Here is a 111,395-nt window from a genome sequence, read left to right on the forward strand (position 1 = left end):
GTTCAACACCTACACGATGTCGGCCAATTCCAAGTTCAGCCCCGGCCTGATCCTGATGCGCGATATCATCGATCGCCATGCCGGTCTGAACTACCGCGCTCTGGATCTCGGCATCGGCTCGGACGAGTACAAGCGGCTGTTCTGCAAGGACGATGAAGCCGTTGTCGACAGCTTCATTCCGCTCAGCCTGCGCGGCAAGCCGGCGGCCAGTGCGCTGTCGGCCATCAATCGCGCCAAGCGCGCTGTGAAGCAAAATCCGGCGCTGTTCGAGATTGCCCAGAACCTGCGCAGCATGTTCCGCTGAGCACTCAGCTCGCCGCGTCGTCCTGCTCTGCGCCGACACTCGGTACGCCGAGCCGCTTCATCGCGTCGAACAACAATGCCGCGGCGGGTGACAGCGCACGCTTGCGCAACTTGATCAGGCCGTAATTCTCCAACAACAGCCTGTCGCGCAGGCGCAGCACCTTGAACCGCTGCGGATCGACCAGATCGAACACCAGCATGGGGACCGGCACGATCGCGTCGATGCCCGCGGCAATTCCGACCGAGGCGAAAAACGACTCGGTGTTGATGACCCGACGTGGCGGCGTCACGCCACGGCTCATGAACAGCCTCTCGAGCGCCTGGCGCATGAAGGATTCGCGCGGCTGGCAGATCCATTGCTGGTCGGCCATGTCCTCCAGCTCGACCGTCTCGCGGCCGGCCAACGGATGCTCCGCACGAACGAGCAGCACCGCCTCCTCCGCGCCGATCTCGTAATAGTCGAATTGCCGGGGATCGATGCCGGCGGGAATCCGGGCGACGACGAAATCGAACTCGAGCGCCAGCAGACGTGAGATCAATGGCGGACTGGTGCTGACGTCGAGCGAGATGTTCACCCGATGCAGCTTCTCGCCAAGATACTGGATCACGTCGACGACGAGATCGATGCTCGGCTTGGCGACTGTACCAACGGACACGGTGCCGAGCTCACCGGATTTGTAGCCCGCGAACTCGTCGGTGACCTGGTCGAGATCGGCCAGCACGCTTTTGCCGCCACGGATCAGGATCGACCCATAGGCCGTCGGTTCGACGCCGCGCGCGGTGCGCTCGAACAAGGGAACCCGCGCCAGCGCCTCGATTTCGGCGAGCATCTTCGATGCCGCGGACTGGGTGATGTTCAACCGCTCGGCGGCGAGCTGCAACTTTCGCTCATTGTCGAGAGCGACCAGCAGGCGCAGCTGGCGCAGTTTCAGATTATTGATCACGGCCCGCCACCATTCTGCCCGGAAGAACCTTTTTCGTTCCGATTAAACCGGAACGGGCTCCAGATCTGCTTGGACGCGTTTTCTTGAGCGAACCGGCAGCCACTTCGCTGGAAAATGCTCCAGGGTTCCCGCGCTTATACCGCGGTGCATCATGAAAGTTTCGCCGTGGCTCCATTCCCAAATGCCATTAGTCACGCGGCCGTCGATTACACAACAATGAATGGGACTTGCAAGGGCAACGCGACGAACCGCTGCGGGTGCGCCAGATGCCGCCCCGAACAGCGCAGTGATCGTCTGCCGAATCGAAAAACAGGAAGGGACGGGAACGATGAGCGACGATGTCGAGAAGCGCGCGATCGGGAAGATGATGCGGCGGCTGATTCCGTTCCTCATCCTGTGTTACTTCGTGGCCTATCTCGATCGCGTCAATGTCGGCTTCGCCAAGCTGCACATGAACGCGGCGCTCGGCCTCAGCGAGGCCGCCTACGGGCTCGGCGCCGGCCTGTTCTTCATCGGCTACTTCTTCTTCGAGGTGCCCTCCAACATCCTGCTGGAGCGGTTCGGTGCACGGCGCTGGATTGCCCGCATCATGATCAGCTGGGGCATCGTCTCGGCCGCATTTGCCTTCATCCCGCAGATGTCAGCGGCGAGCGGCCTGTCGAGCGAATGGATCTTCTACTTCCTGCGCCTCCTGCTCGGCGCCTGCGAAGCCGGCTTCTTCCCCGGCATCATCTTCTATCTGACGCTCTGGTTCCCGTCGGTGTACCGCGCGCGCGTCATCAGCCTGTTCATGCTGGCGATCCCGATCTCGAGCATCATCGGGGCGCCGATCTCGGGATTGCTGCTCAACCTGTCGGGCGCCGGCCTGACCGGATGGCAGTGGCTGTTCGTTTGCGAGGCATTGCCGTCGGTCCTGGTCGGCTTCGCTGTCCTGACCTTCCTGCCGGACTTTCCGCGCCAGGCAAGCTGGCTGCAGCCCGACGAGGTCAAGTGGATCCAGACCACGCTTGAGCGCGAGCGGCAGCAAACCGAGGCCGTGGAGCACATTTCCGTTCTGCAGTCGCTCACCGACTCGCGGGTCCTTGCCTGCGCCTTCGTGTATTTCTGCCTCAACGCGGCAAGCTACGGCGTCGCATTCTTCCTGCCCACCATCATCAAGGCGTTTGGCGTCACCGACACCCAGACCGGCTTGATCGCGGCCCTGCCCTTCGTGTTCGGCGCGGTCGGCATGGTGCTGCTCGGCCGCCATTCCGACAAGACCGGCGAGCGGCGATACCATGTCGCCGGCGCACTGACGCTCGCCGCCGTCGGCATCGGCCTTGCCGGGCTGGTGTCGAATCCGGTGCTGATCGTCGCCCTGCTCTGCCTTGCGCAGATCGGCGTGTCAGCCGTGCCGCCGATGTTCTGGCCGATGCCGGCCGGCATCCTGACCGGCGCCTCGGCGGCGGCAGGCATTGCCGCGATCAACTCGCTCGGCAACCTGTCAGGCTTCGCCGGCCCATTCGCCGTCGGCTATCTGAAGGACCTGACCGGCAGCTTCACGGCGGGCCTGCTGCTGCTCGCCGTGATGGGACTGATCGGCGCGCTGGTCACGATCAGGCTGCGGATCGATCCGGTGCTCGAGCGAACCGCGCGCGAACCGATGATGGCGCACTAGGCACCGGGCGCCTGCACCGGAAGGGAACGGCGCCTGTAATGCCCGTCACCTGCCGGCGGCCGCCTTGCTCGCGGCCGCCTTCGCGATCTCACGGATGCAGGCGATGAATATCTCGGCGGTCGGGCCCAGGGTGCGGCCCTTCAGCGTGACGATCGCCGCCGAGACGGCGGCCGCCCGCGGAAGCTGAACCGGAAGCACCTTCAGCCCGAGATCGCCGCCGGCAAACTGCGCGACCGAGCCCGGCAGCATGGTGATGAAGCGGCCGGTTGCGGCGAGCCGGCAGCACAAATGAAGCGACAGCGGGCAGAGGGGCGGTGCAGGATCTCCTGAAGGGCGAGATCGCGTCGGCGGTGATGCCGATCGACAGCCTGCTGGGCCAGGTCCAATCCGGACAGCTTCGCGCTCTGGCGACGACCGGTCCCAGCCGTCTCAAATCTCTTCCCGATGTGCCGACGGTGGCGGAAGCCGGTTACCCTGGGCTTCAGGACGTGACCTGGTTCGGCATCTTCCTGCCGGCAAAGACGCCCGCGGCAATTGTCGCGCAACTCAACAGCGCGATCCAGGCGTCATTGCGCACCGACGAGGTCAAATCCGGCATGGCCAAACTGTCGGTCGACGTCGACGCAATCGCGATGAATAACTTTGCGCAACTGCTCGCCACCGAATGCGATCGCTGGAAAGGGATCGTGCGGGCGACCGGATTTACCCCGACGGGCTGACGGTGGCGCTCAGGCGGCGACCACCCGCGGGCCCCTCGCGACCGCTTCCGACGCCGCGCAGGGCTTGCTCAGCATCGTCACCTCGGCGAAGCCGACCGCCCTGAGCTGCTCGACCATCGAGTGGCGGGCATCCTGCGCCATGGCGGCGTCGGGCACGACGACCGCCTGCGCCTTCGCGGTCAGCAGTTCGGCCGGCAGGTCGACGGCCGAACCGGCGTCGAGCAGCACGTGGTCGTAGACCCTGAGCAGCGCATCGATCGCAAGGGCGAGCCGCGGCGATTGCAGATGCGAGCGATCGAAGCCCGGACGCCCGGCGCTGACGATCTGAACACGCGACTGCCGATCCTTGGTGATGATCTGCGCGAAGGTCGCCTCGCCCTGCATCAGCTCGGCAAGGCCCGGCGCCCCGGGATCGACGGTCGCCGACGTCAACACCGGCGAGGACGCGACGAGATCGACGACGACGACCTTGACCTGGCGCGCCATCAGACGCGCCAGCGTCAGGGCGGTCAGCGTAACGCTATCAGCCGCAGCCGGGCCGAGCACGGTGACCTTGTGGGCGGCGGGACCGGCGGCGACGAGGCGCTCGGCGAGCTCATCGATCTCGTCGGCGGTCTGGGCTGACTCAGGCGGCGCCGGAGGTTCATAGGCAGCCGCAGGCTCCAGCGGCAGTTCGGGCTCCACCGCCGGCCTCGGCGCGACCGGCGATGCGAGCGCGGGTTCAGGCGGCAGCGCCGGCGCGGGCTGGTCCACGGTTGCGGCATCCATGACCGGCTCGCGGCGCCTGATCACGGCGGCCGCCGGCGCGAAGGCGCGGCCAACCGCACCGGGCGCGGAGATGCGCAGCAGCTCGCCGGTGATGATGATGCCGGACGACAGCAGCAGCGTCGCCAGCGTCGCGATCAGCACGATCGGCAGCTTCTTCGGATAGGCCGGCGTATTCGAAACCGAGGCGCGCGAGATGATGCGACCGTCGGTCGGCGCGGCCTCGATGTTCTCGCGCGCCGTCGCCTCGCGATACTTGGCGAGATAGGCCTCCAGCAGGTCGCGCTGCGCCTTGGCTTCGCGCTCCAGCCCGCGCAGTTGCACGTCCTGGCTATTGCTAGACGATGCCTGCCTCTTCGACTGGTCCAGGCTCGCCTGCAACGCCATGACACGGCCATCGGCGACGCGGGCGTCATTGTCCAGCGAGCGCGAAACCTTGCCGGCTTCCTCGCGCAATTGCCGGTCGAGATCGGCGATCTGCGCCTTCAATTCCTTGATGCGCGGATGGTTGTCGAGCAGCGTCGACGACTGCTCGGCAAGCTGCGCGCGCAGCGTGCCGCGCTGTTCGGCCAGCCGGCGGATCAGCTCGGAATTGAGGACCTCGGAAGCCTCGATCGGCTTGCCGCCCTGAAGCATCTCCCGGATCAGCCGCGCCTTGGTCTCGGCATCCGCCTTCAGCGCGCGGGCATTGTTGAGCTGCGTGTTCAGCTCACCCATCTGCTGGTTCGACAGCGGGATGTTGTTGGTGCCGACGAACAGGCTCGACTTCGAGCGGAATTCCTCGACGCGCGAATCCGCGTCCGCGACCTTGGTGCGCAGCTTGTCGATCTCGCCGAGCAGCCATGTGCTGGCGGATTTGGCCTGGTCCTGTCGCGCGGCCTGCTGCAGCACGAGATAACCGTCGGCAATCGAGTTGGCGACGCGCGCCGCAAGCTCGGGATCTTCCGACTGGAACTCGATCACCATGACCCGCGACTTGTCGACCGCAAAAGCCTGGAAGCGCTCGTAATATGAATCAAGCACCCGTTCTTCCGGCGTCAGGCTGAACGGATCACGGCCGATGCCGAACAGCGCCAGCAGCGACTTCAGCGGCGAAAAGCCGCGCAGCACCGGATCAAACTCCGGACGCTCGGCCAGCTTGTTCTTCTTGATGATGTCGCGCGCGAGATCGCGCGACAGCAGCAGCTGCACCTGACTCGTCACCGCCTCGGCGTCGAGCGAGGTGCGTTCCAGGTCGCGCTCGCCGTTCGGACGCAGGAAGGCGTTCTCGCGATTATCGATCAGGATTCGCGCTTCCGACTTGTAGCGCGGCGTCACGATGTTGACCGCGGCAAGCGACAACGCGAACACCAGCACCGTCGGCACAATGATCCAGCCGCGCTTGCGCGCCAGCGCGCGGCCGAGCACGTGCAGGTCGAGATCGGCCGTCTCCGCCGGACGGGCCGGCTTGTCAGGAGCAGGCTTGTCAGGAGCAGGCTTGGGCGCAGCCGGCTTCACGACAGCTTCGTCGGCGACGGGCGCAGACTTCGGCAACGCCCGTTGCACGACGGCCTTATCCTTGCCTCTACGCCAGAATGCAAAACGCATAACGAACCCCCGCGGACACCGCGACTCCATCTCAATGGGGCGATTACAGTCCATTAAGGTTGCCGCTGGGTTAATCGGTGGGGTTGACGGGCATGGTCGCCACCACTCGCCCCGTCATTCTTTGTTAACCATGAGTGCCGTTAATCGGGGCCGATCTTGTCTCGGGATTCCTCACATGCGCGATCTGCGCGCTCCCCTTATTTGCCTGGTCACTGCGCTCGCGCTGTCGGGCTGCGTGGGCCGAACGTCGCCGGTCGCCAGCGACCCCGGCCTCGATTCGATGGCGTATGCTGCGCCCGCGGCCTATGCCGATCCCGCGCCGACGCGCGAGGGCTATAATCTCGGCCCCGGCGACAAGCTCCGCGTTGTGGTCTATGGCCAGGAAGGGCTGACCAACGCCTATGCGATCGACGCCGCCGGCGCGATCACCATGCCGCTGATCGGCTCGGTGCCGGCGCGCGGCCGCACCCCTGCCCGGCTTGCCGCCGAGATCACTGCTCGGCTGCGCAACGGCTACATCCGCGAGCCGTCGGTCTCGGTCGAGATCGAGGCCTACCGGCCGTTCTTCATCCTCGGCGAAGTCCAGGCCCCCGGCCAATATCCCTATGTGCCCAACATGACGGTCGAAAGCGCGGTCGCGATCGCCGGCGGCTTCTCGCCGCGCGCCAGGCGCGACGAGGTCACCCTCACCCACACCGATGCATCCGGCGCAGGCCGCTTCGTTGCTCCGCTGGGCACGCCCATCGGCCCGGGTGACACCGTGTTCGTCGGCGAGCGCTGGTTCTGATCGATGGCGCAGGATCAAACCCAGCAACCGCCACTTCGCATCCTGCACGTGGTGCGTGCCCCGGTCGGCGGCATCATTCGTCACATCCTCGACGTCGCCAACGGCCAGATCGAACGCGGCCACCATGTCGGCATCGTCGCCGACAGCCTGACCGGCGGCGCGCGGGCCGATGCGGCGCTTGCCGAGATCGAGCCGCGGCTCAAGCTCGGCGTCCACCGCGTGGCGATCCGCCGCGAGCCGCGCTTCGCCGACTTCATGGTCTGGACCCACATCGCCGGCCTGATCCGCAAGCTGAAACCCGATGTCGTCCACGGCCATGGCGCCAAGGCCGGCGCCTATGTCCGGCTGCGGCGGCGCTCGAGCAAGGTGATCCGGGTCTACACGCCGCACGGCGGCTCGCTGCACTACCCGCTCGACACCTGGAAGGGCCGCTTCTACAGCCAGCTCGAGCGCACCCTGATGAACAGCACCGACCTGTTCCTGTTCGAGAGCGCGTTTGCCCGCGACACCTATCAGCGCACCGTCGGCAAGCCGGCAGGCCTCGTGCGCTGCGTGTTCAACGGCGTCACCGCGGAGGAATTCGAACCGGTCCCCCGCGCCGACGATGCCGCCGATGTGGCCTATGTCGGCGAGTTCCGGCGCATCAAGGGCGCCGATCTCCTGATCGACGCGGTGGCGAAGCTGCGCGCCGAGGGCAAGCCGGTGACGTTGACGCTCGGCGGCGACGGCGAGGAATTCGAGCGCCTCAAGGAGCAGGTGAAGCGGCTGTCGCTCGGTGAGGCCGTCCGTTTCATCGGTCACGTCAAGGCGCGCTTTGGCTTTTCGAAGGGCAGCCTGCTCGTGGTGCCCTCGCGCGGCGATTCGATGCCCTATGTGGTGATCGAGGCGGGCGCGGCCGGCGTTCCGATGATCGCGGCCGATGTCGGCGGCATCCCCGAGATCTTCGATACCCACACCGACGCCCTGTTCGCGCCGAGCAATGCCGGAGCGATGGCCGACGCGATCAAGGCCGCGCTCGACGATCCCGCCGCGACCGCGGCGCGCGCCGAGCGACTGCGCGAACGGATTTCGGAACATTTCTCGCAAAGCGCGATGGTCGAGGGTGTGCTGGCCGGCTATCGCGACGCATTTGCCAAACGTTAACCACTTCTTGCACACGTAACCGTTTCTTCCGATTTGTCCCTTTAAGTCACGTCCGGGGGAATTTTCGTGCTGCGCGCGGATGCCCATCTGCATGCGCAGGAATGGACGTGGACTCGTGGAACCGTTTAACGCACGCTCGATGCTGGATGCCGCTGCGCCTGCGACGGCCGCTCAGCCGCAGATCGAACGGCGCCGGCGCCTCTCGCCGGCCGCGCTCGCCGTTACCAACCAGAAGGTTCGCGGCGCCTACTCGCCGGTCGTGATCGCCGGCGTGGTTCGCCTCGCCGACTTCGTGCTGCTCAGCCTGGTCGGCGTCGGGCTCTATCTCGCCTATGTCAGGCCGCTCGCCGGCGGCGGCATTCACTGGGGATACATCGCATCGATCCTCGGCATGTCGGCTGCCGCCGTGGTCTGCTTCCAGGCCGCCGATATCTACCAGGTGCAGATCTTCCGCGGCCAGCTTCGCCAGATGACGCGCATGATCTCGTCATGGACCGTCGTGTTCCTGCTGTTCATCGGCATCTCCTTCCTGGTCAAGCTCGGCGGCGAGGTCTCGCGGGTCTGGCTGTCGTCGTTCTTCTGCGTCGGCCTTGCGGTGCTGATCGCCGAACGGCTGCTGCTGCGATCGATGGTACGCGCCTGGGCGCATGACGGCCGGCTCGACCGCCGCACCATCATCGTCGGAGCCGACCATAATGGCGAGCAGCTGATCGAGGCGCTGAACGCCGAGGACGATTCCGACATCCATGTGCTCGGCGTGTTCGACGACCGCAATGACGATCGCGCCACTAATACCTGCGCCGGCTCACCGAAACTCGGCAAGATCGACGACATCGTCGAATTCGCCCGCCGCACCCGCGTCGATCTCGTGCTGTTCGCGCTGCCGATCTCGGCGGAGACCCGCATTCTGGAAATGCTGAAGAAGCTGTGGGTGCTGCCGGTCGACATCCGCCTGTCGGCCCATACCAACAAGCTGCGCTTCCACCCCCGTTCCTATTCCTATATCGGCAAGGTGCCGACGCTCGATATGTTCGAGGCGCCGATCACCGACTGGGATCTGGTGCTGAAATGGCTGTTCGACCGCGTGGTCGGCGGTCTGGCCCTGCTTGCGGCGCTGCCGGTGTTGGGACTGGTGGCGCTCGCGGTGAAACTCGACAGCCCCGGCCCGGTGCTGTTCCGCCAGAAGCGCTTCGGCTTCAACAACGAGCGGATCGACGTTTACAAATTCCGCTCGCTCTACCACCACCAGGCCGACCCCAACGCCTCCAAGGTGGTGACCAAGAACGATCCGCGCGTGACCCGCGTCGGCCGCTTCATCCGCAAGACCTCGCTCGACGAATTGCCGCAACTGTTCAACGTGGTGCTGAAGGGCAATCTGTCGCTGGTCGGCCCGCGCCCGCACGCCGTGCAGAGCAAGCTGGAGAACCGCCTGTTCGACGAGGCGGTCGACGGCTACTTCGCTCGCCACCGCGTCAAGCCCGGCATCACCGGCTGGGCGCAGATCAACGGCTGGCGCGGCGAGGTCGACACTGACGAGAAGATCCAGAAGCGCGTCGAATACGACCTCTATTACATCGAGAACTGGTCGGTGCTGTTCGACCTCTACATCCTGCTCAAGACCCCGTTCTCGCTGCTGACCAAGAGCGAGAACGCGTACTGAGAATTCAGCCGATTGCCGTCGTTGCGCGCGCAATGACAAACGTATGTATCTGTTGCGTTGCGTGAGTATCCGATGGCCTATGCGGCGACAGCCGGGACGTCCCATTCGCTGACATCAGCACCAACGGGCGTGCTGGCGCTACAGCGGGCACTGGTGTGGCTGGCCGGCGCGTCCGGCGCCATCGTGTTCATCGAGCCGAGCCCGTATGAGCTCGTCACGCTGACCGCCTGCGTGCTGTTCTTCGCCACGGGCCTGCGCATGCGGCTGGTGTTCATGCCGCTGCTGTTCACATTGATCGTGCTCAATGTCGGCTACAGCATCGGTGCGGTGCCGTTCCTCGACAAGCCGGAGGTGGTGAACTGGATCCTGACCTCCTGGTACATGGCCATCACCGTCATCTTCTTCGCGATGGTGATGTCGGAGGATACCGAAGCACGCCTCGACATGCTGCGCCGCGGCCTGATCGTCGGCGCGATGATCGCTTCGCTCGCGGGCATCGCCGGCTACTTCCGTCTGGTGCCCGGCGGCTACGACCTGCTGACGCTGTATGACCGCGCCCGCGGCACCTTCAAGGACCCGAACGTGCTCGGCGCCTTCCTGATCCTGCCGGCGCTGTTCACGCTGCAGAGCGTCGTCTCCGACCGCTTCGGCAAGGCGTTCCGCAACGCCATCGCCTTCGGCATCATCTCGCTCGCGATCCTGCTGTCGTTCTCGCGCGCCGCCTGGGGCGGCCTCGTGATCACCGCGGCCTTCATGCTGGCGCTGATGGTGTTCACCAGCCGCTCGCAGGCGCAGCGCTCGCGCATCATCGTGATGACCCTGATCGCCGCGATCCTGGCCGTGGCGCTGATCGCGGTGCTGCTCTCGGTCGGCTCGGTCGCCGACATGTTCAAGCAGCGCGCGAGCTTCGACCAGAGCTATGACGAAGGCCGCTTCGGCCGGTTCGGCCGCCACATCCTCGGCGCCCAGATGGCGCTGGAGCTGCCGTTCGGCATCGGGCCACTGCAATTCCACACTTACTTCCCCGAGGACACCCACAATTCCTATCTCAACGCCTTCATGTCGGGCGGCTGGATCTCCGGCATCTGCTATCCGGCGCTGGTGTTCGTCACCGCGGTCATCGGCTTCCGCTACATCTACATGCGGGTGCCGTGGCAGCGCGGCTATCTCGCGGTCTTCTCGGCGTTCCTCGGCTTCGTCGGCGAGAGCTTCATCATCGATACCGACCACTGGCGGCACTTCTGGATGATGCTGGGCACGATGTGGGGTATGTATGCGGCGGCCGAGCGCTACCGCGCGATGTCGGCACGGATTATCGACGAGTCTTCGGCGGCATCCTGAGACTGGCGCGCTGCTCCGGCGGCATGTCGATCACCGCCTTCAATGCTCCGGTCGCTTCCAGCACGCCCTTGTAGCCGTCATTGGCGAAGCGCAGCAGCAAGTGCAGCTCGTCGTCGGTGTAGCTGCTCCACAGCTTGAGCATCGCCTCCTGCATCGGCACGTAGAACTTGCCGATCTCCGCCGCTTTTTCCTCCACCACCGAGATGAAGACCTTGCGGCGGTCGCTCTCGTCCCGCTCGCGGCGCACGTAACCCGCCTTCTCCAGACGATCGACCACGCCGGTGATCGCGCCGGTGGTCAGCCCGGTGACCTCGGCTAGGCGCCCCGCGGTCACCCGCCCCTCAAGGTGCAGGATGTCCATGCATTCCATGTCGGAATTGGAAATTCCGGCCATGTTCGCAACGGCTTGGCCGTACATCACGCCCTGCGCGGATGACCGGCGCATCGCCTCCTCGAGTTCCTGCATCAGCGCTTGGCGCGAGGTCGTGCTTGACAAATCGGCTCCCATCTCTTACTCGCCTAATATCTTAGGTACTAAGATAATTAGCAACTGACCTTTCCTATCCCACACGGATGCATGGAGCAAGGCATGACCTCACGTCCCCGTAAAGCTCTGATCATCGGCGCCGGCATCGCAGGTCCTGTCACCGCGATGTTCCTGACCCGCGCCGGAATCGAGACCGAGCTCTATGAAGCCTGGCCCTACTCCTCCGGGATCGGCGGCGGGCTTCAGATCGCGCCGAACGGCATGCACGTGCTGGCGGAGCTCGGCCTCGCCGACAAACTGATCCGCAACGGCTCGATCGCGGAGTCCTTCGACTTCTATTCGCAGGGCGGCAAGAAGCTCGGCTCGCTCAACCAGAACATGCAGCAGCGCTTCGGCCAGCCCGCGGTGAACATGTGCCGCGCGACGTTGAACGAGACGCTGATCGACAAGGCCTGGGCCTCCAACGTCTCGGTGTTCTTCGAGAAGAAACTGGTGAAGATCGAAGACCGCGGCGACCAGCCCGTGATCGCCTATTTCAACGACGGAACCACCGCCGAGGGTGATTTCGTGATCGGCGCCGACGGCGTGCACTCTGCGGTGCGGCGCCACGTGATCCCTGACGGCCCGACGCCGTTCGACACCGGGCTGATCGGCTTCGGCGGATTCGTGCCCCGCGCGGTGATCGAGAAGCTGCCGATCGGCCAACGGGTGGCGACCACGTTCGGGCAGAGCGGCTTCTTCGGCTATGGGATGTGCAGCCCCGATCCGGACACGGGCGCGATGTGGTGGAGCACGCAGCCGTCGCACGGCATGACCGCGGCGGCCTACCGGCTGCAGAGCCAGGACGCGATCAGGCAGCATCTGCGCGATTTCCACGCCGGCTGGCACGCGCCGATCCCTGCGATCATCGAAGCTGCGGAGAAGATCGTGGTCACCGACACACTCGACGTCGCGACGCTGCCGACATGGTCGCGCAAGCGCACGCTGTTGATCGGCGACGCCGCGCACGCCACCAGCCCGCATGCCGGCCAGGGCGCATCGTTGGCGCTGGAGGACGCGCTGCGGCTCGGCATCCTGCTGCGCGAGGGCCAGGAGCTCGGCATGACGTTCCAGGCTTTCGAGCACAAGCGGCGCCCGCGCGCCGAGAAGATCGTGGCGATCGCCCGCCGCAACGGCAACAGCAAGCGCGAGTTCAGCCCGACCGGCGCCTGGCTGCGCGATCACATGCTGAAGCTGCTGCTGCCGGTGTCGTCCAAGGGCATGGACTTCATGTACGCCTATAATCCGCGCGCGGCGGCGTAGCGCTCTATCTTCTCCCTCTCCCCGCTCTCTTGTCCGCCGAAGCCCGCCTTCGGGCGAAGGCGGATGCGGGGTCGAGACGAGCGAAGCTCGCTCTTAGAGAGTTAGGGTGCGGGGCTCTCTCCACGCACAATGCGATTGGACTGACCTGTCCCCCCTCACCCGGATCGCATCTCACGATGCGATCCGACCTCTCCCCGCAAGCGGGGCGAGGTAAGAAGCACTACTTCTCGACCTCAAATGTCAGCCCGGCATGATCGACCAGGCGCTTGATGAGCTTGTGCTGCATCGCCGCTCCCGGCGTCCAGAAGCCGGCGGCGACGTCGGGCGTGTCGCGCAGCAGGCAGATCGCGCATTCCGAGATCATCTTCGAGGTCGAGCCGTAGCCGGGATCGCGATCGCCCTTGATGCCGGCGCGGACCATGCGGCCGTCGGGCGCGACCGCGAGATAGAGCAGATCGTAGCGGCCGTTCTCGCGCTCTTCCTTTGACGGCCCCTCGCCCGGCTTCGGCGCGCTTGGGCCGGTCTTCTCGGCATTCAGCGCCATCACACGCTTGGCGTTGGCCTCACCCTTCTCGCCCGAACCGGTCAGGACCATCTCGTCGTAGACGAAGTCCCGTCCGTAGGGAAAGCCCATCAGCATGTTGGAGCGGTGGACGTTGCGCGTGTTGATCAGCGCCATCATGAACGGCGCGGTCCAGGAGTGCAGATCCTCCTCGTAGGCCGGCTTGCTGCCGCGCGGCTGCTTCGGGCCCTCGAAGCCAGGCGTCAGCGCGAACGGATTGTTGAGGATCGCAACCAGGCTGAGGTCCTTGGCGACCGCATCGAAGGTGGCCTTGGCGCTCGCCGCGGTGCCGCCGGACAGCGTGCCGCGCATGTCGCGCACGCGGCCCTTGACGCGCGGCGCCGGCGCGCCGAACACCCGCTTGGCCTCCTCCTGGACAAAGAACGCGCCGAGTTCGAACGGCACCGAGTCGAAACCGCAGGAGAACACGATGCGCGCGCCGCTGGCCTTCGCGGCGGCTTCGTATTTGTCGATCATCTGTCGCATCCAGACCGGCTCGCCGCAGAGATCGAAATAGTCGGTGCCGCTTTCCACACAGGCCGCGATCAGCTCGTTGCCATAGAGCTGATACGGTCCGACCGTCGAGACGACAGACTTGGTTTGCGCCAGCATCGCCTTCAGCGAGCCGGCATCGCCGGCATCGGCGACGATCAGCGGCGTGTCGGCGGGCGCGCCGATCGCGTCGCGTACCGAGGCGAGCTTGTCCTTGCTGCGCCCGGCCATCGCCCATTTCAGGCTACTGTTGCGATAATGTGCCGCGAGATATTCGGCGACGAGCTGGCCGGTGAAGCCGGTCGCACCATAGACGACGATGTCGAGTTTCGACGAGGACATGGCTCAGGCTCCCTGCGCAGCGAATTGGGCGCCCTTTTGTCATCGCGGGCGCGGCAACGCAATGCGCTATTTCTTGTACGATACGCCCATGCCGGCGCGCACGTCGGCCTGGATGCCGTAGGGCGCGATCGGGTAGCGCAAACCGTTCCTGGCAAGCTGCTTCATGCCGGCGATCGCCTTCACCAGATAGGCCGGCGGCAGCGCCATCAGCATCTCCTCGTCGGGCACGCCGCCATAGCGGCGCTCGGCAAAGCACGGCAGCGACAGGCTCGGCTCGCCGGTCTTCAGCGCCCGCCCCCACGAATCCGCGCACGCGGTTTCGCCGACCACGCCCCACTCGAACTTCTTGTAGCCGGTATATTGGAGCCCGTTGATCAGGATGATCATCTGTCCCGGCGTCGCGTAGACGAGGCAGATGTCGAGCGGATTGAGGCGTCCGCTGGTCAGCGGGCTCACCGCCATCGCCTGATACTGACCGTACGGCACCACGTCGAGCGCCTCCTGGCGCTTGCGCGCGTCTTCGGCGGTGCCGTGCCAGACGCCGACATAATTCTCGCCGGCGAGCCATTTCTCGTCCTGCGGCGCGAGCCCGATCACGGCGCGGCATTGCGCGCCGACCAGATCGTCGCCGGTGATGCCGACGGTCCAGCCGAGCCGCGAGGCCATGCTGACGATCTGGTCCGTGGTGTGGACCGCCGACGGACGGCGGATCTTGGGGATCGCCTCCATCTCCTCGACGCGCGCGAACATCTTGATGCCAATCACCGTGGTCTTCAGCCGCAGCAGATTGTTCAGATCGGTGACGATTGCGCCGAGGTCGAACTGTTCCGGCGGTGTCTGTTGCTGCATGGCGAAAACTCCCGTGGGCGGCGGCTTGGCGCCGCCTGTTGATTTGATGTTAGCCGGATTGGCCGGTGAAGGCGACAAGCCTCAACGTGCAGCCGGTCCCGGCAACAAATCGTCGGTTTTGCCGGCCAGGTGATAGGCCAGAAGCCCGATCCACTCCCGCGTGCCGAGATCGGTGCGCGACAGGCCGTCGATCGCAAGCGTCGCGAAGCTGAAGACATCGCCGACGCGCCAATCGACCGGATAGGCCTCGACATTGAATCCCGCCTTGCGGAACAGCCCGACCGAGCGCGGCATATGGTAGGCCGAGGTGACGAGCAGCCAGCGCTCACCCGGCCTGGGATCGACCAGCGCCCTGGAGAACTCGGCGTTCTCCACCGTGTTGCGCGAGCGGCGTTCGATGATCAATCGCGACCTGCCAATGCCGAGCCCCTCGAACATCTCGGCGGCATAGTCGGCTTCGCGCGCATCGTTCGAGATCAGGTTCGCGCTGCCGCCGGTGAACACGAGGCGTGCATTCGGATATCTGCGCGCGAGCGCCGCCGCCGCGATGACGCGATCGGCCGCGCTGCGCACCACCGGCGTGCCATGCGCAACCGACAGATCGGCATCGATCGAGCCGCCGAGCACGATGATGCCGTCCGGCGCGCCGCGCGAAGCGTCCCATGGCGGGAAGCGCTGCTCCAATGTGGAGATCAGGACATTGCCGAGCGGCGAGAAGCCGCAGATCGCGAGCAGCAGCAGCGCGGCCACCATCAACCTGCGGCCGAGGCGCGCAAACCGCGTCAACAGCAGCACGGTGCCGATCACGCCGATACCGATCAGGAAGTTGATCGGCAGCAGCATGATGCCGAGCGTCTTGGAGAGCACAAAAAACAAGAGAAGCCCCTGCGAAGTTCTGCTACAGCGTCATACGCTGCTGGGAAACTAATCAAAAGCCGTCACATGACCCATCATCATCTGAAGTCGAGCCCTGAAACCTGCCATTGGGGCTTCTTTGAAGCCAAGCTGATACCGGTTCTGACCGTCGCGAGTGGCGACGAGATTACGATCGAGACCGTCAGCGGCGGCCCGGACGTGGTGCCCGACCGCGGCAAATTCTTCGTTCCGCCCGAGCTCGACGACATCCATGCGAAGTGCGAGCGAATGGTACCCGGACACATTCTGACCGGCCCGATCGCCGTTGCCGGCGCCGAACCCGGCGATGTGCTCGAGGTCGATATTCTCGACGTTCAGCTGCGACAGGACTGGGGTTACAATCTGATCAAGCCATTGTCCGGCACCCTGCCCGACGATTTCCACGAGACACGCGTCCTCAACATCCCGCTCGATCGCGGACGCATGGTCGGCCGCATGCCGTGGGGGCTCGATCTGCCGCTCAAGCCGTTCTTCGGCGTGATGGGCGTGTCGCCGCCGCCGGCCTGGGGCCGGATCTCCTCGCTGATCCCGCGCGCGATGGGCGGCAATCTCGACAATAAGGAGCTCGGCGCCGGCGCCAAGCTCTATCTGCCGGTGTTCGTTCCGGGCGCGCTGTTCTCCTGCGGCGACGGCCATGGCGTACAGGGCGACGGCGAGGTCTGCGTCACCGCGATCGAGACCGCGCTGACCGGCCGCTTTCGCCTCACACTGCGCAAGGATATCAAGCTTGCCTATCCGCGCGCAGAGACCGCGGATCATTACATGACCATGGCGATGGATCCCGATCTCGACCAGTGCGTGGTGCGGGCGCTGCGCGACATGATCGTGCTGCTCGGCGAGAAGCGCAACCTGTCGCGTGAGGACGCCTACACTCTGTGCAGCCTGGCCGCCGACCTGCGCGTGACGCAGACGGTCAACGGCTCCAAGGGCATCCACTGCATGATCGCCAAATCGGTGGTCCACGGGGTAACCACGCACGTCATTCCGGAACGATGCGCAGCATCGAATCCGGAATCTCGAGATTCTCCGGTGCGTAATTCGCGCACCTGAGGATCGGCTCTGCGAGCCGCCTGGAATGACCAAGTGGATAAATAGCCGCACTTGTGTTCCGCGAGCCCGGCTCGATACAATCCCCGTCCCAACGAACAAGAATGGACGGGGACGGATATGCTGAAGGACAGGCTTTCGCCGGCCGACGAGGCTGCGCGCGACAGGGAGATGCAGGAGACGCTCGCCGCCTGCCCGCGCATCCTCGACCTCATTGCCCGCGGTCCGCAGGGCGCGCCGGACGCTGAAGCCGCGATCTATCTGCGCTCGCCGCTCGATCCCAACCCGGTCGTGATCTCGAACGATCACTTGATGGGCTGCATCAAGGCCGCTGAAACCTATTTCCGTAAGCACGGCATCGGCAAGGACGACGCGGTGGCTGTCCTGCTCCCGGCGTGCCCCGCGACCGTCGTCGCGATCTTCGGCGCAGCCGCCTGCGGCGTCGCCGAGCCGCTCAATTTGCTGTTCACGCGCGAAGCGATCGTCGCCCAGCTCAACGCGATCAACGCAAGGCTGTTGCTGGCGCCGCCGCCGGGCCTGCCGGGCGGGCTCTATGAGAGGGTCGAGGGCCTGCAGCGCGAGGTGCCGTCCCTCAAGCGCATCGTGATCGTGCCGCTCGACGGCAGCATCGCCTTCGACGGCGAGGTGCTGCGGCCTGATCCCGCTTGGCGCGACGACTACGGCAAGTCCAAGGACATGAGCGAAGCCGACCGCGTCGCCGTGATGCTCCCGACCGGCGGCACCACCGGCCATCCCAAGGTGGCGCGGCTCACCAATCGCGCCATGGTCGCCTCCACCGTGTCGTCGCGGATGGCGCTCGATTTCCATCGCGGCGAGCGCGCGATGATCACGATGCCGCTGTTCCATGTCGGCGGCCTGTTCTGCACCACAGCCAATTCCCTGGCGGCCGGCACGACGATGGTCATGCCCGGCCCCGCCGGCGCGCGCGATCCGGCGCTGGTCCGACACTTCTGGCAGATCATCGAGAAGTACCGCATCAACATCGCCGGCAACGTGCCGACGATACTCGGCGCCCTCGCCGATATCCCGGTCGCTGACAGCGACATCTCGACCCTGCGCGTCACCGCCACCGGCGCCTCGATCTGCCCGCCCGAGATCGAGCGGCGTTATCTTGCGACCTGGGGCGGCCCCTGCATCCAGCAGCTCTACGGCATGACCGAACTCGCCGGTGCCATCACTCACGATGTGCACGGCGTGAGGCCGCGCGCCGAAAGCGTCGGCACCCGCAATCCGCTGGTCGAGCTTGCGATCCTCGACGGCGGCAAGCTCCACACCGGACCGTGGCCCTCACCGGTCGGCGAACTGCTGACCAGGGGCCCGCAGGTATTCGCCGGCTATGTCGACAAGAAGCAGACCGAGGAGGCGTTCCGCGACGGCTGGCTGCGCACCGGCGACATCTGCCGGATCGATGCCGACGGCTTCGTCTACATCATGGGCCGCGCCAAGGACGTCATCATCCGCGGCGGCCACAACATCGATCCGCGCGCGATCGAGGACGCCGCGCTGGCGTTTCCGGGCGTGGCGCTTGCCGCGGCCGTCGGGCGTCCCGACACCTACGCCGGCGAAGTGCCGATGCTGTTCGTCTCGGCGCAGCCGGGCGCCCATATCGATCCGAACGCGCTCGCAGCCTTCGTGCAGGACAACATCCTGGAGCCGCCGGCGCGCCCGCGCGTGGTGTCGGTGATTTCGGAGATGCCAGTGACTCCGGTCGGCAAGATCTTCAAGCCGAAGCTGCGCGAGATCGCCGCCGGCGAGGCCGCACGCGAGCTGCTGGCGCTGGAAGGATTGTCCGGCGAGGTCAGTGTCGACGCGATTACCGATCCGTCCCGCGGGCTGTACCTGAGTGTGAGCGCGCCTCCGGACAAGGCCGAGAGGGCTGAGCGGCTTCTCAAGAAGTTCCCGGTCAAGGTCGATTTACGGCCCTAACGCCTTCATCTATCTCAATAATTCGATGACGCCCTCGCGCTGGAACTCGCTTCCAGCGCGAGGGCGCGGCTGGCTGCTTCTTGCCGCCCACGGCTTGACGAACTGCCTTATTCCTAAATAGACTCTAAATAGATACTTTTCAGTACAGGCGTTCGGGGTTAAGCGTTTCACCATGGCTACGGAAAAGGCCGAAACCGACCGCGTCCCGGTCACGCTGGCGCTCTCGACCATTGGTTACCTCGAGAAGCTGGTGAGACAGGGCACCCACGGCACGAGCGTCCCGGGCGTCGCACGGACATTGATCGAGGAAGGCATTCGGCTCGCCATCAAGGACGGGTTGCTTGCAATCCGCGACAACGGCCGCACGCCCTAGCATGATCCGGAAAAGTGGAGACCGGTTTTCCGAAGAGATCATGCTCAAACGGGGATGAGATCACGGCGCGATTGCTTGTCATCGCGTGGCGAGCTCAGGCGTGTGCCGGCGCGGCGGTTCAACACAGAACGTGGAACCGTCAGATGATTGCCATCGAACCGACCTGGACGCCGGAGCGCGTCGACCAACTCAAAATCTACTTTGAAGCCGGCCTCTCCTGCCGCGACATCGCCGTCAATATCGGCGTCAGCCGCAATGCGGTGATCGGCAAGCTGTCGCGGCTGAACCTCATGCGCACGACGCCGGACGAACGCCGGGCGCGGCGCAAGAAATCGGCCGCCCACGCCGCACAACGGGCGACTGCCAAGCAGCAGCTCCGGTTGCTCCAAGCGGTCTACGAGCGGGAGCCCGACGATGCGCCGATCGTCAGCGCCAACAGCTGCTCGCTGTTCGAACTGAGCGAGCAGCGCTGCCGCTGGCCGATCAGCACCCCGGGCGCCGATGATTTCTGCTTTTGCGGCAACACACCGCTCGGCGGCATGCCCTATTGCTCAGGGCATTACCGCCTCGCCTATCAAGCGGGATCGCGCCAACGCGCGATGCGCGGATAGCGCTTGATGCGCGGGGAGCGCTTGGGTGAAGCCGTCCCGCCCGCGATGCGGGACGGCCGTTCAGCCGACCTTCCAGCCGGTCGCCGCTACGATGCCTTGATAGAACTCCGGCGTGTAGGCCTGTTCCGGCGTCTTGCGCACGCGCTCGTCGAGCAGATGCGCATCGTCACCGACCAGGATGCGCCAGCGCTCGGCCTTCACGCCGTCGAGGATGATCTTGGCGGCGGCCGCCGCCGAGGTCGGCGCCTCGTCATGGAAGATGCGGGCGCGATCGAGCGCGAGCTGCTGGATGTCGGCGTCCGACATCCTGGCGACGTCGATCCCCTGCCCCTGCAGACGCTGACGCGCCTGCTTGAGCTCGTCGGCATTGAGCTGGTCGGAGCCGTTCTGCACCTTGCGCGAGTTCGACACGATCGAGGTGCCGATATGGCCGGGCATCACGACCGAGCACTTCACATGCGGCGCATTGAGGCGGAGATCGTTGATCATCGCCTCAGTGAACCCCTTCACGGCGAACTTCGCCGCGCTGTAGGCGGTGTGCGATACACCCATGCCGACCGAGGCCCAGAAGCCGTTGACGCTCGAGGTGTTGACGATGTGCGCCTCGTCGGCCTTCACCAACAGCGGCAGGAAGGTGCGAACGCCGAGATAGACGCCGCCCCAACAGATGTTGAAGGTGCGCTCCCACTGCTCGCGCGTGTTGGAGAACAGGCTGCCGCCGCCACCGATGCCGGCGTTGTTGAACAGCAGGTGGATCTTGTCGGTCGCCTGCTGCTCGATCAGCTCATCGCGGAAGCGCTTGTAGTGATCCTCGATCGAGACGTCGGCAACGTGGGTCGTGATGCGCAGGCCCTGCGGCAGCTTCTCGACCTCGCAGAGCCGCTTGGTCTCGGCCATCGCCTCGGCCGAGACGTCGCACATCGCGACATTGCAGCCCTCGGCAACGAGCAGCCGTGCCAGCTCGCGCCCCATGCCCGTGCCGCCACCGGTGATGACGGCAATCTTTCCGGCAAAATCCTTCATGTGAGATCCGTTCCTTCCCTTATTTTTCTTGCCCTGTTCTTCTTTGTTTCGGCCGGAGCGCGGATCGCAGCTCCAACCGTTTGGCTGTGGCACCTTACATCACCGAATTGTCGCCCAGCAACGGCGCCTTCTCACGCGCAAGTGAGCCGCTTGCAGCAGATTGAGACGGTGGCCGCGTAATGAAATCATTCCGCGCTGCGAACAATCCGACATCGGCAATCGGAGACGATGATCGTGCACATCCTGAACAGATTGGTCGCGACAACGCTGATGGCGATCGCGGCCGGAATTTCCACCGCGGCCGCTGCAGCCGAGGTAACACCAGCGAAGCAGCGCGACGGCACCTGCGCAGATGAACCACGTTGATCGCAATCCGCGCAGAGCGCAGCGCGCGGCGTGGCACAGCGCGCGATCGTCATATGCGAAGCTCTGACAATGCTGCGATCACGTCGCCCGAATTCGAATGCTTGTTCGCGAAGCGCGTGAGACTCACGCGATGATCGCGCGCATCCTGGCCGCAGGCCAAGCCGCGTCATGACGCGGCCCCGCGCTATTCGGCTGTCTCGACGCGCACGGACGCGCGCCGCCGTAGGACGCCGGCACCCGCGCTCAGGGCCAGCTTGAGCAGGCCGCGCCACGAGAAATCGATGATCACCTCATGGTGCCGCAATCCCTTGCCGCCCTTCACCAGCCCGAGATCCCGGATCAGGCAATAGTGGCCGCTGCTCATGCGCGCCAGGCGGCTGTTCTTGAAGCGTCCCATGAATGGCGAGAATGCACTGCGGATCGATTCCGTCAAATCTTGACGGCGTCGAATCGGCAAGGCGACGGCAACCCGATCGCCGGCCGCAGCTTGCGCGGGCCGCGCGCGCCACCATCGTCGACGCCGGCTGGGCCCTTGAATCAAAAACCTCCGGCAGGGCATTGCCGGAGGTTTGGGAGGCTTAGCAGCCAGCTAAGAGCCATCATTCAATGTGTTGGCCATAGCGTATATAGTTTAGTAGATCAGGTAAGTAAATAAGTCTGCGGCTAATGAATCGCATGGCTCGTCTTCGTCGTTCGCGTGGACCGAAATGACGCAGCTCAGCTCTCCTTGGAATCTTTCGCAAAGAAAAACCCCGGCAGTTGCCTGCCGGGGTTCTGTTGGATCGTGATCAGATCAACCGGAATTACCAGTTGCGCTGAGCGCGGAAGAGCATCTGGACAGTGTCCTGATCCTTCAGCTCGTAGGTCGCGGTCGGCTTGCCGATAGCAGTCGCCGACGTGGTGATGATGCCGGCATACTTCTGATCGAGGTGCGAGTAGGTCACGTCGGCCGAGAAGGTCAGGTTCTTGACCGGGGTCCAACGGGTGATCACGCCGATCTGCGCGATGTTGTAGTCGGGGTTGCAGGCGGTCACGCCAGCGCCGCCAGCGAATGCGGCACGGAACGAACCACCGACGCCACCAACGCCGCAGATGAGCGACTTAGCCGCGTCGTTGAACGAGACAGCGGCGAACGCACCGTACAAGCTGGTGTTCCAGTAGGGATCCCAGTTGTGGGTGTACGCACCGCGCATACCCCAGGTCTTGATGGACTGCTGCTGACCGCCGGGGCCGAACACCGTGTCGGGTGCCGTACCGAAGCCAACGCTGCCATAGACGCCCGGCAGGCTCGAACCGCCGTAGATGGCGATCGAGCTGGCCTGGCTGGCCAGTTCCTGGATGTTGTAACGGGTCGCACCGTCCGTGTAGACGCCCTGGATGTTGATGGTGTCGCCGGGTCCGGTCGGGATGTTCTTGATCGACAGGGCCAGTGCACCAGCCCAACCCCACTTGTCGTCGGGATGACCGGTCAACTCGGTGCCGCCGTAGTAGGCAGCGTGGTTGTCATGGGCGGCGACCGACGCCTGGAAGATACCCCAAGCCTGATCGACCTTGAGCGCAGCAACGAAGTCCGGAGCGATCGTACCGGCGTAGTCGCTGGAGCCGTAAGCGCCACCGACGCCGAGGTTGTTCACGCCAGCCTGCATGTAGGCAACCTGGTCCTGCGCCGACAGAGCGAGCGACACGCCGTTGCCGAACTGCGCGGTGTAGGTGAACTGGTTGATGCCGTTGGTGGTGTTCACGCCACCGACGAGCGCGTCGTAGTTGTTGCCCGGATAACCGTTCCAGGGGGCAGCGAACTGCGAAACCGCCTTACCCATCGTGAAGCCGGCGAACTGGATGAAGGCGTAGTAGACGCCGACCGAACCGGCAGCCACGTTGCCCGAACCAGCGTTGTTCGGCGCAGCCGTCGAGCCGATCGCCGAGTACACCGTCGAGCCGTTGCCCTGGCCGGCATAGGTGTCGGAGGTCCAGGTGAACACCGCATCGAAATAGGTGCGGACCACGCCGTATTCGGTCGCGGTGCGCGTATCGATGTTGAAGTCTTCACGCGAACGCCAGGTGTAGCCGTTCGTGAAACGGTTGTTGGCACCGCTGGCGCCGTTGTAGTTCGCGCCGTACACGCTGTTGCCGTTCACCACGACGTCAGCACGCACATAGCCGCCCAGCTTGATGCAGGTGTCGGTGCCGGGGATGTAGTAGAAGCCCGGACCGTAAAGCGAGCAAACCTTCACGTACTCGACCGCTTTGGCCTTGACGGGAAGATCGGCCGCCTGTGCCCCGCCGACCGCGACCAGCGCAGCCGTCGAGCCCAGGATAAGGCTCTTCAAATTCATATTAAACCTCCAAGTTGCTCATATGCGGAGAGTCCGAGGCCGCGAGCGCCCCGTGATCCTCCCGCATTGTCCAAGACCGTTTTCCCCAAACCCCGCACCCTCAGATCAATCTGTGGTGTGCGACGGACTTGAACGATCACCGCAACGGGACGATCGAGATTCCCCTACCGCCGGGTTCAATATGCATTGACCAGTTCGCCAATCAAAATAGTTTATAAAGTCAGGAATGCGAATGCGGCCACACTGTGTCTCGCCGGCAACGCTGCCTGTAAGCCCTTTGCTTACCTGGGAAAACTTGTCACACCTCAAATAGTCCAACCGTCACACGACTATCATAATTACTTTACGTTCACTTGCGTTCGTTGGCGGCTTGCGGGAAAAAACCTACTGCAGCGCGGAAAACAAGAAATAAATCAGCACAAAGCTGAGTCGGCGCCCGAGGGAAGAGGAAGCTGTGTCAGTGACAAGGAAGGATTCGACGCGCCAGCGCGCCATCGAACATCTCGACATCATCAAGCGGTTCACGCTCGAGATTTCGGCCATCAACTCGCATCTGGAGCGCGTCCGTCAGTTTTGGGGCAAGTCGCTTGGCGTCAGCGGTCCGCAATGGATGATTCTCATCGCGATCTCGGATCTCGACAAGGCTGACGGCGTGCCGATCAACGTGGTGTCGAAGCTGCTGCACGTCGATCCGTCGTTCGTGACCACGCAGTCCAAGCTGCTCGAGCAGAAGGAGCTGCTGCGGCGCGCGCCCTCCCCGGCCGATGCGCGCGTGGTCCGGCTGTCGCTGACCGACAAGACCAAAAAGCACCTCGCGAGCCTCGCCGAACAGCACAAGGCGTTCAAGAAAACCGTCTTCGAGGAGTTCAGCGAGCCTGAGCTGGCCGAGTTCACGGCCAAGCTTTCGATGCTCACCAACCGCCTCGAAAAGGCCTGCCTGATTGTTGCGATGGAAGCCGAGGCCTGAAGCGACCGGCTCTGCAGCGGACGGGACGACTGGCAACCGGAACGGTCGCGCGGTTCACCTTGCGAAGCGTACGATGCGGAGACTTATCGGTGTCCGCGCCCCGGCGGCTGGAACGCCAGGAAGGCGAGAACGCTCAGCAGCGCAGCCCAGACCAGGAAGTGTTCAGCAATCACGTTGGACCCCCATTTGCCCCTCACTGGAAAGCATGAAACGGGCCAAGCTGCGCTCGATCGGGGAACGGGCCATGAAAAAGGAGCCCCGGCGCTGACAGCCGGGGCCCCGCAAAGCCAACCTCGCAGTGTAACTATCTGGACCTGGTCGAGGTGCCTCCGGTCATCCCGCTGCCCGAGCCCGTCGTCTGGCCAGGGGCGTAGCCAGAGGCCCCTGGGCTCCCGGCTTTCGATCCTCGTGCCTGCATCTCGTGCCCGGGTGCATAGCCCGACGCGCCGGGACTGCCCTTCTTGGAGCCCTTCTTTTGCATCTCGTGTCCAGGTGATTTGCTCGAAACACCTTGTGCAAAAGCAACTGGGGTGGAAGCCATCAGGCATGCCGCGGACAGGACGATGATTGCGTGCTTCATTTTGTCCTCCAAAATGCGCCCCGCAACTAACCGCCTGAAATCAGTGACGTTCCATGAACGCTTGTTCATCGACACGACAGCAGCCGATGGGATCGGCTTGGTGCTGCCTCTTCAACGAGCGTTTGCTCGATATTGACGGCAGCGTGTTGGCTTCCGCGCACAGCTTTCCGCGACAGGCGAACAGCATCGGCAACCAATCGCAAGCCGGTGGCGCGCGATGCGCGTCCGCTTCAAACCATCACCGAACGAATTTTGAGAAAATGGTCGGAGCGAGAGGATTTGAACCTCCGACCCCTAGTCTCCCAGTGATTCCGTGCTGGAATATCGCGGAAGCTCATGCCATATCGTCAACTACCATTAGTACTGCAATATCAGTTCATTAGATCATATCAGAAGCTATCGGCAGTTACCGCCAGTAACTGGCCAATCCCCCGCCAATGTTTCCCAAAAGTTTCCCAAATCGGCTATAAGGCCACTCCGGCAACCGCTACACACTAGGGCGCTACCCCTAAACCTCGCGGCAGGAAACACCGGGGAAACATCGGAGGGCAGTCCGTGGCTAGGGGTCGAAACAAGCTCGCGGCCAAAGCGGTCGATAAGGCCATCGCGGAGGCCAAGGACACTGGCAAACGAATCGAACTGAGCGACGGGGGTGGCTTGGTGCTGCGCTGTCCACCGACCGGCGTCGCCCGTTGGACGTTCGCCTACCGCTCCCGCGCCAAGGGAGGCATGCGCCGCGTGACGCTGGGGCTGTACGGTGCCAAGGCCCCGGCCCTAAGTCTGAAGCTCGCCCGGGAGGCCCGGGACCGGGAAGAGGCCAGGAACGGCCAGGGCGAGGACCCCAAGGTCGCCCAAGAGCGTCAGCTAGTCGAGCACCGCAAGGGAGTGGTGACGTTCGGCGAGCTGTGCGACCAGTACGTCGAGCACATCAAGGCTATCGACCCCCGGACCGGCAGTCCCCGCAAAAGCAGCTGGAAAAACGACGAAGGGTACCTGAAGCGCCCCAAGGCTAAGTTCGGGAAGCGCGCCGTCGGCTCCCTCGCCCGCAGTGAGATCAGGGAGCACCTCGAAGAGATCGCCAAAACCTCGCCCTCTTCGGCCAACCGGACGCAGTCCGTCATCCGCACTATGTGGGGGTACGCGAACGACCGAGAGATTCTGACGGAGAACTTCCTGCACGGCATGAAGAAGGTCGGCGGTAAGGAAGTCGAGAAGGATCGCGTGCTGACACTCGACGAACTGAAAGCCTTTTTCGCCATCCTTGACGATGAGAAGGCAGGCGTCACAGATGGGACGCGTCTGGCGCTGAAAGTCGTATTGCTGACAGCCCAGCGTCCGGGCGAAGTCGCGGGCATGATGCGTTCCGAGCTTCACGACCTTGGCGGCGACAAGCCGCATTGGATCATTCCGGCCGTGCGGACGAAGAACAAGAAGGCAGAGCATACGGCCCCGCTCTCCCCGACTGCGGTTAAGCTGATCGAAGCAGCCTTGGAGCTTGGCAAGCCTGATGAGGGCGAGGACAAGGATGACAGACCCGTGTTCGCAAGCCGCTTCGAAAGCGTCGGCATGCTCGCGCGCCACTCAATGAGTCAGGCGGTCCGACGCCTGTTGGGGAATGAGGACGCTAATGACGAAGGCGAAGAGCTGGCAGCCTTCACGCCCCACGATCTAAGGCGAACGGCAGCAACTTTGGTGCAGGCAGCTCGACTGCCCGTCGATTACGTGAAGGCGTTATTGAATCACAACGATAAAGGCGTGACTGGCGTCTATGCCCGCTGGCATATGTTCGAAGAGAAACGGGAGGCTGTGTTGGCAATTGAAGCCGCGACACTGCCGAGCATGGGAGGCAAGCCCTAATCGGTTAGCTGCGAACTACTTCCTGATATAGTCGGCCACTCATTGGCGAACCCGGGCAATAGAGCATCTATTGGAGATAGGCTAAAGCTAACCCCAGCGTCCTTTCGCTCAAAGTTCGATGCCCGAATTCCTGTCCAGAAGAGCGCCAAGTCTTTATCGGCAGTGCACAGCATTGTCGGCGCATCCGGGAACCACGCGAAAAGATAAATCAGCATCTCAAGCGAGCGGAGGTCTACCAACGCGTTATACGCGTCCTTCTCGCGATAGCCAGGCTTGAATTTCAGCAGCCTCTTAGCCGGACTAGCCCCGTTTGCAACAAACACTGCGCTCAACACAGCGAGTACCACGAGTGAACTGCGCAATACGCCGCATTCGTCCGCTACGGTAAGCACCGCATCCCTTGTCGCGAGCCTATTCTTTTTGCCGACCGGAGCGGCAAGCCTCGGAGCCACGCGTATTAGGAACTGCTGCTTTCTTTCCATGCCTGCCCGCGACTCTTCGATCAGGCCAAGCGCGCCTCTTAAACTGTCAGGCCCGACAACCAACTTCGCGGACGGAAGCGCAGCCCCCAGTTGCTTCACAATCTCGTCAAGCTGTTCGCGGACTTGTTCGGGTGTGGGAATGGCCGCCTTATTGCCCTCCATAGCCGCGAGCACCGGATTGATTCTCACGGGGCGATTAGCAAACAAATCAAGGAAATCCGGCTCAGTGCTCGCCGCCTTACCCCCAAAACGACCGCGAATTTGTGTTATGATGTTTCTATCGAGCAAAATCACGGTCTTATTGCTCGCGGCCAATGTCGGCGGCAACCAACCGCCCCTCACGAGACCAATTGCGCGCGAAGTGAACTTGCTCTCAAGCACGGCTGCTTTTGCGTAATAGTTTATCTTCCTGTCCAAGCCCTCGATGTTGGTATCGAGAAGCCGAGCGCCGCCCAATTCCATCGGAATAGCTAATTGCTTCTCGGGATTGGCTTGACGTAGCTCGGCGTATCCGAGCGGTCGAAGGCTTGCGCCCGAGAACGTAACCGATCTGCCGGGTTGTCCATCGTCTAAAGGGGACTCTTGAACGCGAACCATCAGCTCGCCCGTATCCGGACAAAATGATACCGACATCGCTGCGTTGTTCAAGTCCACGGGAATCCCGAGTCATAGCGGAATAGCAAGGAGCGCACCGAATATAGTCGGGCCAGCGAATTTCCGCCACAAGCGTGTGGGGAAGTACAAGAATGCTCGAAAGTCCCCGCTGCGATCACTGTGAGGAAGACTTTGCGCCAGAAGGGCTAGTCGTTCTTGCGCCATCGGCAGGCGACGGAGAGCTGATCTGCGCTCGGTGCATCGAAATCAAGCTTCGTCGGGCCATCGCGGAGCTACCTCGCGAGAATTGACCCCACCTGCGCGCTCGCAAGCCATTCGGTCCGGCTACTTTCTGGCGAGCGTCTCCAAGGCCTGAGTGATCTTTTTGGCTTCGTCCAGCAACTCGTTCCGGTCCTGCGACGTACGAAAATATGCTGCCAGGTTCACGGTGTGCGGCTGCTCGTACGATTTTCCGCCGTACTCGAATTTGGCCCAAACCGTGAATTTCTTTGGAGTATGTTCGTTTAGTTCGTGACCCTGCACAAGCCAGCTAAACAATTCTTCTCCGGGCGAAAAGGACGGCAACGTCTCTTGAAACATCGGGAAGTTTCGAATGTTCTCCCCTGCGGCGGGCTTCCCAAACTGATGGAAGTCTTGATCGAGGGAAAGCCTCAAATTGGTTGCTGGAGACTGGCCGCGATTGCTCACTAAAAGGCACATCATACTTCCGTGCTTGATCTTGATGGCAACGGTTATCACCGGAGCAAGGAAGCTCTCGTGTTGCGCCCTCATTTGCTCGACCATTTCACCATTTCGCTGCGCCATCTGATAGTTGAAGTACGCGTAAATTGCCGTGATGATGACGAGCGCGGCCGTTTATCTCCTAACCGACGCTGGGCATTCCATTTCGACCATCTTTAAGTCACTCGGCCTTAGCAAGTATGTTGCAAAACTCCGGGCTACTTATCCTGATAGCGAGATAGTTGAATATAGACGGAAGCCAAACGGGCTCTATGAGCCGATCTCATGATTGGGCTCACAGAAAATATATAGCATCATCTGCGCGCAGGCTTGGCAGGCTTTCGCAATTTTAGGTGCAGCGCGAGGCGAGCGGCACTCGCTAGTGCCGCCCTCGCATCGTTGTTGCTCTCGACGGGAGGCCGATTTGGAGACACAGAGCCAACGCAGCATTTTCCCCACATCGCGCTCAGTTCAAGCAAGGTGACGAAATAAGCTCGCCCGATCTTGTGCAGCACGAGATTGCCCCGCCTTGCTTCCGCTTTAAGCGTCGCAGGCGTTATGGCATCTTTGAAGATTACCCTGCACGCCTCTTCGAGCGTCATGGGCACGTCTTCTCCCGTCGCGCCTATTCGAGACAGACGCGAGTGATCGTCGTTCGGAAGAGATATCACCTTCACGGCGCGCCCCATCAGCTTGGCCGATTTGCAGGCGCGCCGCGAGACGCTTCAGCGAACGCACGTCCCAAATCACCCAACTGCGGGCTGAACTCGATCTCTAGCCGCCCTGCCTTCCCGATGCGAACGGCAACAAGGTGACGGCGATTCTCGTCGAGGGCAGCCGCTAACCTTGCTTGCATCTGCTCAGCACTCAGACCGCGTCCCCAAACGTGCCGCGTGACGACCAACTTCATCAACCTATCTAGGTCGGATGGGATCGGTTCGAATTGTGGATGATCACTGTTCGCTTGATCTGCCATGCGCACTCACTCAACCACTCAAACACGTCTTCGAGACTGTAAGACTTTTCGACTGATGGATCATCCGGCAGCGGCCCCGCCACCATCAGCACGAATGAACCGTCCGCCTTGCGGTACATACGATCTTGCAGCTCGAAGCATTCCAGCGTGGTTGGATGCCAGTCGTCGTAGTGTCTCGTCGCGATTAGTTGCATTGCCCCTGCCCTTTGAAATCCGAACGCTACGTCTGTCGCAAAGCGGCTGATCGGCGTCAAAGGGATTATTTTCGAGCAAACGTCATTTGGTGTTAGTGTCAGCTAACAGAGCTTACCGATTTCGAGCCCGCTCGATTCGAACTGACGTTGAGGACTGCACGCCGTTCGAGCCTCTAAGTCGCTCAGTTCGGCAAGCCATCCGTTCCACCGAACCCGTCAAACCTACCGCGCAGCCCGCCAGGATCACCCCAGCCAGGATAGCGCTGCAACAGCTCGCGCATTCGCTTTTTGCCGAGTGCGCGTTCAAGCATCAACGGCCCCGCGTACTTAATCAGCGTTTTGACAAGCCGAACTGAAACGCCGCTGCGCGGTTGCCCCGCGTACCACGCGAGCACGGGGGCGAGATGATCCGGCCACGAGTTGTCCATCCAGATTAAGAACTTAAGCGAATCCTCTTTCATGTCGCGCAGGCACGCGAGCCCGTAAGCGATGGTATCGGGAATATCACGGCTGACCGGCGTCGAGCGCGGCCAGCCATGAGCGCGGAGCGTCGGATCACCCCTTCGCATAGTCGTCCTTCTGTCTACCGAGTTGTACGACGCTCACTTCAACACGCGAAACGCTGTCAGGCTTCGTGTCGGTTACCTCGAAGACCTCTCCGTTGTCCCTCGCGACACGGCATCCTTGCGTTAGAGGCCACGGCAGGACACCATAACCGAAACTGAAGACAGGCTTGCGTGTCGAAACAAGCGGGTAAGCGTCATGGTTTCCCACGCGTCGCCCCTCCCCGAACGCCACGGACATCGCTTTGGCTACATAGACGGCACGCACCCTGACCTTCCGGTCAGGGCACGGTATGGGCGGGAAGTTTGGTTTCGCGGGCTCGACGGGCGTTACCCACACGCACTCGCCGAACGCCTCATCAATTGCCGGACTAACCTCGCCCTGCATCGCTTCCCGCCAATCGGACGGAAATAGCATAGTCATTGCTGTGATCTTTCCTTAGTGGTGCCCACCGGATGCGAAGCTAGGCTTCGTGGCGTTATCGCCTGGGCCTTGCATGCTTGTGCCGAGACGGCCATTGAGCGTTACGTTGGCCGCTGCTTCGGCGCGATGGATGATGCCTTCGAGATAGCTTGTCGGTCGCACCTCCCCGATTACTTGCACCGCCAGCTCGGCCGCGCCGCTCACGGTGCCGGTGACCGCAACATCCTTGAAGCCTTGCGACGGCCCTACGTTGCGCGTTGAGTCCTGCCAGCCGCCGCCCGGGTGTTCGTCGGAAGCGCCAAGCACGCGCAGATACTCGCTAGTCGCACCGCGTCGCGCCTTCGGCCAGGATGACGGCTGATAGCGATCAAACGGCCCCGAACCCGCAATAAGGTCTTCGAACTCAGCCCCGCCCCCACGGGCTAGCTCGCGCTCCATTCGGGCCTGTGCGTCCGCCCTGATGGCCTCTCGTGCAGCCCTCGCACGGGTATGGTCCCGCGTGACGCCCTGGGCTTCGTCGTTTGTCAGGCCGTACACAATCGGCATGGTGCCCGCGATGACGGCCCCCCACCCAAGAGTCCTCGAAGCGAGGCCTAGCCCGGCCGCGACCCGTGAACCAGCCGCAGCGGCCCCGGCAGCGCCCGCAGCGGTGCCAACAGCACTGCCGCCCGCCACTCGGGCTAACGCCGCTGAGGCCACGTTGGCGTTCGCCGCAAGCCCGGTGAGGCTCGACATTACCGACACGATGGTAGCGCCTGCTGCCGTTAGGCCCGACAGCGAAGCCAGCCCGGCCGTAACGCTGATAGCCTGCTTCTGAGCGTCTGAGAGCCCAGCCGTGAAGCCCGCCAGCTTAGCGCCCGCCTCGGCAAGCGGGGTAAGCCACCCTTCGTTCGCCTTGACCATTTGCTTCTCAGCCGCGTCGAGCGAGGCCGTAAGCCGATCTGCGGCAGCCGCCAATCCCTGCATACGCTCGTTCGCGATGTTCTGCGCGAACCCGTCGCCGTGGTTCAGCTTTTCAAGGTACTCTTGGTACTGCCCAAGCGCGTTGAGCAGCATGACGGCCCGGCCCCCCTGCTTGTCGCCAACTAGGGCGGTCGCATCTCGCGCGGTTGCCCTTTGCAGGATCGCGTCGAACAGATCGCCGCCCCGAAGTGAACCCTTGGCCAAGTCGTATTGACGAAGCGCCGTTTCCACGAGGTGCTTCTGATCCATCTTGGACAGCTTTTCACCGCCCGCCTCGACGGCCTCGCGGACGGCAGCCGAGAAGTCTTCACGGCTCCCAAGTACGTTCCGGGACTCGTCGCTGAGGGCTGCGTTAAGGCTCGCCCTGCCTCCGTCCGATAGACCCTTGCCGTACCGACGACGAAGGGAAGCATCGATAGCGTCCGTGCTGACCGCGCCCTGGGGGGCATAGTCAGCATAGTTGATGCCCATGTGGGCGAAAGCTTCGAAAGCCTGTTTGGTCGGTGCGAGCAGGCGAGCGCCCACGGCTCGCATAAAGACGCCAGACTCATCGCCGCCGACGTTGGCGCGCTTAAGCGTCATCGCCGCTGCAAAAGCCTGTTCGGGACGGATACCCGCTGCGCTCGACATGCCGATACCGAACTTGCCGAACTGCTGAATATCCTCCGGGCTCATGGCACCCGCCTTTGACGCAATGGCAGCCAAGTCGGACGACCTTGCGATCTCGCGGGAAGCGTCGGCCGGGCTGTGCAGGTGGATGCCCTGCCCGAACGTCAAGCCTTCAACGATCTTTGCGGCCTCCTCCGTCTTCACATTCAAGGCCTTCGCCAACACGATTGCTTGCTTCGTGGCAGCTTCAGTGATTGGCGCGGAGAAGTTGCGCGTCACGAATGCTTGCTGCGCGTGCAAGGTGTCTTCCGGCTTCAGCCCGTAGACGGTCGCCGCTTCGATCCTCTGCCTTTCAAGCAGGGCCATATCGGAGTTGCTGTAGTGCTGAATGGCCCGCTGATACCGTACGTCCCGCTCATAGGGGATGTAATCGGAGACAGCCGACTTCGCGAACTGAAAGGCCTTGGCACCTGCAACGCCCGCAACCGTCGCGCCGATAGCGGCTTGCACTTTGTGGATTTTCTCAAGCGTATTGAGGTGCTGTTGCGCCGCGCTGTTGGCCTGCCTCAATTGGTTAGCGAGGTTCGCGCTGCCACCGGTATCCTTGAACAGCCCCTTGGCTGTCTGATCGAGACGCTTCGTCAGCTCAAGTAGTTCGCGCAATCGCGGCGACGCCTGATCGTTTGCGCTGATTGTCGCCGTTACGCTTGGATTGCTCATTGGGTATTAAGCCTCTGCTCGTTTGCTCGCATCTTCTGAAGGTCTGCGAACAGATCGACAACTGACATGAACCGTCCTAACCGCATAGGGAGCAGCTCGGACAGCTGCACCCCCTGGTCCTTAATAAGGACCGCTATCAAGCGGCGGACGGTTCGGTAGGGTTGCGGTCGCCCGCCCCCAACAGCACAATATCGGTCGCGAGCCCGCGAAGCTGGTAGTAGTCGCGTGCGCTGAGGCCCTTGAGACTGATCTCGTCGACCTTCTCGGCAATCATCTCGACCAACCACTTCGACATGATCTTGTTGTTGTACTCGATGTCGACGCCGTCCGGCTCACCATTGGCATCCTTGCGGGTGTGCACCTTGAACGGTTCGCCAAAGTCCACGAACGCGCCAGCGGTGGGCTCCTGAAGCGTCAACGACGTCAGCTTTCCGTCGTGGGTTGTGAGCGGTTTGCTGAGAGTGAATGTCTGCGTAGTCATTTGGTGTCGATCCTACTATTTCAGAGTGGAGTTAGACGGCTCTCGGCGCGAGGCTCTGCGCATCGACGCCCGCCTGGGCGAGCACACGCGAGAAGTCGCCACCAAGTCTCGAATGCGTGTCGAGAGCGAGCTTCAGTTTTTTGAAGTCGGAGGTCATGCCTTGCTTGTTTGCCTCCATCGCGTTGAGCTTGATCTCGGCCAAGCGGCGCAACCGCGCCGGGTCGAAGTCCGCGATCTTGGCGCGGAGGTCTTTGCCCGCGTGCCCGTTGTTCCTGTTGAACGCGTTCATAGAGCGTTCGATCTCGGCGAGGCGTTCCGCCCTCGGGTCGGTTGTCATGGTGTCTTCCGTCTGCTGTTCGGTGTTTTCGGTCTCAACGGGTAGGCCGCGAAGAAACGCGCGGGCCTGCTCTACCGTCAAGGTTTCGGGATTGCGGCTTGCCAGCAATTCGGCTGTTGCCGCCGCTCGTGCAGTTGCCTCCGGCAGGCATTCGATTGCGAGCCGCCAGCGCGAGATCGCGTCGGTGAGGACAGTTGCGGCCTCTGCACTCTTGATCGCGGATGCGTCGACAATTCGATATCCAGCCGCAATCGCCTTCGGGCGCGTCATGCGTTCACCGTTGTCCAGTACGACGACGCTGGGCGTGCCATCCAGTGGAATGGCAATCTTCTCTTTCATGGTCAGTACCTAAAGCGCCGGTGCGGCGCGCTCATGGGGATGTACGGCCCGACGCGCACCGCGCGCCCAACGTTGATGCCGGATTCGCAGATGATTTCGAGGCGGCGAATCTCGTGCTGCAATGTCTTTGCGTCGCCGCGCTGAAATTCGAGCCACTGATCGCCGTTTCGGACAACGGCCTTCGCTCGTCCGGCAAGCAGCTGGTAGTACGCCTTGCGCAACTCCGAGAGCATTGCGCACGGGCTATCGACGGTGGGGACAACGGCCCCACCGGGTGTGCAGCCTGTCATTCTTATGTGTCCTGTTAGGTTAGCGCCGGATCGTCTTCCGGCTTCCAGTCGCTGCGGTTTTGCGGCACCGGATACGGCAGACCGGCTGCGATCAATTGATCGCGTTCGGCCTTCCGTTGCGCGATAGTCTCTTCAACGTCATAGCCGCGCTCGCCCAGCTTCGCTTCGAGCGTCGACAAACTGTTTTCGATTTCTAGAATGTCGGCCTGTGCCTGCTTTAACGGGTCGGCGACTGGCTTAGACGAACCACGCCACACCGAGTTGCTGTAGGCGTCAGGTGCCTCCCAATACGCGGGAGCGCCCTTCGGGAGCCTTATCACTCCGGTTTCACATGCTTCTTCGAGCCACGCTGCGAACACTCCACGATAGAACGGATCAAGGATCGCAGCGCGACGGCGGAGATTGATGCGCCAGGGTAGCTCTTGCGCCAGTCGTGCCGCGCTGAAGTTGGTTTTGCTATAGTCGCCGCTGGCGTCCTCCGCACTTGCGCCCGCAGCCTTGGCGGCTTCTCGACTCAGAGATGAGTCGAATGCCTCGTACGTTGAGTTGGGCGCTTGCGTGCGGTGCATAACAAGTTTGTCTCCCCTCAGAAGGTGAACCACCTTGCCCGGCTCCAAATCCACACTCACCTTGTCTCTGCCATAGTAGCCACTCGCTGCCTGCATCCAATCCGTGACCGCCGTACCGGACGATTGGCTCCCGTTGGCAATGGCACCGGGAGGCACTTCACTCGGATCAGACAGCGCCCGCATCGCTACGTCGCGAGGTAGATCGCTCTCCACCGTGGTTGCTGTCATGCTTTGCACGAGAGCTTGCGCGAGCGCGAACTCCTGGGCTGTCTTTTTGGAATGGGCAGGCGTGAGGGCTGCAGCGAGCGGAGACATGCCGCGGATTTGGCCGGGCACAGTCTGATCAAAAACGTGCCCTACCCGTAGGCGGCCCCAGCTCGTGCGAGCCTTCACGAATATGGCCTGGGGCGCGCTGCTGATGTTGCCGAGAACGAACGGCCGAATCCAGTATCCTTGCAGCCTGCCATCATTATCGAACTGGACGCCTTGCAGAACACTGCCGCTATTCGGTCCGCCGACCGCGACGCGCGTGATGGATTGGTCGAGTTGCCGTGCGTCAAGCAAATTGACTTTCGTTCGAGTCCGCGCGCCGGGTGCCCGCTTCCAATCGAGAGAGAAGACGGATTCGCCCGTGATCAAATAAGACTTGAAGGCCGCGACTGCGAGCTGATGTAACGTGAAGCGTCCGGACGCGTCACATTCGAATGCGTTCCCTGCCCACGCGGCCCACGCCGTTTCAATCTGATGTGCAAGGCCGCGAGCGTCGTCCGGCGTAATGCCGAGCACGTCGGCATTCAGCCGCGAGCTGAGAGTCAATCCGGTGCCCACTGCATAGGTTGCGAAGGTCTCAACAAGCGTCGCGATAACCGGATTTGTAAAAAGCAAATCGAAGTTGATCGATGAAACGACCGCGCGCTCGCGGCTAACCTCCGAACCGGGCGTTCCCCAATAGGGCTGATAGCCGTTTAGGTAACCTGCCGTATACGGAGACGCGCCATCGTAGCGCGCCCAAACAAGGCTAGGCTTTCCGTCTGTTCCGTCCATAATGCCCGCTTGGGGCGATACCACGCTTACGGGCGCGAGCGAGCGCGGTTCGGCGGGGAGGCCTGCGAGGGAGGAAGCTTTATTAGGGCTCCCGCTCCGCAACCTTCTCTGCTTTGTTGCCATGGCCGTTAGTCCTTGATCAGCGGTAAGCCCTGGGCTGCGCGCCTTTCATTGTTGAATGCTCTCGCAGTTTGCTTGATTTCCTCGCGCCGAGCTGCGACCGGGTCGTTGCTCACGTCGATCGTCGTAGCTTGCAAGCCTATCGGCCCTTCCCGGTCCATCGCCTGCAAGTATGGGTTAGCGGCCGGTGCGTCCGCCAAGATGCTTTTCGCTGTCTCAGCGTCAAGCACCGAGTAGAGCGCGAGCTTCTGCGCCATCGCCGGATTGCGCCTCCCTTCCGGGCTTTCCAGTATCGATGAGATTCGAAGGCGTTCCGCTGCAATCGCAGCGTTATCGTCGCCGGTCACTGCGACAGGCTTCTTCGCAACACGAGTCATGGTGTTTACCTTTAGTGTGAGAGCGCGCCCATGCGCTTCGCCAATTCGTCGAAGGATGGTTGTGCGGGCTTGGATTTTGAGGTGGGTGCTGACGGTATCGGAACCGTCAACCTGGGATGCTTTGAGATTGCGTAGGCGTAGACAAGACAATCGAGCGGCTCGTTACGGCGTCGGTTTGGGACCCACTCAAATTTCAGAACGTTCCGGACTGTACGCGTCTTCAGATCTTCGGACGCTAGGCCTGCGTAGTACTCTTCGTCCAAGTGAACCGGAAGGCGAATATAACCGGGTGTCATCGGATCAGTGTTTGCGAGTCCTTTACCCACGATGAGCTTCACGGCGTCGACGCCAACTAGCCACAGCGGCATCTGCCCCTTGTGGCTTCTGCCCTGTCTGAGTAAGTGCTCGTCAAAGCCGTCCTCGCCCTTAATCGCGTAGCAACTTCGCGACTTCCGGCGTTGTCCCTGAGTGTATCTGACAGCCATGTCTTTGTTGAAGCCGGTATCGACGGCTTGCACTAAAACCGGCAATTCTCTCCCGTCTTCGAGCTTAAACGTCGCCCCCATCGCTTCGTCGAGTTCACGCCAAACAGCGTCGCCAGACGTGTCGCCGGGCAGTCTGAAGTGATTCAGGACGGAGAGAGTCTGATCGACGTGATGACCTAAGAAGGTAACTTCAAGCCGATTGCTCTGAACGTCAACGCCCGCAGACACGAACAGCATATCAGCCCGATACGGTGGCGCGATCTGCTCGGAGCGTTGCTGTAGCTCAACCGCTGACATCTCAACTTCTGCAGCGGCATCGTACGCTTGAGCCAACACAGTGTTGTAGAAGGTCTGCTTTTCATCCGGCGTCTTAGCTGCTTCGAATTGCTTGACCACCGACGCCATAGCAGAGCCAGAGCCGACCAAGGACGACAATTCAGTGAGGTGGTATGATCTAGTACCCTTCTCGCCGGTTGCGGTCGGCACCCACCTTCCACCTTCGACCATTGCGCGACGAGCGCGTTCGCCATGCACGACACCGCAACCGGGGCAGACGTGATGTGCGGTCTCGGGTTTGCCCGGGTCCCACTTGATATCCGAAAATTCGATCGGACCTTCGTGACCGCATTTATCCGGGCACGTTACGAACCACTTGCGCTGGTCGCCCTTCTTATACCATGCATCGATGCGCGACCCCGCCCGCGTCGTCGGTGTGCTAACAAGCAGCACGCGACGGCCGTTGTCTTCAAACGTTTTGGTGCGTTTAAGGGCGAGCGCCACGGGATCGCCTTCGCCGGGGAGAGACCGAGCAAAGCGATCCGTCTCGTCTAACAACAGATATTTGATAGCTCGGGCCGCAAGCTCATCGGCCTGGTGGCTTGACGCGAGCGCTAGAAAGCCACCGGGGAACGTCTTAAGCGATGTGCTGTCGGTGCCGCCCGCACTGCCCTTTTTCGTGCTCTTGCCGGTACCGATTAACGACTGAAGTGCGGGTGACGCGGAGATGAGCGGATCAAGCCGCTCCCTCACCCACTCTTTGGAGCGGTCACCGGGTCGGTGATACGTGGAGTGTCGGGCCGGGCGCGCTACCGATGATGTGGCCGACCAGCGCGTTGACGATTGTGGATTTGCCGGTCTGTGATGCCCACTCCAGCACTAGAACGTCAGCGTCGTCTGAAGCGAAGTAGTCGAGCGGCTCAACTTGATATGACTGGAGCCGCAACGGGCCAGGACGTGCTGCCATCGAGGCTGATAGACGGATGTTGGCTTCGGCGAAGGTACTCGGCAGCGTAATCGGCGGTGGACGCAACGCGCCGAGCATCGCCGACGCTAGCGCGTTGTCGATCATTCTGTGTGTCTCTTCTAGCTGAGGGCCTCTTTATCCAGCGCCTCAGCGAATTTGGATTCGTCCGCAAGCTCGGTGAGCGTGTCGCGTACCTCGTTGTCGATTAGCTTCGCGATGGCACGACCGTCAGCCTGCCCGACTAGTGCTGGCGCAAGCTTCCCGCCCATCGCGAGCAGCGTGGCGCGTAGGTCGCCCAAGATGCGTGTGATTGTCTCAGTCGCGGCGGCGCGATCGATTAGGTTCCCCCGCTTCCGCTCATTGTCGAGTCGCATCTTCTCGGCGCGATAGCGCATCTCATCGGCCTTCGCCGCAGCGTATTCGCCGTTGGCCCCACCTTGGCCTCGACCGTTCACAGCGTGGCCGATTACTCGGTCATTGTCCGCCAACTGCCTCACGATCTCGACAGCTCGGGCGAAGTCTGCCTCGCAGTCCGGTTCGGTCATGTCAGCCGCTGCGAGCAAGCGCCGTGCCGTCGCCTGATCCAGGCTCGTTTCGTCCGCGATCCTGCGAATAACGCCTTTCGGCCTTCCCATGGTCCTTCTCTGCTATCGGAAAAGTGAGTGTTTTCAGCGAAAATAGTGCGGCGGTGCACCGCTCGGCGGCCTCAAGGGGTGCCCGGGAGGGACCCAAGCGCCCCGCGCGGCCTCGCCATGGCGCATTGTCCTCGCGCTCGGGACCTACAGTAGCGAGAGCGCGACTTCACATACGAGCGGGCGGGCCATAGTCGCGATATGCGCACACGTGAGCGGGCGCTCCATCCTCACGATATGCGCGGTCATCGTGGGCAGTGCCTCGCGCTTGTCGAAGCGAAAGCCTTCGAGGAAGCGGCGCGTGTCCACTATACGGCCGTGGATGTTCACCGTGGCCGGAAGCGCCTCGCCATTGGCACGCTGCTTTACTAAGCGCTCTAGTGTCTGATCGTATTGGTTCATTGTGATCGCTCCTGTGAGTTGGTCGCGCGCCACGCCCGGCAGGCGTCGTCTCAATTCCACTCTGCCGGACGCGGCGCGCTGATCGTCGCGAGCGAGTCGATACCACTCTAGCGACGGTGTTGGGTCTAATCACCCGTGTCGGCGGGCGGGCTGTAAGGGATGCCTTCGGCGAGAAGCTGCTTCTGTATCTCTTGCGGCAACCGCTGAGCCACTTGCGCATTGGCTTCCTTCTGCCATGCCAGTCGAGCGGCCCCGTTATCCTGGGCCATCGCAGTCGACGGCATTTCGGCATAGATGCCTTTGACGGGGAGCCTCCCCTTGCCACGCCGGATCGCAACAAACTTGCCGCCATTGGCGCGGATCACGAAGGCTTTTGCCACGTCGAGCGAAGAGCTGCCGCCACCTGTCTGCCTGAACGTGCTCGCATGCAAGCCGCCGCGACGGCCGACGCTTGCACCGTGGGTGTTCAGAATGCCGATGCGCAACTTGTTTGCTGTGAATGATGCGCTGAGATCGGACTGTGTAGTACGCCGCACCTTCGTAACGCCAGGATGTATGCGCGCGACGGAGACGCCTGCATCCTTCGCGATCACCTCAAGCGCGACTTTGCGCGCTGCTGTCGCTGATCGGTCGACAGCTCGGCGGATAGCGTTGCGAATGCCGCGCGTGCTCAGCTCTTGCGCCCATCGCTCCAACGAACTGGCGTCGACATTAACTTGTAGCATTGTCATCGTAGTTATCCCCATACAGCGCATTGTGAGTTGCGATCACTCGCGACCGTTGCTAACAGCGCAACAAATGCGGATTTGGAGTGTGTGAGTTGAAGCGTGCAAAGACGAAGAAGAAGACTGTGTCCCGCCGCGAATGGACTGCGATGGACGTGCGGACGTTGAAGAAGCATTCGAAGGCCCGCACGCCGGTCGCGAAGGTGTGCAAAGAACTAAAGCGCACTGTCGGTGCTGTACGCGTCAAAGCCTCGCAGCTCGGCATTGGTGTTGGGCACCAGCGCTAAAGCGTAGCGTCGACCTATATCAGCGGCCCGGGCACAAACATGATGGGCTCGACGCGGCGCGCGGCCAGCAGCCGGGCATAGAACAGGCTAAATCCGGGACCTGGGCTCCAATGCGTCGGCGTCGCCTGCGCGGTCCTATCGAGAAGCGTGGTCGCGTTGTTCGGGTCGGAAGAGAGGCGACCTCCGGTTACGGAGCCGCCTTTAGGCTGAACTATTGCGCCCATCCGAGGCTCCACCCCGTAGGGGGCGCATACGGGAAAGCCGACCCGCCGCTGTTGAGCGTGAAGTTGTCCCCAACTTGCGGACTGCCGTATTGGCTGAACGCTGCTGCCGGTGCGTACCCTACGCCCACTGCGACACCACCCGTCTGCGTAAGAGGGTTGGCTGTGCCGCTGCCGTTCCACGGACCCCCATTGCGGCGGAAGTAAACCAAACCGGATACGGCGTCGTAGCAGACATCGAGAACATCTCCGGCCACAAGGCCAGCGCCAAGTGACCCGGCTCCGCCTCCGTTATTCACGATATTGCCGTTACCAAGCCAGACGCCTGCCCCGGAGCCCGTATTGCCATTAATGGCAGCGAAGTATCCGGTAGTGCTGGCAGACATCAGGCCAAGGAAGTCGGTGCTCCCGTGAGACGCGCCTACTGTGTAAGAGCAGAACGGCTTGCCAGTGCTCTTGTACGATGTCGATCTCACGCCCCCGGCGTTGCCGTCAGTGCGAGTTGCAGTTAGGTTGCCGTTGGATAATACAACGTTGGAAGACAACGTCCCCGTGTCAAACGTGGTCGGCGTGAAGCCGGGACCGATAGCGGGCAAGAAGGCGAGCAGAAGTGCTTGGACAGACATTCACGTCAACCCTGCTTGCCATCATCGTCGTCCCTATCGGGGGTTAAGTCGCACCTAAACGGCCTGCCGTCCGCACTGGCGCGTAGGAAGTTGACGAGCGGCGTCTCGCCCTCAGTCCGACCCGGGCAGAATGCGTTGGCGGTACCGATCAGGGACGCGAAGAGCGCAACGAACGTTTCGAGTGCGTCGGCCTGACGTTCGGCTGCATCCGCGAGGCGTGTCAGCTTGGCGTCGATGCCGATCAGCGCGAGGTCGCGAGTCGATATGCCGGGTTGCAATGCGAGCTTGTCGCCTGCCCGCATGTGAGCGACTATGCCCGACTTCAAAGCGGTTCTTTGCACGTGAGCGGGCTTGAGGCCCTCGGCGAGAGCCTCGGCAACGAGATTGGTCATTTGGCGGTTTCCCCTCGGTGGCGGGGTGAATGGCCTGGGACGGCCGCGCGAACCGGGGACGGTGGTCCGCGCGGCTCCCCGAAAGGAAGGGCTCGTGCACCCGCCGTACGCGGCCCCACCCTATGGACGGATATGGCCCCGTAAGATTGCGATCCGTTGCGCTGATAAGCCGCCCACTGTGCAGTCTCCCTCCCTTATAGGGAGGGAGAGACGTGCACGGTTGATGGGAAATTCGGTGCACGGTTGCTGCACGGTCATTGCACGGTCGATCTAAGTACTTGATAATATGAGCAAACAACCGTGCATGCGACCGTGCACGAACCGTGCAGACCAACCGTGCAAACGACCGTGCAGCAACCGTGCACGGTTGGGCGCTGCACGGTTGCGAGATGCGACTTTCGGGGGCAAGTATGGCAGTCGTCTACAAGTTGAATTCCGCTCACAAACAGGCGATCAATCTAAGAAAGCCTAACGCGTAATCGATCACGAACGCCGACAGCGTTCCAAATGTTCGATGCCCTCATTGCATGCACATGGGGTCATTCACGAAAATCGTTCCGCACGACTTGACTATCCAGCATATTGGGAAAAGCCAAACCGGAGGGCTGATGGAGGTTAGCCGATCCACCGTCGGCCTTCGGGTGTGCCCCAATCGCGAATGCTTCGGTGTGGTATTTGTCGTGCTCGACAAGGACGGCGTTGTTTCGCTGCCCAGCGAGGTTCTCGATTTTGACCCGACCGATATTCCTCCGCCGATTGTCGCATCGCTAGAAGAGGCGATAAAATGCCACGCGTCTCAATGCTACAAAGCGTCAGCACTTATGGTGCGTCGCGTTCTCGAAGAGTTATGTGAAGAGCGCGGAGCCAAGGGCAACAATCTCAAAGATAGAATCACCGCACTAGCAAAGATCGTCATCATCCCACAGGAGCTTATCCGAGCAGCCGATCATCTGCGGCTGCTTGGAAATGATGCTGCCCACATCGAGGCTCAGACTTATCAGAACATCGGAGAGCCGGAGGTCCGGCTCTCGATTGACTTAGCTAAGGAGCTGCTGAAGGCAGCGTACCAATACAAAGGACTCCTGGGTCGGCTGACGGCGCTCCAAAAGCACTAGCCCGCAAGCCGATACTCGGTCAGCCTATTGTCTCCCGACTTAACGATCTCACCGGCTTCCACCAACCGCGCTAACAGTCGCGGGACGGCTGTGCGTTCTTTAAGCTCCGCCAGCCCGCTCCGCCTCCGATCTACGTTTAGCGCCGCCAGCACGTCCTTCGAGGTCAACCCGATCTCTTCGACCTTATCGCCCGTCTCGCCAGCAATGCTCTCAACACGCTCCCTGAAGACGCGCAGCGTCGCCGCGAGCTTGTCGGACGGCTCGTCGGGAGGCACCGGCAGCGCGTCTTCGTCGAGATCGTCGACTGCGATATCAGCCGTAGGACGGTCTTCCGCGAGAACAACGCTGATATCGTCGCCGTCTTCGTCGACGCCAATAGAGTGAGATTTGAGACGATAGTAGAAGTTCACCTTAGCGGGGTCGCCGATACGAAACTTCGAGCCCGCGCTGATCTTGCCAACGCCTGATGCCTTGTCACGGCTCAGCTCTATGACCGTGTCGACGTTAGCTTGCAGCGCGCCACTCCCACGCACGCCCTCCCCGGCCTTTGTGGGGTGGGCAAGCGCCGTCACATTTGCTCCCGTGGCAGCCGCGATGCGTTGCATGCTCGCGGTATAGATGCCCGCGTCTTTTGCGTCGTTATCGTTCCCAGGCATGATGCTTTGAGCCAGCGTATCGATGACAATCATCGCCACGGGTAGTCCGTAGTGATCGGCAGCGTACTTCGCGAGCTTGATCAGTTCTCTCTCGTCTTGCGTCGGCTTACCGCTCGGATCGTAAAGGCGGCAGGGGCCACGGTGAACGACGAACGCGCCTCCACTGAGGTCGCGCCCTCCTTTCTCCATTACGTCACACCACGTCGCAACACGGCGCTCAACGTCGTCAGAATTTTCTAACGCGACGTAAATGACAACGCCCTGTTTGACTTTGCGACCGCGCCAGTCGAATCCGTGCCCTATGTGCAGGCCGATGTCACTGAAGACCGCTGTCTTACCGGCTCCCCACATTCCAGTCGCGACGGACGTAGTTCCTCTCGCCACGAAGAACTTAACGGCCCAATCGAGCAGCCGAAGGGTTGCTCCGCGTATCTTCTCGATTAGGACAAAGCGCTTCGAAGGCTCGGCTGCGGGTTCCTCCTCGTTGACAGCTTCGAACGCGGAGCCATCCGACGGCTTCTCCTTCTTCAGCCCTTGATTCTTGATCCACTCGCGCGCGACCTGCCGGTCGTCGTACTCGCCGGACTTCGGCTTGTCATCGGTGTAGGAGCCAGCACCCTCCCATTGGGAGAAGAAGACCGACAGCGCTGGCGCAGGCATGTCCGGCCACTCACGCATGATGTGGCGCGCTGCCAGGAAACGGTTAGTCGAACAGTCCGAGCCGGGGTTGTCGTACAGCTTGGCAAACTCCGGATTTTCGGCCCTCAGGTTGTCGAGATCGTAGCTTCCGAGATCGGCATCGAATGCATGTTCGTACTTCTCCCGTTCCGCGTCCTGAAGCGCCTTGATGACTTCGCGCTCCTTCGTCGGCGTGACATCTTCGTTCTGAGCGCCGTCAGGCGTTGCACCAATCATCTCGACGATGTAGCCCGGCAGCTCGGGCATCTTGCCGCCGACGACCGCGCGCACGAATGCCTGCTTGTCTGCCTGGGTGCCATAGGTCGCACCGTCTTCGCGGATCGAACCGGGCGCAACGAACTGCCCGCCCGTGCCACGAACGTCAGTGCCGTAGTTCTTCTTGAGCAGGCCCGCGCGGTTGGAGAACTTGCCGTCCGGATCGCGGAAGACGAAGTGTTCACCGCCCGACTTGGTGGGGTTGATTGCGATGCCCGCAGGCGGCCCCTCGTGCTCGTCAAAGAGTGCTCGCAACTTCGCCGGACCATCGTCCTTGAGATCGGCATCGAGCACGACAAGCTTCGAGGGACCGCACGAAATCGACGGCACCGCGTTGGGGAATTTGCGCCACAACTTGACGAGCGTGGCATCGTCTTTGGTTGCGCCGACATGCACGGGCTCGGTGCCGTGCTTCTCGACGTACTCTTCAATCGCGGCCTCGCGCTCTTCTTTGCTGAGCGAGGTGTCGGCGCGGTTGTAGCGGGGGATCAAGGGGACTTTCCCGTCTGAGGGGAACACGTACAGTCCGGCTTGTGCGAAGAAGCGCGCGTTCTTGCGGTTTGTGCTCTGTCGTGCGCCCGTGTTGTCGGCCGTAGTCATCGTTTCAGCCATCCTACGCTGCGTCCTTTTCCCGCGCGGCAAGCGTTTTCGCCCCGCGCTGTCGTGAGCTGATCTTGTTCTTCTGATCGGCTTTGATTTGCCGGATAATTCCGTTTGTTCGTTCCGAGCGCCGCTGATCGACTTCTAGCTGTCGTTCTCTGAACTCGATTTGGCGCCCCAACCATTCGGTTCTCTCGACCGTAGGTAACGCCGTGAGATAGGCCCAACCGGTCTCCTCGTTACGGCCGATAAACGCCAACGCCTTTAGCTCCGTTACGGAGATGCTGCCTTTGCGCTTCCGCTTCTCGACCGCTATCCCGTGCTGCAAGAGATATTGGGGGAGGTACGCCCTCACGCCGTTGGCGATTTCGCGTTGCTTCGACGGATTTTCCTCCGCAATCGCTTGCAACGCTTTGCGTGACCCAAACTCGGTATCGATCATGAGCGCCGCGATACAACCCTCAAGTCTGTTGGCATCGGACAACAACTCTTGCGCTGTACGGAGGGGAACACCTACCCGCTTGGTGAGCCAGTGGGAGTCAAACGCGGACGCATTGTCGCTGAGAAACGCAGGCGCGATCTCGCGCAAGCACTGTGTGCAGGCGACTTTGAGGGCATGATCAGCATCGGGCGATTTGATCGCTGCTGCCAAATCATCAGCAACTTCCGACCAACGGCATTCTTCGGCGGCTCGTGCGAACCTCTCGGAGAAAAGTCGGCCGTTGCGCAGCACTCGCCGAAGATTGCTGTTTGCCTGCGCGTTTAGCTCCCGAGCGAAGGCATGAGCATATTCCGCTTCCGCCGCATTTCCCGATGCAAGTAGCTCCCGTGCCCGCTTACGTTCGGAGTTAGCAGCTCGTCGGGTGTCGTTGATCTCGAAGGCCTGTCTATCTAGGCGCGCATCGATATCATCGTAGCTTTCGGCTCGATTGAACCAATCGAACTTGGTGCCGCCCTCCACATAAGGATCGGCCTCGGCAATGCGAGCGCGATTCTCGCTGTCAGCCTTTAGGATCGCTTCCCATTGATCTTGAAGCGAGACGTTGCTGGACGCGTGGGTATCGTGATTCATAGGTCCCCCAGGCGCGCGAGCGTTCGCGCGTTCTGACGTTGGGTGATTTCGTGGATTTCAGGCCGGGATCGCAGCGGGGTGCGTCATCGCTCGAAGCCAGCATCGCGCACGGCGGCCATCTCGGTCTCAAGCCACCGATTTAGGTGCCCAAGCTTGCGAGGCTTCGGGATTTTGCCATCCGCCATCCATCGATTGAACGACGTGACGGAAGGCCCGCCGAGGACCTCAATGAAAAGATCCCGTCCGCCGAGACGAGCGGGGTGGGGAAAGTCGTGCGGGATGGTGTCGCGTGTCGCGCGACTCGTTTGGGTCGTCATAGCCGTGGCTCCGAGTTTGTTGGGTCTCTTCGGAGCCCGCCTGCGCATGCGGGTAGCAGTGCTTGTTAAGCGCTTTGTGGGGTCCGCCAAATGCGGACGGCCTGCCTTTCGGCAATACCTGCGGGTGTTCGCCGCTACACAACCGGGGAGGACGACGTTCGAATCGTCGGGTCCCCCGCTCCGCATCGCGCACATCTCCGTTGCACGACGCTTGTCTAACTCAGTACACGAGACCAAGGCGTTTGGCGATTAAAGGGGCACAACGCCCTCACCCGCGCCTTCATGGTACTATCTGGGACGTAAGGCCTTGCCGTCAACTTAATGGACAGTCGGGGTGCGGCGGACCAAGCTTGCGGTCGAGCTGGGTAAGCACCGACCACACCGGGGACGATGCTCAAATAAAAAGGGGCCGCCTAACGCGAGCGGCCCCTGCCGGAAAATGAAAAATGATCTTAATGAAATGCGCCGGTATAAAGAGGCTAGCGCGCTTTGCCTTCAAAGCAGATTCCGTAGAAACACGGGAAAACGAAACGGCCCCAGCACCTTGGCGGCTGTGGGGCCGGTGCTGAGGCCGTTACCCGACCCGCCGTTCGCATTCGCAGGGCGCAAAAAAAGATTCGAGGGGTTACCCCTCGCCGCCACTGTTTCCCAGGTGTTTCCTGAGCGGATTTTCGAGTAAAACGACTTCCGGTTAAGTCTTTGATTTTGTTGGTCGGAGCGAGAGGATTTGAACCTCCGACCCCTAGTCTCCCAGACTAGTGCGCTAACCGGGCTGCGCCACGCTCCGATGCCGTTCCATTAGCTGCGATCCTGCGTTCGCGCAAGGCAAAGCAGGCTCCTGAAGACTGCAATCCGGGCACCGGTTCCCCTTGGCGGGCTTCCCTGCCTCAGCCGTCCTTCATCGCTGCGTCGATCATCTGCCGGCAGGCGACCAGTTCCTGCAGCACGCGTTCGAGCCGCTCCCGATCGACTGACGGAACGGAGGGACGAACCGGCGGCGCGGCGGGCGCCTTGCCGGGCTGGGCGTGCGCCTTGTAGGTCGACAGGATCGGATCCTCGTCGGGGTCGACGAATCGGTAGTCGATCCCCTTCTCGTCGCCGTCGCCCTCCTCGCCGTCGAAATCGAGGCCGTCGCTGTTCTCGAGGTCGTCGGGCTCGGCCATGCTGTTGCCGACGGCTTCCTCGACCGCGCCGAACGAGACCGCTGCGGTCTGGTCGGCGATGCCCTGCACCGATTTGATGCCGTGCTCCTTCAGGATCCGCTGCACGCCGCGGATGGTGTAGCCCTCGCCGTACAGCAGCCGGCGGATGCCCTTGAGCAGGTCGACGTCGTCGGGGCGATAATAGCGGCGTCCGCCGCTGCGCTTCATCGGCTTGATCTGCGCGAAGCGCGTTTCCCAGAATCTCAGCACATGCTGGGGAATATCGAGTTCATCAGCGACCTCGCTGATGGTACGGAACGCATCCGGCGCCTTGTCCAAATGCCCGCTCCTTTGAGCTCAATGCCTGGAGCCTTTCCGTTCCGGTTGAATCGGGACGGGGCTCCGGATTCTAGTTTTGCCGCGTTTTCTTCACGCGAACCGGGTATCCACTTCGCTTGAAAACGCTCTAGTCGGCCTTGCTGCCGTCGCCATTGGTGACGACATGGCCATTGATCCGCTGCTTCAGGATCGCCGATGGCTTGAACACCATTACCCGCCGCGGCGAAATCGGCACCTCGGTGCCGGTCTTCGGATTACGGCCGATACGCTGGCCCTTCTTGCGCACCATGAAGGAGCCGAATGAGGACAGCTTCACCGTCTCGCCCTTTTCCAGGCAATCGGTGATCTCCTTCAGCACCAACTCGACAAATGCCGACGATTCCGTGCGCGACAGACCCACCTTTTGGTAGACCGCCTCACACAAATCGACGCGCGTAACTGTTTTTCCGGTTCCCGTGGTCATCGCCTGCCCCGCACTCTCGGCGAACAATTTCTTGACTGAAATTAAAAGCTTAGCGCGCAATGGTCAACAGTGACCAGCGCCCAGGCGCAGAAAGATCCCGGCAACCTGTCGATACTGTTTGGCGATACGCTACCAGCGCACGAGCGCCGAGCCCCAGGTGAAGCCTCCGCCCATCGCCTCGAACAGCACCAGATCGCCCTTCTTGACGCGTCCGTCCTTCACGGCGACCGACAGCGCGAGCGGGATCGAGGCCGCCGAGGTGTTGCCGTGCTTGTCGACCGTCAGCACTACCTTCTGCGGCGCAATATGAAGCTTGTGCGCCGATGCATCGATGATTCGCTTGTTGGCCTGGTGGGGGATGAACCAGGTGATGTCCTCGGCGGTAAAGCCGGTGGCGTTGAAGGCGTCGACGATCACGTCGGTGATCATGCCGACGGCATGCTTGAACACCTCGCGGCCTTCCATCCGGAGATACCCGACCGTCCTGGTCGAGCCGGGCCCGCCATCGACGAACAGCTTCGCCTTGTGGCGGCCGTCGGAGCGCAGATGCGTCGTCAACACGCCACGGTCGCTGGTGGTGCCGGACTGCTGCTGCGCCTCCAGCACGACCGCGCCGGCGCCGTCGCCGAACAGCACGCAGGTGCCGCGGTCGTTCCAGTCGAGGATGCGCGAGAAGGTTTCGGCACCGATCACCAGCGCCCGCTTGTGGGTGCCGGCGCGCAGGAAATTATCGGCGGTGGCCAGCGCGAAGACGAAGCCGGAACAGACCGCCTGCAGGTCGAAGGCGACGCCGTGGTTGATGCCGAGCCCGTGCTGGACGGCGACCGCAGTGGCCGGAAAGGTGTTGTCGGGCGTCGAGGTCGCGACCCACGATCAGGTCGATCGACTGCGCATCGACTTGCGCATGGGCGAGCGCGGCCTGCGCCGCCTTGATCGCCAGATGCGAGGTGAATTCATCGTCGGCAGCGATGTGGCGCTCGCTGATGCCGGTGCGCTGCACGATCCAGTCATCCGACGTGTCGATCCGGGTGGCCAGTTCGGCATTGGTCAAAACCCGCTCCGGCAAATATGAGCCGCAGCCGAGCACTACCGAACGTATAGCAGTCACGAGACAGCCTCCTGCGCGGTCTGCGCCTGCACCAGGGCGCTGCCGTCGCGGTTGAGCATCTGATTGATCTTGGTGAGGAGATCGAAGTGGGCCATCTCATAGCCAACATCCACCGCATAGGCAAAGCCTTCCGCGTTGGTGCCGCCATGACTCTTGACCACCACGCCCTTCAGGCCGAGCAGCAGGCCGCCATTCGACTTGTTGGGATCGAGCTTGTCGCGCAGCTTCTGGAACGCACCGCGGGCCAGCAAATAGCCGATCCGCGCCAGCCAGCTCGATGACATGGCCTCGCGCAGCAGCGTGAACATCTGGCGCGCGGTTCCCTCGGCGGCCTTGAGCGCAATGTTGCCGCTAAAACCTTCCGACACGATGACATCGGCGAGGCCCTTGCCGATCGCGTCGCCCTCGACGAAACCGATATAGTTGAACTGGGTCGAGTTCATCGCGCGCAGCATCTCCGCCGCCTCGCGGATTTCCCCGTGCCCCTTCATCTCCTCGGACCCGATATTGAGCAGGCCGACGGTCGGCCGTTCGAGGTTGAACAGCACGCTCGCCATGGCGCTGCCCATCACCGCCAGCGTCGCCAGATGGCGGGCGTCGCCGCCGATCGTGGCGCCGAGGTCGAGCACGACAGAGTCGCCGCGCAGCGTCGGCCACACCGCCGCAAGCGCCGGCCGGTCGACACCCGGCAGCGTCCGCAGATTGAGGCTGCCCATCGCCATCAGCGCGCCGCTGTTGCCGGCGGAGACCGCAACGTCGGCCTCGCCATGCTTCACGGCGTCGATCGCGAGCCACATCGAGGACGCCCTGCGGGTCCGCCGCAGCGCCTGGCTCGGCTTCTCATCGTTCTTCACGGCGACGTCGGTATGGATCACTTTCGATACCGCCTTCAGCGCCGGATGCTTGGCGAGCTCCGGCTCGATCTGGGCCCGGTCCCCGACCAGCAGGAACTCGCTGTCGGGATGACGGCTTAACGAGATCGCGGCGCCGGGAACGACGACGGAAGCGCCGACATCGCCCCCCATGGCGTCAAGCGCTATTCGAACCTTTTGAGGCATGAACGTCCCGGAAGCCTGCTTTCCCGCAGCCCTTCAGACGAGGACCGCGAGCTTGAAGTCACCGCCGTTAACGGCGCGCGGCGAAACACCAACTCGCGTCCCGGCCGGGCCGCGACAATAGCGTGTCCTCGATCCGACACAACCTCTTGACCGCAAATGAGGCAGCTGCCGAACCATCACGCAACACATTAGAACATACCAGAAATACATTGTATTTCAATGTATTGTGACACGTATTTGAAGTAACTGGGAACAGCGCTCGCGCAAGCTTGCAGGCAAGCCATCCCCGCAAATGTGGCGCCGGGCGCCCTCAACTTCCCTTGGGCTTCTTGCCGTCCGGCTTTTTCTTCAGCGCCTTCAGCGCCGCGAAAGGATGATTTTCCAGGTCAGGCGCTTCAGCCTTCTGTTCAAAGACCGCATCCACCTTGCGCGGATACGGGTCTATGCCGAGAAACAGCGCATCGGTGGCAAGCCGGCCGATGTCGATGAAGCCGCCGACGATCGGCTCCGGCGGGTCCGGCGTTTCCTCATCGCTGTCGTCGGCGTCGTCGACCAGGTCGGCCATTTGCGGGATCTGCTCGGGCGGCGCGAACACCACATCGATCGGCTCATCGATCTCGTTCTCAATCGGATCGAGCGTCACCACGCAGGTCTGCCCGACCCTGGCCTGGACTCTGCCGGTGACCTGGTAGCTACCGTCGCGCTTGGGCTGCAGGTCGAACTCTGCACGCGCGGAGACGACCTCCCGCAACTCGGCAACTTCGGCCATCGCCTTGCGCGCTGCCTCGTCGGCCGCGATCTCGCGATGCAGGCCCGTCTCCGGGATCTGCGCGACATTGACGAGAACCCGCCAGGGGTCGCGGTCGCGCCGTGCATCTGATTGCCCTGTGCTGCCGCCGCTCATGCCTCGGTCCCCGCAGCCTGTGGTACCGGAAAGCGCCAGGCGCCCTTGGCCAACGCCGCGAGGTCGGTGCGCGCCAGCTCTTCGATCGCCTCCCTGGCGTAGGCGGCGAGCTCGCGGGCCTTGTCGATGTTCTGACCGTTGAGGATGTTCTTGCAGAACGACTCGGCCAAGGCCGCCTCGCTGTCGGTCAGCGCCAGATCATAGGCCGTGGTGCGGCCGTAGAAGGCTTCGCCGAACGCCTGCATGCGCTTCGGCACCGTGAGGTCGCCGACGCCCATTTCCCGCAGATTGTCGTCCATATCGATGCAGAAATGATCAAACAGGGCCTGGGACAGCGCAACGCCGCCCTCGACGGATTTCAGTCGCCGCAGCACCAGCCACAGATGCATCAGAAGCAGGTCAAAACGGCCGTTAACTGTGTCCGGAACGCCCAAGTCACGGTAAAATAACGGTTCTCGCGCCTGCGTCACGATCATGCCATAGATGGTCTCAATGGTGCTGCGCGCGGGCACCCGGGGTCTTCTGAAGTGATTGAACGGCCAAAGCATGACGGGTTCCGGCTGCCGGTCCCCAAAGGGTCGCCTGTTGAGAGGTCGCCCATTGGAGCTCGGCATGATTGCAATCCATTGAGCTGCCCGGTACGTCAATGCCTCGGCCGATGCAAGGGGACGGATCAGTTCCGCCGATGAACCACACGCTTTCACGACAGTCTCGCGCCGCTTCCGCGCGCGGGTTCTTTTCGCGTCTCCGCGCCGTCGCGGCGATTGGCCTCGTCTGCGCCGCACTCGGCGGCTGCGCCGGCGAACAATTCCAGAAGGGCTACATCCTGCCCGAGGGGGCGCTCGAGCAAATCCCGATCGGCGCGAGCCAGGACCAGGTGCTGATCGTGCTCGGCACGCCCTCGACGGTCGCAACGCTGGACGGCGAGGTGTTTTATTACATCTCGCAACGGACCTCCCGCCCGGTCGCGTTCATGAATCAGCGGGTGATCGACCAGCGCGTCATCGCGGTCTATTTCGACAAGAATCGGCAGGTGCGCCGGCTCGCCAATTACGGCCTGAAGGACGGCAAGATCTTCGACTTCGTCAGCCGGACCACGCCGACGTCGGGCCAGGAAATGTCTTACCTGACACCGCTCTTCAAGCTGCTGAGCTTCAACTAGGGCGTTTTCGAGCGAAGTGGGCTCCGGTTCGCGTGAAGGAAGCGCGTCAAACCGGAGTCTGAAGCATAACCCGCTGCGCCAAGTTGTCGCTTGCCCGAGGGGCAAGCGGTCCCCTAGTTTGCTCGCAAACAAAGAGCCTGAGCAGGGGGTAAACGCATGAGAGCCAAGAGATTTTCCCGTCGTACGGTATTATCGGGTACGGCCGCATTGACGGCCGCGGCGATCCTGCCGCGCGCGAGCCTCGGCGCCGGTGACTGGCGGCCGACCGAGACCGTCCGCATCATCGTGCCGGCGGCGGCCGGCGGATCGACCGACGTGATGGGACGGCTGCTCGCGGCGCATTTGCAGCCGCTCTGGGGCCAGTCGGTGGTGGTGGAGAATCGCTCCGGCGCCGGCGGCACCATCGGCACATCCGAGGTCACGCGCGCCAAGGGCGACGGCCACACCATCCTGATCGGTAATCCCGGCCCCAACGCGATCGCCTACAGCATCTTTCGCAACCTGACCTACAAGGCCGATCAGTTGCGGCCGGTCTCCAACATGATCCGGATTCCGAACATCGTGTCGGCGCATCCGTCGACCGGCCTCAAGTCGATCCCCGAATTGATCGCCTTCCTGAAGAAGAATCCGGACAAGCTCACCTACGGCTCGTCCGGCACCGGGCAGAGCCCTCACCTCACCGGCGCCTGGTTCCTGCAACTCACCGGGCTGAAGATGACGCACGTGCCGTTCCGCGGCGCTGGTCCCGCATTGCAGGCCGGGCTCGCCGGCGACATCCAGATCCTGTTCGACAATCTCTATCCGTCGCTGCCGCAGGTGCAGGACGGCAAACTCAACGGCCTCTGTGTCACCACGCCGGAGCGCAGCGATTCCGCACCGAACCTGCCGACGATGCGCGAGGGCGCGCCGGAATTGGCAAAGTTCGACGTCTCGTCCTGGTTCGGCGTGTTCCTGCCGAAGACCGCACCCGCCCCGGTGCTCGACGAGTTGAACCGCCAGGTCAAGGCGATGCTGGAGCGCGACGACGTCAAGAAGAACATCGCCGGCATGGGCGCGCGCGCCGACTACGGCACGCCCCAGCAATTCTCCGATTTCGTCGATGCCGAGACGAAGAAGTTCGCGGCGATCATCGAGAAGGAAGGCCTGCAGATGGAGGTCAAGTGACGGCGTAGCCGTCATTCCGGGACGATGCGAAGCATCGAACCCGGAATCTCGAGATTCCGGGTTCGCCTCTTCGAGGCGCCCCGGAATGACGCTGCAAACATGCGGCTAGACCTATCGGTGGATTACGCTTCGCTAATCCACCCTACGCTCTGACGCTACGAAGACTTGTTGATCTTCTTGACCTTGGCGTCGGTCGCTTCAATCGACATCGCCAGTTCCATGATCGCCTTCGAGAGCAGCTCGATGGCCTCCTTCTGATCCTGCGATTTGGAGGCGCGGAGCGCGTAGTTCCGTGCGGATGAGAGCGACATCGATTGATCTCCGTGTTGTTCGCGTCTGGTTCAAAAATAAAACCCCGCGGCTTTCACCGCGGGGCTTCGCTTCAGTCGTGTCCGCCGCTCAGTGCGCCAGGATCGCCAGCAGCAGCAGCGCCACGATGTTGGTGATCTTGATCATCGGATTCACCGCCGGGCCCGCCGTATCCTTGTAGGGATCGCCGACGGTATCGCCGGTCACCGCGGACTTGTGGGCGTCAGAGCCCTTGCCGCCGTAGTGGCCGTCCTCGATGTACTTCTTGGCGTTGTCCCATGCGCCGCCACCCGAGGTCATCGAGATCGCGACGAACAGACCGGTGACGATGACGCCGAGCAGCATGGCACCGACCGCGGAGAATGCCGCCGACTTGCCGGCTGCGCCGCCGCCCGCGATCGCATAGATCAGGAAGTAGACCACGATCGGCGACAGCACCGGCAGCAGCGACGGGATGATCATCTCCTTGATCGCCGCCCGGGTCAGCAGGTCGACCGCCTTGCCGTAGTCCGGCTTGTCGGTGCCCTGCATGATGCCGGGCTTCTCGCGGAACTGACGGCGCACTTCCTCGACGATCGCACCGGCGGCACGACCGACTGCGGTCATGCCCATCGCACCGAACAGATACGGCAGCAGGCCGCCGAACAGCAGGCCGACCACGACGTAAGGATTGTTCAGGGAGAAGTCCGGGTTGACGCCCTTGAAGTAGGCATGGGCATTGGCGTCGCTGATGAAGAATTTGAGGTCCTGATTATAGGCCGCAAACAGCACCAGCGCACCGAGACCGGCGGAGCCGATCGCGTAGCCTTTGGTCACCGCCTTGGTGGTGTTGCCGACCGCGTCGAGCGCGTCGGTCGACTTGCGCACCTCCTTCGGCAGCCCCGCCATCTCGGCGATGCCGCCGGCGTTGTCGGTGACCGGGCCGAAGGCGTCGAGCGCGACGATCATGCCGGCCAGCGCCAGCATGGTGGCGGTCGCGATCGCGATGCCGAACAGGCCGGCAAGGCTGTAGGTGACGAGGATGCCGGCGATGATCACGATCGCGGGCAGCGCGGTCGCTTCCATCGAGACCGCCAGGCCCTGGATCACGTTGGTACCGTGACCGGTGACCGAGGCCGAGGCGATCGACTTCACCGGGCGATAGTCGGTGCCGGTGTAGTATTCGGTGATCCAGATGATCAGGCCGGTGACGACGAGACCGACCACGCCGCACCAGAACAGCGCCATGCCGGTATAGTCGACGCCGTCGAGCTTGCCGAAGCCGACCAGCCAATTGATCACGAGCGCGACGCCGACCAGCGACAGGATGCCGGTGGCGATCAGGCCCTTATAGAGGGCGCCCATGATGGACTGGCTGGCACCGAGCTTGACGAAGAAGGTGCCGATGATCGAGGTGATGATGCAGATGCCGCCGATCGCGAGCGGCAGCGTCATCATGTTCACCAGGATCGGCGTCTTGGCGAAGAAGATCGCCGCAAGCACCATGGTGGCGACCGCGGTCACCGCATAGGTCTCGAACAGGTCAGCCGCCATGCCGGCGCAGTCGCCGACATTGTCGCCGACGTTGTCGGCGATGGTGGCCGGGTTACGCGGATCGTCCTCCGGGATACCGGCCTCGACCTTGCCGACGAGGTCGCCGCCGACGTCCGCACCCTTGGTGAAGATGCCGCCGCCGAGACGGGCGAAGATCGAGATCAGCGAGGCGCCGAAGCCGAGCGCCACCATGGCGTCGACCACGGTGCGGCTGCCCGCTTCCAGACCCATGAACTTGACCAGCACCATGAAGTAGATGGTGACGCCGAGCAGCGCGAGCCCCGCAACCAGCATGCCGGTGATCGCGCCCGCCTTGAAGGCGAGCTCGAGGCCGCCGGCGAGCGAGGTGGTTGCCGCCTGAGCGGTGCGGACGTTGGCGCGCACCGAGACGTTCATGCCGATGAAGCCGGCAGCCCCCGACAGGATGGCGCCGATCGCAAAGCCGATCGCCACCGGCAGGCCCAGGAAGTAGGCCAGCACCACGAAGATCACGATACCGACCATGCCGATCGTGGTGTACTGCCGCCGCAGATAGGCCTGTGCGCCCTCGCGCACCGCGGCCGCGATTTCCTGCATGCGCGGATTACCCGCATCCGCGTTCAAGACCGACTGCGTCGCCCAGATCGCGTAGACGATGGAAAGCGCCCCGCAGAGCACAATCAACCATAAAGCTGTCATGTTGCCTCAGATCCTTGATGTAACCCCCGCGCCTTCTTGTGCCGCTAGGGGGCGGCAGGCGCTTATTTTGCGAGGACAATCCTCCCCAAAAACGGATTGCCTCAAATCGGGCGCGACCTTGCCAAAATCGTTACCGCTGTGCAACGCCACCTGTGGCCGAAAACGCCGATATCGGCAGCTATTTAGAAGGAAAATCGGCGCTATCAGGCGCGGGAAGTCGAGCGCGGCTTCCATTCCGACGGGTTTTCTTAATGCGAACCGGTGCCCGCTTCGCTCGAAAACGCTCTAGAAATGGCTGTAGGACAGCCGCTTCAGCTTCAGTTCCCGGCCCTGCCCGTCAAGGAAGCTCGGTGGCGACAAGCCTGCGATCAAGCCGCCGATTGCGGTCACCGCGACCTTGGCCTGCCGTGCGTCGCGCAGAAACGCGTCGACATGATCGCTCGGGACCGCGCACAAGAGCTCGTAATCATCACCGCCGGCCACCAAGGTCTCGATATCGATCGCCTTGCGTGCGAGCAGCGCTGCGGCCGCGGACGACAACGGGATACTCGTCACGTTGATCACGGCCGCCACACCACTGGCTGCGCAAAGCTTGGTCAGATCGCCGGCAAGACCGTCGGACACATCCATCGCGGCGCTGGCGTGGGTGCGAACGGCCTTGGCCAAGGCGTTGCGCGGCTGCGGAACACGGTAACGGGCGGCAAGATAATCCCGCCCGACCACATCGTCCGCCACAGCCGCGGCGACCGGGCCACCCCGGAGCACATCGAGGCCGAGCGCGGCGTCTCCGATCGTGCCGGTGACGAACACACGGTCGCCCGCCTGTGCACCTGCGCGATGCACCATCGTACCCTGCGGCACCCGGCCGAACGCGGTGATCGAGATCATCAGCGGCCCCGGCGTCGAGACCGTGTCGCCACCGAGCAGCGGGCAGCCGAAATGCGCGGCGTCCTCGCCGAGCGCCCGGGCAAACGGCTTCAGCCACGCCTCCTCGGCGCCGCGCAGCGCCAGCGTCAGCACGAAGCCCGCCGGCACCGCGCCCTTGGCGGCGATGTCGGAGAGGTTCACCCGCAGCGCTTTGCGCGCCAGCGTGTCGGGCGGATCATCGCGGAGGAAATGCACGCCCTCGACGATGGCGTCCGTGGTGACCACGATGTCCTCGCCGGCCGCCCTCAGCGCGGCGGCGTCGTCGTCGAGCCCGAACGCACCCGGATCGGTCGCGAGCGGCTTGAAATAGCGCGCGATCAGGGAGTCTTCGCCGGATATCGATTTGTCGCTCTGCGTCACGATAGCAGCCCCGTCATCCTGAGGTGCGAGCGGAGCGAGCCTCGAAGGATGCACGGCCCCAGCCGGGCCGCCGCCCTTCGAGACGGCCGCCGCGCGGCCTCCTCAGGGAGACGGTCAAGCGATCATATGTCTCCACTCAGCTCCGCACAAACTCGTCGCCGCGGAACTGGCGCGCGATCTGGTCGAGCACGGCGTTGACCATGCCGGTTTCGTCCTTCTCGACGAAGGCATGCGCGACGTCGACATATTCGGAGACGACCACGCGGCCCGGCACGTCCTTGCGGTGCTCGAGCTCGTAGGACCCTGCCCGCAGCACCGCGCGCAGGATGGCGTCGATCCGCTTCAGCGGCCAGCCCTTCGACAGCGCCTCGTCGATCAGCGGGTCGAGCCTGGCCTGGTCGCGCACCACGCCGGAGACCACGTCGCGGAAAAACGCGGCTTCCGCCGGCAGGTACTTCTCGCCCTCGACCTCGTTGCCGAGCCAGTGGCTTTCGAACTCGGCGAAGATGTCGTTGATGCCGGCGCCGCCAATGTCCATCTGGTAGAGCGCCTGTACCGCCGCGAGCCGTGCCGCGCCGCGGCGGTTGGCTTTTCTGTCGGGGGCTTTCGCGGGCTTCTTGTTGTCAGCCATGGTCAGGCCTTTGCCAGACGGCGTTTGATCCGCAGCATCGCCAGCGCCGCACGCGCCGCATCGCCGCCCTTGTTGAGCTCGCTGGCGCGCGCCCGCGCCCAGGCCTGCGCCTCGGTGTTGACGGTGAGGATGCCGTTGCCGAGCGGAAATTTCCGGCTGACGGCCAAATCCATCAATCCGCGCGAGGACTCCTGCGAGACGATCTCGAAATGGATGGTGTCGCCGCGCACCACGCAGCCGAGCGCGATCGCCGCGTCATAGGGCTTGCCGTTCGCTTCAGCCGCATCGATCGCGATCGCGATCGCCGCCGGAATCTCCAGCGCGCCCGGCACCGTGATCACATCGTGCGTCGCACCCGCGGCCTTGATCTCGGCCAGCGCGCCTTCCAGCAGCGCATCCTGGATGTCGTCATAGAACCGCGCCTCGACGATCAGCACGCGTGCGCCGGTAATGTCGGTCTGGTCCTTCAGGGGTGCGCGCCGCGCGTCAGCCATTGCAATACCAATCGGAACTTGGGGAGGAGTTGTGCAGCGTTTTAGGCGCAGCAGGGGCTAAAGCCAAGGGCAATACTGACCTGGATGTCACCGCGATCAGCCTGATTTTTCAGGCCGGGTTCGCCTGCAATGCATAGGCCACCGGGCTGAAAATCGCCCGAGGCGAATAGGCAGATAGGGACGTCTGCCTTGGCCGCAATGCCCAGGCCGAAGCTATTTCATCTCCGACAGCCGCGCCGCGTAGCGGGCCATCAGATCGACCTCGATATTGACCTCGCTGCCCGCCTTCCAGCCGCTCAGGGTCGTCACGGAAAGCGTGTGCGGGATGATCAGCACCGAAAAGCTGACATCGTCGACCGTATTCACGGTCAACGACACGCCGTCCAGCGTGACCGATCCCTTCGCCGCGATGAAACGCGCCAGCTCCCGAGTGGTTCGCAGCTCGAAGCGCGCCATGTCGGGCAGATCGTCGCGCTTGACGATGGTGGCGATGCCGTCGGCATGCCCCGCCACGATGTGACCGCCGAGTTCGTCGCCGATCTTGAGCGCGCGCTCGAGATTGAGCCGGCCGCCCTGCCCCCAATGCTTGGCGGTGGTCATGCCGAGCGTCTCGGCCGCCGCATCGACATCGAACCAGGTCTTGCCATCGGCGATGCCGGAGGCGACGACGGTGAGGCAGACGCCATTGCAGGCGATCGAGGCGCCGTCGGCGATCGTGGTCTGGTCGTAGTCGCAAGCAATCCGCATGCGATGCAGTTGCCCCTGCGCGACCTGCTTCAGGCTGGTGATCTCACCGATATCGGTGACAATTCCGGTAAACATTACGCACGCTCGTAGATCATGAGACTGTCTTTGCCGAGGGTTTCGCTAGCACGAAGCCGGAAGACGGGCGACTGCGTGATTGCGTCGAGCGGCATTGCGTCCAGCGCGGGAACGCCGCCGGCACCGATCGCATCAGGTCCGCGCAACAGCCAGATCTCGTCGACAAGGCCGGCTGCCACGAAAGAATTTGCCACGCGCGATCCGCCCTCGACCAGCAGCCGCGAGATCCCCTTCTCCGCCAGCGCATCCAGGACAGACGGCAGATCGAGCCCTTGGGGCGCGCTGGCGGCGACGCGGATCACCTGCGCGCCGGCGGCACCTAACTTCACCGCGGCAGGCGCCTCCGCCATGTCAGATGTCAGCACCCAGAGCGGCATCTCGCGCGCCGAATGCACCAGGCGGCTGTCGCCTGAAATGCGCAGCGCACGGTCCAGTACCAGGCGCACCGGCGAGCGCGCCGCCATGCCGGGCAGCCGGCAGGTCAAAAGCGGATCGTCGGCCTTGACCGTGCCGATGCCGACCAGGATCGCATCGCTCTGCGCGCGCAGCAGATGCACCCGGGTCCGCGCGGCCTCTCCGGTGATCGTAACCGGCCGATGGCCGCTGGCAGCGATCTTGTCGTCGGCGGACACCGCGAGCTTGAGGATCACATGAGGACGCTTGTCGCGGATACGGCGGAAGTGCCCGGCATGGTCGCGCGCGGCCTCTACCGCGCACAGCCCGACATCGACCGCGATGCCCGCGGCGCGCAGCTTGGCGTGGCCCTGCCCCGCGACTTCCGGATTGGGATCCTCGATCGCCGAGACGACGCGGGCGAGCCCGGCCGCAACCACGGCGTCGGCGCAAGGCGGCGAGCGGCCGAAATGCGAGCACGGTTCGAGCGTCACGTAGAGCGTGGCGCCGCGCGCGGCATCGCCGGCGCGCCTGAGTGCCTCGACCTCGGCATGCGGCCGGCCGCCTGCTTGCGTCCAGCCGCGGCCGACAATGACGCCGTCCTTGACGATGACGGCGCCGACCGCCGGATTGGGCCAGGTGCGCCCGAGCCCGCGCCGGCCAAGCGCCAGCGCCAGCTGCATGAAGCGCAGATCGGCCGCCTTTGCCGCTTCCTTGGCCTCTTTGGCCTTCTGCGCGAACTGGTCTTCCAGAATGCGGAAGATCATTTGCGTAGCGTCGCGAGCCGCGGGTCTTCTTCGCCGGTCAATTCGTCGAGCACGGCCTCGAAGTCCTTGGCCTCGCGGAAGTTACGATAGACCGAGGCGAAGCGCACATAGGCGACGTCGTCGAGCTGGCGCAGATGCTCCATCACGATCTCGCCGATCGCCTCCGAGGAGACCTCGGCCTCGCCGCCGCTTTCGAGCTCGCGCACGATGGTGGACACCATCTTCTCCACCCGCTCGGATTCCACCGGGCGCTTGCGCAAGGAGATCTGCAGCGAACGCACCAGCTTGTCGCGGTCGAACGGCACGCGGCGGCCGTTGCGCTTGATGACGGTCAGCTCGCGCAGCTGCACCCTCTCGAAGGTCGTGAAGCGGAAGTTGCAGGCCATGCAGACCCGCCGCCTGCGAATGACCGCGGAGTCCTCGGTCGGACGCGAGTCCTTGACCTGCGTGTCGAGAGAATTGCAGCTCGGGCAGCGCATCCGACGGGACCTCTGGCAGCGACCTTTTACTGATAGATCGGGAAGCGATCGGTCAGCGCCTTGACGCGCTCCTTGATCGCGGCCTCGACCAGCGGCGCCTTGCCGTCCGGCGACTGCGCCAGCGCGTTCAGCACTTCCGCGATCATGCCGCCGACCTGCTTGAACTCGGCGACGCCGAAGCCGCGCGTGGTCGCCGCCGGCGTGCCGAGACGCAGGCCGGAGGTGACGAACGGCTTTTCGGGATCAAACGGGATGCCGTTCTTGTTGCAGGTGATGGCGGCGCGCACCAGCGCCTTCTCGGAGATGTTGCCCTTCAGGCCCTTCGGCCTGAGATCGACCAGCATCAGATGGTTGTCGGTGCCGCCAGAGACGATGTCGAGGCCGTGGCCGCGCAGCGTCTCCGCCAGCGCCTTGGCGTTCTCGACCACGTTCTTGGCGTAGACCTTGAAGTCCGGCCGCAGCGCTTCGGCGAACGCCACCGCCTTGGCGGCGATGACGTGCATCAGCGGACCACCCTGCAGGCCCGGGAAGATCGCCGAGTTCAGCTTCTTGGCCAGCGTCTCGTCATTGGTGAGGATCAGGCCGCCGCGCGGGCCGCGCAGCGACTTGTGCGTCGTCGTGGTGGTGACGTGGGCGTGCGGCACCGGCGAGGCATGCACGCCGCCGGCGACGAGGCCCGCGAAATGCGCCATGTCGACCAGCAGATACGCGCCGACGGAGTCCGCGATCTCGCGGAAGCGCTTGAAGTCCCAGGCGCGCGAATAGGCCGAGCCGCCGGCGATGATCAGCTTCGGCTTGACCTGTTCGGCCTGCTTCTGCACCGCGTCCATATCGATGATCTGGTCCTCGCGGCGCACGGTGTAGTGCGCGGCCTTGAACCACTTGCCGGACATGTTGACCGGCGAACCGTGGGTGAGATGGCCGCCGGCCGCGAGGTCGAGGCCCATGAAGGTGTCGCCGGGTTGCAGCAGCGCCAGAAACGCCGCCTGGTTCATCTGACTGCCGGAGTTCGGCTGGACGTTGGCGAAGCCGGCGCCGAACAGCTTCTTGGCGCGCTCGATCGCCAGCGTCTCGGCAACGTCGACCCACTCGCAACCGCCGTAGTAGCGCGCGCCCGGATAACCCTCCGCGTATTTGTTGGTCATCACCGAGCCCTGCGCCTCCAGCACGGCGCGGCTGACGATGTTTTCCGAGGCGATCAGCTCGATCTCGTGACGCTGCCGGCCGAGCTCGCCCTTGATCGCGGCAGCGATTTCGGGATCGGCCTGGGCGAGGGTCGCGGTGAAGAAGGAATCGGGCGCGGAAGCGGTCTTGCTGGATGAGGTCATCGGCGAAATATCTCCACCGCCGCAAGCCTTTAGGCGGGATGCGGACGGTCACAAGTGGCGGTCGAAGCTGGTTTCAGAGCGTTATCACATCGCCCCAAAATGGCCAAGCGGTTGCGGTCCCTGCCGGTCAATTATGCCAGATATGGTGGGGATGGCGGGGATTGCCAGCCGGCCGGACGGCCACCCCCACCGCCCGGTTCCCGCCGCGCGGCCAGCACGGCTGTGGCAGCCGCCGAATGGAACGTGACACCCCTTCCCGACCGCGCGGGGCCGCGGACGAGACAACGATCGCCTCGAGGTTTCAACGTCTTGCACGCGCAACCACGCAACTTCGGACTCGCTTGATCAAGTCGCGCGCGATCGCGATGCATCGACTCACGAGACGGCGAGACGATTTTTGAATCGTTCGATTTTTGAATCGTTCAACACTGGATCGATTCAAAGCTCTCACGCGATGCGTGCAGTTGCGCGTCATACGCCGTTGTCTTCCGGTCACACAGCCAAGCTTTGCGCGCAACTTCGACAGCTTCTAACCGCACGCAGGCTGCTCGCGAAAATCACCGTGATAACGACTCGCTCAAGATTTTTTACGGAGCGTGGAATAAATGTCGTGCAGGTGGATTCGGCCGCAGCGGTTTGCTGCTTCGGCTGTCGTTGTGTTTTCGGTTGTCGGTGCGGACGATCTCTTCGCCCAGACGCAATTGCCGTCCGTGACAGTCGAAGCGCCGCAGCGGCAAGCGGCGCGATCGCAGCAGTCCTCGCAACGGACCACGCGCGCACGCAGCGCCTCGCGCCGCACGACGGCCGCCCCGGTGAGCGCGCAGCCTCAGACCGCTCAGCAGCCCACGGGCGCCGGCGGCGGGCACGAACGCGCCAACGGCCCGGTCACCGGCTATCTGGCGCGGCTGAGCGCCAGCGGCACCAAGACCAGCACGCCGATCATCCAGACCCCGCAATCGGTGTCGGTCATCAGCGCCGAGCAGATCCGCGACCAGAAGATCGTCAGCAAGTTCGACGAGGTGCTGCGCTACACGCCGGGCGTCATCGGCGGCACCTATGGCGCCGATTTCCGCAACGACTGGTTCATGATCCGCGGCTTCCCCGCGCAGAACGAGTCGCTGTTCCTCGACGGCCTGCAGCTGTTCTACACTTCCTATGCGAGCTGGAAGCTGCAGCCCTTCAATCTCGAGCGCGTCGAGGTGCTGCGCGGTCCGTCCGGCATCCTGTATGGCGGCTCGGCGCCGGGCGGCCTCGTCAACGCAGTGAGCAAGCTGCCGCAGGCCGAGCCCATTCGCTACATCGAGACCGGCGTCAACAATTTCGGCAACGCCTATACCCAGTTCGATATCGGCGGCGCGACGGCGCAGCCCGGCAACGGCCAGGTGCAGTACCGCCTGGTCGGCCAGGCCCAGGGCGGCGGCACCCAGACCGACTATGTCTACGACAACAACTTCTTCTTTGCCCCGTCGGTCACTTGGCGGCCCGATGCCGACACCAGCCTCACCGTGTTCGGCATGGCCTCGCACAGCAACACGCGCGCGCTGAACTTCCTGCCCTATGTCGGCACCGTCACCAACGCGCCGTTCGGCCGGATTCCGACCAGCCTGTTCGTCGGCGATCCCAGCGCCGACCAGTTCCGCCGCGACCAGCAGATGGTCGGCTACCAGTTCCAGAAGAGCGTGACCGACAGCGTCGATTTCCGCCAGAATGCGCGCATGGCGCATGTCGACGTCTATTATGCCGGTCTCTACGGGCTCGGCTACGCGACGACGCCGGCCGCCGCCGACATCGCCCGCGGCAATTTCTACACCCGCGGCATCGCCACCCAGCTCAACCTCGACAATCAGCTCGAATACCGTTTCACCACCGGCGCGCTGCAGCACACCGCGCTGGTCGGCGTCGACCTGAAATATTACGGCATCGACGACCGCCAGGGTTTTGGCATGGGCACCAATCTCAACGTGCTCAATCCGGTCTACGGCACCAACCTGCCGTACAGCGGCCCGCTGTATCAGAACGCCTATCTCGCCCAGGGCATGGCCGGTCTCTATCTGCAGGATCAGGTCAAGCTCGACCGCCTGACGGTCGTGCTGTCCGGACGCCAGGACTGGGTCGATCTCACCAACAACAACCGAATCGGCGCGTCCCAGGGCCGCGACGACAGCCAGTTCTCCGGCCGTGTCGGCGCGATCTATAATTTCGACAGCGGCGTTGCGCCCTACGTTTCCTACATGACGGGCTACAATCCGGTCGTCGGCACCACCGCGTCCGGCCAATTGCTGCTGCCGGAAACCTCCGAGCAGACCGAGGTCGGCGTCAAGTACGAGCCGGTCGGGCTCAACGCACGGTTCGGCGTCGCGTATTTCGACCTCAAGCGCAAGAACGCGCTGACAACAGATCCGAACAACCCGCTGTTCCAGACCCAGAACGGCGAAGTCACCTCGCGCGGCGTCGAGCTCGAGGCGGTCGCGAACATCACGCGCGATTTCAAGCTGGTGGCGAGCTACACCAATTACGAGCTGTTCGTCAGCAAGGACCTCAACCCCGCGCTGATCGGCACCGTGCCGACCAACGCGCCGCAGCAGCTCGCATCAGCGTGGACCGACTACACCTTCCGCGACGGCCCGCTCACGGGCTTCGGCTTCGGCGGCGGCGTGCGCTATGTCGGCCCGTCCTTTGCCGACACCGCGAACACCGCACGCGTCCCGGGGGTCGTGCTGGGCGACCTCGCCTTGCATTACGAATGGGACAACAACTGGCGCGCAGCGCTCAATGTCGTGAACGTCACCGACAAGATCTATGTCGCGAGCTGCGCGACGATCAGCTCCTGCTACTACGGCGATCGCCGTCGCATCACGGCGAGCCTCGCCTACAAATGGTAAGCTGAACTTTCCGTTCACGGAAAATCCTGTCACCGAGAGGCGGCATTCGGCCGCCTCGCTTTTTTTGCCGTCGTCAGCGTGGTGTCAGCTTGTCGCGCTAGGTTTCGCGTCGCGGCGATATTTGCCGTGCCCAGACTGGCCCGCTCCGAAATGCGAGCCCCGGAGCGGGCCTTTTACGGTCTGGTCGCGCCCTAATCCTCGTTCGCCTTGAATCGCCCGAGCCCCTTGAGCACGAACGGCGCCAGCAGCGCGATCAGCGCGATGCCGAGCAGCGTCGCCGACATCGGGCTTTGCAGCAGCACCATGGGATCGCCGAGGCTGATCGCCAGCGCGCGGCGCAGCTGGCTTTCGGCGATCGGCCCGAGGATCAGCCCGATCACGACGGGCGCGATCGGGAAGTCGAACCGGCGCATCAGAAAGCCCATCACGCCGAACGCCGCCAGCATCGACAGCTCGACGACCGACGGCTTGGCCGCGATCGTGCCCATGGTGGCGAACACCAGGATGCCGGCATAGAGCCAGGGCTGCGGGATCGCCAGCAGCCGCACCCAAAGCCCGACCAGCGGCAGATTGAGCACCAGCAGCATGCCATTGGCGATGAACAGGCTCGCGATCAGGCCCCACACCAGGTCGGGCCGCTCCGCGAACAGCAGCGGGCCCGGGTTGAGGCCGTATTGCTGGAAGCCCGCCAGCATCATTGCAGCCGTTGCCGAGGTCGGCAGCCCGAGCGTCAACAGCGGCACCAGCGTGCCGGCGGCAGACGCGTTATTCGCCGCTTCCGGCCCTGCGACGCCTTCGATCGCGCCCTTGCCGAATTCCTCCGGATGTTTGGTGAGCCGCCGCTCGGTGGAATAGGACAGGAATGTCGGGATCTCAGCGCCGCCGGCCGGCAGCGCCCCGATCGGAAAGCCGAACAGCGTGCCGCGCAGCCACGGCTTCCACGACCGCCGCCAATCCTCTTTCGTCATCCACAGCGAGCCGCGCACCGGCTCGAGCTTCTCCTCGGCGTGATGGCGGCGCGAGGCGACATAGAGCGCCTCGCCGACCGCGAACAGGCCGACCGCGAGCGTCGTCACCTCGACGCCGTCGAGCAGCTCGGGGATGCCGAAGGCAAGCCGCGCCTGACCGGTCAGCTTGTCGATGCCGACCAGCCCGAGCGTGAGGCCGATGAACAGGCTGGTGAGGCCGCGGACCGGCGAGTCGCCGAAGGTTGCCGACACCGTGACGAAGGCGACGCACATCAGCGCGAAGTAATCCTCCGGCCCGAAGCGCACGGCGAAATCGACCAGCCATGGCGCGAGGAATGCGAGGCCGATGGTGGCGATGGTGCCGGCCACGAACGAGCCGATCGCCGAGGTCGCCAGCGCCGGGCCGCCGCGGCCGGCCTTGGCCATCTTGTTGCCCTCGAGCGCGGTCGCCATCGACGCGCTCTCACCCGGCGTGTTGATCAGGATCGCGGTGGTCGATCCGCCATACATGCCGCCATAGTAGATGCCGGCGAACATGATCAGCGAGCCGCCGGGATCGAGCTTGTAGGTCACCGGCAGCAGCAGCGCGACCGTCAGCGCCGGACCGATGCCCGGCAACACGCCGACCGCGGTGCCCAGGAACACGCCGATCAGGGCGTAAAGCAGGTTCATCGGCTGCATGGCGACCGCCATGCCGTGCGCCAGCGCGGCGAAGGTGTCCATCACAGCAGTCGCTCCAGCGGGCCGGCGGGAAGGCTCAGCGTCAACAGCTTGTCGAACGCGAGATAAATCAGCGTCGTGATCACGAGCGCGATGGCGGTGTCGGCCAGCACGGCGCGGCGGCCGAACGCCGCCGACGTGGTGACGAACAGCGCCGAGGTGGCGAGGATGAAACCGCCGCCAAAGCCGATGATGGCGATCAGGAGCGCCAGGCCGCCGATGATCAGCCCCACCGGTTTCGGATCCATGCTCTCGCGCGGCGGCAGGTTGCCGCGCAGCGCGTCGATCAGATTGCCGATCGCCAGAATGACAAGGCCGATCGCGATGACGACCGGCATCGCCTCCGGCCCCATGCCATACATCGTGGTGGACGGCAGCTTGCTGGCGTCCCACACCAGCACCGCGGCAAGCCCGGCAAGCGCGGCCGCGATGACAACGCCGGCGCGATCGACGCGTCGCGCCGGCGCGGGCCGGAGATTTTCAGACGCCGCGTCCGGCGTCATGACTTCACGAGGCCGACGGACTTGAGCACGTCAGTGACCCGAACGATTTCCTTCTTCAGGAAATCCGCGAAGGCGTCGCCGCCAAGGTAGGCGTCGTCCCAGCCCTTCTGCTTCAGGATCTCCTTCCAGGCATCGGACTTCACCATCTTCTCGACCGCATCGCTCAGCACCTTGCGCTGCGCCGGCGTGATGCCAGGCGGTGCGACCACCGAGCGCCAGTTGGCCAGCACGAGATCAATGCCCTGCTCCTTGAAGGTCGGGATATCGACGCCGGGCAGACGGTTCGCCGACGTCACGCCGAGCGCGCGCAACTTGCCGGCCTTGATCTGGCCTTCGTATTCGCTGAGGCCGGAAATGCCGGCCGTGACCTTGCCGCCGAGAATGGCTGCAAGCGACTCGCCGCCGCCCGAGAACGGAATGTAGTTGATCTTCTTGGCATCGGCGCCGACCGTGCCCGCGAACAGCGCCGCCATTACATGGTCGACGCCGCCGGCCGAGCCGCCGGCAAAGGTCACCTTGGCGATATCGGCCTTCACCGCGGCGGCGAGATCCTGCGCTGTCTTGATCGGCGAGTTCGCCGGCACCACGATGACCTGGGTCTCCTCGGTGAGGCGCGCAATCGGCGTCACCTGATCCAGCGTCACCGGCGACTTGTTCATGGCGAGTGCGCCCACCATGACGAAGCCGTTCACCATCATCTGGTTGCCGTCGCCCTTGGCGCCGTTGACGAACTGCGCGATGCCGACGCTGCCGCCGGCGCCGGGAACGTTAGTGACCTGGACGCTGCGCGCGACACCGGAGGCGACCAGCGCCTGCTGCATCGAGCGCGCGGTCTGATCCCAGCCGCCGCCGGGCGCCGCCGGCGCCATCAGCTTGAGCTCGAGCTGCTGCGCGGGCGCCGGACCGCTCGTCCCAAGCAACAGCGCGACGACCGCGCCGAACAGGCGCATGTGGGACGGCATCATGGGGCTTCCTCCAGAATTTTCGGAAAGCAGCCTGCCGATCGCCGGCTGCATCCGGTCACGTGATCGCATCGCCACTCGGACAGCGCGATCCCTTCGGATCAGGAATCGCTCGCCGATCTCGCGTCTGCGTGTCCCCTAGCGACCATTCGCCACAGCCTTCGGCAAGCCGCAGGGCGCGGCTAGCGAGTGCTGCAAATCGCCGCACCCTCTCGGATCGTTTTTCGCTTGCTTTGATTCGGCGCGGCCCGGCAACGCAAGTTCGGTTCTAGGAACCTTCGCCATTTTCTCTCGTTCCACCTCCGCCGATTGGTACGGCTATTGGAGGAGAGAACATGAAGTTTAAGACCATTGTCGCGGCATCTTTGCTTGCCGCTTTCGTCTCGCCGGCATTTGCAGCGGATGAATTCTACGTCGTGCAGGACGTGAAGACGAAGAAGTGCACGATCGTCGACAAGAAGCCGGTCGACACGACCACCACCGTCGTCAGTCCGTCAGGCACTGTCTACAAGACGCGCACCGAAGCCGAGACCGGCATGAAGAGCGTCAAGGTCTGCAGCTCATACTAGGAGGCGATCGCATGCCAGTCATCATTCTTTGGGCCGTGCCGGCGATCATCGTGATCGGCGGCGGCATCTACCTGATCGGCCATATGCACTGAAGGCAAGGAGACCTCTTATGAAGAAGTTGGCTATCGGCTGCATCATGGCTGCGGCATTCGCCACCGCCGCGCATGCGGCAACCACCATGCCCGCCGCTCCGGCGGACAGTTCGACCATCACCAATTACTACAAGCAGAATGTCTACGACCCGAAGGAATCCAAGATCGGGACGATCGACGACGTGCTTGTCGACAAGTCCGGCAAGGTGACCGGTCTCGTCGTCGGTGTCGGCGGCTTCCTCGGCGCCGGCGAGAAGGACGTGATCGTGCCGTTCACGGCCATCAAGTCTCAAAAGAAGGACGACAAGTGGTGGCTTACGCTCGACGAGACCAAGGACAGCCTGAAGGCTGCACCTGGTTTCAAATACGATCGCGCCAGCACGACCTGGAAGCCGGAGAACAAGTAACACCGACGGCGTCCCGTCTGCTCACCGAGGGCAGACGGGACGCTGCGGCAGATCACTCACGGGATGGTGGCGCTGTCGAAGCTCGCCCGAAACGCATCAGGTCACGCGCCAAACCACGAAATGGCCCCAGCACCTTTGGGGGCCTGGAGGCCGGTGCTGGGGCCATTTGCCTGATCCGGGGCTGAGCTATTGGAGGCAGGCTCCCCCATCCATCAAGAACCGCGCGGTTCCAGCATTAGCTTATGTAAATCGCCGCCGGGATATCCCAAAGCGAGTGTCTTGCGCGCAACAGCCGATCGGCGGACGGAAGAGAACGCAAAGCCGGCACCTCAAGGCGAGGCCGCCACGACCACCGAACGAAGATTCTCGATGGAGCACTTGGTCGAACCCTGGCAAGTTTCAACCTAACAAAAGCCAGGCCATGGAGGCGATCAGCGCCACAAGCGACACGGTCGCAGCGCTGACAAAGGCAATCTCCACACCGTCGATATGGTGGTGGTTTGTATGCATTGAGCGTCCTCCTAGATGGGTGTCCGCGGACCTTGGGACAGTAGCCACGCCGTCAAATTGGCGGTGGTTTCGTCATGCCGCGCCTGCTTCAACAGGGTCTCTCGCTCTCGACAGGGAGGAAGGTTCTTGGCCCGTTGACGTAGCCGTTTTGCTTCTTGGGCAAGGCGTTTTTCAAGGGGGAATATCTGCCTAACCCGGCGTCGTCGCTTCATGGCTCCTCTCTCCAACGCTGACGTTTGGCTGCCCCAAAAGCAAAATCAAAAAGCCCGGGGAGCGTGAAAAGTTCCCGCCAGCTTCGCGTCAATGAGATCAGACGGAAGGAACTAGCGAAACCGCGTGGAAGTTACAGGGCATGGGCATAACCAAGGACCTGAAGAAGCAGGCCAAGACCGCCGAGCAGGCGGCGGTGCGGACGGCTGACGAATTCGCGGCCGAGCAAATGAAGAGCCTCGCCCAAGCCTTCCGGGCTCAGGCCGAGGTCGTCAAGCGAAACAAGAAAAAGAAGAAAGATGAGCTTCACCGTAAAAGCTAGGTGCAAGTTTGGAGAGATCGTGCACCGTCGTGGCACGGCCGAGGCAGCTCTGCGCAAGGCAAAAGAGCTTTCACGGTCGCAGTGTTACGACATCCACATCGTGACACCTGAAGGCCGAGACTACGACTCGTCCGAGTTTGGAGATCTTCCCCGTACGCCACTGGCTGTGCGCGTTGCTCAGAAAGGCCACACTTATCCATAGGGCAGTAGAGGTTTCAAAAAGGCAGGCTCAAAAAGCGGCCCCAGCTAACCGCATCCCCCGATGGGTGCGCCCTTCCCCATCCGCCTCGCGCGCGCCATCGGCGAGACAATCAATAGCGGTAGCGATATCCCCGCCGCTGCTGACCATATGCGGCGCGAGGATTGATCCCGCAGGTCACGTTCCTTCCGGAAGCTGACGCGAGACACTGGGCGCGGGTTTGGTACATGCAATCGCCGGGATAGCCGACGCCGCGCCCCTGCACGCACCAGGGATAATCCCGAGCGCTGGCCGGGCTCACATTTGCCAGTCCTGCAACGCCGAACGCCACGAGAAACGTCAAGACAGCGAATAGGACAGTTGTGCGCATGATCGGCTCCTCACAAGCAATCGAGGACCAACGGAGCGGCAAGATCAGCGTTCCTGTCGGTCGCGGGCGGGCCACAGCTCGGAGCGGCCGCGCCGAGCGCAGGAACCATGCTCCGTTGGGCCGGTTGTCGGAAACCATCCATCCCACAGAAGTCACTTGGCATGCCGTCACGACTGCTTTGGTTTCTGGGTTTTCCGGTTCTGGTTGTTCTGGGTGGTTGCGGCGATCAACTCGAGTGCGATTCAATCGAAACCCGGAAGGCTGTGCTCCAGACCATCTCCAACGATCACCGCAATCCGCTTGTCAATTTCGCCGCCAGGGAATCGACGGCAAAGCCCACTGCGGAAAACTCAAAGCCACAATACCTCCTCGATGAAAAGATCGTCACGACGTCGGCCAGTGAGGACAAGCGAACATTGCAATGCAGAGGCGGCATCTCGGTCTCTGTGGGCGACATCAAGGCTTCCAAGGAAGTCGAATTCACCGTGCAGAAATCGAGCGACGGAAAGTTGGCGGTTTCGGTTGCTCCATTTCAGTTTTGAGGTGCGACAAACTCAGTGTCGTCCTGGCGAAAGCCAGGACGACGATCGTGTGTGAGGAGCCCGCACCGTCATCGCCAGGTTGGCGATCCTGTACGCCCGCGGCTTCTCGGCTCAAGCACCGTCTGGAATACTGGACCATCCGCCGAGACAGAGTGCGAAACCAGGCGCGCCGCTACAGCCCGGTATAGCCGGCCTTCACATGGTCGGTACTACCGTCGAGCTGGCGCAGATAGGTCAGCCCGCACACCGTCAACCGATGCGGATCGCGCTCGCCGGCGTCGAACAGCGTCTGCACGTACTCTGTCACCTTCGCCCGCGCTTCGTCGCTCGCAGCGGGCGTGCGGTTGAGCAGCAGATCATACGTCTGCATGATCCGATCGATAGCGGCTTCCATTGAAGTCTCCGGGTTGACGCTCAGGCGACCACCAGCGTCTCGGCCTCGAACTTCGCGATCGCCTTGTTGGCGAGGCGGAGGCGATTCATCTCACCGCGCTGGAACAGCTTCACGATGATGCCGAGCAAGCGCTCATTGGTGGCGAAATTGTCGGGAATGGCGCCGGATTTGCGCAGATAGTTCGAGGCGATCGCGTAGGCGTCACCGACGACCTCGACATTCAGCACCTCGATCCCGCGCTCGACCAGCATGTCCTGCTTCTCCATCAGAGCGTTTTCAAGCGAAGTGGACACCGGTTCGCGTGAAGAAAACGCGTCTAAAAAATCCGAGCGTGACGAGATCCGATTAGATTTCGTTCACGCCGGGAGACAGGATAAAGCGCCGGCAACGGCTTGGTTCCTCGCTGGGACCCATTTATTTTCGCAGGTGCAGCATGAAATACGTGCAGCATGAAAAACGCATCGGCCGGGCATGACCGATGCGTTGACTGGAGGAAGGCTGCCGGTCTTCTCGCGCGGCCGGCTTGGCCATCAGGCGAAAACAGGAAGGCTCAGAGGCGATACAGGATCTGGTCGGTCCAGAAGCGCTCGAGGCGATGCAGCGACTTGTTGAGGCTCGCGAACTCCTCGTTCGAGATGCCGCCGACCTGCTCCACCGTCTTGACGTGCTTCTGATAGAGCGCGTCGACGATACGACGGACCTCCTGGCCCTGCGGAGTCAACCGGATGCGGACCGAGCGGCGATCGACGCGCGAACGCTGATGATCGAGGAAGCCGAGCTCGACGAGCTTCTTCAGATTGTAGGAGACGTTGGAGCCGAGATAGTAGCCGCGGGTGCGCAGCTCGCCGGCGGTCAACTCCTTGTCGCCGATGTTGTACAGGAGCAGCGCCTGCACCGAGTTGATGTCGGCGCGGCCCCGACGATCGAATTCGTCCTTGATGACGTCGAGGAGCCGGCGATGCAGCCGCTCCACCAAAGTCAGGGCTTCGAGATAGAGCGGCTGCACCGGAGCTTGACCGGTAGCGCGATCAGCGGCATCCGCCGCCGTTGTCGCAACGGCTTTCATCATGACACTTCCCCTGTTTGTCGTTTTTATCGACTTTATTCGACGAAACTTGTGTCCCGCCTGATAGGTCCAACGTAAGGGGGCCGTTTGAATATCCGCTTAAATAAGAGAATAAAGAGATCATGAATTTAAGACAGTGAATCGTGGATTAAGCCCATGGATCAAAGGCTTTTCGCAACTTTTCATTGACGGTGGCGGACCCTTGTTCACGCTTCGTCTGCCTGCCCTGTCACATTCGGAAACAGCATCGTCTGAATTCGAAACGGTGGCGTAACGGGTATGAGGGAACCCTTTACGGTGACCGATCGGTTACCGGAAAATTCTTTGAAAATTTTATCGGAGTGCATCGGCGGGACGTGCACGCGATGCGCGCAAGCGGTGCCGATCTGTTGCGGGGAGCCAGACCGGTTCCGCCGTCGGCCCGCGCAAAGCCGGCCGGCACACGCGCCGAGATCCGGTGAAATGGGCCCCGACGGCAGGTCCCGTAGAGACGTCCCGGAAGGGAGTGTCTCAAACGGATGCGATCTGTCGGCACCCACCTATCAGAACCAGCGATGCTGTCTTCTCGTTGCGCGCACGGCTGCCAAATTTTCCCGGCCGCCGTCAGCTATTGGTCGCGCTGTCGCCACGGGGCAACAGGCCATCGCCGCACGCCGGCCTATGGCGGGCGTTCGCGCGCCGACATCCAGGCCAGCGCGAGATAGGCGGCGAGCATCAGCGCCTCGAGCCCGACCACGGTGAGACTGCCGCCATAGATGCCGGGAAACATCAGCTCGATGACCGCCATCGACACCACGGTGGTCAGCCACACCACGGCGCCCCAGGGCGTCGCGAGCCAGAGCCCGACGGCAGCGACGAGCTCGATGACGGCGAAATAGATCGTGGCGGTCTGCCAGGCCATCGACTGGTTCTCGAACGCCTCCTCCTCGCCGCCGACGAAGCCGGTCACCTGGGCCCAGTGATAGAGGCCCTTGGCGACCGAGACGACGGCCATGATGCGCAGGAAGATGACGAGGCGCCGCGTCCACGCATTGTCGTCCGGCTCGATCCGGTCGGACGAGATCGCGCTCACCGAGATGGCATTGTCCCGCGCCTGATCGCGTGCAGAGGTGTCAGACATCCGAATCGCCGCAGAGCGGCTGCAAAATGGGGTTCATGGGCGCAGTCTTGGCCCGCCGGGGACGCAAAATCAATTGCCGTTGCGGCAAATCAAGGGCGCCACGGATGCAATAGCGGCGCAATGACGGCGGCCCTGACAGGTGCTAGAACCGGACTTATATCAGGTCCAGACCAGCCGTCCGTCGAGGAGAAGACAACATGGCGATCAAATTCGGGCGCCCGATCGAACTGCGCGATGCGCCCCAGCGCCAGAGCGATGCCCTCGCCTCCCCCTCGCTCGACCTCACGATCCGGATGCGGCGCAATCGCAAGTCGGAATGGGCCCGCCGCCTTGTGCGGGAGAACGTGCTGACCACCAACGACCTGATCTGGCCGATGTTCGTGGTCGATGGCCACAACACCCGCACGCCGGTGGCCTCGATGCCCGGCGTCGACCGGCTCACCGTCGACCAGATCGTCCGCGACGCCGAGCGCGCGGCAAAGCTCAACATCCCCTGCATCGCGCTGTTCCCGTTCACCGAGCCGTCGCTGCGCGACGAGCAGGGCTCGGAGGCGTTCAATCCCGACAATCTGGTCTGCCAGGCGGTGCGCGCGATCAAGAAGGAGTTTCCCGACATCGGCGTGCTGTGCGACGTCGCGCTCGATCCCTTCACCAGCCACGGCCATGACGGGCTGATCGAGGGCGGCAAGATCCTCAATGACGAGACCGTTGCGGTGCTGGTGAAGCAGGCGCTGACCCAGGCCGAGGCCGGCTGCGACGTGATCGCGCCGTCGGACATGATGGACGGCCGGATCGGCGCGATCCGCGAGGCGCTCGACGACAACGGCTTCGGCGACGTGCAGATCATGTCCTATGCGGCGAAATACGCCTCCGCCTTCTACGGCCCGTTCCGCGACGCGATCGGCTCGGCCAAGACGCTGACTGGCGACAAGCGCACCTACCAGATGGACAGCGCCAATTCCGACGAGGCGCTGCGCGAGGTCGAGCTCGACATCGCCGAGGGCGCCGACATGGTGATGGTGAAGCCGGGCATGCCCTATCTCGACATCGTCCGCCGCGTGAAGGACCATTTCGCGATGCCGACCTTCGTGTATCAGGTGTCCGGCGAGTACGCGATGATCGCGGGCGCCGCCGCCAATGGCTGGATCGACGGCGAGCGCGCGATGATGGAGAGCCTGGTGGGCTTCAAGCGCGCCGGCGCCGACGGCATCCTCACCTATTTCGCGCCGAAGGCCGCCGAAAAGATCAAGGCGGAGAGCTGACGGGCCGCCGCCCGTTATTGCGACAAGTGGATCGCTTCGCTCCGCTCGCAATGACGGCGTGAAGGTAGAACCGCTCAATCCAGCCCCCGAATCGCCGGAATATTTCGGCTAGTTAATGTTCGCGCAGGCTTGGCGAACGCGCCTCCTGTTCCCATGTCCTGCGCGGGACTTTCATCGGAGGTTGGTCATGTCCTACGGCAATGACGGCGGCACCTGGCGCAACGAGGCCTGGCGCAACGACGGCGGCGTTCCTCCGCATGCGTTCGATCCGTCGATGCAGCCGGACCTGTTCCGCGGCGTGCTGACGCGACGTGTCTTTGCGTTCCTGATCGACCTGTTCGTGCTGTCGGTGCCGGTGATCCTCGCGGTGATTTTCATCGCGGTGTTCGGCCTCGTCACGCTCGGTCTCGGCTGGGCGCTGTTCTGGCTGGTCTCGCCGGCCTCGATCGTCTGGGCGATCGTCTATTACGGCGCCTCGATCGGCGGGCAGCACTCCGCCACCATCGGCATGCGCATGATGGATCTGGAACTGCGGACCTGGTACGGCGCGCGCGGCTATTTCGTGCTCGGCGCCACCCATGCGGTGCTATTCTGGGTGACGATCTCGTTCCTGTCGCCGCTGGTGCTCCTGATCGGGCTGTTCAACGGCCGCCGCCGGCTGCTGCACGACATCATCCTCGGAACCGTCATTATCAACAGCTCGGTTCGGACCCCGGTCGCCCCGGCCGCGCGGACCTCCTATTAGGCCCGCCTAAACCAATTGACCGTTAGCCTCAGGGGGGCGATGCTCACTCGGCTGCCTGTATTGTTTATGGAGCCCGACGATCTGACGTGACCCAGCATTCGCGTGATACTCCCCAGTTCTATTTGACGGCGCCCTCGCCTTGCCCGTATTTGCCGGGCCGACATGAGCGGAAGGTTTTCACGCACCTGGTCGGTGACAAAGCGGGCGATCTCAACGACTTGCTGACCCATGGCGGCTTCCGCCGCAGCCAGTCGATCGCCTACCGCCCGGCCTGCGACCAGTGTCGGGCCTGCGTCTCGGTCCGGGTGATCGCCAACGAATTCCGCCCCTCCCGCAACTTCCGCAAGGTGCTGGCCCGCAACGCCGACATCATCGGCGAGCAGCGCACCGCGGTGCCGACCTCGGAGCAATACTCGGTGTTCCGGGCCTATCTCGACCGCCGCCATCGCAACGGCGGCATGGCCGACATGACCGTGCTGGACTACGCCATGATGGTCGAGGACAGCCATGTCGAGACCCGGATCATCGAGTACCGCAAGCGCAACCCCGACAGCGCCATCACCGGTCGCGGCGACGAGCTGATGGCGGTGGCGCTGACCGACGTGCTCAGCGACGGGCTGTCGATGGTCTATTCGTTCTTCGAGCCCGGGCTGGAGGCGCGCTCGCTCGGCACCTTCATGATCCTCGACCACATCGCCCGCGCCCGCCGGCAGGGCCTGCCCTACGTCTATCTCGGGTACTGGATCGAGGGCTCCAAGAAGATGGACTACAAGGGCCGCTTCCTGCCGCAGCAGCGGCTCGCGCCGTCGGGCTGGCTCCGCGTCGACGCGTCAGGCGAGGTGCTCGCCGAGCCGCAGGACTAAAACTTGATCCGGAAAAGTGCGAAGCGGTTTTCCGAAAAGATCATGCTCAAACAAAGAGCTAAGGCGCGATGACGATTCAACCTAATCTCATCGCGCTTTAGCTGCCGAAGAACGTATCGATCAGCAGCTTCACGTTCAGGACCACGATCAGCCCGGCGACGATCCACGCCGCCACCGCGACGGGACGCGAAATCGCGAACGCGCCCATCTTGCGCTTGTCGGACACGAAGCGCACCAGCGGGATCACCGCGAACGGCAGCTGCATCGACAGCACGACCTGGCTGAACACCAGCAGCTGCGCCGTGCCGCTCTCGCCGTAGAGAGCGGCGACCACGATGACAGGGACGATCGCGATGCCGCGGGTCACGACCCGCTGCAGCCAGTCGGGCAGCTTGAGGTCGAGGAAGCCCTGCATCACGATCTGGCCGGCCAGCGTCGCCGTCACCGTCGAGTTGAGGCCGGAGGCGAGCAGCGCCACGGCAAACAGCGTCGAGGCGATGCCGAGGCCGAGCAGCGGCGACAGCAGCTCGAACGCCTGGTCGATCTCGGCGACGTCGGAATGGCCGCTCTTGTGGAAGGTCGCGGCCGCCAGCACCAGGATCGCGGCATTGACGAACAGCGCCAACATCAGCGCGATGGTGGAATCGGTGGTCGCCCATTTGATCGCGTCGCGCCGCCCCTCCTCGGTGCGCGGATAGGCGCGGGTCTGTACGATCGAGGAGTGCAGATAGAGATTATGCGGCATCACGGTGGCGCCGATGATGCCGATCGCGATGTACAGCATCTCCGGATTGGTGACGATCTCGCGCGACGGCATGAAGCCGCCGATCACACCGGCAATCGGCGGCGCAGCGGCGGCGATCTGGACCACGAAGCAGACCGCGATGACGATCAGGAGCGCGATCACGAAGGCTTCGAGGAAGCGGAAGCCGCGGCCCATCAGGAGCAGCAGCAGGAACGCATCGAGCGCCGCAAGCAGTGCGCCGCCGATCAGGGGAATCCCGAACAACAGCTTGAGCGCGATCGCGGTGCCGATCACCTCGGCGAGGTCGCAGGCGATGATCGCGGCCTCGCAGGCAAGCCACAGCAGCAAATTCACCGGCCGCGAATAGGTCGCGCGGCAGGCTTGGGCGAGATCTCGGTCGGTGGCGATGCCGAGCCGCGCGGCGAGCGCCTGCAGCAGGATCGCCATCAGGTTGGAGAGCAGGATGACCGACAGCAGCGTGTAGCCAAACTTCGATCCGCCCGCGAGGTCGGTGGCCCAGTTGCCGGGGTCCATATAGCCGACCGAAACCAGATAGCCCGGCCCGGCGAAGGCCAGCAGCCGCCGCCACCACAGGCCGCCTGACGGCACCGCGACGGTCGCGTTCACCTCAGGCAGGCTGCGCACATGTCCGGCATCGCCCCGCCAGCCGCCTGGCAGGGCATTGGGAACGGAAACGGAAGACAGTTCAGGGGTCCGAGCATCCATCCCCCAAGGATGGCCGATCTCTCCCGTTATTGCAACTCATTTGCAACTGCATCTAGGCTCACGAAAATGATATCAGCCGCCCTGCTTGTAAAGCACTGAGGAAGTGCTTTACGTTAGATGCATGATCAAGCTGCCCGTCGAGACGCCCACCGCGACGCTGCGCTACGCCCTCGCCCCTGACCCTTCAGGCATCGAGGCGATCGAGGCGACCTTTGCGGCCTACGACCGGATGATGGCGATCCTCGCCGAGGTCGCCCCTGTCGGCGCCAACCTCGTCTCGCTGCACGCCCAGGCCTACGAGAAGATCCGCAAGGAGACCGGCCTGCCCGCACGGCTGGTGACGCTCGGCCTGCGCGACCGCGCCAATTACATCGCAGGCGCCGCCGTCCGCCGGATACCGCTCGACGACAAGTTGTTTGCGATCAAGGGCCCAACTTCACTGACCATTAGCACTGTCAGCGGACGCGTCTTGGTGCCGTTCGATGTCCCGGGATATGTCTCGGGCTGGGAAAGCCCCTTCCCGGCGCATTTGATCTCGGATGGACGCGGCTACGAAATCCACATCGCCGTCAAATCGAAATCAGCACAACCGGAGGAGAAGACCATGCTTCACGAAGGCATCCTTGCGCGCATGGGCCGGCTTCTTGCCGCCATCGCGAGCCAAACCATCGACAATGTCGAGAACAACAACAGGGTCGCGCTGGTCAAACAGGCGATCCGCGAGATCGACGCCGGCGCCGACGAGGCGCGCTATGCGCTCGGCAAGTCGCGCGCCGAAGAATTCCGCCTGAAGAAGCGGCGCGAAGATCTGGATACCGAAACCACCAATCTGAACGAAAAGATTCGTCTCGCACTTGCGGAAAATCGCGAGGATCTCGCGCGCGCCGGCGTTGCACGGCAAATTGATCTGGAGTCGCAGGTGATCGCGCTGGAACGCGCGATGGATTTCATCGAGCTCGAAATCGACGAGCAGACCAAGGCGCTGCAGGCCATGCTCGGCGCGCGCCGCGAGGCTGAGACGCGCTTGGCCGATCTCGAACAAAGCCTGATCCGCGAGGCCAAGGACGAAACCAGCCGGGGCCCATCCGCGACCAATACATTGAGTGCTGAGCGTGCCATGGCGGCGATCGCCCGGGTCACCGGTGTTCCCGCTGCAAGCGTGCTCGGCGACAAGGAGCTTGACGAACTCGATCGCCTGCATCGCGAAAAGGAAATCGCGGCGCGGCTTGAAAGGATCAAGTCAGAAAAATGAGTGCAGTTGGCGACATTCTGCTCGCCCCCGACGTGCGGCCCTTCGCGGTCGCGGCTGCGATCATGGTGGCACTTGGCGGTATCGAACTGCTCAGCACCATGGTCGGACTTTCGATCAGCGAATTGATCGGCAAGGATTTCGCGGTCGAGGCCGAGAGCCACAATGCTCTCGGTGGCCTGTTTCTCTGGATCAACGCCGGACGGCTTCCCCTCCTGATCCTGATCATCCTGATCCTCGGCATCTTCTCGATCGGAGGCTTCCTGCTTCAGGGACTGGCGCATGCCGCAGGCACCGCCATCCCGGTCTCGCTTGCCGCGGTGGTTGCTGCCGCAGGCAGCATCCCAGTGATCAGAAATACCAGCCGCGGCCTCGCCCGCATCATTCCGCGCGACGAGAGCTATGCGGTCAACGACAGCGACTTCGTCGGCAAGGTCGCAACCGTGTCGGTCGGCCCGCTCGATCAGGGCCTGCCCGGCCGGGTCCGTCTCAAGGATGTCTTCGGCAACTGGCACACCGTGTCGGCGCGTGCCAGCGCCGAGTCCGAGGCATTGCCGGTCGGCGCCAGCGTGCTGCTGGTCGATCGCGATGCCAAGGGCTTCATCGCGATTTCCGCTCCAGCCGACCTCGTCGAACAACAACGATCTTCCAACAGGGCATAACACATGTGGGAACTTGCTGTACCCGTCGTTATTGGCGTCATCGTCGTCCTCGTTATCGGTCTCCTGTTCGCAAAGCTCTACAAGCGCTCGACGCGCGACGAGGCCTATGTTCGCACCGGCCTCGGCGGCCAGAAGGTGGTGCTCGACGGCGGCTCGCTCGTGCTGCCGATCTTCCACTCCACCGCGGCGGTGAACCTGAAAACGCTGCGGCTCGAGGTCGCGCGCGGCGGGCCGGACTCGCTGATCACCAAGGACCGCATGCGCGTCGACATCGGCGCCGAGTTCTATCTGCGCGTCAAACCCGACTCGTCGTCGATCGCGCTCGCGGCGCAGACGCTCGGCAACCGCACCAATGACGCCGCCGAGCTGCGCGAACTGGTCGAGGCCAAGTTCGTCGACGGCCTGCGCTCGGTCGCCGCGACCATGAACCTCGAGGAATTGCAGGAGCAGCGCGCGACCTTCGTCAAGGCGGTGCAGGACGCCGTCGGCGCCGACATCCAGAACAACGGTCTCGAGCTTGAATCGGTGTCGCTGACAAAGCTCGACCAGAGCGACATCAAGCACTTCAACCCGAGCAATTTCTTCGATGCGCACGGCCTGACCACGCTGACCAAGATCACCAAGGAGCGTGAGCAGGAGCGCAACCAGATCGTCCGCACCACCGAGGTCAACATCGCCCAGCAGGACCTGGTGGCGCGGCAGACCACGCTGACGATCGAAAGCACCAAGCGCGAGGCGGAGCTCGCCCAGCAGCGCGACATCGCCAACAAGACCGCCGCGATGCGCGCGCAGACGGCGCAGGTCGAACAGACCGCGCTGCAAAACGAGGCCGAATACCGTATCCAGCAGGAGCTCGCGGTCGCCAACAAGCAGACCGAGGCCAACCAAGCCCGCGACACCCGCAAGATCGAGGCCGATCTCGCGGTCAAGCGCCGCAACACCGAGATGGAGCGCGACCTTCAGATCGTGGCGCAGGAAAGCGCCATCGCGGTCGCGGCCAAGAGCAAGGAGCAGTCGGAGGCCCAGACCATCGCCGAGACCGCGCGCGCCGTCGCGATCGCCGCCGAGGAAAAGGTCACCACCGCCCGCGCCACCGAGATCGCCGAGCGCGACAAGATCATCAACGTGATCGCGGCGCGCAAGGCGGCCGAGACCGACGCGATGCCGATCACGGTGATGGCCGAGGCCGAACGCCAGGCCGCCGCCAACAAGGCGGAAGCCACCAACGTGCTCGCCAAGGCCGATGCGGCCGCCGCCACCACCCGCGCTGCCGGCGTCAAGGCGCTCGGCCAGGCCGAAGCCGAGGTCGCGACCATGAAGGCGGAGGCGCGCAACAAGCTGAGCGCCGACATGATCGCCTACGATCTCAACCTCGCGCGGATCAACGTGATCCCGAGCGCGCTCGCCGAGGCGGTGAAGCCGATCGAGAAGATCTCCGACATCCGGATCTTCGACACCGGCAGCATGCTCGGCCGTGGCGGCGCCAACGGCCACGCCAATGGCAACGGCAATGGCGGCCTCGGGCTCGGCGACGGCCTCGCGGCGCAGTTGCTGTCGGTTTCGGCGTTCAAGCCGATGATCGACAAGATCCTCTCGGAGGCGGGCTTCCCCGCAGGGCCCGACGCCATGACTAACCTATTGAGTGCGCTGCGTGCCACTCAAGCAGAAGTGCCGGCCCCGTCCGTCGACAGTCCGGCAACGCCGCCGACCACCATATCGGGATCCGGCCACGCGACGCTTGGCCCGAGGTCGTAGCACAGCGCAGGCGCGATCACGGGCCAACTCGCTTGCGATCCCAATCCTCGATGGCATAGTCAGGTTGTGAACATCGCATCGGCAAGGCCCGCCCTCCCCGGCGGGCCTTTTGCTTGGCGTTGTCGGGAAACGGGTGGGATCGGACGCCCGCCAACCACACACTATGGCCAGATCGAATCTCCCAAGGGTTTTGCCATGTCCGCCGATACGCCTCGCCTGCCGGCCACCTTCAACCGCCTGGCCTGGTCCAACCTTGCCGCGCAATCGGCCGAACAGATTGCGCTTGCGGCTGCGCCGATCGTCGCCGTGCTGCTGCTCGGCGTCGGCGAAGGCCAGACCGGCCTGTTGCAGACCGCGCTGACGCTGCCCTTCATCCTGTTTGCGATCCCCGCCGGCCTCTTGGCCGACCCGCGTGTCGCGGCGCTGGGTGATGGCGGGCTCCGAAGCGCTGCGCGCGGCCGCGCTTGCCGCGATCCTGCTGTTGCTGTGGCTCGGCCTGATGACGCTGCCGCTGCTCGCTTTGCTCGGCTTCATCGCGGTCTGCGGCACGGTTGCCTATAGCGTCGCTGCGCCGGCGCTGGTCCCCTCGCTGGTGACGTCACAGCAATTGCCGGCGGCGAACGCCCGCATCGAGCTCGCGCGTACCGTCGCGTTCGCCAGCGGCCCCGCGCTCGGCGGCGTGCTGGTCGGCTGGGTCGGGGCCGCGCCCGCATTCGGCTTCGCCGCGGCATTGTCGGCGATCGCGGTCGTGCTGCTCGCCGGCATCTACGAGCCGGCGCGGCAGCCTGCTCCGCGGCGCCATCCGTTGCAGGACATCAAGGAAGGCGCGGCCTTCGTGATGCACCACGCCTTGCTGCGGCCGGTGTTCATTACCCAGTTCATCTTCAACACCGCGTCGTTCCTGCTGCTCGCCGTGTTCGTGCCCTATGCGGTGCGTCATCTCGGGCTCAGCGCGACCGGTGTCGGCGCCACGCTTGCGATGTACGGCGTCGGCATGGTGGTCGGTGCGCTGTTCGCGACCCGCGTGATGAAGCGGCTGGCGTTCGGCACCGTGATCGGGCTCGGCCCGGTTACCGGCTTCGTCGCCGCAGCCGTGATGGCGCTGACGACCTGGATTGCGACGCCGCTGCTCGCGGGCCTCAGCTTCTTCCTGCTCGGCGTCGGCCCGATCCTGTGGGTGATCTCGACCACCACGCTGCGGCAGTCGGTGACGCCGCCCTCGCTGCTCGGCCGCGTCTCGGCGATCAACATCATGAGTTACGGCGCGCGCCCGCTCGGCTCCGCGCTCGGCGCCGTCGTCGGCGGCCTCTACGGCGCTGAAGCCTGCCTCTATCTCGCGGCCGCGATCTTCGCCGCCCAGGCGCTGGTGATCCTGATGTCGCCCGCAGTGTCGTTGACGCGGCAGCCCGATATGGTCGGCGAACCCGCGCGCTGCTGATCAGCTCGCCAGGTACCGCTCGTATTTGCCGCCGACGACCTCGTCGGCGGCAATCGCCGGATCCAGCGTGTAGAGATCCTGCGCATGGCCGATGCCGCGCAGCACGAAGCGGCCGGTGGAGACCAGATAGTTGCGGCCGGCGGCGTCGAGCCCGGTGCGAAAGTCCGTCGAGGTCAGCAGCTCGCGGTCGACCGAGGCGCACATCGAGGCGATCCGGCTGACCTCGTTGACGGCCGGTCCGACCACCGTGAAATCCAGCCGGTCCTCGCTGCCGATATTGCCGTAGAACACCTGTCCGACATGGAGCCCGACATAGGCCGTGGTGGTCGGCCGGCCCTCGTTCTCGCGGCGATCGTTCAGCACGCGGATGTTATGTCGGAATCTGTGCTCGGCCCGCAGCGCGGCCCGCTTCGCGCCTGCGACGTTCTCGCCGGTGAACATCGCCAGCACGCCGTCGCCGATCAGCTTCAGCACCTCGCCGCCGGCGTCATGGATCGCGTCGATCGAGGCCTGCGCATAGTCGTTGAGGAACGGAATGATCTCGTCCGGGCCGATGCGTTCGCTGATCGCGGTGGAGCCGCGCACGTCGGAGTACCACAGCACGGCCTTGATCTTCTCGGTGATGCCGCGCTGCATGCGTCCGCGCAGCACCTGCTCCGCGGTGTCGCGGCCGAGATAGACCCGTCCGAGCGTGCGGGCGATCTCGACCTGGGCGGCCGACTTGATCGCGAGCCCGAGCACCGGCACCAGGTCGCGCAGCGCCGCCATCTGGCTCTCGTCGAACCCGTCCGAATGGCGGGTGGTGTAGTAGGAGTAGAAGCAGTCCATCTCGCCGATCGTGCCGGCCTCGCCGAAGCGATGCACGAAGGCGGCGAAATGCTTGTGGCCCTTTTCGGCCAGTTCGCCGATCATCGAGAAATCGTGCGAGGTGTCGGCGAGATCGATCACTATCTCGTCATGGCCGTTTTCGAGCATGTGATAGAAGGCCGACCGCCGCCAGGTCTGGCTGGCCTCGCCGGTGCTGGTCGAGCCGTATTCGAAGATGTCGGCCTCGTTGCTCTCGCCGTCGTTCCAGCGGAAACCGCGTCCCTCGAAGATCGGATGCAGGGTATCGATGAAGACGATCGCCCGCGACAGCGGCATGCCCGCGGCCCGGCAGCGCTCGCAGAAACCGCGCAGCAGGTCGTTTTCCGGCAGGCCCGTCAGACCCTGGCGGACCAGCCAATTCATGAGGCGCAAACGGGGCGTCAGTTCCATAAGCTGGATTATGCCGGGCAATTGGTGCGGGAGGAAGGGCTGGTCGTCGCGTGACAGATGCGAACGCCAATGCGGCATTGCAAGGCCGCCCGCCTCACCATTTCGCGCGGAACACGGCCGCCGAATGGTGCCAATTCCGCTTCCTTTTGTCCGAGCCTTCGCGCACAACAGCGCATGGACAACGACGCTGGCCCGCCAAACCCGATCCGACGCCTCATGCAATGGGCGATCACCCCGCCGCAATCCTATGGGGTCTATCTTGTCGGTCTTATCCTGGTGTTCGTCCTGTCGTTCTACGCCGGCACGCTGAAGCCGACGCACTCGCCTGCCCCGCCGGCGGCAACGCCTGCCGCCCCGCGCAGCTGATCAGACCGCTTTGGTTTCCGACGTCGCGATCCAGATCCCGGCGAAGACCGCGATCAGGCCGACGACCAGATTGGTCGTGATCGGCTCGCCGACCAGTTGCTTCGCAAGCAGCCCGGCGGCGATCGGATTGACCGTCATGGTGTTGGCGACGCGGGTCGGCGAGGCCCGCTCGAGCGCCAGCACCCACAGGATGAAGGCCAGCGCACCGCCGGCTATGCCGAGATAGAGCCCCGCGATCCATTGCGACGCGCCGAACTCGCGCAGCGTCGCCAGGCTGCCAGTGAACGATCCCACCGCCACCAGCGCCGCCGCGCCGGCGCCCATGCCGACGGCAAGGAAGCCGAGCGCGCTGGAGCGGCGGATGAACGGCCGCGACAACACGTTGTAGAAGGCCATGCAGAGCACCGCGGCAGCCATGATCAGTTCGCCGCGCCATGCGCCCGCTGGCGCCGCCGCCAGCCCGGATGCCAGCGCCGCCGCCACGCCGAGCACCGCGATCGAGACCCCGATCGATTTGCGCATCGTCAGCGGCTCGATGCCGAGCAAGGCGCCGACCACCATGGTGGAGAGCGGCAAGGTCGCCAGCGCCAGGCTGGCGCGCGCCGCCGTCGTGTAGGACATCGCGAGATTATAGAGCACGAAGAACACGCCGAAGAAGGCGACGCCAAGCGCCGCGACCGCCGGCAGGTCTTCACGCCGCGGCCACTTCGCCCCGAGCAGGATCGCCGCCGGAAGCACGCAGAGAAAGCCGATCGCCCAGCGCAGGATCGCCAGCGTGATCGGGTCGGCATTGCCCGCCAGGTAACGGGTGATCGCCGCGGCCGTGCCGCCGAGGCAGCTCGAGACCAGTGCAATCGCAACGCCGATCCACTCGCCCATCCCGATCCCCATGCGTTTTCGGTTCGCTTGTGGCATCTTGCCCGGCGAGATCATTCCGGCAACTACTTCACAGGTACTCATGTCGCAGCAGCGCGATTTTGCAGCCAGCCTGCGCTGGTGGCGGCAGCGCAAGGGGCACTCGCAACTCGAGCTCGCCGGGCGCGCGGATATCTCGCAGCGCCATCTCAGCTTTCTCGAGCTCGGCCGCGCCGCGCCGAGCCGCGACATGGTGATCCGGCTTGCCGCGGCGCTCGACGTGCCGTTGCGCCAGCAGAACGCGCTCTTGGTCGCGGCCGGCTTCGCGCCGGTGTGGCGGCAAACCGACCTCGCCGCGCCGGAGCTCGCCCAGATCCGCTACGCGCTCGATTTCATATTGGCACAGCAGGAGCCCTTCCCGGCGGTCGTGGTCGACCGGCACTGGAACCTGCTGCTCGCCAATTCGGGCGCGGGGCAGCTGGTGGAATTCCTGGTCGGGCCGCTGGTATCAGGCACGGCGGTCAATCTCGCCGACGCACTGGTCGCGCCCGGCGTGTTGCGCCCCTATCTCACCAACTGGACCGAGGTTGCCGGCTACTTCGTCCGCAGCGTCGAGGCCGATGCCGCCGCCGACGGCACCACCGCGACGGCGGATTTGCTCAAGCGCCTGCTGGCCTATGACGGTGTCGAGGCCGCGTTGGCCGCGCCGGCAGGGCCCGCATCCGGGCCGGTGCTGCCGATGCTGTTTCGCAAGGGCGACCTCAGCCTGCAATTGTTCACCACGATCGCGACGCTGGGGACGCCCCAGGACGTCACGCTGCAGGAGCTGCGCATCGAAAGCTTCTTTCCGATGGACGAGGAGACCGCGCAGATTTTTCGAAACTGGTCGAAAGTGAACGCCGCCAAGGCGGCTCAATCATAGAAGCCCGGCGACAGCTTCAGCCCGTCGCGCTGCGCCTTGTCGTGGTTGATCCAGAGCTGCGCCTTCTCTTTCGTCAGCGTATCGGCGATCTTCTGCATCGAGGCCAGGGTCTGCTCCTTGCTCGCGTTCATGCTCGGCGCGCGCCGATTGTCCCAATTATCCCTGAAGTGAACGGCATCGCCGGTCAGCACGATCGCACCGGTCTTCGGCAGTTTCACCAGCAGCGACTGGTGGCCGGGCGTGTGGCCCGGCGTCGACAGGATGGTGACGCTGCCGTCGCCGAACACGTCGCGGTCGCCTTCGAGCTTCGTCACGGGATGCTCGGGCTTGAAGCGCGGCGCGTTGTTGGCGCCCGGCCATTCATATTCCGCCTTCTGCACATACAGCATCGCGGCTGGGAACATCTCGACATTGCCGATGTGATCGGGATGGGTGTGCGACACGGCGATCGCCTTGATGTCCGTCGGCTTGACGCCGAGCTGGTCGAGCTGCGCGGCGAGCGTCTTCGGCCGTCGCCAGGTGACCGCCTTGGGGTCGGCCGGCGCAAGGCCGTTCGGCATCGTCGCCACCGCGTCGGGAATCCCGGTGTCCCACAGGAACCAGCCCTGGGCATGCTTGATCAGGTAGCAATTGTCGACGAAGTCCATCGACTTGCCTTCATTGACGCCGGGCGACCAGCGTGAAATGTCGCCTGCAACGCCTTCACCGCAGTTGAGGATGTAGAGCTTCTCGACGCCTGATTTCGCCGGCTCGGCGTCCGCATGCGGCAGCGCGCCTACGGCGAAGAACAACATTGCAAGACCGATTGCCTTCTTCACGTCGCCCTCCGTTGATCACGCCAGCCATTCGCGGTCGCAATGTGCCGTGTCGTCGCCGCCCGTGGAAGACGTGGACATGGGTCGAGCGATCAATTGAATGCGAGTGCGTGGCGGCTGCGTCGGCTAGACCATTTCCGCCGGCGCCAGCCTGCAGGTCTCGCTGCTGATCTCGACCTGCAGCGTCGCGTGGTGGATGCTGAACCGCTCCGAGAGCTCGGCGCAGACGTGATGCAGGAAGACATCGTCGTGTCCGCCGGGCCGCACCAGATGCGCGGTCAGCGCGGTCTCGCTGGTGCTCATCGCCCAGATGTGCAGGTCGTGGACCTCGGTGACGCCTTCGAGCGCGGCGAGATAGTCCCGCACCTGCTTGAGATCAATCCCCTTCGGCACTGCATCGAGCGCGAGGTTGACGCTGTCGCGGGCGAGCTCCCAGCCGCTCAGCAGCACCACCACCGCGATGACCAGGCTGATCGCCGGATCGAGCCACTGCCAGCCAGTCGCCATGATCAGCAGTGCGGCGATCACAACGCCGAGCGAGACGCCGGCATCCGCCGCCATGTGCAGATAGGCGCCGCGGACATTGAGGTCGCTGTCGCGGCCGCGCATGAACAGCAGCGCGGTGCCGCCATTGATCAGGATGCCGAGCGCCGCGACCCAGACCACGGTCCAGCTCGCGACCTCCGCCGGTTCGCGCAAACGGTTGATGGCCTCGACCGCGATGCCGCCGACTGCGATCAGGAGCAGCCCGGCATTGAACAGCGCCGCCAGGATCGAGGCGCGACGGTAGCCATAGGTGTGGGTATCGGTCGGCCGCCTGCCGGCGAGCCATGCCCCGCCCCAGGCCAGCAGCAGCGCGATGACGTCGGAGAAATTGTGAACCGCGTCGGAGACCAGCGCCAGCGAGTTGGCGGAATAGCCGAAGATCAGCTCCGCGACGACGAAAGCGGAGTTCAGCGACGCGCCGACCGCAAAGGCCGTGCCAAAACTGCCGGGCGCGTGGCTGTGCCCGGCATGTCCGTGAGAATGACCGCTGTGGTCGTGATTGTGCGCCATGGCAACCGTCGCCCGATGTCGTCGGCGACGGTTATAGCGCGGTGAAATGTGGATACTATCACACCGCGCACTGAGCCCCCCGTAGCCCGGATGGAGCGCAGCGCAATCCGGGATCACTGGTGATCCGGCGCGAAATCCCGGATTTCGCTTCGCTTCATCCGGGCTACCGCACGACTACTCCACGCCGCGATTGAACTTGTTCGACTTCGGCAGGCCGTGCGCGAGCCGGCCGGCGTCGGCGCGGTTGCCGCGCCAGTCGGCCAGTTCCTTCATGGTCATGCTGTGCTCGCGGCCGGCGGAATCCTTCCAGGTCAGGCCGGCCTTGGCGTCGAACACCGCAACGTCAGACAGCGACGCGCTGGTGTATTTCTGCAGCCGCACGCCGCGGCCGCGCGCCATCTCCGGCACCTGGTCGAGGCCGAACAGCACCATCTTGTGGTTGGTGCCGATCACCGCAACGGTGTCGCCATTCACGGTCGTGATCGCGCGGGCCTCGTTCGGCATCTCGACGTTGAGCACCTGCTTGCCCTTGCGGGTGTTGCCGACGCAGTCCTCTTCCTTGACGATGAAGCCCTGCCCCTCGCTGCTCGCGATCAGGAACTTGCGCTCGCCCTTGTTGACGAACAGCGAGATGATCGCGGCGTCCTGCTCGAGGTCGATGAACATGCGGATCGGCTCGCCGTGACCGCGGCCGCCCGGCAGTTTTGCCACGTCGAGCGAGTAGAACTTGCCGTTGGTCGCGAACAGCAGCAGCTTCGAGGTGGTCTCGGCAAAGAACGAGTGCTCGAGCTTGTCGTCGGTCTTGAAGGCAAGCCCCGAGAGATCCTCGACATGGCCCTTCAGCGTCCGCACCCAGCCCTTCTCCGATATCACGACGGTGCAGGGCTCGCGCTCGACCAGCGCTTCCTCGATCGCGGCGAGGTCATGCTCGGGCGCATCGGCGAAGGTGGTGCGTCGCTTGCCGAGCGGCGTCTTCGGTCCGAAGATGTCGCGGACCTTGCGGACCTGATCGCCGACCTTGGCCCATTGCTCGGTCTCGGAGCCAAGCAGGCCCTCGATGCCCTTCAGCTCCTTGCGAAGATCCTTGTCCTCGGTGCGGATCTCCATCTCCTCCAGGCGGCGCAGATTGCGCAGGCGCATGTTGAGGATGGCATCGGCCTGGATCTCTGTGAGGTTGAAGGTCTTCATCAAGACCGGCTTCGGCTCGTCCTCGGTCCGGATGATCTTGATCACCTTGTCGAGGTTCAGATAGGCGACGAGGTGGCCGCCCAGCACTTCCAGGCGGTGCTCGATCTGGGTCTTGCGGAATTTGGTCCGGCGGACCAGCACGTCGCGCAGATGGTCGAGCCATTCGCGCAGGCACTCGGCAAGGCCGACCACCTTGGGGATGCGGCCTTTGATCAGCACGTTGAGGTTCAGCGAGATCTTGCTTTCCAGCTCGGTCAGCCGGAATAGCGACTCCATCATCAGCGCCGGATCGACGGTGCGCGATTTCGGCTCGATCACGAGCCGCACGTCCTCGGCCGACTCGTCACGGACGTCGGCGACCAGCGGCAGCTTCTTCTCGTTGATGAGCTCGGCGATCTTCTCGACGATCCGCGACTTCTGCACCAGCCACGGGATTTCGGTGACGACGACCACCCAGGTGCCGCGGGCTCCCTCCTCCTGGATCCAGCGCGAACGGGTGCGGAACGAGCCGCGCCCCGTGGTGTAGGCCTCGACGATCGCTTCCTTGGAATCGACCACGATGCCGCCGGTCGGGAAGTCCGGGCCCTTGACCCATTTCAGCAGCGCCTTCGACTTGGCGTCGGGCTTCTCGATCAGATGCAGCGCGGCGTCGCAGAGCTCGGCGGCGTTGTGCGGCGGGATCGAGGTCGCCATGCCGACCGCGATGCCCTGCGCGCCGTTGGCGAGCAGGTTCGGGAAGCCGCCCGGCAGCACCACCGGCTCTTTCGACTGGCCGTCATAGTTGAGGCGAAACTCGACGCCGTCCTCGTCGATGCCTTCGAGCAAGAGGCGCGCGACCTCGGTCATGCGCGCTTCGGTGTAGCGGTAGGCGGCCGGGTTGTCGCCGTCGATATTGCCGAAATTGCCCTGGCCGTCGACCAGCGGGTAGCGCGAGGAGAAATCCTGCGCTAGGCGCACCATGGCGTCATAGATCGCCTGGTCACCATGCGGATGGAACGAGCCCATCACGTCGCCGACGATCTTGGCCGACTTCTTGAATGCGGCGCGCGGGTCGAGCCCGAGCAGGTCCATGCCGTAGAGGATGCGGCGGTGCACCGGCTTCAGCCCGTCGCGGGCGTCCGGCAGCGCGCGATGCATGATGGTCGAGAGCGCATAGGCGAGATAGCGCTCCTCGAGCGCATCACGCAGCGGCACCTCGTGAATTTCGGCCGGCTCTTCCGGCGGTATCTGTCGTTTTCCCATGGGGAGGCGTTAAACCTTGGCACTGAATCGGGCAAGCCGCGAATCAGCAGGAATTTAAGGCCCGAATCGGCCTTACGGAACCGCGCTCCGGCCCCGCCGCCTCGTCACGGCGTTGATAAATCCGTCGCGGGCGTCGGAATGGCCCTGGCCGCGGGGCTCCAGCACGTGGCGGAGCAGGAACAGGCCGGTGATCTGGAAACCGTCGAGCAGGTCCTGGTCCGCCCAGCTGTTGGCGCCGCCCTCGCCTTCGCGCAGGAACGCCGGCAGCGGCAACAGCCGGTCGCGCCACGGCTCGCCGGCGGCGCGTGACACGGCGCCGCCGGATTTCGGCGACACGTAGATCAGATCGGTTGTCTCTCCGCTGGCCGCGCAGTTTTCCAGATCAAGCCCGAAGCCGAGCTCGGTCAGCATGGCGAGCTCGAAACGGATCAGGTGCACGGCGGCAACGCCTGCGTCCTCGAAATCGTCGAGCGTCCCCTGCAGCATCCAGTAGATGTCCTCATGCGGATCGCGCTCCGGCAGCAGCCGGGCCAGCGCCGCCAGATGCGTGACGCCATAGACCGCATGCGACGAGCCGAGCAGCGTCGCCGCCCGCAGCCGCGTGCCCTCCAGCGCATACATGCCGAGATGCTCGTCGAGCCGCGCCCGCCACACCGCGGTGACGCTGTTGCCGGGCTGCAGCAGCGGCCGCATCCGCGAGCTGGCGCCGCCGCGCACCAGGCCGAGATGGCGGCCGTGCTCGCGCGTCAACAGCTCGACAATGGCGGAGGATTCGCCATGCCGCCGCACGCCCAGCACGATGCCTTCGTCGGTCCATTCCATGTGCGGAGTCTAGCAGGATTCCGCGGATGAACGCAGCTTTCCTCGCGCGTCATTCGCTACGCGTTGAACCAGCCCCGCGCGTCGCCGGTGAAGGAATAATACAGCCCGGCCGTGGTCAGGATGCATGACACCACCTCGATGGCGCTGTCGATCTCCATGCCCCTTGCGCCGATGACCTGCACCAGGGACATCACCGACAAGACGAGCACCGCGAGCAGCGCCCAGCGCGGCCAGTTCTTGCGGTGCTGCGCGGCAAGCCGGACGAAATACATCAGGAGCAGGATCATGCAGCCGGCCGTCAGGGTCTCACCCATGATCACCTGCTCGGTCTTCAGGACGGTCGGCGTGCGGTCCTGGAACGCCACCGACAGCGCATCCAGCGTCAGCGACAGATAGAGCAGAACCTCAAACCACAACACATTTCTGGGCACGTTCATGCAAACGTCGACTCTTATTCCTTGGGGAATTCCAATCCCATTTCCTTGTAGCGGTCGGGATCGTCACCCCAGTTCTCGCGCACCTTGACGAACAGGAACAGATGCACGGGGACGCCCATGATCTCGGCGATCTCGGCACGCGCCTGCGCGCCGATCGACTTGATGGTGGCGCCGCCCTTGCCGAGCACGATCTTGCGCTGGCTCTCGCGCTCGACAAAAATCGTCTGCTCGATGCGGATCGACTTGTCCTTGCGGTCGGTCCAGCTGTCGGTCTCGACCGTCGACTGGTACGGCAGTTCCTGATGCAGATGGCTGTAGATCTTCTCGCGCGTGATCTCGGCCGCCAGATGCCGCATCGGCGCATCCGACATCTGATCCTCGGGATAGAGGAACGGCCCCGCCGGCACCAGCTTGGCCAGCGTCTGGCGCAAATCGGCAACGCCGTCGCCGGACAGCGCCGAAATCATGAAAGTGTGCTCGAAGCGCATCCGCTCGTTGGCGGCCTGCGCCAGCGCCAGCAGCTTCTCGCGCTGCACGAGATCGACCTTGTTCAGCACCAGGATCTTCGGATGCGCGACGGTTTCGAGCTTGGCCAGGATCGCGTTGGCTTCTTCGTCGAGGCCCGACTTCGCATCGAGCAGCACGCAGACGAGATCGGCGTCGTGCGCGCCGCTCCAGGCGGTCGATACCATGGCGCGGTCAAGCCGGCGCCGCGGCGCGAAGATGCCGGGCGTGTCGACCAGGATGATCTGCGCGTTGCCCTCGATCACGATGCCGCGGATCAGTGCGCGCGTGGTCTGCACCTTGCGCGAGACGATCGTGACCTTGGAGCCCACCAGCGCGTTGACCAGCGTCGACTTGCCGACATTGGGCGCACCGATCAGCGCGACGAAGCCACAGCGCGTCGCGTCCCCTTGCCCTTTGGCCTCGTCAGTCATTGGTGCCGACGCCTTCACGCTCGATCATCGCGGATGCTGCCGCCTTCTCGGCCGCGCGCTTGTTGCCACCGAGACCCTCGGCGGAGGCCAGGCCCGGCAGGTCGACCGCAACGCGGAATTGTGGATCGTGATGCGGGCCGGTGCGTTCGACCTCGCGATAGACCGGCGTCGGCAGTCCCTTGCCCTGGGCCCATTCCTGCAACACGGTCTTGGGATCGCGCAGCGGCCGGCGCAGCTTGTGCATCCGTTCGGTCCAGTTGCGCTCGACGAATTGGCGCGCGGCCTCGTAGCCGCCGTCGAGAAAGATCGCCCCGATCACCGCTTCGCAGATATCGCCGAGCACGGACTTGCGCAACCGGGCGCCCTCAACCGCCTTCACCATGCCGAGCTTGATGTCCTCGAGCAGCCCGAGCGCCTTGGCGACGTCGGCGCAACTCTCCTTGCGCACGAGGTCGGCGAGCCGCTTCGACAATTCGCCCTCGTCGGCCTTTGGGAACGACCGGAACAGCATGTCCGATACGATCAGCCCGAGCACGTGGTCGCCGAGAAACTCAAGCCGCTGGTAGCTGTCGGCGCGGTTGCGGGTGGCGGGCTTCAGCGCGGAGACGTGGGTGAAGGCGGTGGTCAGCAGCGCAGGATCCTGGAACGTGTACCCGATCCGCGCCTCGGTGCCGGCGATCGCAGCCTTCTCCTCAGCGGCCTTGGCCGCCTTGCTGCGCCGCTTCTTCGGCGCGGCTGTGCTGTCGGCGGCGGGCGTCTGGCTCGGCTCGCCGGTCGGCGCTGGATCATTGATGGCTGCGGTATCGTCGTTCATCGCACGATAGAGAATAGGCGATTCCACCGCACGGCAAGCGGCCAGCGCCAGATCATCCAGGCCTGCTCGCCCTCGGCGATCGAGAAGAAGATCATCTGGGCTCGCCCGATGATGTTCTCGAACGGCACGTAGCCGACCTGCGACAGGAAGCGGCTGTCGGTGGAATTGTCGCGGTTGTCGCCCATCATGAAGAAATGCCCGGGCGGAACGGTGTAGACGATGGTGTTGTCCATGTAGCTGTTGTCGGTGCAATCCAGCGTCTCATAGCTGACGCCGTTCGGCAGCGTCTCCTTCCAGCGCTTGACGCGGGCGGTCGCATCCGCCGAGCCGCAGGGATCCTCGCCGACGAAATCGCTCAGCCGCTCCCGCTTGATCGGCTCATCGTTGATGTAGAGCAGCCCGCTCTTCACCTCGATGCGGTCGCCGGGCAGCCCGATGACGCGCTTGATGTAGTCGGTGGAGTCATCCCGCGGCAGTCGGAACACCACGATGTCGCCGCGGTTCGGCTCCGAGCCGAAGATGCGGCCCGAGAAAATGTTCGGCGAGAACGGGATCGAATAGTGGCTGTAGCCATAGGAATATTTCGAGACGAACAAATAGTCGCCGACCAGGAGCGTCGCCTTCATCGACCCGGAGGGGATGTTGAACGGCTGGAACAGGAAGGTGCGGATAACGAGCGCGATCAGAAGGGCATGGATGACGACGCGGATGGTCTCGCCCAAGCCGCTTTCAGATTTGGTCCCGGTGGTCACGCTCATTGCTTTCCCAATTCCCGTGGACTGGTGTCCACGCGGTGGCAGAACGTTCTCTTCGCGCGAAGCGTTCGGCCTTCGCGTGAGGAAAATGGCCTTGATTCTGATCTTGAGGGCAAATTCCAGCCTAAACCTGGAATCAGCGTCTCGCTCGATATAACCCTGCGGCGTTTTAGACGGTTGTTCGCAGGGGCGCAATCAATCGCCGCCTCAAAACTTCGCAATTCATTGAAATATCAATGATTTTTTAGTTTGCTGAAGTTTTCCGGCAGAATCCTGCACCGCGAGCTCATCTGGCGGGGGCAACCGCCGAAATTATGACGAAGGCCTGGGCCAACGGCCAATCGTCGGTGATCGAAAGGTCGATCTGCGCCTGCATGCCCTCGGGCGTCAGTTCCTGCAGCCGGGCCAGCGCCCCGCCGGTCAGCCGCATCGACGGCCGCCCGCCCGGCAGGTTCACCACGCCCATGTCCTTCCACCACACCCCGCGCCGGATACCGGTGCCCAGCGCTTTGGAGCAGGCTTCCTTGGCGGCGAAGCGCTTGGCGTAAGTGGCGACCACCATCTTCTCGTTGTTGGCGCGGCGCATCGCCTTGGCGCGCTCGGCATCGGTGAAGATGCGGTCGAGGAATCGCTCGCCATGGCGCTCTATCACCTTGGCCACCCGGGTGATGTCGATCAGGTCGGAGCCGATGCCGATGATCATGCGCTGACGCCACCCTGCGCCCTGGCGCGGCCGCGGTCCATCGCCGCACGCATCTCACGCACCGTCCCGGCGATGCCGACGAACAGCGCCTCGCCCATCATGAAATAGCCGATGTTCAACTCCCGGATTTCGGGCAGCGCGGAAATCGTCTCCGCGGTGTCATAGTCGAGCCCGTGGCCGGCATGGACCTCGAGCCCGGCCGCCTGCGCGAGCTTGGCGCCGGCGACGATGCGCTTCCATTCGGCCTCCGCCTTGTCCTTGTGGCCGTCGACCACGGCGTCGCACCAGCCACCGGTGTGGATCTCGATCACCGGCGCCTTCAGCTTCGCGGCCATCTCGATCTGCCTGGGATCGGAGGCAATGAACAGCGAGACGCGGATGCCGGCGTCATTGAGCCGCGCGATGAACGGCGCCAGCGCGTTGTGCTGGCCGACCACGTCGAGGCCGCCTTCGGTGGTGAGCTCCTGGCGCCGTTCCGGCACCAGGCAAACCGCGTGCGGCTTGGTGGCGAGCGAGATCCGCAACATGTCGTCGGTCGCCGCCATCTCGAAATTCAACGGCTTGGAGATCTCGGCCTTGAGCCGCGCCATGTCCTCATCGCGGATGTGGCGGCGATCCTCGCGCAAATGCGCGGTGATGCCGTCGGCGCCGGCCGCGATCGCGGCAAGCGCCAGCCGCACCGGATCTGGCCGCGCTCCGGCCCGCGCATTGCGCAGAGTGGCGACGTGATCAACATTGATACCGAGACGCAGCGGCGGAGACGACATCAAATCACTCTCTGACAAACCAGTTGAACCATCCCCTCATCCTGAGGAGCGGCGCCTGCGCCGCGTCTCGAAGGATGTGGCCCCGTCTCGGGCCGCATGGTTCGAGACGGCGCTGACGCGCCTCCTCACCATGAGGGCCGATGACAGGCGGAACCCTAACCATTGACGCGCTCGACCCGAGCGACGACGGCCTTGGCGCGCAACTGGGCGATGATAGCGCTGAGATGCTTGAGGTCATAGACCTCAAGATCGATGGTCAGCTCCGTGAAGTCAGGCGATTGGCGCGACATGTGGATGTTGTCGATATTGCCGTCGTGCTCGGCGATCACGGTCGCGATCTGGGCGAGGCTGCCGGGCTCGTTGACATTGTGGACCAGGATGCGGGCCGGGAAGCGCTGCGGCATGGTCTCGTCGATATCCCAGCGCACGTCGAGCCAACGCTCCGGCTCCTCCTCGAAATCCTTCAGCGCCGGCGACTGGATCGGATAGATCGTGATCCCCTCGCCCGGCGTGACGATGCCGACGATCCGGTCGCCCGGCACCGCGCCGCCGTTCGGCGCGAACTTCACCGGCAGGTCGGAATTGATGCCCCGCACCGGGATCACCGAGGTGGCGCGCGCCGGATGCGGCGGGTTCTGCGTCTTCAGCTTGGCGGCGAGGCCCTTCTTGGCGCCGTAGCGCACCAGCCGCTCTTCCTTGTAGTCCGGATACATCGCGCGCGCGACGTCGGAAGCCTTGATCTCGCCGCGCCCGACCGAGGCCATCACGTCCTCGATCGAGCTGCGCGCGAGCCGCGGCAACGCACCCTTCAGCTTGTCGTCGGCGTATTCGATCTTGGCGCGGGCAAACAGGCGGTCGACGATGCGGCGGCCAAGACCGGCATACTGGTCGCGCACCGCGTCGCGGGTGGCACGGCGGATCGCGGCCCGCGCCTTGCCGGTGCGGGCGAGCGCTTCCCAGGCCGACGGCGGCGCCGACTGCGCCTTCGAGGTCAGCACCTCGACCTCGTCGCCGTTCTGCAGCTCGGAGGACAGCGGCGCGAACTTGCCGTTGATCTTGCAGCCGACCGCGCTGTTGCCGACGCCGGTGTGCACGGCATAGGCGAAATCGATCACGTTGGCGTTGCGCGGCAGCGCGATCAGCTTGCCTTTCGGCGTGAAGCAGAACACCTGGTCGTGGAACAGCTCGAGCTTGGTGTGCTCGAGGAATTCTTCCGGATTGGCGCTTTCCGAGAGGATGCCGATGGTGTGGCGCAGCCAGGCGAAGGCGTTGGACTCATGCTTCAGCCGCTCGTGCGGCGAGCCCGCGCCCTCCTTGTAGAAGGCGTGCGCGGCGATACCGAACTCGGCGATCTGGTTCATGTCTTCGGTGCGGATCTGCAGCTCGACGCGCTGCTTGCCCGGCCCGATCACCGTGGTGTGGATCGAGCGGTAGTCGTTCTGCTTCGGGGTGGAGATGTAGTCCTTGAAGCGGCCCGGCACCACCGGCCAGGTGGTGTGGACGATGCCGAGCGCGCGGTAGCAGGCGCCGACATCGTCGAGGATGATGCGGAAGCCGTAGATATCGGACAGCTGCTCGAAGCCGACCGACTTGCGCTCCATCTTGGTCCAGATCGAAAACGGCTGCTTGCGGCGGCCGAACACCCGTGCGGTGATGCCGTTCTTCTGCAAATTCTTGGAGAGCTGGGTTTCGATCTCGCCGATCAAATTGCGGTTGCGCTCGGCCAGTGAATCGAGCCGCTGCTTGACCACCGCATAGGCCTCGGGATCGAGCACGAAGAACGACAGGTCCTCGAGCTCCTCGCGCATCTCGTGCATACCCATGCGGCCGGCCAGCGGCGCATAGATATCCAGCGTCTCCTCGGCGATGCGCCGGCGCGAGGCCGGCGGCACGAACTCCAGCGTGCGCATGTTGTGCAGCCGGTCGGCGAGCTTGATCAGCAGCACGCGGACGTCGTCGGCGATCGCAAGCAGCAGCTTGCGCAAGTTCTCGGCCTGCTTGGCTTCGCGCGACACCAGTTCCAGCCGCTTCAGCTTGGTCAGGCCTTCGACCAGCGCGCCGATCTCGTGGCCGAATACATTGTCGATCTCGGCCCGCGTCGCCTCGGTGTCCTCGATCGTGTCGTGCAGCAGCGCCGCCACGATCGTGGCGTCGTCGAGCTTGAGGTTGGTGAGGATCGCGGCGACCTCGAGCGGATGCGAGAAATAGGGATCGCCGGAGGCACGGGTCTGCGTGCCGTGCGCCTTCATGGCGTAGACATAGGCGCGGTTGAGCAGGTCTTCGTTGGTGTCGGGGTTATAGGAGCGGACACGCTCGACGAGGTCATATTGTCGCATCATTCGCGTCCGCGGCTTGGCCGGCCTCTCCGCCGTGGACGACGTCGGCGCCACCGCGACCGTTTCGGTTGCAGCCTGCATCTGGATGGAACTGCGGCGTCGATACGCCATGAACTCGCTGCCTCTCGCGCGGGACCGGAACGTCCCACCTTTCCTCAATCTAGTGCGCTTTCCAATGAAGCAGCACCCCGCGCGGGCCCTGGAACCATTCAATTTCCCGCGTCCGCATAGGACGCACCGTAACAGCAAAATTGTCAACAAAAGCAAAGGCCCGGAGCAATGTCCGGGCCTTCGGCAAATCTGTTCGAAACGACGGCGAGCTTACTCGTCTTCCTCGGGCTGCTCCTCCGGGGGCGCCAGTCCCTCGAGGCCCTTCAGCAGTTCTTCCTCGGTCATCCGCTCGACCGCCACCTCGGTGTCGTCGGCGTCGACGCTGGCACCGGCGGAACCGATCAGCGGCACGGTGTCGGGCTCGGGCTCGTCGACCTCGACGAACTTCTGCAGGGAGTGCACGAGTTCCTCTTTCAGGTCTTCCGGCGAGATCGTCGAATCGGCAATCTCGCGCAGCGAGACGACCGGATTCTTGTCGTTGTCGCGATCAACCGTGAGTTGCGATCCCGACGAGATCATCCGGGCGCGATGCGCGGCCAACAGGACGAGGTCGAAACGATTGTCGACCTTGTCAATGCAATCTTCGACGGTGACGCGAGCCATCTCGAGGCGCTCCGTGGTAAAAGGGACCGAACATGTAGGTTATGAGGGTTAGTTATAGGCCTAGCCCCGGTTTCGCAAGGTAAAATTTGTGATTTGCCTTCCGAACAGGCTCTGATAACCCGGTCTGACGGGGGCCAGAAGGGCCGGAGCGTCTGACGACATGGCCAGGTTGCTGTCCCAGGCGAGTAAATCTCTTCATTGCAATGTCAAGGGTCTAGGCTTTTTGCCCTCGCCTCACCATAATTGCGGTGGTGACTGTCGTGGGGAAAGATTCACAGAACTTTAGGCAGCAACGCCGGAAATTGCGCGCGGTTGATCACCGCCGCGCTAAGAACACTAACAACCACGCGAGAACACTTTGATGTCGTCACCTGTTTCCAACAAGATCGCGCTCTTCATCGACGGAGCGAATCTTTACGCCACCGCAAAGACGCTGGGCTTCGACATCGACTACAAGCGCCTCCTCAAGGAGTTCCAGAGTCGCGGCACGTTGCTCCGTGCGTTCTACTACACGGCGATCATCGAGGATCAGGAGTATTCGTCGATCCGCCCGTTGATCGACTGGCTCGATTACAACGGCTACACCGTCGTCACCAAGGCGACCAAGGAATTCATTGACGCCAGCGGCCGCCGCAAGGTGAAGGGCAACATGGACATCGAGCTTGCCGTCGATGCCATGGAACTCGCCGAGCACATCGACCAGATGATTCTGTTTTCCGGCGATGGCGACTTCCGCTCGCTGGTGGAAGCAGTGCAGCGCCGTGGCGTTCGCGTCACGGTCATCTCCACCATCGCCAGCCAGCCGCCGATGATCGCCGACGAGTTGCGCCGCCAGGCCGACGTTTTCACCGACCTCGTCGAGCTGCAATCCAAGCTCGGCCGCGATCCGTCGGAACGTCCGGCCCCGCGCGAACCGCGCCACCACTCCCCGCAATTCCTGCAGCGCGCGACCACCATGGCCCCACGGGGAGCCGATGACGATTTCGACGAGTAATCTCGTCACCGCTGCCACGCGCCCCGACAGCAACTGTCCGCTCTGTCCACGGCTGGCCGAGTTCCGCGCGCAGGCGCGCGCGCGCGAGCCGGGCTGGTTCAACTCACCGGTGGAATCGTTCGGCGATCCGAATGCGCGGCTGTTGATCGTTGGGCTCGCCCCGGGCCTGCAGGGCGCCAACCGCACCGGCCGCCCCTTCACCGGCGACTACGCCGGTGATCTGCTCTACGCGACCTTGCTCGAATATGGTTTTGCCAGCGGCGTCTATCAGGCGCGGCCGGACGACGGCCTGAAGCTGGTCGACGCCCGGATCAGCAATGCGGTGCGCTGCGTGCCGCCGCAGAACAAGCCGCTGCCGGCCGAGATCAACACCTGCCGGCAATTCCTCCGCGCGACCATCGCGACGATGCCGAAGCTGCGTGCGATCGTGCTGCTCGGGCGAATCGCGCACGAATCGACTCTCAAGGCATTGGATGTTCGCTTGGCGGCCGCGCCCTTTGTGCACGGTGCCGTGCATAGTGCGGGCAAATTCAAGCTCTACGACAGCTACCACTGCTCGCGCTACAACACGAACACCGGCGTGTTGACGACCGACATGTTCCGCAAGGTGTTCGCGACCGTGCGCAAGGAGCTCGGCTAGCGCCCCTTCCGGTATCCGCTTTGCGAATCGCTATCCAAAGCCTGCAAATGCTACAGGACATTCGCGCGGCTTCGGAATAATAGAAAAATATCCCTGAATTGCCCGACGTGTCAAGTTGCCTGGGCGAACGCCGGCCGCTGCCGGCTACTTTGCATGGGGTTGTTTTCAATATTCTGGCAGCGTGACCTGCGACCGCCCCACGACTTCATATTGCTCTAGTTCGTCCACGGATTGGCCTTCAGCCATTCCAGCACGTCTCCGGCGTTCCGGTCGGGCGGGAACACCGGATAGAACACGTGGCTGATGCGCGCGTCGTCGATGACCAGCGCGAGCCGCTTGATCAGGGTCAGCCCCGCCACCAACATCGTCGGCAACTTCAGCGTGTGCGTCAGTTCCAGCGCTTCGTCGGACAGCACCGGGAACGGCAGATGCAGCCGCGAGGCCATCTCGGTCTGGTACGCGTTGCTTTGCGTCGACAGCCCGAACACCTGGGCAGCACCGGCCGCCTTCAGCTCGGCGAACAGGTCGCGGAACGCGCAGGTCTGCGGCGTGCAGCCGCGGGCGCCCGGGATCATGTCCCAATCGTCGACCAGCCCGATCTTGCCGGGCTCGCCGGTTCGCGGATAGGCGAACACCACGGTGCGGCCCGCAAGTGCCGACAGCGCCACCGCGGTGTCGTCGGTGGCGCGCAGCCTGACCGGCGGGATCGTCATGCCGGTCAGATGCGCCGCGCCGCCGTCATCCGTGGGCGCCGGGATCTTGCTCCAGTCGACATCGGTAAGGCTCGATTGGCTCATGGCCCAAATCTCCATCCACCGTCATCGCGAGGAGCGATTGCGTCGCTTCGCTCGCAATGACGACAAATCAACCGCCCTACCCGCGCGCCCGCATCAGGCGGCCCTTCTCGCGGCCCCAGTCGCGCTTCTTCACGGTCTCGCGCTTGTCGTGCAGCTTCTTGCCCTTGGCGACCGCCAGCAGCAGTTTGGCACGGCCGCGCTCGTTGAAATACAGCTTCAGCGGAATGAGCGTCATGCCCTCGCGGTCGACCGCTCCGAGCAGCTTGTTGATCTGCTTGCGATGCAGCAGCAGCTTCCGCGGCCGCTTCGGCTCGTGGTTGAAGCGGTTGGCCTGGAGATACTCAGGAATATTGGCGTTGATCAGCCACAGCTCGCCGTTCTTGGAATCCGCATAGGATTCCGCGATCGTGCTCTTGCCGCTGCGGATTGATTTCACCTCGGTGCCGGTCAGCGAAATGCCGGCCTCGATCGTGTCCTCGATCGCGTAGTTGAAGCGGGCCTTGCGGTTCTCGGCAACGACCTTGATGGGACGTTCGTTCTTCTCGGCCACTTTAGCTCTTCTTGAGGAGGTCGCGGATTTCCGTCAGCAGCACGACCTCGGCGGACGGCTTCGGCGGCTCGGCAGGCTTGACCTCTTCCTTGCGCTTGAACTGGTTCATGGCGCGGATGACGATGAACAGCACGAAGGCGACGATCAGGAAGTTGAGCGTCAGCGTCAGGAAGTTTCCCCAGGCCAGCACCGCGCCCTGCTTCTTGGCGTCGGCGAGGTTGGTTGCGGTGACGGCCTTGGAAAGCCCGGTGAAATAGTTGGAGAAGTCGAGACCGCCCGTGATCGCGCCGATGATCGGCATGATGACGTCGCCGACCAGCGAGGTGACGATCGCGCCGAAGGCCGCACCGATGATGACGCCGACGGCGAGGTCGACGACATTGCCCTTCATGGCGAACTCGCGGAATTCCTTCAGCATGCCCATCCCCTTCTGCTCGACATTGCGCACGGCACCGTTCACGGCGGTCGCGGTCCGGCTCAGTTGATCAGGCCGGCATGGACCATGGCGCTGCGGACCGCCTGGCGGGTCGCTTCGGTGACCGGCACCATCGGCAGGCGCAGCTTCTCGTCCAGCTTGCCGAGCAGCGACATCGCGTACTTCACCGGCGCCGGATTGCTTTCGATGAACAGGTTGGTGTGCAGCGGCATCAGCTTGTCATGGATCTTCAGTGCCGTGGTGACGTCGCCCTTCTGCCAGGCGGTCTGGAACTCCGAGCACAGCCGCGGCGCGACGTTCGAAGTCACCGAGATGCAGCCATGGCCGCCATGGGCCATGTAGCCGATGATGGTGGCGTCCTCGCCGGAGAGCTGGTTGAAATCCTCGCCCATCGCGGCGCGCTGCTGCGAGACCCGCACCATGCTCGCGGTGGCGTCCTTGACGCCGGCGATGTTCTTCAGCTCGAACAGCCGCTTCATGGTGTCGACCGACATGTCGATCACCGAGCGCGGCGGGATGTTGTAGATGATGATCGGAATGCCGATCGCATCGTTGATCGCCTTGAAGTGCTGGTACATGCCTTCCTGGGTCGGCTTGTTGTAGTACGGCGTCACGACCAGCACCGCGGTGGCGCCGGCCTTCTCGGCGTGCTCGGCGAGCTCGATCGCCTCCTTGGTCGAATTCGAGCCGGCACCGGCGATCACGGGCACCCGGCCCTTGGCCTCCTCGATGCACCACTCGACCACCCGCTTGTGCTCGTCGTGGCTCAGCGTCGGGCTCTCGCCTGTGGTGCCGACCGGCACCAGGCCGTGGGTGCCCTCGGCGATCTGCCAGTTCACGAGGCTGCGGAAGGCGGCTTCGTCCACCGAGCCGTTTTTGAAGGGCGTCACCAAGGCAGTGAATGATCCCCGGAATTTTGTCTTGGCTGCCATGGACTTCCTCCAAACGCTTCAGGCTAAAGGCTAGGTCGACGGACCTTGTTGTTGGCGCGCTTCACGTCCGTGCGACCGGCACCCGGTTGTTGCGAAACGCCATGAAAGGCAATTCATATCGGGTCTGGCTGACAGGCGAAAGGGCCGTACCGTACCTATTCCCAACGGTAATCTGCGGCGCGCGAAATCGTTTCCAGCCGCGATTTTGCCGTTGTGCTGGCGCAAACAGCCGCACCGGCAGGCTTCTTAGTATTTTGTGTACGTTTTCAATCAAATAAGAACTCATGGCCCAAACGACCAGATGATTCGGGGCCGCAGAGGACTTCTGTGATCCGTTCCGTTCGTGCAGGCACATTGCGGTCGACGGCGCTGGCGACGAGCCTGGCGCTCGTTGTCGGCCTTGCCGCCATCACGGCCGATGCCTGGGCCGCCGAGGATGCTCCAGCCGCAAAGCCGGCCGCCCAAGACACCGCTTCCAAGAGCGCCGCCTCCAAGACCGCGCCGAGGTCCACGGCTCCGAAGGCTGCGGCTTCAAAGCCAGCGGCAACCAAACCCAGCGCCGTCAAGACCGACGCTGCCAAGACCAACGCTGAAAAGACTGACACTCACAAAACCGAGGCTCACAAGACAACGTCGCCCAAGCCCGGCGCGGTCAAGACGGACGGGGCCAAGGCCGCTCCTGCCAAGACCGAAGCTCACAAGCCAACGGCTCCGAAGAGCCCGGAATCCAAGGGCACCACGTCCAAGACCACCGCGGCCAAGACCACCGCGTCAAAGCCCGCCGCTCCGGTTGCAACCGGAACTGTATCGAACAGGTCTGTGCCCGCGCCCGCACTGGCTCCGGCAACGCGCCAGCATGCCGCGCCGATCGCGCGCAAGCCGGTGCTGCCTGCGGCCGTGGCCGCGACATCCTCGACGTCGCACTCGGACAAGGAAGCACTTGCAAGCGTCGTCGAGCTGCTGCGCAAGCGCAAGCCGGCGGACGCCACCGAGGCCGAGGCCTCGATCTCAGATCCGGTCGCGCGCAAGCTTGCCGAATGGCTGATCCTGCGCAGCGAGGACAACGGCGCCTCGGTCGAGCGCTACCGCGCCTTCCTCGATGCCAATCCGAGCTGGCCGTCGCAGACCTTCCTGCGTCGCCGCATCGAGGCCTCGTTGTGGGACGACCGCCGCGACGACTCCGCGGTCTGGGCCTGGTTCCAGAATGAATCGCCGGTCTCGGCCAAGGGCCGGCTCGCGCTCGCCAAGGTCATGATCGGACGCGGCGACCGCGGCAATGCCGAGCGCCTGGTCCGCGAGGCCTGGCGCAACGACGGGATGAGCGAGGACACCGAAAACACCGCGCTTGAGCTGTTCGGCTCCTTCCTGACTGCCGGCGACCACAAGGCACGCATGGACATCATGCTGTACGGCACCGACAACGAGGCCGCCGGCATGCGCGAAGCCAAGCGCCTTGGCTCCGGCTACGTGGCGCTCGCGAAGGCACGCATCGCCGCCACCCGCAAGGGTTCGAACCTGCGCGCGCTGCTGGAAGCCGTGCCGAGCGAGCTCTCCGGTGACACTGGCTACTTGTTCGCCAGGATTCAGTTGCTCCGCCGCGAGGAGAAATTCGCCGAGGCCGCGCGGCTGATGCTGAGCGCACCGAAGGAAGCCTCCCGCCTCTACAATGTCGACGAATGGTGGATCGAGCGCCGGCTGCTGGCGCGCAAGATGATCGACACCAACGAGTTTCGCACCGCCTATCTGATCGCGCGCGACGCGGCGCTGCCGGCCCGCGACATCTACAAGACCGAGCAGGAATTCACCTCGGGCTGGATCGCGCTGCGCTTCCTCAACGATCCCGCCCTCGCCGCCCAGCATTTCGCGCGGATCGGCGTCGGCAGCGCCAACCCGACCGCGCTGGCGCGTGCCGGCTATTGGCAGGGCCGCGCCGCGGAGGCCGCCGGCCGCGGCCAGGAGGCGCGCGCCGCTTACGGACGCGCGGCCGAGCAGTCGACCAGCTATTACGGCCAACTCGCGCGCGCCAAGCTCGGCCTGCCGCAGATCGAGCTGAACAGCGCGCCGCGCGGCCGCGGCGCCGAGCGGCTGGAGATCGTGCGCGCGGTGGCGCTGCTCTACGAAATCGACGCGCGCGAGCTCGCGATCCCGATCTTCGGCGACATGGGCGACAATGGCGATCCGGAGGCCCTCGCCGGCCTCGGCGAGCTCACCGCGCGCCACGGCGATGCCCGCGGCATGCTGCTGATGGGCAAGGCCGCGCTCAACCGCGGACTGCCGTTCGACCACTACGCCTACCCGGTGAACGGCATCCCCTCGTTCCGCCAGGTCGGACCGGAGGTCGAGCAGAGCGTCGTCTACGCGATCGCGCGCCAGGAGAGCGCGTTCAATCCTGCGGTGGTGTCACCGGCCCAGGCCTACGGCCTGATGCAGGTGACGCCGGACGCCGGACGCTACGTCTGCAAGCGCGCCGGCATCGGCTTCGACCTCAACCGGATGAAGACCGATCCGGTCTACAACGCGATGCTCGGCGCCGCCGAGCTCGGCGGCCTGCTCGAGGATTATCGCGGCTCCTACATCCTGACCTTCGCCGCCTACAATGCCGGCCGCGGCAGCGTGCGGAAGTGGATCGAGCGCTACGGCGATCCGCGCGATCCCAAGATCGACGCGGTCGACTGGGTCGAGCTGATTCCGTTCTCGGAGACGCGGAACTACGTCCAGCGGATCATGGAAAACCTGCAGGTCTATCGCGCCCGGTTCGGCGGCGGCACCAAATTGCAGATCGAGGCCGATTTACGCCGCGGCGCCAGCGTGGAATGAACCGGCGCTGCCGGTTTTCAACAGGCTGGGCGACCGCGGCTTCCAGCCCCGACCAAAAATCACGCTAATCTATTGTTATATCTTGCATTTTAGGTATCCGCGCGCTTCGGCACTTGCCGATCGGCGCGGTATATAAAGGCTTGGGGACGGCCGGCGGCCGAGCTGCCCTCAAATCACCTTGGCGCAATCTGAATCTGCCGCTTGCGGCTCAGCGCCCACTCGGGCATATCGGCGCCATTGGAGAGGTGGCCGAGTGGCTGAAGGCAACGCTTTGCTAAAGCGTCATACGGTCTCAAGCTGTATCGAGGGTTCGAATCCCTCCCTCTCCGCCAGCCGGCTAATGTCCAGCCCGGAGACATGGGTGACAGCCTCGTGCGAGAGCACGGTCTTCCTGCAGAATCGCGCCGATTTTCCGAAACTTGAGACGGCGATCAGTTCGACCGTTACTGCAAATATGACCAAGGCTGGATAAACAGGCGCCGCCGGGACAATGCCATTTAGAGCCCGGCGGCGTACTTTTGGCGTGCTGCGCAACGCTCCCTCAAAGTTCAATCTCGATCGCCATGTTCGCGCGCACAAGGGTGGTCAAACCCGCTTTCAATCTCTTCGCTTGCCAGGTCTGGAAAGCTGGATCGGCGTTTAGTTTATCAACCGCCGCGCCATAAGCCGAAAACGTCTCGAAATTTACTGAGAAAACGAAATTGCCGGCTTCACCGACGGCGACAGACCAGAACCTTGGTTTGCCACCATGCTTGCGCCAAAGCCCGGCACTCTCCTTTGCCAATTCGAGTATTCCTGCGAGGTCACCGCCTGGATTCGGCTTGACCACGTACTGCACGACTACTGCCATGCTACCCTCCAATTGGAAATTACAGGGGAGCACATGCGAGGCTGTTTTTCGGTAGTTGGGCTTGATCTAGGTCAAGCAATCCAGCGACGCGACATGGGTACTTAGCCGCCCGCCCGGGACCGCGATGGCATAGTGTCTGCACTTTGACCGTGCTGGGGATTTCAGTGTCCCAGTTCAGGAAGGAAACGCCGCCGGGCGTGTATTTTTGAGACCGGCGGCGTACTTTTTGGGGATTCGATCAGATCCAGTCGGTTGCCCGGCCGGGCGGACGATCCGGGAGCGGCCTATCGAGCCGGCCAGCGACCAATGAGCGGTGGTCCTAAGGGGTCATCGCAGAGAAATGCCGGCATCGGCCCCGGGCCTGGACCGGTTGTCACCTCCGCGTGAACGAAACATCATTCCCGGCGCCGCGAAGCGAGCGCGCAACAAACCGCGCCCACCATCCCCGCATTGTTTATTTCACCTGAGCATTTCCGGGGTAAAGCCATGCAGCAAGACAGTGGCATCCAATTCCAGGATACCGACCAGGTTCTGCGTAACGCCCAGCTTCGCCGATCCGCCGACTTAGGTCCCTGGTTACGGCATCGCTTCTCATCCAAGGCAGGCGGGCTCGTGGTCGCAACTTCGCTGGCTTGCATTGTTGTTGTGCTGGCGATCGTTGCTGCCCCGCGGCCCGTCTCGAGCGCTGCGCTCGGCAGCGAGTGGCAATGCAGCAAGGCGGCGTTTGTCCTGACGACCTGCCGTCAAGCCGACCCTGCCCGTTCATAGCAAGCGGCCGCATCGGGGGGCGTACGGTAGCGATGGCAATTGGCACTGGTGAAACCATCTGCCCGGCGACTCCGTAGCTGGAGCGCCGGCCTATTTCTTCCATTTTGGCACTACGGGCCGGCTGGGGCCGTTCGGTCTTTCCCAGTCACGAACGGCCTCACTTTTAGGTCCACCTATGAACCGCGTCAGCTTTCCCTCGGCTTGATTATTTGGCATCAAATGATCAAGGCGCCCGCACGAAGAATCCGCCGGCCGGTCGAGATCGAGCTGAAGGCGAAGAAATAGATGGATGGTCCAAGTCGCGGTCTCAGGTTAGCGATCTGTTTCTCGCTGGTTCTCGTTCTGCCTGCTGCGCAGACGCCGCCGACACTGCATTCGCGGGACGAGTGGCGTGTGGTTGACAAGGAATGCCGCGACGTCTTGCCTGCGCAGGCAAAGATACGGGCGTGTCTCAACCTGCTGAGCGATCGACGCCTCTCGACCGCTTATCTTGCCTCAATCACCGGCGAAATATCGAGCACTTTCCAAAGCTTGCGGGACTACAGCAACGCCATCAAGTACAAGAAGATCGAAATTGAATGCACCTCGGCGAGGCAACCTTCTTCGTCGGGTGACGCACTTCCTGCCAGTTTCGGCGCGATGTCTCTGCGTTACACGGAGCTCGGGACACTCCAGGCGCTCTATCGCCAAACCAATTTCGGCAGTCAGTCGGATGAAGCACGCCGAGGCGCCACGGAGGAGCAAAGCAGCTACAACCTTGCGCTTCAGTACAACCCGATGAACTACAGGGCATATCGATACCGGGCTGAAATTCGCAGCCAATTCTGCGACAGCGCGTCCGCCGCTCAAGACATGGAAGCAGCGGTTAGGTTTGCCGAACAGGCTGGAGATCAGGACGCCGCGCGAGACTACGAGCGCGTCACGCTAGGTGCCTGCGTTCCGGCGTGGCGGCGAGAATAGTCCGCGCCATCAGACTGTCCCCACCCGGCGGGCATACGCCGCGCCGCACCGCCCCGACAGTATTCTTACGGACCCCCAACTGGCAGGGAACTTGCGATGTATCCGTGAATAGTTCGGTGCCAGCTGTTCTCGGTGTGCCGAACTCAGACATTCGGAGCACGCAATGAACATGCATCATCGTTTTGAGACAGGTCGCGGACGTGGCGGGCGCGAGTCGACGGTCAGCAAGATGCTGTCTGATCTGATCCTGGCCTGCCAGCAGATCGAAGCCGACATCGCGACCGAAGAAGCGCGCGTGGGAATTCATGACCGATCGGACGCGAGGTATCCGATTTTGGCAAGGTCGCTCAATGAGCGGCACGCCAATCTCAAGGGAACGATTGCCACCCTCAAAAAGCGTGTAGCCGAGAGCTCTCAGCACAAGATGGTGACCGACGCAGCATAGCTCGGTCTTTGACCAGCTCCTTGCACGCGGGCAGAGCGATCGATGCGATGAAGCATCAGTGCGGCGGCGACGACGTCAGCCGCTGCCGCGGGTGGATGGATCGAGGTTTCGGTTCTCGCCGGGCGGGATCGGGCCAAAGCCCGGATATACGTACCGGTCCGGAGGGACGACCTGTTCACTTGGACGGATGATGAGGTGCTGTCGCACGCGACGATGATGCGCCGTTGCGGCGCCGGCAACCGAGCTCCACAGCACCACAAGCGGCAACGCCAAGACCAAGGAAATAGCCAAGCATAGACGCAAGGCAACACGCATCGCGATCACTCCGTTTCACCGAACAGGTGATCGCCAAGCGTAGCGCTGTATTCTGCGCTGGCTTCTCACATGCGATCAAAACAGCGAGATCGGCGATCCGTCACTTCGTTATCGCAGCGATCGCGGTCTTCAGCGGCCGCGGCAGGGCTTGCGCGATGGCGACACCGAGCAGCGCGAGGCCGCCGCCGATGACGTGGAATGGCCTCACCGGCTCGCCGAGCATCACGATCGCGGCCACAGCGGTCAGCACCGGCAAGAGATTCATAAAGATCGCGCAGCGGTTCGGGCCGAGCTGCGCGACGCCGCGGATCCAGAGGAACGGCAGCACGACCGACGCGAGCGCACCGGCATACACGATCAGCGGCAAGGTCTCGGCGTTGACCTGACGCAGCGGCGCCGGCGTCGCGAGGAACGCGGGAAACATCACGGCCAGCGCGCACAGCGCCTGCATGTAGGTGGATTGCCATCCAGTGATCGGCAAATTCCAGCGTTTCAGCAGCACGCCGTACAGCGCATAAACGATCGCGGCCAGCAGCATCAGCGCGTCGCCCGCATGCACGCCGTTCTGCAACACCGACCACAAGTCGCCGCCGCTGACGAGATAGACGAGGCCCGCAAACGACAGCGGAGCGCCGCAGATCATGCCAAGCGTCGGCGGTTCGCCGAGCAGCGCGGCACTGAGGGCGACCGTCAACAGCGGCGTCAGCGCGGTGAAGACAGCCATGTTGGTCGCGGTGGTGGTTTCGGCCGCCAGATACGACAGGCTCTGGAACAGGCACATCGCAAGGAAGCCGAGGATCGCGAGCGGACCGAGATGCGGCCAGACCGCACGGCGATTGCGCCAGGCGCCGCGCGCCACGAACGGAGACATCAACAGCACCGCGACCAGCAGGCGATAGAAGGTGATCGCCTGCGGACCGATCATGTGCGCCGAGAGGCGAGAGACGATGACGTTGCCCGCCCACAGCACGATGGCAACGAAGGGATAGAGAAGTGCGACTTTCTGCTTGAACATGACCCGGCAGCGCGTTGGTGAAGGACACTCCAGCA

General features: G+C 63.6%; 107 protein-coding genes, 2 tRNA genes and 3 pseudogenes (1 of these 112 only partly in view). 38 read left to right on the top strand and 74 right to left on the bottom strand.

What is annotated here, in order from left to right:
• Positions 1 to 304, top strand: the end of a protein-coding gene (locus ACVWY5_RS18720; protein ID WP_028333918.1) for a GNAT family N-acetyltransferase. 890 nt of this gene lie to the left of the window's left edge; only the last 304 of its 1,194 coding nucleotides appear in the window; its start codon lies beyond the left edge, outside the window; it ends in the stop codon at positions 302 to 304.
• 4 nt (positions 305 to 308) lie between these two features.
• On the opposite strand, the gene ACVWY5_RS18725 is transcribed toward ACVWY5_RS18720, so the two are convergent.
• Entirely contained in the window at positions 309 to 1,247 is a 939-nt protein-coding gene (locus tag ACVWY5_RS18725) for a LysR family transcriptional regulator (protein ID WP_028333917.1), read from the bottom strand.
• A 328-nt stretch (positions 1,248 to 1,575) separates the two neighbouring features.
• Here ACVWY5_RS18725 and ACVWY5_RS18730 point away from each other — a divergent pair, with 328 nt between their 5' ends.
• Entirely contained in the window at positions 1,576 to 2,904 is a 1,329-nt protein-coding gene (locus tag ACVWY5_RS18730) for an MFS transporter (protein WP_028333916.1), read from the top strand.
• A 45-nt stretch (positions 2,905 to 2,949) separates the two neighbouring features.
• Here the strand turns inward: ACVWY5_RS18730 and ACVWY5_RS18735 are convergent, their stop codons facing one another.
• A complete protein-coding gene (locus ACVWY5_RS18735) occupies positions 2,950 to 3,192 on the bottom strand; it encodes a type 2 periplasmic-binding domain-containing protein (RefSeq protein WP_050384915.1) in 243 nt (80 codons plus the stop codon).
• A gap of 26 nt (positions 3,193 to 3,218) precedes the next feature.
• On the opposite strand from ACVWY5_RS18735, the gene ACVWY5_RS18740 reads away from it, so the two are divergent.
• Positions 3,219 to 3,623 carry a Bug family tripartite tricarboxylate transporter substrate binding protein gene (locus ACVWY5_RS18740; RefSeq protein ID WP_456671683.1) on the top strand — a complete coding sequence of 135 codons (405 nt, stop codon included), beginning with the start codon at positions 3,219 to 3,221 and terminating at the stop codon, positions 3,621 to 3,623.
• Positions 3,624 to 3,632: 9 nt separating this feature from the next.
• Here the strand turns inward: ACVWY5_RS18740 and ACVWY5_RS18745 are convergent, their stop codons facing one another.
• Entirely contained in the window at positions 3,633 to 5,975 is a 2,343-nt protein-coding gene (locus tag ACVWY5_RS18745) for an exopolysaccharide transport family protein (protein ID WP_028333914.1), read from the bottom strand.
• A 175-nt stretch (positions 5,976 to 6,150) separates the two neighbouring features.
• On the opposite strand from ACVWY5_RS18745, the gene ACVWY5_RS18750 reads away from it, so the two are divergent.
• The 4 genes from ACVWY5_RS18750 to ACVWY5_RS18765 all read left to right on the top strand — a co-directional run bounded on the left by ACVWY5_RS18750 (position 6,151) and on the right by ACVWY5_RS18765 (position 10,906).
• Complete coding sequence (locus tag ACVWY5_RS18750) at positions 6,151 to 6,762, top strand: polysaccharide biosynthesis/export family protein (RefSeq protein ID WP_028333913.1); 612 nt, start codon at positions 6,151 to 6,153, stop codon at positions 6,760 to 6,762.
• Positions 6,763 to 6,765: 3 nt separating this feature from the next.
• The gene (locus ACVWY5_RS18755; protein ID WP_028333912.1) at positions 6,766 to 7,905 is read left to right on the top strand and encodes a glycosyltransferase family 4 protein; all 1,140 of its coding nucleotides are present in this window, start codon (positions 6,766 to 6,768) and stop codon (positions 7,903 to 7,905) included.
• Between the two features lie 115 nt (positions 7,906 to 8,020).
• A complete protein-coding gene (locus ACVWY5_RS18760; protein ID WP_028333911.1) occupies positions 8,021 to 9,565 on the top strand; it encodes an undecaprenyl-phosphate glucose phosphotransferase in 1,545 nt (514 codons plus the stop codon).
• Positions 9,566 to 9,637: 72 nt separating this feature from the next.
• A complete protein-coding gene (locus tag ACVWY5_RS18765; RefSeq protein ID WP_028333910.1) occupies positions 9,638 to 10,906 on the top strand; it encodes an O-antigen ligase family protein in 1,269 nt (422 codons plus the stop codon).
• Here ACVWY5_RS18765 and ACVWY5_RS18770 read toward each other — a convergent pair.
• Complete coding sequence (locus tag ACVWY5_RS18770) at positions 10,878 to 11,372, bottom strand: MarR family transcriptional regulator (protein ID WP_193395223.1); 495 nt, start codon at positions 11,370 to 11,372, stop codon at positions 10,878 to 10,880. The two genes, ACVWY5_RS18765 and ACVWY5_RS18770, sit on opposite strands and share 29 nt — an antisense overlap.
• Positions 11,373 to 11,495: 123 nt before the next feature.
• On the opposite strand from ACVWY5_RS18770, the gene ACVWY5_RS18775 reads away from it, so the two are divergent.
• Positions 11,496 to 12,695: an FAD-dependent monooxygenase gene (locus ACVWY5_RS18775; protein WP_028333908.1), complete on the top strand. Its 1,200-nt coding sequence runs from the start codon at positions 11,496 to 11,498 to the stop codon at positions 12,693 to 12,695.
• Positions 12,696 to 12,915: 220 nt separating this feature from the next.
• Here ACVWY5_RS18775 and ACVWY5_RS18780 read toward each other — a convergent pair whose 3' ends face one another.
• From ACVWY5_RS18780 to ACVWY5_RS18790, 3 genes are all read right to left on the bottom strand, one after another.
• Positions 12,916 to 14,091, bottom strand: coding sequence for a saccharopine dehydrogenase NADP-binding domain-containing protein (locus ACVWY5_RS18780; RefSeq protein WP_028333907.1), 1,176 nt, complete (start codon positions 14,089 to 14,091; stop codon positions 12,916 to 12,918).
• Positions 14,092 to 14,157: 66 nt separating this feature from the next.
• The gene (locus ACVWY5_RS18785; protein WP_028333906.1) at positions 14,158 to 14,940 is read right to left on the bottom strand and encodes a DUF169 domain-containing protein; all 783 of its coding nucleotides are present in this window, start codon (positions 14,938 to 14,940) and stop codon (positions 14,158 to 14,160) included.
• An 81-nt stretch (positions 14,941 to 15,021) separates the two neighbouring features.
• Positions 15,022 to 15,816: an ElyC/SanA/YdcF family protein gene (locus tag ACVWY5_RS18790; protein WP_028333905.1), complete on the bottom strand. Its 795-nt coding sequence runs from the start codon at positions 15,814 to 15,816 to the stop codon at positions 15,022 to 15,024.
• A gap of 66 nt (positions 15,817 to 15,882) precedes the next feature.
• Here ACVWY5_RS18790 and ACVWY5_RS18795 point away from each other — a divergent pair.
• The 4 genes and pseudogenes from ACVWY5_RS18795 to ACVWY5_RS18810 form a co-directional block, all read left to right on the top strand.
• Positions 15,883 to 16,821: pseudogene (locus tag ACVWY5_RS18795) on the top strand (acetamidase/formamidase family protein); the annotation flags it as partial.
• A 201-nt stretch (positions 16,822 to 17,022) separates the two neighbouring features.
• A complete protein-coding gene (locus tag ACVWY5_RS18800; RefSeq protein WP_028333903.1) occupies positions 17,023 to 18,849 on the top strand; it encodes an AMP-binding protein in 1,827 nt (608 codons plus the stop codon).
• Between the two features lie 172 nt (positions 18,850 to 19,021).
• Complete coding sequence (locus tag ACVWY5_RS18805; RefSeq protein ID WP_016844973.1) at positions 19,022 to 19,222, top strand: hypothetical protein; 201 nt, start codon at positions 19,022 to 19,024, stop codon at positions 19,220 to 19,222.
• 143 nt (positions 19,223 to 19,365) lie between these two features.
• Positions 19,366 to 19,833 (top strand): GcrA family cell cycle regulator, encoded by a 468-nt coding sequence (locus tag ACVWY5_RS18810; RefSeq protein WP_028333902.1) that lies wholly within the window; start codon positions 19,366 to 19,368, stop codon positions 19,831 to 19,833.
• 60 nt (positions 19,834 to 19,893) lie between these two features.
• Here the strand turns inward: ACVWY5_RS18810 and ACVWY5_RS18815 are convergent, their stop codons facing one another.
• From ACVWY5_RS18815 to ACVWY5_RS18830, 4 genes are all read right to left on the bottom strand, one after another.
• The gene (locus tag ACVWY5_RS18815; protein WP_028333901.1) at positions 19,894 to 20,856 is read right to left on the bottom strand and encodes an SDR family oxidoreductase; all 963 of its coding nucleotides are present in this window, start codon (positions 20,854 to 20,856) and stop codon (positions 19,894 to 19,896) included.
• A 185-nt stretch (positions 20,857 to 21,041) separates the two neighbouring features.
• Positions 21,042 to 21,275 (bottom strand): hypothetical protein, encoded by a 234-nt coding sequence (locus tag ACVWY5_RS18820; RefSeq protein WP_028333900.1) that lies wholly within the window; start codon positions 21,273 to 21,275, stop codon positions 21,042 to 21,044.
• A 131-nt stretch (positions 21,276 to 21,406) separates the two neighbouring features.
• Positions 21,407 to 21,586, bottom strand: coding sequence for a hypothetical protein (locus ACVWY5_RS18825; RefSeq protein ID WP_051376127.1), 180 nt, complete (start codon positions 21,584 to 21,586; stop codon positions 21,407 to 21,409).
• A 439-nt stretch (positions 21,587 to 22,025) separates the two neighbouring features.
• The gene (locus ACVWY5_RS18830) at positions 22,026 to 23,558 is read right to left on the bottom strand and encodes a porin (protein ID WP_028333899.1); all 1,533 of its coding nucleotides are present in this window, start codon (positions 23,556 to 23,558) and stop codon (positions 22,026 to 22,028) included.
• Positions 23,559 to 24,012: 454 nt separating this feature from the next.
• On the opposite strand from ACVWY5_RS18830, the gene ACVWY5_RS18835 reads away from it, so the two are divergent.
• A complete protein-coding gene (locus tag ACVWY5_RS18835; RefSeq protein ID WP_028333898.1) occupies positions 24,013 to 24,525 on the top strand; it encodes a MarR family transcriptional regulator in 513 nt (170 codons plus the stop codon).
• 1,135 nt (positions 24,526 to 25,660) lie between these two features.
• Complete coding sequence (locus ACVWY5_RS18840; RefSeq protein ID WP_080667065.1) at positions 25,661 to 26,962, top strand: site-specific integrase; 1,302 nt, start codon at positions 25,661 to 25,663, stop codon at positions 26,960 to 26,962.
• Here ACVWY5_RS18840 and ACVWY5_RS18845 read toward each other — a convergent pair.
• The 15 genes from ACVWY5_RS18845 to ACVWY5_RS18915 all read right to left on the bottom strand — a co-directional run bounded on the left by ACVWY5_RS18845 (position 26,959) and on the right by ACVWY5_RS18915 (position 40,278).
• Complete coding sequence (locus tag ACVWY5_RS18845; protein WP_321176762.1) at positions 26,959 to 28,092, bottom strand: hypothetical protein; 1,134 nt, start codon at positions 28,090 to 28,092, stop codon at positions 26,959 to 26,961. The genes ACVWY5_RS18840 and ACVWY5_RS18845 overlap by 4 nt on opposite strands.
• Positions 28,093 to 28,383: 291 nt before the next feature.
• Positions 28,384 to 28,842: a hypothetical protein gene (locus ACVWY5_RS18850; RefSeq protein ID WP_321176761.1), complete on the bottom strand. Its 459-nt coding sequence runs from the start codon at positions 28,840 to 28,842 to the stop codon at positions 28,384 to 28,386.
• Between the two features lie 855 nt (positions 28,843 to 29,697).
• Positions 29,698 to 29,949 (bottom strand): hypothetical protein, encoded by a 252-nt coding sequence (locus ACVWY5_RS18855; RefSeq protein WP_028333895.1) that lies wholly within the window; start codon positions 29,947 to 29,949, stop codon positions 29,698 to 29,700.
• Positions 29,950 to 30,131: 182 nt separating this feature from the next.
• Positions 30,132 to 30,518, bottom strand: a complete 387-nt coding sequence (locus ACVWY5_RS18860) for a hypothetical protein (RefSeq protein ID WP_321176759.1) — start codon at positions 30,516 to 30,518, stop codon at positions 30,132 to 30,134.
• Positions 30,519 to 30,951: 433 nt separating this feature from the next.
• Positions 30,952 to 33,228 (bottom strand): phage tail tape measure protein, encoded by a 2,277-nt coding sequence (locus ACVWY5_RS18865; RefSeq protein ID WP_080667064.1) that lies wholly within the window; start codon positions 33,226 to 33,228, stop codon positions 30,952 to 30,954.
• Positions 33,229 to 33,364: 136 nt separating this feature from the next.
• Positions 33,365 to 33,709 carry a phage tail assembly protein gene (locus ACVWY5_RS18870; RefSeq protein WP_028333891.1) on the bottom strand — a complete coding sequence of 115 codons (345 nt, stop codon included), beginning with the start codon at positions 33,707 to 33,709 and terminating at the stop codon, positions 33,365 to 33,367.
• Positions 33,710 to 33,740: 31 nt separating this feature from the next.
• The gene (locus tag ACVWY5_RS18875; protein WP_028333890.1) at positions 33,741 to 34,385 is read right to left on the bottom strand and encodes a hypothetical protein; all 645 of its coding nucleotides are present in this window, start codon (positions 34,383 to 34,385) and stop codon (positions 33,741 to 33,743) included.
• Between the two features lie 2 nt (positions 34,386 to 34,387).
• Positions 34,388 to 34,675 (bottom strand): hypothetical protein, encoded by a 288-nt coding sequence (locus tag ACVWY5_RS18880; protein ID WP_028333889.1) that lies wholly within the window; start codon positions 34,673 to 34,675, stop codon positions 34,388 to 34,390.
• Between the two features lie 14 nt (positions 34,676 to 34,689).
• Complete coding sequence (locus ACVWY5_RS18885) at positions 34,690 to 36,288, bottom strand: phage portal protein (protein ID WP_028333888.1); 1,599 nt, start codon at positions 36,286 to 36,288, stop codon at positions 34,690 to 34,692.
• A gap of 128 nt (positions 36,289 to 36,416) precedes the next feature.
• Positions 36,417 to 36,785, bottom strand: coding sequence for a hypothetical protein (locus tag ACVWY5_RS18890; RefSeq protein WP_028352119.1), 369 nt, complete (start codon positions 36,783 to 36,785; stop codon positions 36,417 to 36,419).
• Positions 36,786 to 36,796: 11 nt separating this feature from the next.
• On the bottom strand, positions 36,797 to 38,299 hold the full coding sequence (locus ACVWY5_RS18895; RefSeq protein ID WP_456671684.1) for a terminase gpA endonuclease subunit: 1,503 nt from the start codon (positions 38,297 to 38,299) through the stop codon (positions 36,797 to 36,799).
• Positions 38,300 to 38,315: 16 nt separating this feature from the next.
• Positions 38,316 to 38,618: a phage terminase large subunit family protein gene (locus tag ACVWY5_RS18900; protein ID WP_456671685.1), complete on the bottom strand. Its 303-nt coding sequence runs from the start codon at positions 38,616 to 38,618 to the stop codon at positions 38,316 to 38,318.
• Positions 38,619 to 38,632: 14 nt separating this feature from the next.
• Positions 38,633 to 39,148, bottom strand: a complete 516-nt coding sequence (locus ACVWY5_RS18905) for a hypothetical protein (RefSeq protein WP_028333885.1) — start codon at positions 39,146 to 39,148, stop codon at positions 38,633 to 38,635.
• A gap of 144 nt (positions 39,149 to 39,292) precedes the next feature.
• Entirely contained in the window at positions 39,293 to 39,547 is a 255-nt protein-coding gene (locus ACVWY5_RS18910; RefSeq protein ID WP_321176758.1) for a hypothetical protein, read from the bottom strand.
• Positions 39,548 to 39,672: 125 nt separating this feature from the next.
• The gene (locus ACVWY5_RS18915; RefSeq protein ID WP_321176757.1) at positions 39,673 to 40,278 is read right to left on the bottom strand and encodes a phage tail protein; all 606 of its coding nucleotides are present in this window, start codon (positions 40,276 to 40,278) and stop codon (positions 39,673 to 39,675) included.
• Positions 40,279 to 40,367: 89 nt separating this feature from the next.
• Between ACVWY5_RS18915 and ACVWY5_RS18920 the strand changes: the two genes are divergently transcribed.
• Positions 40,368 to 40,559, top strand: a complete 192-nt coding sequence (locus ACVWY5_RS18920) for a hypothetical protein (RefSeq protein ID WP_456671686.1) — start codon at positions 40,368 to 40,370, stop codon at positions 40,557 to 40,559.
• Between the two features lie 852 nt (positions 40,560 to 41,411).
• Here ACVWY5_RS18920 and ACVWY5_RS18925 read toward each other — a convergent pair.
• Complete coding sequence (locus ACVWY5_RS18925; protein ID WP_028333881.1) at positions 41,412 to 41,798, bottom strand: hypothetical protein; 387 nt, start codon at positions 41,796 to 41,798, stop codon at positions 41,412 to 41,414.
• Positions 41,799 to 42,331: 533 nt separating this feature from the next.
• Between ACVWY5_RS18925 and ACVWY5_RS18930 the strand changes: the two genes are divergently transcribed.
• A complete protein-coding gene (locus tag ACVWY5_RS18930) occupies positions 42,332 to 42,913 on the top strand; it encodes a DUF4145 domain-containing protein (protein WP_456671687.1) in 582 nt (193 codons plus the stop codon).
• Here the strand turns inward: ACVWY5_RS18930 and ACVWY5_RS18935 are convergent.
• The 9 genes and pseudogenes from ACVWY5_RS18935 to ACVWY5_RS18975 form a co-directional block, all read right to left on the bottom strand.
• A complete protein-coding gene (locus tag ACVWY5_RS18935; protein WP_028333879.1) occupies positions 42,910 to 45,135 on the bottom strand; it encodes an AAA family ATPase in 2,226 nt (741 codons plus the stop codon). The genes ACVWY5_RS18930 and ACVWY5_RS18935 overlap by 4 nt on opposite strands.
• Position 45,136: 1 nt before the next feature.
• Positions 45,137 to 46,195 (bottom strand): hypothetical protein, encoded by a 1,059-nt coding sequence (locus ACVWY5_RS18940; protein WP_028333878.1) that lies wholly within the window; start codon positions 46,193 to 46,195, stop codon positions 45,137 to 45,139.
• A 1,026-nt stretch (positions 46,196 to 47,221) separates the two neighbouring features.
• Positions 47,222 to 47,299: transfer RNA gene (locus ACVWY5_RS18945), tRNA-Pro, on the bottom strand.
• A gap of 100 nt (positions 47,300 to 47,399) precedes the next feature.
• Entirely contained in the window at positions 47,400 to 47,993 is a 594-nt protein-coding gene (locus tag ACVWY5_RS18950) for a MerR family transcriptional regulator (RefSeq protein ID WP_016844981.1), read from the bottom strand.
• A 127-nt stretch (positions 47,994 to 48,120) separates the two neighbouring features.
• Positions 48,121 to 48,456, bottom strand: a complete 336-nt coding sequence (locus ACVWY5_RS18955; protein ID WP_035631661.1) for an integration host factor subunit alpha — start codon at positions 48,454 to 48,456, stop codon at positions 48,121 to 48,123.
• A gap of 129 nt (positions 48,457 to 48,585) precedes the next feature.
• Positions 48,586 to 49,564, bottom strand: a pseudogene (locus tag ACVWY5_RS18960) (beta-ketoacyl-ACP synthase III).
• Positions 49,561 to 50,622, bottom strand: a complete 1,062-nt coding sequence (plsX, locus tag ACVWY5_RS18965) for a phosphate acyltransferase PlsX (protein ID WP_028333876.1) — start codon at positions 50,620 to 50,622, stop codon at positions 49,561 to 49,563. The pseudogene ACVWY5_RS18960 and the gene plsX overlap by 4 nt, the downstream one beginning before the upstream one ends.
• Positions 50,623 to 50,932: 310 nt before the next feature.
• Positions 50,933 to 51,526: a YceD family protein gene (locus tag ACVWY5_RS18970; RefSeq protein ID WP_038377420.1), complete on the bottom strand. Its 594-nt coding sequence runs from the start codon at positions 51,524 to 51,526 to the stop codon at positions 50,933 to 50,935.
• The gene (locus ACVWY5_RS18975; RefSeq protein WP_028333875.1) at positions 51,523 to 52,074 is read right to left on the bottom strand and encodes a ubiquinol-cytochrome C chaperone family protein; all 552 of its coding nucleotides are present in this window, start codon (positions 52,072 to 52,074) and stop codon (positions 51,523 to 51,525) included. The genes ACVWY5_RS18970 and ACVWY5_RS18975 overlap by 4 nt, the downstream gene beginning before the upstream one ends.
• A gap of 137 nt (positions 52,075 to 52,211) precedes the next feature.
• Between ACVWY5_RS18975 and ACVWY5_RS18980 the strand changes: the two genes are divergently transcribed.
• Together ACVWY5_RS18980 and ACVWY5_RS18985 are read left to right on the top strand one after the other, a co-directional pair.
• Positions 52,212 to 52,688 (top strand): outer membrane protein assembly factor BamE, encoded by a 477-nt coding sequence (locus ACVWY5_RS18980; protein ID WP_028333874.1) that lies wholly within the window; start codon positions 52,212 to 52,214, stop codon positions 52,686 to 52,688.
• Between the two features lie 156 nt (positions 52,689 to 52,844).
• A complete protein-coding gene (locus ACVWY5_RS18985; RefSeq protein WP_028333873.1) occupies positions 52,845 to 53,852 on the top strand; it encodes a tripartite tricarboxylate transporter substrate binding protein in 1,008 nt (335 codons plus the stop codon).
• A gap of 155 nt (positions 53,853 to 54,007) precedes the next feature.
• Here the strand turns inward: ACVWY5_RS18985 and ACVWY5_RS18990 are convergent, their stop codons facing one another.
• The 9 genes from ACVWY5_RS18990 to glyA all read right to left on the bottom strand — a co-directional run bounded on the left by ACVWY5_RS18990 (position 54,008) and on the right by glyA (position 62,573).
• Positions 54,008 to 54,163: a hypothetical protein gene (locus tag ACVWY5_RS18990; RefSeq protein WP_167350400.1), complete on the bottom strand. Its 156-nt coding sequence runs from the start codon at positions 54,161 to 54,163 to the stop codon at positions 54,008 to 54,010.
• Positions 54,164 to 54,251: 88 nt separating this feature from the next.
• On the bottom strand, positions 54,252 to 56,372 hold the full coding sequence (locus tag ACVWY5_RS18995; RefSeq protein ID WP_028333872.1) for a sodium-translocating pyrophosphatase: 2,121 nt from the start codon (positions 56,370 to 56,372) through the stop codon (positions 54,252 to 54,254).
• A gap of 285 nt (positions 56,373 to 56,657) precedes the next feature.
• On the bottom strand, positions 56,658 to 57,659 hold the full coding sequence (thiL, locus tag ACVWY5_RS19000) for a thiamine-phosphate kinase (RefSeq protein ID WP_028333871.1): 1,002 nt from the start codon (positions 57,657 to 57,659) through the stop codon (positions 56,658 to 56,660).
• 136 nt (positions 57,660 to 57,795) lie between these two features.
• Complete coding sequence (gene nusB / locus ACVWY5_RS19005; RefSeq protein WP_016844994.1) at positions 57,796 to 58,290, bottom strand: transcription antitermination factor NusB; 495 nt, start codon at positions 58,288 to 58,290, stop codon at positions 57,796 to 57,798.
• Positions 58,291 to 58,292: 2 nt separating this feature from the next.
• Entirely contained in the window at positions 58,293 to 58,784 is a 492-nt protein-coding gene (ribH, locus tag ACVWY5_RS19010; RefSeq protein WP_028333870.1) for a 6,7-dimethyl-8-ribityllumazine synthase, read from the bottom strand.
• A gap of 213 nt (positions 58,785 to 58,997) precedes the next feature.
• Positions 58,998 to 59,606, bottom strand: coding sequence for a riboflavin synthase (locus ACVWY5_RS19015; RefSeq protein WP_028333869.1), 609 nt, complete (start codon positions 59,604 to 59,606; stop codon positions 58,998 to 59,000).
• Positions 59,606 to 60,766 carry a bifunctional diaminohydroxyphosphoribosylaminopyrimidine deaminase/5-amino-6-(5-phosphoribosylamino)uracil reductase RibD gene (gene ribD / locus ACVWY5_RS19020; RefSeq protein WP_028333868.1) on the bottom strand — a complete coding sequence of 387 codons (1,161 nt, stop codon included), beginning with the start codon at positions 60,764 to 60,766 and terminating at the stop codon, positions 59,606 to 59,608. Before ribD ends, ACVWY5_RS19015 begins: the two co-directional genes overlap by 1 nt.
• Positions 60,763 to 61,245 carry a transcriptional regulator NrdR gene (gene nrdR / locus ACVWY5_RS19025; protein ID WP_016844999.1) on the bottom strand — a complete coding sequence of 161 codons (483 nt, stop codon included), beginning with the start codon at positions 61,243 to 61,245 and terminating at the stop codon, positions 60,763 to 60,765. Before nrdR ends, ribD begins: the two co-directional genes overlap by 4 nt.
• Positions 61,246 to 61,271: 26 nt before the next feature.
• Positions 61,272 to 62,573: a serine hydroxymethyltransferase gene (gene glyA, locus ACVWY5_RS19030; protein WP_028333867.1), complete on the bottom strand. Its 1,302-nt coding sequence runs from the start codon at positions 62,571 to 62,573 to the stop codon at positions 61,272 to 61,274.
• A gap of 605 nt (positions 62,574 to 63,178) precedes the next feature.
• On the opposite strand from glyA, the gene ACVWY5_RS19035 reads away from it, so the two are divergent.
• Positions 63,179 to 65,455, top strand: a complete 2,277-nt coding sequence (locus ACVWY5_RS19035) for a TonB-dependent siderophore receptor (protein ID WP_028333866.1) — start codon at positions 63,179 to 63,181, stop codon at positions 65,453 to 65,455.
• A gap of 191 nt (positions 65,456 to 65,646) precedes the next feature.
• Here the strand turns inward: ACVWY5_RS19035 and ACVWY5_RS19040 are convergent, their stop codons facing one another.
• Genes ACVWY5_RS19040 through ACVWY5_RS19050 form a run of 3 tightly spaced genes read right to left on the bottom strand, consistent with a single transcriptional unit; the run spans position 65,647 to position 68,608 of the window.
• Positions 65,647 to 67,146 carry a tripartite tricarboxylate transporter permease gene (locus ACVWY5_RS19040; protein ID WP_028333865.1) on the bottom strand — a complete coding sequence of 500 codons (1,500 nt, stop codon included), beginning with the start codon at positions 67,144 to 67,146 and terminating at the stop codon, positions 65,647 to 65,649.
• Positions 67,146 to 67,646, bottom strand: a complete 501-nt coding sequence (locus ACVWY5_RS19045; protein ID WP_028333864.1) for a tripartite tricarboxylate transporter TctB family protein — start codon at positions 67,644 to 67,646, stop codon at positions 67,146 to 67,148. The genes ACVWY5_RS19040 and ACVWY5_RS19045 overlap by 1 nt, the downstream gene beginning before the upstream one ends.
• Positions 67,643 to 68,608: a Bug family tripartite tricarboxylate transporter substrate binding protein gene (locus ACVWY5_RS19050; protein WP_152977632.1), complete on the bottom strand. Its 966-nt coding sequence runs from the start codon at positions 68,606 to 68,608 to the stop codon at positions 67,643 to 67,645. The genes ACVWY5_RS19045 and ACVWY5_RS19050 overlap by 4 nt, the downstream gene beginning before the upstream one ends.
• 335 nt (positions 68,609 to 68,943) lie before the next feature.
• Here ACVWY5_RS19050 and ACVWY5_RS19055 point away from each other — a divergent pair, with 335 nt between their 5' ends.
• From ACVWY5_RS19055 to ACVWY5_RS19065, 3 genes are all read left to right on the top strand, one after another.
• Entirely contained in the window at positions 68,944 to 69,177 is a 234-nt protein-coding gene (locus ACVWY5_RS19055; protein WP_028333862.1) for a hypothetical protein, read from the top strand.
• 109 nt (positions 69,178 to 69,286) lie between these two features.
• Positions 69,287 to 69,676, top strand: a complete 390-nt coding sequence (locus ACVWY5_RS19060; RefSeq protein ID WP_028333861.1) for a PRC-barrel domain-containing protein — start codon at positions 69,287 to 69,289, stop codon at positions 69,674 to 69,676.
• An 862-nt stretch (positions 69,677 to 70,538) separates the two neighbouring features.
• Positions 70,539 to 70,718, top strand: a complete 180-nt coding sequence (locus tag ACVWY5_RS19065) for a hypothetical protein (RefSeq protein ID WP_028333860.1) — start codon at positions 70,539 to 70,541, stop codon at positions 70,716 to 70,718.
• A 311-nt stretch (positions 70,719 to 71,029) separates the two neighbouring features.
• Here ACVWY5_RS19065 and ACVWY5_RS19070 read toward each other — a convergent pair whose 3' ends face one another.
• Entirely contained in the window at positions 71,030 to 71,425 is a 396-nt protein-coding gene (locus ACVWY5_RS19070) for a DUF3551 domain-containing protein (protein WP_431014698.1), read from the bottom strand.
• Positions 71,426 to 71,448: 23 nt separating this feature from the next.
• On the opposite strand from ACVWY5_RS19070, the gene ACVWY5_RS19075 reads away from it, so the two are divergent.
• Positions 71,449 to 71,829: a hypothetical protein gene (locus ACVWY5_RS19075; protein WP_283087575.1), complete on the top strand. Its 381-nt coding sequence runs from the start codon at positions 71,449 to 71,451 to the stop codon at positions 71,827 to 71,829.
• A gap of 172 nt (positions 71,830 to 72,001) precedes the next feature.
• Here the strand turns inward: ACVWY5_RS19075 and ACVWY5_RS19080 are convergent, their stop codons facing one another.
• The 4 genes from ACVWY5_RS19080 to ACVWY5_RS19095 all read right to left on the bottom strand — a co-directional run bounded on the left by ACVWY5_RS19080 (position 72,002) and on the right by ACVWY5_RS19095 (position 74,409).
• Positions 72,002 to 72,223 carry a hypothetical protein gene (locus tag ACVWY5_RS19080; protein ID WP_016845010.1) on the bottom strand — a complete coding sequence of 74 codons (222 nt, stop codon included), beginning with the start codon at positions 72,221 to 72,223 and terminating at the stop codon, positions 72,002 to 72,004.
• Between the two features lie 20 nt (positions 72,224 to 72,243).
• Positions 72,244 to 72,474, bottom strand: a complete 231-nt coding sequence (locus ACVWY5_RS19085) for a hypothetical protein (RefSeq protein ID WP_028333858.1) — start codon at positions 72,472 to 72,474, stop codon at positions 72,244 to 72,246.
• 299 nt (positions 72,475 to 72,773) lie between these two features.
• Complete coding sequence (gene ldtR / locus ACVWY5_RS19090) at positions 72,774 to 73,292, bottom strand: transcriptional regulator LdtR (protein ID WP_028333857.1); 519 nt, start codon at positions 73,290 to 73,292, stop codon at positions 72,774 to 72,776.
• Between the two features lie 655 nt (positions 73,293 to 73,947).
• The gene (locus tag ACVWY5_RS19095) at positions 73,948 to 74,409 is read right to left on the bottom strand and encodes a DUF6163 family protein (RefSeq protein WP_016845013.1); all 462 of its coding nucleotides are present in this window, start codon (positions 74,407 to 74,409) and stop codon (positions 73,948 to 73,950) included.
• Between the two features lie 197 nt (positions 74,410 to 74,606).
• Between ACVWY5_RS19095 and hemB the strand changes: the two genes are divergently transcribed.
• The 3 genes from hemB to ACVWY5_RS19110 all read left to right on the top strand — a co-directional run bounded on the left by hemB (position 74,607) and on the right by ACVWY5_RS19110 (position 77,279).
• Complete coding sequence (hemB, locus tag ACVWY5_RS19100) at positions 74,607 to 75,671, top strand: porphobilinogen synthase (RefSeq protein ID WP_028333856.1); 1,065 nt, start codon at positions 74,607 to 74,609, stop codon at positions 75,669 to 75,671.
• A gap of 187 nt (positions 75,672 to 75,858) precedes the next feature.
• Complete coding sequence (locus ACVWY5_RS19105) at positions 75,859 to 76,416, top strand: RDD family protein (RefSeq protein ID WP_028333855.1); 558 nt, start codon at positions 75,859 to 75,861, stop codon at positions 76,414 to 76,416.
• Between the two features lie 86 nt (positions 76,417 to 76,502).
• Complete coding sequence (locus ACVWY5_RS19110; RefSeq protein WP_028333854.1) at positions 76,503 to 77,279, top strand: arginyltransferase; 777 nt, start codon at positions 76,503 to 76,505, stop codon at positions 77,277 to 77,279.
• 97 nt (positions 77,280 to 77,376) lie between these two features.
• On the opposite strand, the gene ACVWY5_RS19115 is transcribed toward ACVWY5_RS19110, so the two are convergent.
• Positions 77,377 to 78,750, bottom strand: coding sequence for an Nramp family divalent metal transporter (locus ACVWY5_RS19115; protein WP_028333853.1), 1,374 nt, complete (start codon positions 78,748 to 78,750; stop codon positions 77,377 to 77,379).
• 121 nt (positions 78,751 to 78,871) lie between these two features.
• On the opposite strand from ACVWY5_RS19115, the gene ACVWY5_RS19120 reads away from it, so the two are divergent.
• The 4 genes and pseudogenes from ACVWY5_RS19120 (at position 78,872) to ACVWY5_RS19135 (ending at position 83,854) form a co-directional block, all read left to right on the top strand.
• On the top strand, positions 78,872 to 80,002 hold the full coding sequence (locus ACVWY5_RS19120) for a PspA/IM30 family protein (RefSeq protein ID WP_028333852.1): 1,131 nt from the start codon (positions 78,872 to 78,874) through the stop codon (positions 80,000 to 80,002).
• Entirely contained in the window at positions 79,999 to 80,661 is a 663-nt protein-coding gene (locus ACVWY5_RS19125) for an OB-fold-containig protein (protein ID WP_028333851.1), read from the top strand. Before ACVWY5_RS19120 ends, ACVWY5_RS19125 begins: the two co-directional genes overlap by 4 nt.
• Before the next feature lie 3 nt (positions 80,662 to 80,664).
• A complete protein-coding gene (locus ACVWY5_RS19130) occupies positions 80,665 to 82,416 on the top strand; it encodes a flotillin domain-containing protein (RefSeq protein WP_051376117.1) in 1,752 nt (583 codons plus the stop codon).
• Between the two features lie 195 nt (positions 82,417 to 82,611).
• Positions 82,612 to 83,854 (top strand): annotated as a pseudogene (locus ACVWY5_RS19135) (MFS transporter).
• On the opposite strand, the gene ACVWY5_RS19140 reads toward ACVWY5_RS19135, so the two are convergent.
• Complete coding sequence (locus tag ACVWY5_RS19140; protein ID WP_028333849.1) at positions 83,855 to 85,111, bottom strand: adenylate/guanylate cyclase domain-containing protein; 1,257 nt, start codon at positions 85,109 to 85,111, stop codon at positions 83,855 to 83,857.
• A 174-nt stretch (positions 85,112 to 85,285) separates the two neighbouring features.
• Between ACVWY5_RS19140 and ACVWY5_RS19145 the strand changes: the two genes are divergently transcribed.
• A complete protein-coding gene (locus tag ACVWY5_RS19145; protein ID WP_028333848.1) occupies positions 85,286 to 85,477 on the top strand; it encodes a hypothetical protein in 192 nt (63 codons plus the stop codon).
• Here ACVWY5_RS19145 and ACVWY5_RS19150 read toward each other — a convergent pair whose 3' ends face one another.
• Positions 85,478 to 86,356 carry a DMT family transporter gene (locus ACVWY5_RS19150; RefSeq protein ID WP_028333847.1) on the bottom strand — a complete coding sequence of 293 codons (879 nt, stop codon included), beginning with the start codon at positions 86,354 to 86,356 and terminating at the stop codon, positions 85,478 to 85,480. It lies immediately after the preceding gene.
• A gap of 79 nt (positions 86,357 to 86,435) precedes the next feature.
• Between ACVWY5_RS19150 and ACVWY5_RS19155 the strand changes: the two genes are divergently transcribed.
• A complete protein-coding gene (locus tag ACVWY5_RS19155; RefSeq protein WP_028333846.1) occupies positions 86,436 to 87,254 on the top strand; it encodes a helix-turn-helix domain-containing protein in 819 nt (272 codons plus the stop codon).
• Here the strand turns inward: ACVWY5_RS19155 and ACVWY5_RS19160 are convergent.
• From ACVWY5_RS19160 to rpoZ, 12 genes are all read right to left on the bottom strand, one after another.
• Positions 87,245 to 88,048 (bottom strand): N-acyl homoserine lactonase family protein, encoded by an 804-nt coding sequence (locus tag ACVWY5_RS19160; RefSeq protein WP_038377418.1) that lies wholly within the window; start codon positions 88,046 to 88,048, stop codon positions 87,245 to 87,247. The genes ACVWY5_RS19155 and ACVWY5_RS19160 overlap by 10 nt on opposite strands.
• Before the next feature lie 147 nt (positions 88,049 to 88,195).
• Positions 88,196 to 89,125: a cation diffusion facilitator family transporter gene (locus tag ACVWY5_RS19165; protein ID WP_028333844.1), complete on the bottom strand. Its 930-nt coding sequence runs from the start codon at positions 89,123 to 89,125 to the stop codon at positions 88,196 to 88,198.
• Positions 89,126 to 89,299: 174 nt separating this feature from the next.
• On the bottom strand, positions 89,300 to 91,555 hold the full coding sequence (parC, locus tag ACVWY5_RS19170; RefSeq protein WP_028333843.1) for a DNA topoisomerase IV subunit A: 2,256 nt from the start codon (positions 91,553 to 91,555) through the stop codon (positions 89,300 to 89,302).
• Between the two features lie 72 nt (positions 91,556 to 91,627).
• Positions 91,628 to 92,377, bottom strand: coding sequence for a DNA repair protein RecO (gene recO / locus ACVWY5_RS19175; protein WP_028333842.1), 750 nt, complete (start codon positions 92,375 to 92,377; stop codon positions 91,628 to 91,630).
• Between the two features lie 56 nt (positions 92,378 to 92,433).
• Positions 92,434 to 92,814: a hypothetical protein gene (locus ACVWY5_RS19180; protein WP_028333841.1), complete on the bottom strand. Its 381-nt coding sequence runs from the start codon at positions 92,812 to 92,814 to the stop codon at positions 92,434 to 92,436.
• 14 nt (positions 92,815 to 92,828) lie between these two features.
• Positions 92,829 to 93,752 (bottom strand): GTPase Era, encoded by a 924-nt coding sequence (gene era / locus ACVWY5_RS19185; RefSeq protein WP_016844010.1) that lies wholly within the window; start codon positions 93,750 to 93,752, stop codon positions 92,829 to 92,831.
• Positions 93,745 to 94,566 (bottom strand): ribonuclease III, encoded by an 822-nt coding sequence (gene rnc / locus ACVWY5_RS19190; RefSeq protein ID WP_018271941.1) that lies wholly within the window; start codon positions 94,564 to 94,566, stop codon positions 93,745 to 93,747. Before rnc ends, era begins: the two co-directional genes overlap by 8 nt.
• Positions 94,563 to 95,324 (bottom strand): signal peptidase I, encoded by a 762-nt coding sequence (gene lepB / locus ACVWY5_RS19195; protein WP_028333840.1) that lies wholly within the window; start codon positions 95,322 to 95,324, stop codon positions 94,563 to 94,565. The genes rnc and lepB overlap by 4 nt, the downstream gene beginning before the upstream one ends.
• 283 nt (positions 95,325 to 95,607) lie before the next feature.
• Positions 95,608 to 96,024 carry a holo-ACP synthase gene (gene acpS, locus ACVWY5_RS19200; protein WP_021078359.1) on the bottom strand — a complete coding sequence of 139 codons (417 nt, stop codon included), beginning with the start codon at positions 96,022 to 96,024 and terminating at the stop codon, positions 95,608 to 95,610.
• Positions 96,021 to 96,791, bottom strand: coding sequence for a pyridoxine 5'-phosphate synthase (locus ACVWY5_RS19205; protein ID WP_028333839.1), 771 nt, complete (start codon positions 96,789 to 96,791; stop codon positions 96,021 to 96,023). The genes acpS and ACVWY5_RS19205 overlap by 4 nt, the downstream gene beginning before the upstream one ends.
• A gap of 155 nt (positions 96,792 to 96,946) precedes the next feature.
• Complete coding sequence (locus ACVWY5_RS19210) at positions 96,947 to 99,238, bottom strand: RelA/SpoT family protein (protein ID WP_026192848.1); 2,292 nt, start codon at positions 99,236 to 99,238, stop codon at positions 96,947 to 96,949.
• 210 nt (positions 99,239 to 99,448) lie between these two features.
• Entirely contained in the window at positions 99,449 to 99,841 is a 393-nt protein-coding gene (gene rpoZ, locus ACVWY5_RS19215) for a DNA-directed RNA polymerase subunit omega (protein WP_016844003.1), read from the bottom strand.
• Positions 99,842 to 100,202: 361 nt separating this feature from the next.
• On the opposite strand from rpoZ, the gene ACVWY5_RS19220 reads away from it, so the two are divergent.
• Both ACVWY5_RS19220 and ACVWY5_RS19225 read left to right on the top strand, forming a co-directional pair.
• Positions 100,203 to 100,835 (top strand): LabA-like NYN domain-containing protein, encoded by a 633-nt coding sequence (locus ACVWY5_RS19220; RefSeq protein WP_016844002.1) that lies wholly within the window; start codon positions 100,203 to 100,205, stop codon positions 100,833 to 100,835.
• On the top strand, positions 100,816 to 101,475 hold the full coding sequence (locus ACVWY5_RS19225; protein WP_028333838.1) for a uracil-DNA glycosylase: 660 nt from the start codon (positions 100,816 to 100,818) through the stop codon (positions 101,473 to 101,475). Before ACVWY5_RS19220 ends, ACVWY5_RS19225 begins: the two co-directional genes overlap by 20 nt.
• Before the next feature lie 215 nt (positions 101,476 to 101,690).
• On the opposite strand, the gene ACVWY5_RS19230 is transcribed toward ACVWY5_RS19225, so the two are convergent.
• From ACVWY5_RS19230 to dapA, 4 genes are all read right to left on the bottom strand, one after another.
• The gene (locus ACVWY5_RS19230) at positions 101,691 to 102,272 is read right to left on the bottom strand and encodes a peroxiredoxin (protein WP_028333837.1); all 582 of its coding nucleotides are present in this window, start codon (positions 102,270 to 102,272) and stop codon (positions 101,691 to 101,693) included.
• Between the two features lie 76 nt (positions 102,273 to 102,348).
• Positions 102,349 to 102,822 (bottom strand): SsrA-binding protein SmpB, encoded by a 474-nt coding sequence (gene smpB, locus ACVWY5_RS19235; protein WP_016843999.1) that lies wholly within the window; start codon positions 102,820 to 102,822, stop codon positions 102,349 to 102,351.
• A 1-nt stretch (position 102,823) separates the two neighbouring features.
• The gene (mscL, locus tag ACVWY5_RS19240) at positions 102,824 to 103,240 is read right to left on the bottom strand and encodes a large conductance mechanosensitive channel protein MscL (protein WP_028333836.1); all 417 of its coding nucleotides are present in this window, start codon (positions 103,238 to 103,240) and stop codon (positions 102,824 to 102,826) included.
• A gap of 59 nt (positions 103,241 to 103,299) precedes the next feature.
• The gene (gene dapA, locus ACVWY5_RS19245; protein ID WP_028333835.1) at positions 103,300 to 104,190 is read right to left on the bottom strand and encodes a 4-hydroxy-tetrahydrodipicolinate synthase; all 891 of its coding nucleotides are present in this window, start codon (positions 104,188 to 104,190) and stop codon (positions 103,300 to 103,302) included.
• A gap of 354 nt (positions 104,191 to 104,544) precedes the next feature.
• Between dapA and ACVWY5_RS19250 the strand changes: the two genes are divergently transcribed.
• Both ACVWY5_RS19250 and ACVWY5_RS19255 read left to right on the top strand, forming a co-directional pair.
• Positions 104,545 to 107,007, top strand: coding sequence for a transglycosylase SLT domain-containing protein (locus tag ACVWY5_RS19250; protein ID WP_028333834.1), 2,463 nt, complete (start codon positions 104,545 to 104,547; stop codon positions 107,005 to 107,007).
• A 239-nt stretch (positions 107,008 to 107,246) separates the two neighbouring features.
• Positions 107,247 to 107,339: transfer RNA gene (locus ACVWY5_RS19255), tRNA-Ser, on the top strand.
• 209 nt (positions 107,340 to 107,548) lie between these two features.
• Here the strand turns inward: ACVWY5_RS19255 and ACVWY5_RS19260 are convergent.
• A complete protein-coding gene (locus ACVWY5_RS19260; RefSeq protein ID WP_157340985.1) occupies positions 107,549 to 107,857 on the bottom strand; it encodes a hypothetical protein in 309 nt (102 codons plus the stop codon).
• Positions 107,858 to 109,018: 1,161 nt separating this feature from the next.
• Between ACVWY5_RS19260 and ACVWY5_RS19265 the strand changes: the two genes are divergently transcribed.
• Both ACVWY5_RS19265 and ACVWY5_RS19270 read left to right on the top strand, forming a co-directional pair.
• Positions 109,019 to 109,585, top strand: a complete 567-nt coding sequence (locus ACVWY5_RS19265; RefSeq protein ID WP_321176753.1) for a hypothetical protein — start codon at positions 109,019 to 109,021, stop codon at positions 109,583 to 109,585.
• Between the two features lie 163 nt (positions 109,586 to 109,748).
• Positions 109,749 to 110,030, top strand: coding sequence for a hypothetical protein (locus tag ACVWY5_RS19270; RefSeq protein ID WP_028333831.1), 282 nt, complete (start codon positions 109,749 to 109,751; stop codon positions 110,028 to 110,030).
• A gap of 415 nt (positions 110,031 to 110,445) precedes the next feature.
• On the opposite strand, the gene ACVWY5_RS19275 is transcribed toward ACVWY5_RS19270, so the two are convergent.
• Entirely contained in the window at positions 110,446 to 111,360 is a 915-nt protein-coding gene (locus tag ACVWY5_RS19275) for a DMT family transporter (RefSeq protein WP_028333830.1), read from the bottom strand.
• Between the last annotated feature and the right edge of the window lie 35 nt (positions 111,361 to 111,395).

This window comes from Bradyrhizobium sp. USDA 3256 (assembly GCF_054058275.1).

What these genes read in the sequence shown, in the direction of transcription:
- ACVWY5_RS19165 (WP_028333844.1), bottom strand. Translation starts at nt 89,125, where the DNA reads ATGGCGCACAATCACGACCACAGCGGTCATTCTCACGGACATGCCGGG.
- ACVWY5_RS18880 (WP_028333889.1), bottom strand. Translation starts at nt 34,675, where the DNA reads ATGACAGGCTGCACACCCGGTGGGGCCGTTGTCCCCACCGTCGATAGC.
- ACVWY5_RS18930 (WP_456671687.1), top strand. Translation starts at nt 42,332, where the DNA reads ATGGGGTCATTCACGAAAATCGTTCCGCACGACTTGACTATCCAGCAT.
- ACVWY5_RS19105 (WP_028333855.1), top strand. Translation starts at nt 75,859, where the DNA reads ATGTCCTACGGCAATGACGGCGGCACCTGGCGCAACGAGGCCTGGCGC.
- ACVWY5_RS18885 (WP_028333888.1), bottom strand. Translation starts at nt 36,288, where the DNA reads ATGGACGGAACAGACGGAAAGCCTAGCCTTGTTTGGGCGCGCTACGAT.
- nusB (WP_016844994.1), bottom strand. Translation starts at nt 58,290, where the DNA reads ATGGCTGACAACAAGAAGCCCGCGAAAGCCCCCGACAGAAAAGCCAAC.
- ACVWY5_RS18980 (WP_028333874.1), top strand. Translation starts at nt 52,212, where the DNA reads ATGAACCACACGCTTTCACGACAGTCTCGCGCCGCTTCCGCGCGCGGG.
- ACVWY5_RS18810 (WP_028333902.1), top strand. Translation starts at nt 19,366, where the DNA reads ATGATTGCCATCGAACCGACCTGGACGCCGGAGCGCGTCGACCAACTC.
- ACVWY5_RS19155 (WP_028333846.1), top strand. Translation starts at nt 86,436, where the DNA reads ATGTCGCAGCAGCGCGATTTTGCAGCCAGCCTGCGCTGGTGGCGGCAG.
- ACVWY5_RS18970 (WP_038377420.1), bottom strand. Translation starts at nt 51,526, where the DNA reads ATGAGCGGCGGCAGCACAGGGCAATCAGATGCACGGCGCGACCGCGAC.
- ACVWY5_RS19270 (WP_028333831.1), top strand. Translation starts at nt 109,749, where the DNA reads ATGAACATGCATCATCGTTTTGAGACAGGTCGCGGACGTGGCGGGCGC.
- ACVWY5_RS19050 (WP_152977632.1), bottom strand. Translation starts at nt 68,608, where the DNA reads ATGCCGTCCCACATGCGCCTGTTCGGCGCGGTCGTCGCGCTGTTGCTT.
- ACVWY5_RS19060 (WP_028333861.1), top strand. Translation starts at nt 69,287, where the DNA reads ATGAAGAAGTTGGCTATCGGCTGCATCATGGCTGCGGCATTCGCCACC.
- ACVWY5_RS19210 (WP_026192848.1), bottom strand. Translation starts at nt 99,238, where the DNA reads ATGGCGTATCGACGCCGCAGTTCCATCCAGATGCAGGCTGCAACCGAA.
- ACVWY5_RS19070 (WP_431014698.1), bottom strand. Translation starts at nt 71,425, where the DNA reads ATGGTTTCCGACAACCGGCCCAACGGAGCATGGTTCCTGCGCTCGGCG.
- ACVWY5_RS19065 (WP_028333860.1), top strand. Translation starts at nt 70,539, where the DNA reads ATGGGCATAACCAAGGACCTGAAGAAGCAGGCCAAGACCGCCGAGCAG.
- ACVWY5_RS19055 (WP_028333862.1), top strand. Translation starts at nt 68,944, where the DNA reads ATGAAGTTTAAGACCATTGTCGCGGCATCTTTGCTTGCCGCTTTCGTC.
- ribD (WP_028333868.1), bottom strand. Translation starts at nt 60,766, where the DNA reads ATGATCTTCCGCATTCTGGAAGACCAGTTCGCGCAGAAGGCCAAAGAG.
- era (WP_016844010.1), bottom strand. Translation starts at nt 93,752, where the DNA reads ATGACTGACGAGGCCAAAGGGCAAGGGGACGCGACGCGCTGTGGCTTC.
- rnc (WP_018271941.1), bottom strand. Translation starts at nt 94,566, where the DNA reads ATGAACGACGATACCGCAGCCATCAATGATCCAGCGCCGACCGGCGAG.
- ACVWY5_RS18875 (WP_028333890.1), bottom strand. Translation starts at nt 34,385, where the DNA reads ATGAAAGAGAAGATTGCCATTCCACTGGATGGCACGCCCAGCGTCGTC.
- ACVWY5_RS18765 (WP_028333910.1), top strand. Translation starts at nt 9,638, where the DNA reads ATGGCCTATGCGGCGACAGCCGGGACGTCCCATTCGCTGACATCAGCA.
- ACVWY5_RS19125 (WP_028333851.1), top strand. Translation starts at nt 79,999, where the DNA reads ATGAGTGCAGTTGGCGACATTCTGCTCGCCCCCGACGTGCGGCCCTTC.
- ACVWY5_RS18910 (WP_321176758.1), bottom strand. Translation starts at nt 39,547, where the DNA reads ATGAACCAATACGATCAGACACTAGAGCGCTTAGTAAAGCAGCGTGCC.
- ACVWY5_RS18770 (WP_193395223.1), bottom strand. Translation starts at nt 11,372, where the DNA reads ATGCAGGAACTCGAGGAGGCGATGCGCCGGTCATCCGCGCAGGGCGTG.
- ACVWY5_RS18955 (WP_035631661.1), bottom strand. Translation starts at nt 48,456, where the DNA reads ATGACCACGGGAACCGGAAAAACAGTTACGCGCGTCGATTTGTGTGAG.
- ACVWY5_RS18860 (WP_321176759.1), bottom strand. Translation starts at nt 30,518, where the DNA reads ATGCGAAGGGGTGATCCGACGCTCCGCGCTCATGGCTGGCCGCGCTCG.
- ACVWY5_RS18830 (WP_028333899.1), bottom strand. Translation starts at nt 23,558, where the DNA reads ATGAATTTGAAGAGCCTTATCCTGGGCTCGACGGCTGCGCTGGTCGCG.
- lepB (WP_028333840.1), bottom strand. Translation starts at nt 95,324, where the DNA reads ATGAGCGTGACCACCGGGACCAAATCTGAAAGCGGCTTGGGCGAGACC.
- ACVWY5_RS18900 (WP_456671685.1), bottom strand. Translation starts at nt 38,618, where the DNA reads ATGATCGACAACGCGCTAGCGTCGGCGATGCTCGGCGCGTTGCGTCCA.
- ACVWY5_RS18985 (WP_028333873.1), top strand. Translation starts at nt 52,845, where the DNA reads ATGAGAGCCAAGAGATTTTCCCGTCGTACGGTATTATCGGGTACGGCC.
- ACVWY5_RS18865 (WP_080667064.1), bottom strand. Translation starts at nt 33,228, where the DNA reads ATGAGCAATCCAAGCGTAACGGCGACAATCAGCGCAAACGATCAGGCG.
- hemB (WP_028333856.1), top strand. Translation starts at nt 74,607, where the DNA reads ATGGCGATCAAATTCGGGCGCCCGATCGAACTGCGCGATGCGCCCCAG.
- ACVWY5_RS18750 (WP_028333913.1), top strand. Translation starts at nt 6,151, where the DNA reads ATGCGCGATCTGCGCGCTCCCCTTATTTGCCTGGTCACTGCGCTCGCG.
- ACVWY5_RS18805 (WP_016844973.1), top strand. Translation starts at nt 19,022, where the DNA reads ATGGCTACGGAAAAGGCCGAAACCGACCGCGTCCCGGTCACGCTGGCG.
- ACVWY5_RS18855 (WP_028333895.1), bottom strand. Translation starts at nt 29,949, where the DNA reads ATGCAACTAATCGCGACGAGACACTACGACGACTGGCATCCAACCACG.
- ACVWY5_RS18935 (WP_028333879.1), bottom strand. Translation starts at nt 45,135, where the DNA reads ATGGCTGAAACGATGACTACGGCCGACAACACGGGCGCACGACAGAGC.
- ACVWY5_RS18890 (WP_028352119.1), bottom strand. Translation starts at nt 36,785, where the DNA reads ATGACTCGTGTTGCGAAGAAGCCTGTCGCAGTGACCGGCGACGATAAC.
- ACVWY5_RS19015 (WP_028333869.1), bottom strand. Translation starts at nt 59,606, where the DNA reads ATGTTTACCGGAATTGTCACCGATATCGGTGAGATCACCAGCCTGAAG.
- nrdR (WP_016844999.1), bottom strand. Translation starts at nt 61,245, where the DNA reads ATGCGCTGCCCGAGCTGCAATTCTCTCGACACGCAGGTCAAGGACTCG.
- ACVWY5_RS19180 (WP_028333841.1), bottom strand. Translation starts at nt 92,814, where the DNA reads ATGAACGTGCCCAGAAATGTGTTGTGGTTTGAGGTTCTGCTCTATCTG.
- ACVWY5_RS18800 (WP_028333903.1), top strand. Translation starts at nt 17,023, where the DNA reads ATGCTGAAGGACAGGCTTTCGCCGGCCGACGAGGCTGCGCGCGACAGG.
- rpoZ (WP_016844003.1), bottom strand. Translation starts at nt 99,841, where the DNA reads ATGGCTCGCGTCACCGTCGAAGATTGCATTGACAAGGTCGACAATCGT.
- ACVWY5_RS19085 (WP_028333858.1), bottom strand. Translation starts at nt 72,474, where the DNA reads ATGCTGGTCGAGCGCGGGATCGAGGTGCTGAATGTCGAGGTCGTCGGT.
- ACVWY5_RS18850 (WP_321176761.1), bottom strand. Translation starts at nt 28,842, where the DNA reads ATGGTCGAGCAAATGAGGGCGCAACACGAGAGCTTCCTTGCTCCGGTG.
- ACVWY5_RS19115 (WP_028333853.1), bottom strand. Translation starts at nt 78,750, where the DNA reads ATGGATGCTCGGACCCCTGAACTGTCTTCCGTTTCCGTTCCCAATGCC.
- ACVWY5_RS19140 (WP_028333849.1), bottom strand. Translation starts at nt 85,111, where the DNA reads ATGGAACTGACGCCCCGTTTGCGCCTCATGAATTGGCTGGTCCGCCAG.
- ACVWY5_RS18775 (WP_028333908.1), top strand. Translation starts at nt 11,496, where the DNA reads ATGACCTCACGTCCCCGTAAAGCTCTGATCATCGGCGCCGGCATCGCA.
- ACVWY5_RS19095 (WP_016845013.1), bottom strand. Translation starts at nt 74,409, where the DNA reads ATGTCTGACACCTCTGCACGCGATCAGGCGCGGGACAATGCCATCTCG.
- ACVWY5_RS19035 (WP_028333866.1), top strand. Translation starts at nt 63,179, where the DNA reads ATGTCGTGCAGGTGGATTCGGCCGCAGCGGTTTGCTGCTTCGGCTGTC.
- mscL (WP_028333836.1), bottom strand. Translation starts at nt 103,240, where the DNA reads ATGCTGAAGGAATTCCGCGAGTTCGCCATGAAGGGCAATGTCGTCGAC.
- ACVWY5_RS19150 (WP_028333847.1), bottom strand. Translation starts at nt 86,356, where the DNA reads ATGGGCGAGTGGATCGGCGTTGCGATTGCACTGGTCTCGAGCTGCCTC.
- glyA (WP_028333867.1), bottom strand. Translation starts at nt 62,573, where the DNA reads ATGACCTCATCCAGCAAGACCGCTTCCGCGCCCGATTCCTTCTTCACC.
- ACVWY5_RS19230 (WP_028333837.1), bottom strand. Translation starts at nt 102,272, where the DNA reads ATGAGCCAATCGAGCCTTACCGATGTCGACTGGAGCAAGATCCCGGCG.
- plsX (WP_028333876.1), bottom strand. Translation starts at nt 50,622, where the DNA reads ATGCCTCAAAAGGTTCGAATAGCGCTTGACGCCATGGGGGGCGATGTC.
- ACVWY5_RS18975 (WP_028333875.1), bottom strand. Translation starts at nt 52,074, where the DNA reads ATGCTTTGGCCGTTCAATCACTTCAGAAGACCCCGGGTGCCCGCGCGC.
- ACVWY5_RS18925 (WP_028333881.1), bottom strand. Translation starts at nt 41,798, where the DNA reads ATGACCAATCTCGTTGCCGAGGCTCTCGCCGAGGGCCTCAAGCCCGCT.
- ACVWY5_RS19205 (WP_028333839.1), bottom strand. Translation starts at nt 96,791, where the DNA reads ATGTCGTCTCCGCCGCTGCGTCTCGGTATCAATGTTGATCACGTCGCC.
- ACVWY5_RS18915 (WP_321176757.1), bottom strand. Translation starts at nt 40,278, where the DNA reads ATGACAATGCTACAAGTTAATGTCGACGCCAGTTCGTTGGAGCGATGG.
- dapA (WP_028333835.1), bottom strand. Translation starts at nt 104,190, where the DNA reads ATGGCAGCCAAGACAAAATTCCGGGGATCATTCACTGCCTTGGTGACG.
- ACVWY5_RS18870 (WP_028333891.1), bottom strand. Translation starts at nt 33,709, where the DNA reads ATGACTACGCAGACATTCACTCTCAGCAAACCGCTCACAACCCACGAC.
- ACVWY5_RS18820 (WP_028333900.1), bottom strand. Translation starts at nt 21,275, where the DNA reads ATGACGATCGCGCGCTGTGCCACGCCGCGCGCTGCGCTCTGCGCGGAT.
- acpS (WP_021078359.1), bottom strand. Translation starts at nt 96,024, where the DNA reads ATGATCATCGGCATCGGCTCCGACCTGATCGACATCACCCGGGTGGCC.
- ACVWY5_RS18940 (WP_028333878.1), bottom strand. Translation starts at nt 46,195, where the DNA reads ATGAATCACGATACCCACGCGTCCAGCAACGTCTCGCTTCAAGATCAA.
- ACVWY5_RS18755 (WP_028333912.1), top strand. Translation starts at nt 6,766, where the DNA reads ATGGCGCAGGATCAAACCCAGCAACCGCCACTTCGCATCCTGCACGTG.
- ldtR (WP_028333857.1), bottom strand. Translation starts at nt 73,292, where the DNA reads ATGATGAAAGCCGTTGCGACAACGGCGGCGGATGCCGCTGATCGCGCT.
- ACVWY5_RS18815 (WP_028333901.1), bottom strand. Translation starts at nt 20,856, where the DNA reads ATGAAGGATTTTGCCGGAAAGATTGCCGTCATCACCGGTGGCGGCACG.
- ACVWY5_RS18785 (WP_028333906.1), bottom strand. Translation starts at nt 14,940, where the DNA reads ATGCAGCAACAGACACCGCCGGAACAGTTCGACCTCGGCGCAATCGTC.
- ACVWY5_RS19145 (WP_028333848.1), top strand. Translation starts at nt 85,286, where the DNA reads ATGGACAACGACGCTGGCCCGCCAAACCCGATCCGACGCCTCATGCAA.
- ACVWY5_RS18995 (WP_028333872.1), bottom strand. Translation starts at nt 56,372, where the DNA reads ATGACAGCTTTATGGTTGATTGTGCTCTGCGGGGCGCTTTCCATCGTC.
- ACVWY5_RS19225 (WP_028333838.1), top strand. Translation starts at nt 100,816, where the DNA reads ATGACGATTTCGACGAGTAATCTCGTCACCGCTGCCACGCGCCCCGAC.
- ACVWY5_RS19120 (WP_028333852.1), top strand. Translation starts at nt 78,872, where the DNA reads ATGATCAAGCTGCCCGTCGAGACGCCCACCGCGACGCTGCGCTACGCC.
- ACVWY5_RS19130 (WP_051376117.1), top strand. Translation starts at nt 80,665, where the DNA reads ATGTGGGAACTTGCTGTACCCGTCGTTATTGGCGTCATCGTCGTCCTC.
- ribH (WP_028333870.1), bottom strand. Translation starts at nt 58,784, where the DNA reads ATGGCTGACGCGCGGCGCGCACCCCTGAAGGACCAGACCGACATTACC.
- ACVWY5_RS19220 (WP_016844002.1), top strand. Translation starts at nt 100,203, where the DNA reads ATGTCGTCACCTGTTTCCAACAAGATCGCGCTCTTCATCGACGGAGCG.
- ACVWY5_RS18990 (WP_167350400.1), bottom strand. Translation starts at nt 54,163, where the DNA reads ATGTCGCTCTCATCCGCACGGAACTACGCGCTCCGCGCCTCCAAATCG.
- ACVWY5_RS19275 (WP_028333830.1), bottom strand. Translation starts at nt 111,360, where the DNA reads ATGTTCAAGCAGAAAGTCGCACTTCTCTATCCCTTCGTTGCCATCGTG.
- ACVWY5_RS19080 (WP_016845010.1), bottom strand. Translation starts at nt 72,223, where the DNA reads ATGGAAGCCGCTATCGATCGGATCATGCAGACGTATGATCTGCTGCTC.
- ACVWY5_RS19045 (WP_028333864.1), bottom strand. Translation starts at nt 67,646, where the DNA reads ATGACGCCGGACGCGGCGTCTGAAAATCTCCGGCCCGCGCCGGCGCGA.
- ACVWY5_RS18825 (WP_051376127.1), bottom strand. Translation starts at nt 21,586, where the DNA reads ATGAGCAGCGGCCACTATTGCCTGATCCGGGATCTCGGGCTGGTGAAG.
- ACVWY5_RS19160 (WP_038377418.1), bottom strand. Translation starts at nt 88,048, where the DNA reads ATGTTGTTCTTCGCCGTAGGCGCGCTGCCGCATGCGGACGCCGAGCCG.
- ACVWY5_RS18780 (WP_028333907.1), bottom strand. Translation starts at nt 14,091, where the DNA reads ATGTCCTCGTCGAAACTCGACATCGTCGTCTATGGTGCGACCGGCTTC.
- ACVWY5_RS19040 (WP_028333865.1), bottom strand. Translation starts at nt 67,146, where the DNA reads ATGGACACCTTCGCCGCGCTGGCGCACGGCATGGCGGTCGCCATGCAG.
- ACVWY5_RS18905 (WP_028333885.1), bottom strand. Translation starts at nt 39,148, where the DNA reads ATGGGAAGGCCGAAAGGCGTTATTCGCAGGATCGCGGACGAAACGAGC.
- ACVWY5_RS19260 (WP_157340985.1), bottom strand. Translation starts at nt 107,857, where the DNA reads ATGGCAGTAGTCGTGCAGTACGTGGTCAAGCCGAATCCAGGCGGTGAC.
- ACVWY5_RS19075 (WP_283087575.1), top strand. Translation starts at nt 71,449, where the DNA reads ATGCCGTCACGACTGCTTTGGTTTCTGGGTTTTCCGGTTCTGGTTGTT.
- recO (WP_028333842.1), bottom strand. Translation starts at nt 92,377, where the DNA reads ATGGAATGGACCGACGAAGGCATCGTGCTGGGCGTGCGGCGGCATGGC.
- parC (WP_028333843.1), bottom strand. Translation starts at nt 91,555, where the DNA reads ATGGGAAAACGACAGATACCGCCGGAAGAGCCGGCCGAAATTCACGAG.
- ACVWY5_RS18745 (WP_028333914.1), bottom strand. Translation starts at nt 5,975, where the DNA reads ATGCGTTTTGCATTCTGGCGTAGAGGCAAGGATAAGGCCGTCGTGCAA.
- ACVWY5_RS18730 (WP_028333916.1), top strand. Translation starts at nt 1,576, where the DNA reads ATGAGCGACGATGTCGAGAAGCGCGCGATCGGGAAGATGATGCGGCGG.